The organism is Cryobacterium sp. Hz9, from assembly GCF_004402825.1.
In the GTDB taxonomy this organism is placed as follows: domain Bacteria; phylum Actinomycetota; class Actinomycetes; order Actinomycetales; family Microbacteriaceae; genus Cryobacterium; species Cryobacterium gelidum.
The window spans coordinates 57062-171222 of the sequence record NZ_SOFC01000008.1 but is presented as its reverse complement, the minus strand read 5'-3'; the positions used below and the strand labels follow the sequence as shown (position 1 = coordinate 171222).

At 64.8% G+C, this 114161-nt stretch carries 109 protein-coding genes, 5 tRNA genes and 1 pseudogene (2 of these 115 running past the window's edge); 38 read left to right on the top strand and 77 right to left on the bottom strand.

Annotated elements, in window-relative coordinates; translation table 11 throughout:
- The 3 genes from efp to E3N85_RS02895 all read right to left on the bottom strand — a co-directional run.
- Nucleotides 1–121 carry the beginning of an elongation factor P gene (gene efp / locus E3N85_RS02905; protein ID WP_134459170.1) on the bottom strand. The gene continues 443 nt to the left of window position 1, outside the view, so only the first 121 of its 564 coding nucleotides appear in the window; the start codon lies at nucleotides 119–121; its stop codon lies beyond the left edge, outside the window.
- A 108-nt stretch (nucleotides 122–229) separates the two neighbouring features.
- Nucleotides 230–664 (bottom strand): type II 3-dehydroquinate dehydratase, encoded by a 435-nt coding sequence (locus E3N85_RS02900; RefSeq protein ID WP_134459169.1) that lies wholly within the window; start codon nucleotides 662–664, stop codon nucleotides 230–232.
- Nucleotides 665–709: 45 nt separating this feature from the next.
- Nucleotides 710–1114 carry a hypothetical protein gene (locus E3N85_RS02895; protein ID WP_134459168.1) on the bottom strand — a complete coding sequence of 135 codons (405 nt, stop codon included), beginning with the start codon at nucleotides 1112–1114 and terminating at the stop codon, nucleotides 710–712.
- A gap of 291 nt (nucleotides 1115–1405) precedes the next feature.
- Between E3N85_RS02895 and E3N85_RS02890 the strand changes: the two genes are divergently transcribed.
- The 3 genes and pseudogenes from E3N85_RS02890 to E3N85_RS02880 form a co-directional block, all read left to right on the top strand.
- Nucleotides 1406–2704, top strand: coding sequence for a GAF domain-containing protein (locus E3N85_RS02890; RefSeq protein ID WP_241978270.1), 1299 nt, complete (start codon nucleotides 1406–1408; stop codon nucleotides 2702–2704).
- Between the two features lie 56 nt (nucleotides 2705–2760).
- On the top strand, nucleotides 2761–4284 hold the full coding sequence (locus tag E3N85_RS02885) for an aldehyde dehydrogenase family protein (protein ID WP_134459166.1): 1524 nt from the start codon (nucleotides 2761–2763) through the stop codon (nucleotides 4282–4284).
- A gap of 155 nt (nucleotides 4285–4439) precedes the next feature.
- A pseudogene (locus E3N85_RS02880) lies at nucleotides 4440–4835 on the top strand (DUF779 domain-containing protein); the annotation flags it as partial.
- 180 nt (nucleotides 4836–5015) lie between these two features.
- On the opposite strand, the gene aroB reads toward E3N85_RS02880, so the two are convergent.
- The 11 genes from aroB to E3N85_RS02825 form a co-directional block, all read right to left on the bottom strand.
- Complete coding sequence (gene aroB / locus E3N85_RS02875; RefSeq protein ID WP_134459444.1) at nucleotides 5016–6104, bottom strand: 3-dehydroquinate synthase; 1089 nt, start codon at nucleotides 6102–6104, stop codon at nucleotides 5016–5018.
- 19 nt (nucleotides 6105–6123) lie between these two features.
- Nucleotides 6124–6654, bottom strand: coding sequence for a shikimate kinase (locus tag E3N85_RS02870; protein WP_241978269.1), 531 nt, complete (start codon nucleotides 6652–6654; stop codon nucleotides 6124–6126).
- Nucleotides 6655–6660: 6 nt separating this feature from the next.
- Complete coding sequence (gene aroC / locus E3N85_RS02865; protein ID WP_134459164.1) at nucleotides 6661–7869, bottom strand: chorismate synthase; 1209 nt, start codon at nucleotides 7867–7869, stop codon at nucleotides 6661–6663.
- A 5-nt stretch (nucleotides 7870–7874) separates the two neighbouring features.
- Complete coding sequence (locus tag E3N85_RS02860; RefSeq protein WP_134459163.1) at nucleotides 7875–8753, bottom strand: shikimate dehydrogenase; 879 nt, start codon at nucleotides 8751–8753, stop codon at nucleotides 7875–7877.
- Nucleotides 8746–10203, bottom strand: coding sequence for an endolytic transglycosylase MltG (gene mltG / locus E3N85_RS02855; RefSeq protein ID WP_241978268.1), 1458 nt, complete (start codon nucleotides 10201–10203; stop codon nucleotides 8746–8748). Before mltG ends, E3N85_RS02860 begins: the two co-directional genes overlap by 8 nt.
- 2 nt (nucleotides 10204–10205) lie before the next feature.
- A complete protein-coding gene (gene ruvX / locus E3N85_RS02850) occupies nucleotides 10206–10676 on the bottom strand; it encodes a Holliday junction resolvase RuvX (protein ID WP_134459438.1) in 471 nt (156 codons plus the stop codon).
- 98 nt (nucleotides 10677–10774) lie between these two features.
- On the bottom strand, nucleotides 10775–13429 hold the full coding sequence (alaS, locus tag E3N85_RS02845) for an alanine--tRNA ligase (RefSeq protein WP_134459161.1): 2655 nt from the start codon (nucleotides 13427–13429) through the stop codon (nucleotides 10775–10777).
- Between the two features lie 70 nt (nucleotides 13430–13499).
- The gene (locus E3N85_RS02840; RefSeq protein ID WP_241978267.1) at nucleotides 13500–13748 is read right to left on the bottom strand and encodes a hypothetical protein; all 249 of its coding nucleotides are present in this window, start codon (nucleotides 13746–13748) and stop codon (nucleotides 13500–13502) included.
- Nucleotides 13749–13880: 132 nt separating this feature from the next.
- Nucleotides 13881–14252 (bottom strand): DUF948 domain-containing protein, encoded by a 372-nt coding sequence (locus E3N85_RS02835; RefSeq protein ID WP_134459159.1) that lies wholly within the window; start codon nucleotides 14250–14252, stop codon nucleotides 13881–13883.
- 135 nt (nucleotides 14253–14387) lie between these two features.
- Complete coding sequence (rpsD, locus tag E3N85_RS02830; RefSeq protein ID WP_092107727.1) at nucleotides 14388–15017, bottom strand: 30S ribosomal protein S4; 630 nt, start codon at nucleotides 15015–15017, stop codon at nucleotides 14388–14390.
- 278 nt (nucleotides 15018–15295) lie between these two features.
- The gene (locus tag E3N85_RS02825) at nucleotides 15296–16636 is read right to left on the bottom strand and encodes a replication-associated recombination protein A (protein WP_134459157.1); all 1341 of its coding nucleotides are present in this window, start codon (nucleotides 16634–16636) and stop codon (nucleotides 15296–15298) included.
- A gap of 108 nt (nucleotides 16637–16744) precedes the next feature.
- Here E3N85_RS02825 and E3N85_RS02820 point away from each other — a divergent pair, with 108 nt between their 5' ends.
- The 3 genes from E3N85_RS02820 to E3N85_RS02810 all read left to right on the top strand — a co-directional run bounded on the left by E3N85_RS02820 (nucleotide 16745) and on the right by E3N85_RS02810 (nucleotide 19733).
- Nucleotides 16745–17578: a peptidylprolyl isomerase gene (locus E3N85_RS02820; protein ID WP_134459155.1), complete on the top strand. Its 834-nt coding sequence runs from the start codon at nucleotides 16745–16747 to the stop codon at nucleotides 17576–17578.
- 110 nt (nucleotides 17579–17688) lie between these two features.
- Nucleotides 17689–18921, top strand: a complete 1233-nt coding sequence (locus E3N85_RS02815) for a DUF349 domain-containing protein (RefSeq protein WP_174722449.1) — start codon at nucleotides 17689–17691, stop codon at nucleotides 18919–18921.
- A gap of 215 nt (nucleotides 18922–19136) precedes the next feature.
- Nucleotides 19137–19733 (top strand): type IV toxin-antitoxin system AbiEi family antitoxin, encoded by a 597-nt coding sequence (locus E3N85_RS02810; protein WP_166783836.1) that lies wholly within the window; start codon nucleotides 19137–19139, stop codon nucleotides 19731–19733.
- Between the two features lie 6 nt (nucleotides 19734–19739).
- Here E3N85_RS02810 and E3N85_RS02805 read toward each other — a convergent pair whose 3' ends face one another.
- The 17 genes from E3N85_RS02805 to E3N85_RS02725 form a co-directional block, all read right to left on the bottom strand.
- Entirely contained in the window at nucleotides 19740–21995 is a 2256-nt protein-coding gene (locus E3N85_RS02805; protein ID WP_134459151.1) for a bifunctional (p)ppGpp synthetase/guanosine-3',5'-bis(diphosphate) 3'-pyrophosphohydrolase, read from the bottom strand.
- A gap of 172 nt (nucleotides 21996–22167) precedes the next feature.
- On the bottom strand, nucleotides 22168–23181 hold the full coding sequence (secF, locus tag E3N85_RS02800; protein ID WP_134459149.1) for a protein translocase subunit SecF: 1014 nt from the start codon (nucleotides 23179–23181) through the stop codon (nucleotides 22168–22170).
- Nucleotides 23181–24902, bottom strand: coding sequence for a protein translocase subunit SecD (gene secD / locus E3N85_RS02795; protein WP_134459147.1), 1722 nt, complete (start codon nucleotides 24900–24902; stop codon nucleotides 23181–23183). The genes secF and secD overlap by 1 nt, the downstream gene beginning before the upstream one ends.
- A gap of 116 nt (nucleotides 24903–25018) precedes the next feature.
- A complete protein-coding gene (gene yajC, locus E3N85_RS02790) occupies nucleotides 25019–25405 on the bottom strand; it encodes a preprotein translocase subunit YajC (RefSeq protein WP_134459145.1) in 387 nt (128 codons plus the stop codon).
- Nucleotides 25406–25519: 114 nt separating this feature from the next.
- The gene (ruvB, locus tag E3N85_RS02785) at nucleotides 25520–26569 is read right to left on the bottom strand and encodes a Holliday junction branch migration DNA helicase RuvB (RefSeq protein ID WP_134459143.1); all 1050 of its coding nucleotides are present in this window, start codon (nucleotides 26567–26569) and stop codon (nucleotides 25520–25522) included.
- A complete protein-coding gene (gene ruvA, locus E3N85_RS02780) occupies nucleotides 26566–27231 on the bottom strand; it encodes a Holliday junction branch migration protein RuvA (RefSeq protein ID WP_134459141.1) in 666 nt (221 codons plus the stop codon). Before ruvA ends, ruvB begins: the two co-directional genes overlap by 4 nt.
- Nucleotides 27228–27869 carry a crossover junction endodeoxyribonuclease RuvC gene (ruvC, locus tag E3N85_RS02775; RefSeq protein ID WP_134459139.1) on the bottom strand — a complete coding sequence of 214 codons (642 nt, stop codon included), beginning with the start codon at nucleotides 27867–27869 and terminating at the stop codon, nucleotides 27228–27230. The genes ruvA and ruvC overlap by 4 nt, the downstream gene beginning before the upstream one ends.
- A 4-nt stretch (nucleotides 27870–27873) precedes the next feature.
- Complete coding sequence (locus E3N85_RS02770) at nucleotides 27874–28638, bottom strand: YebC/PmpR family DNA-binding transcriptional regulator (RefSeq protein ID WP_134459137.1); 765 nt, start codon at nucleotides 28636–28638, stop codon at nucleotides 27874–27876.
- Between the two features lie 109 nt (nucleotides 28639–28747).
- Nucleotides 28748–29302, bottom strand: coding sequence for a DUF1697 domain-containing protein (locus E3N85_RS02765; protein ID WP_134459135.1), 555 nt, complete (start codon nucleotides 29300–29302; stop codon nucleotides 28748–28750).
- 86 nt (nucleotides 29303–29388) lie between these two features.
- Complete coding sequence (pdxT, locus tag E3N85_RS02760) at nucleotides 29389–30024, bottom strand: pyridoxal 5'-phosphate synthase glutaminase subunit PdxT (RefSeq protein ID WP_370289008.1); 636 nt, start codon at nucleotides 30022–30024, stop codon at nucleotides 29389–29391.
- 17 nt (nucleotides 30025–30041) lie between these two features.
- Nucleotides 30042–30944 (bottom strand): pyridoxal 5'-phosphate synthase lyase subunit PdxS, encoded by a 903-nt coding sequence (pdxS, locus tag E3N85_RS02755; protein ID WP_134459133.1) that lies wholly within the window; start codon nucleotides 30942–30944, stop codon nucleotides 30042–30044.
- Between the two features lie 95 nt (nucleotides 30945–31039).
- The gene (locus tag E3N85_RS02750; RefSeq protein ID WP_134459131.1) at nucleotides 31040–31648 is read right to left on the bottom strand and encodes an HIT domain-containing protein; all 609 of its coding nucleotides are present in this window, start codon (nucleotides 31646–31648) and stop codon (nucleotides 31040–31042) included.
- Nucleotide 31649: 1 nt separating this feature from the next.
- Nucleotides 31650–33584 carry a threonine--tRNA ligase gene (thrS, locus tag E3N85_RS02745; RefSeq protein WP_241978282.1) on the bottom strand — a complete coding sequence of 645 codons (1935 nt, stop codon included), beginning with the start codon at nucleotides 33582–33584 and terminating at the stop codon, nucleotides 31650–31652.
- Between the two features lie 225 nt (nucleotides 33585–33809).
- Nucleotides 33810–34001 (bottom strand): DUF1918 domain-containing protein, encoded by a 192-nt coding sequence (locus E3N85_RS02740; RefSeq protein ID WP_134459127.1) that lies wholly within the window; start codon nucleotides 33999–34001, stop codon nucleotides 33810–33812.
- Between the two features lie 111 nt (nucleotides 34002–34112).
- Nucleotides 34113–34184: transfer RNA gene (locus tag E3N85_RS02735), tRNA-Val, on the bottom strand.
- Between the two features lie 42 nt (nucleotides 34185–34226).
- A tRNA-Cys gene (locus E3N85_RS02730) sits at nucleotides 34227–34300 on the bottom strand.
- A 58-nt stretch (nucleotides 34301–34358) separates the two neighbouring features.
- A tRNA-Gly gene (locus E3N85_RS02725) sits at nucleotides 34359–34430 on the bottom strand.
- Nucleotides 34431–34787: 357 nt separating this feature from the next.
- On the opposite strand from E3N85_RS02725, the gene E3N85_RS02720 reads away from it, so the two are divergent.
- The 3 genes from E3N85_RS02720 to E3N85_RS02710 all read left to right on the top strand — a co-directional run bounded on the left by E3N85_RS02720 (nucleotide 34788) and on the right by E3N85_RS02710 (nucleotide 36439).
- A tRNA-Val gene (locus E3N85_RS02720) sits at nucleotides 34788–34860 on the top strand.
- Nucleotides 34861–35039: 179 nt separating this feature from the next.
- A complete protein-coding gene (locus E3N85_RS02715; RefSeq protein ID WP_134459125.1) occupies nucleotides 35040–35753 on the top strand; it encodes a M50 family metallopeptidase in 714 nt (237 codons plus the stop codon).
- 35 nt (nucleotides 35754–35788) lie between these two features.
- The gene (locus E3N85_RS02710) at nucleotides 35789–36439 is read left to right on the top strand and encodes an SDR family oxidoreductase (protein WP_134459123.1); all 651 of its coding nucleotides are present in this window, start codon (nucleotides 35789–35791) and stop codon (nucleotides 36437–36439) included.
- Nucleotides 36440–36476: 37 nt separating this feature from the next.
- Here E3N85_RS02710 and E3N85_RS02705 read toward each other — a convergent pair whose 3' ends face one another.
- Nucleotides 36477–37046, bottom strand: coding sequence for a hypothetical protein (locus tag E3N85_RS02705; RefSeq protein ID WP_134459121.1), 570 nt, complete (start codon nucleotides 37044–37046; stop codon nucleotides 36477–36479).
- A 70-nt stretch (nucleotides 37047–37116) separates the two neighbouring features.
- Nucleotides 37117–37848 (bottom strand): YqjF family protein, encoded by a 732-nt coding sequence (locus E3N85_RS02700; RefSeq protein WP_134459119.1) that lies wholly within the window; start codon nucleotides 37846–37848, stop codon nucleotides 37117–37119.
- A 297-nt stretch (nucleotides 37849–38145) separates the two neighbouring features.
- Here E3N85_RS02700 and E3N85_RS02695 point away from each other — a divergent pair, with 297 nt between their 5' ends.
- On the top strand, nucleotides 38146–39327 hold the full coding sequence (locus tag E3N85_RS02695) for a MarP family serine protease (protein ID WP_134459117.1): 1182 nt from the start codon (nucleotides 38146–38148) through the stop codon (nucleotides 39325–39327).
- Between the two features lie 117 nt (nucleotides 39328–39444).
- Here E3N85_RS02695 and E3N85_RS02690 read toward each other — a convergent pair whose 3' ends face one another.
- On the bottom strand, nucleotides 39445–40665 hold the full coding sequence (locus tag E3N85_RS02690) for an ammonium transporter (protein ID WP_134459115.1): 1221 nt from the start codon (nucleotides 40663–40665) through the stop codon (nucleotides 39445–39447).
- Between the two features lie 157 nt (nucleotides 40666–40822).
- The gene (gene zapE, locus E3N85_RS02685) at nucleotides 40823–41875 is read right to left on the bottom strand and encodes a cell division protein ZapE (RefSeq protein WP_134459113.1); all 1053 of its coding nucleotides are present in this window, start codon (nucleotides 41873–41875) and stop codon (nucleotides 40823–40825) included.
- 139 nt (nucleotides 41876–42014) lie between these two features.
- On the opposite strand from zapE, the gene E3N85_RS02680 reads away from it, so the two are divergent.
- Nucleotides 42015–42920, top strand: a complete 906-nt coding sequence (locus E3N85_RS02680; RefSeq protein ID WP_134459111.1) for a sulfurtransferase — start codon at nucleotides 42015–42017, stop codon at nucleotides 42918–42920.
- Nucleotides 42917–43348, top strand: coding sequence for a SufE family protein (locus E3N85_RS02675; RefSeq protein WP_134459109.1), 432 nt, complete (start codon nucleotides 42917–42919; stop codon nucleotides 43346–43348). The genes E3N85_RS02680 and E3N85_RS02675 overlap by 4 nt, the downstream gene beginning before the upstream one ends.
- On the opposite strand, the gene E3N85_RS02670 is transcribed toward E3N85_RS02675, so the two are convergent.
- Nucleotides 43345–44619, bottom strand: a complete 1275-nt coding sequence (locus E3N85_RS02670; RefSeq protein ID WP_134459107.1) for a S9 family peptidase — start codon at nucleotides 44617–44619, stop codon at nucleotides 43345–43347. The two genes, E3N85_RS02675 and E3N85_RS02670, sit on opposite strands and share 4 nt — an antisense overlap.
- Before the next feature lie 34 nt (nucleotides 44620–44653).
- Between E3N85_RS02670 and E3N85_RS02665 the strand changes: the two genes are divergently transcribed.
- The 4 genes from E3N85_RS02665 to E3N85_RS02650 all read left to right on the top strand — a co-directional run bounded on the left by E3N85_RS02665 (nucleotide 44654) and on the right by E3N85_RS02650 (nucleotide 49949).
- Complete coding sequence (locus E3N85_RS02665) at nucleotides 44654–45244, top strand: DUF3000 domain-containing protein (RefSeq protein WP_134459105.1); 591 nt, start codon at nucleotides 44654–44656, stop codon at nucleotides 45242–45244.
- Nucleotides 45237–46463: an HRDC domain-containing protein gene (locus tag E3N85_RS02660; RefSeq protein WP_134459103.1), complete on the top strand. Its 1227-nt coding sequence runs from the start codon at nucleotides 45237–45239 to the stop codon at nucleotides 46461–46463. The genes E3N85_RS02665 and E3N85_RS02660 overlap by 8 nt, the downstream gene beginning before the upstream one ends.
- Nucleotides 46464–46581: 118 nt before the next feature.
- Nucleotides 46582–47787 (top strand): thiolase family protein, encoded by a 1206-nt coding sequence (locus tag E3N85_RS02655; RefSeq protein WP_134459101.1) that lies wholly within the window; start codon nucleotides 46582–46584, stop codon nucleotides 47785–47787.
- Complete coding sequence (locus tag E3N85_RS02650; RefSeq protein WP_134459099.1) at nucleotides 47784–49949, top strand: 3-hydroxyacyl-CoA dehydrogenase NAD-binding domain-containing protein; 2166 nt, start codon at nucleotides 47784–47786, stop codon at nucleotides 49947–49949. Before E3N85_RS02655 ends, E3N85_RS02650 begins: the two co-directional genes overlap by 4 nt.
- Before the next feature lie 61 nt (nucleotides 49950–50010).
- Here E3N85_RS02650 and dxs read toward each other — a convergent pair whose 3' ends face one another.
- From dxs to dut, 5 genes are all read right to left on the bottom strand, one after another.
- Nucleotides 50011–51960, bottom strand: coding sequence for a 1-deoxy-D-xylulose-5-phosphate synthase (gene dxs, locus E3N85_RS02645; RefSeq protein ID WP_134459097.1), 1950 nt, complete (start codon nucleotides 51958–51960; stop codon nucleotides 50011–50013).
- 115 nt (nucleotides 51961–52075) lie between these two features.
- Entirely contained in the window at nucleotides 52076–54922 is a 2847-nt protein-coding gene (locus tag E3N85_RS02640; protein ID WP_134459095.1) for an aconitate hydratase, read from the bottom strand.
- 210 nt (nucleotides 54923–55132) lie between these two features.
- Nucleotides 55133–55945 carry a DUF3159 domain-containing protein gene (locus tag E3N85_RS02635; protein WP_134459093.1) on the bottom strand — a complete coding sequence of 271 codons (813 nt, stop codon included), beginning with the start codon at nucleotides 55943–55945 and terminating at the stop codon, nucleotides 55133–55135.
- A gap of 7 nt (nucleotides 55946–55952) precedes the next feature.
- A complete protein-coding gene (locus tag E3N85_RS02630; RefSeq protein ID WP_134459432.1) occupies nucleotides 55953–56543 on the bottom strand; it encodes a DUF3710 domain-containing protein in 591 nt (196 codons plus the stop codon).
- A 35-nt stretch (nucleotides 56544–56578) separates the two neighbouring features.
- On the bottom strand, nucleotides 56579–57100 hold the full coding sequence (gene dut / locus E3N85_RS02625) for a dUTP diphosphatase (RefSeq protein ID WP_134459091.1): 522 nt from the start codon (nucleotides 57098–57100) through the stop codon (nucleotides 56579–56581).
- Nucleotides 57101–57138: 38 nt separating this feature from the next.
- Here dut and E3N85_RS02620 point away from each other — a divergent pair, with 38 nt between their 5' ends.
- Nucleotides 57139–57591, top strand: coding sequence for a DUF3093 domain-containing protein (locus tag E3N85_RS02620; RefSeq protein WP_134459089.1), 453 nt, complete (start codon nucleotides 57139–57141; stop codon nucleotides 57589–57591).
- 31 nt (nucleotides 57592–57622) lie between these two features.
- Here the strand turns inward: E3N85_RS02620 and E3N85_RS02615 are convergent, their stop codons facing one another.
- The gene (locus E3N85_RS02615) at nucleotides 57623–57916 is read right to left on the bottom strand and encodes a DUF4193 domain-containing protein (RefSeq protein ID WP_092112645.1); all 294 of its coding nucleotides are present in this window, start codon (nucleotides 57914–57916) and stop codon (nucleotides 57623–57625) included.
- 200 nt (nucleotides 57917–58116) lie between these two features.
- Between E3N85_RS02615 and sepH the strand changes: the two genes are divergently transcribed.
- Nucleotides 58117–59256: a septation protein SepH gene (sepH, locus tag E3N85_RS02610; RefSeq protein ID WP_134459087.1), complete on the top strand. Its 1140-nt coding sequence runs from the start codon at nucleotides 58117–58119 to the stop codon at nucleotides 59254–59256.
- On the opposite strand, the gene E3N85_RS02605 is transcribed toward sepH, so the two are convergent.
- Together E3N85_RS02605 and E3N85_RS02600 are read right to left on the bottom strand one after the other, a co-directional pair.
- Nucleotides 59257–59943, bottom strand: a complete 687-nt coding sequence (locus tag E3N85_RS02605) for a response regulator (protein WP_134459085.1) — start codon at nucleotides 59941–59943, stop codon at nucleotides 59257–59259.
- On the bottom strand, nucleotides 59936–61654 hold the full coding sequence (locus E3N85_RS02600; protein WP_241978265.1) for an ATP-binding protein: 1719 nt from the start codon (nucleotides 61652–61654) through the stop codon (nucleotides 59936–59938). The genes E3N85_RS02605 and E3N85_RS02600 overlap by 8 nt, the downstream gene beginning before the upstream one ends.
- A gap of 171 nt (nucleotides 61655–61825) precedes the next feature.
- Here E3N85_RS02600 and E3N85_RS02595 point away from each other — a divergent pair, with 171 nt between their 5' ends.
- The 4 genes from E3N85_RS02595 to E3N85_RS02580 all read left to right on the top strand — a co-directional run bounded on the left by E3N85_RS02595 (nucleotide 61826) and on the right by E3N85_RS02580 (nucleotide 66273).
- Nucleotides 61826–62845 (top strand): tripartite tricarboxylate transporter substrate binding protein, encoded by a 1020-nt coding sequence (locus E3N85_RS02595; RefSeq protein ID WP_134459081.1) that lies wholly within the window; start codon nucleotides 61826–61828, stop codon nucleotides 62843–62845.
- Between the two features lie 2 nt (nucleotides 62846–62847).
- Nucleotides 62848–63375: a tripartite tricarboxylate transporter TctB family protein gene (locus E3N85_RS02590; RefSeq protein WP_134459079.1), complete on the top strand. Its 528-nt coding sequence runs from the start codon at nucleotides 62848–62850 to the stop codon at nucleotides 63373–63375.
- A complete protein-coding gene (locus tag E3N85_RS02585) occupies nucleotides 63376–65034 on the top strand; it encodes a tripartite tricarboxylate transporter permease (protein WP_134459077.1) in 1659 nt (552 codons plus the stop codon).
- 195 nt (nucleotides 65035–65229) lie between these two features.
- Nucleotides 65230–66273 carry an aromatic acid exporter family protein gene (locus tag E3N85_RS02580; protein ID WP_134459075.1) on the top strand — a complete coding sequence of 348 codons (1044 nt, stop codon included), beginning with the start codon at nucleotides 65230–65232 and terminating at the stop codon, nucleotides 66271–66273.
- Between the two features lie 25 nt (nucleotides 66274–66298).
- Here the strand turns inward: E3N85_RS02580 and E3N85_RS02575 are convergent, their stop codons facing one another.
- Together E3N85_RS02575 and E3N85_RS02570 are read right to left on the bottom strand one after the other, a co-directional pair.
- On the bottom strand, nucleotides 66299–67063 hold the full coding sequence (locus tag E3N85_RS02575; RefSeq protein WP_134459073.1) for an amino acid ABC transporter ATP-binding protein: 765 nt from the start codon (nucleotides 67061–67063) through the stop codon (nucleotides 66299–66301).
- Nucleotides 67060–68532 carry an amino acid ABC transporter substrate-binding protein/permease gene (locus tag E3N85_RS02570; protein WP_241978281.1) on the bottom strand — a complete coding sequence of 491 codons (1473 nt, stop codon included), beginning with the start codon at nucleotides 68530–68532 and terminating at the stop codon, nucleotides 67060–67062. The genes E3N85_RS02575 and E3N85_RS02570 overlap by 4 nt, the downstream gene beginning before the upstream one ends.
- A 98-nt stretch (nucleotides 68533–68630) precedes the next feature.
- On the opposite strand from E3N85_RS02570, the gene E3N85_RS17015 reads away from it, so the two are divergent.
- The 3 genes from E3N85_RS17015 (at nucleotide 68631) to E3N85_RS02560 (ending at nucleotide 70631) form a co-directional block, all read left to right on the top strand.
- Nucleotides 68631–69050 (top strand): LysR family transcriptional regulator, encoded by a 420-nt coding sequence (locus E3N85_RS17015; protein ID WP_304990918.1) that lies wholly within the window; start codon nucleotides 68631–68633, stop codon nucleotides 69048–69050.
- 23 nt (nucleotides 69051–69073) lie between these two features.
- Nucleotides 69074–69412 (top strand): LysR substrate-binding domain-containing protein, encoded by a 339-nt coding sequence (locus E3N85_RS17010; protein ID WP_304990917.1) that lies wholly within the window; start codon nucleotides 69074–69076, stop codon nucleotides 69410–69412.
- A 163-nt stretch (nucleotides 69413–69575) separates the two neighbouring features.
- Nucleotides 69576–70631, top strand: a complete 1056-nt coding sequence (locus E3N85_RS02560) for an FUSC family protein (RefSeq protein ID WP_134459071.1) — start codon at nucleotides 69576–69578, stop codon at nucleotides 70629–70631.
- Between the two features lie 46 nt (nucleotides 70632–70677).
- Here the strand turns inward: E3N85_RS02560 and hxlA are convergent, their stop codons facing one another.
- From hxlA to E3N85_RS02545, 3 genes are all read right to left on the bottom strand, one after another.
- Nucleotides 70678–71301: a 3-hexulose-6-phosphate synthase gene (gene hxlA, locus E3N85_RS02555; RefSeq protein WP_134459069.1), complete on the bottom strand. Its 624-nt coding sequence runs from the start codon at nucleotides 71299–71301 to the stop codon at nucleotides 70678–70680.
- A 36-nt stretch (nucleotides 71302–71337) separates the two neighbouring features.
- Entirely contained in the window at nucleotides 71338–71646 is a 309-nt protein-coding gene (locus tag E3N85_RS17075; protein WP_370289006.1) for a hypothetical protein, read from the bottom strand.
- Between the two features lie 441 nt (nucleotides 71647–72087).
- Nucleotides 72088–73122, bottom strand: coding sequence for a nitronate monooxygenase family protein (locus tag E3N85_RS02545; RefSeq protein ID WP_134459067.1), 1035 nt, complete (start codon nucleotides 73120–73122; stop codon nucleotides 72088–72090).
- Nucleotides 73123–73280: 158 nt separating this feature from the next.
- On the opposite strand from E3N85_RS02545, the gene E3N85_RS02540 reads away from it, so the two are divergent.
- Entirely contained in the window at nucleotides 73281–73571 is a 291-nt protein-coding gene (locus E3N85_RS02540) for a DUF4287 domain-containing protein (RefSeq protein ID WP_134459065.1), read from the top strand.
- A 235-nt stretch (nucleotides 73572–73806) separates the two neighbouring features.
- On the opposite strand, the gene E3N85_RS02535 is transcribed toward E3N85_RS02540, so the two are convergent.
- On the bottom strand, nucleotides 73807–74367 hold the full coding sequence (locus E3N85_RS02535) for a YceI family protein (protein WP_134459063.1): 561 nt from the start codon (nucleotides 74365–74367) through the stop codon (nucleotides 73807–73809).
- Nucleotides 74368–74560: 193 nt separating this feature from the next.
- Here E3N85_RS02535 and E3N85_RS02530 point away from each other — a divergent pair, with 193 nt between their 5' ends.
- The 8 genes from E3N85_RS02530 (at nucleotide 74561) to E3N85_RS17070 (ending at nucleotide 82889) form a co-directional block, all read left to right on the top strand.
- Nucleotides 74561–75430 carry an oxygenase MpaB family protein gene (locus tag E3N85_RS02530; RefSeq protein WP_241978264.1) on the top strand — a complete coding sequence of 290 codons (870 nt, stop codon included), beginning with the start codon at nucleotides 74561–74563 and terminating at the stop codon, nucleotides 75428–75430.
- Nucleotides 75431–75437: 7 nt separating this feature from the next.
- Nucleotides 75438–75926: an Lrp/AsnC family transcriptional regulator gene (locus E3N85_RS02525; RefSeq protein WP_134459061.1), complete on the top strand. Its 489-nt coding sequence runs from the start codon at nucleotides 75438–75440 to the stop codon at nucleotides 75924–75926.
- 110 nt (nucleotides 75927–76036) lie between these two features.
- Entirely contained in the window at nucleotides 76037–77191 is a 1155-nt protein-coding gene (locus E3N85_RS02520; protein WP_134459059.1) for a thiamine pyrophosphate-dependent dehydrogenase E1 component subunit alpha, read from the top strand.
- Nucleotides 77188–78207 carry an alpha-ketoacid dehydrogenase subunit beta gene (locus E3N85_RS02515; RefSeq protein WP_134459057.1) on the top strand — a complete coding sequence of 340 codons (1020 nt, stop codon included), beginning with the start codon at nucleotides 77188–77190 and terminating at the stop codon, nucleotides 78205–78207. The genes E3N85_RS02520 and E3N85_RS02515 overlap by 4 nt, the downstream gene beginning before the upstream one ends.
- The gene (locus E3N85_RS02510) at nucleotides 78207–79604 is read left to right on the top strand and encodes a dihydrolipoamide acetyltransferase family protein (RefSeq protein ID WP_134459055.1); all 1398 of its coding nucleotides are present in this window, start codon (nucleotides 78207–78209) and stop codon (nucleotides 79602–79604) included. The genes E3N85_RS02515 and E3N85_RS02510 overlap by 1 nt, the downstream gene beginning before the upstream one ends.
- Nucleotides 79605–79770: 166 nt before the next feature.
- Nucleotides 79771–81165, top strand: a complete 1395-nt coding sequence (locus E3N85_RS02505) for a DUF2079 domain-containing protein (protein ID WP_134459053.1) — start codon at nucleotides 79771–79773, stop codon at nucleotides 81163–81165.
- 553 nt (nucleotides 81166–81718) lie between these two features.
- On the top strand, nucleotides 81719–82396 hold the full coding sequence (locus tag E3N85_RS02500; protein WP_166783833.1) for a DUF222 domain-containing protein: 678 nt from the start codon (nucleotides 81719–81721) through the stop codon (nucleotides 82394–82396).
- 100 nt (nucleotides 82397–82496) lie between these two features.
- Nucleotides 82497–82889 (top strand): HNH endonuclease signature motif containing protein, encoded by a 393-nt coding sequence (locus tag E3N85_RS17070; protein WP_134459426.1) that lies wholly within the window; start codon nucleotides 82497–82499, stop codon nucleotides 82887–82889.
- Between the two features lie 87 nt (nucleotides 82890–82976).
- Here E3N85_RS17070 and E3N85_RS02490 read toward each other — a convergent pair whose 3' ends face one another.
- The 6 genes from E3N85_RS02490 to E3N85_RS02465 all read right to left on the bottom strand — a co-directional run bounded on the left by E3N85_RS02490 (nucleotide 82977) and on the right by E3N85_RS02465 (nucleotide 91842).
- Entirely contained in the window at nucleotides 82977–83723 is a 747-nt protein-coding gene (locus tag E3N85_RS02490; protein ID WP_134459049.1) for an enoyl-CoA hydratase/isomerase family protein, read from the bottom strand.
- Nucleotides 83720–84247, bottom strand: coding sequence for a hypothetical protein (locus tag E3N85_RS02485; RefSeq protein WP_134459047.1), 528 nt, complete (start codon nucleotides 84245–84247; stop codon nucleotides 83720–83722). The genes E3N85_RS02490 and E3N85_RS02485 overlap by 4 nt, the downstream gene beginning before the upstream one ends.
- Nucleotides 84248–84311: 64 nt before the next feature.
- Nucleotides 84312–86072 carry a malto-oligosyltrehalose trehalohydrolase gene (gene treZ, locus E3N85_RS02480; RefSeq protein WP_134459045.1) on the bottom strand — a complete coding sequence of 587 codons (1761 nt, stop codon included), beginning with the start codon at nucleotides 86070–86072 and terminating at the stop codon, nucleotides 84312–84314.
- On the bottom strand, nucleotides 86069–88477 hold the full coding sequence (gene treY, locus E3N85_RS02475; protein WP_134459043.1) for a malto-oligosyltrehalose synthase: 2409 nt from the start codon (nucleotides 88475–88477) through the stop codon (nucleotides 86069–86071). Before treY ends, treZ begins: the two co-directional genes overlap by 4 nt.
- A gap of 11 nt (nucleotides 88478–88488) precedes the next feature.
- Nucleotides 88489–90675 carry a glycogen debranching protein GlgX gene (gene glgX, locus E3N85_RS02470; RefSeq protein ID WP_134459041.1) on the bottom strand — a complete coding sequence of 729 codons (2187 nt, stop codon included), beginning with the start codon at nucleotides 90673–90675 and terminating at the stop codon, nucleotides 88489–88491.
- Nucleotides 90676–90807: 132 nt separating this feature from the next.
- Entirely contained in the window at nucleotides 90808–91842 is a 1035-nt protein-coding gene (locus E3N85_RS02465) for an LLM class flavin-dependent oxidoreductase (protein ID WP_134459039.1), read from the bottom strand.
- Nucleotides 91843–92023: 181 nt separating this feature from the next.
- On the opposite strand from E3N85_RS02465, the gene E3N85_RS02460 reads away from it, so the two are divergent.
- Complete coding sequence (locus E3N85_RS02460; RefSeq protein WP_134459037.1) at nucleotides 92024–92404, top strand: hypothetical protein; 381 nt, start codon at nucleotides 92024–92026, stop codon at nucleotides 92402–92404.
- 35 nt (nucleotides 92405–92439) lie between these two features.
- Here the strand turns inward: E3N85_RS02460 and E3N85_RS02455 are convergent, their stop codons facing one another.
- The 14 genes from E3N85_RS02455 to rplU form a co-directional block, all read right to left on the bottom strand.
- A complete protein-coding gene (locus E3N85_RS02455; protein WP_134459035.1) occupies nucleotides 92440–92781 on the bottom strand; it encodes a TIGR02611 family protein in 342 nt (113 codons plus the stop codon).
- A gap of 113 nt (nucleotides 92782–92894) precedes the next feature.
- Nucleotides 92895–93299 (bottom strand): YchJ family protein, encoded by a 405-nt coding sequence (locus E3N85_RS02450; RefSeq protein ID WP_134459033.1) that lies wholly within the window; start codon nucleotides 93297–93299, stop codon nucleotides 92895–92897.
- Between the two features lie 36 nt (nucleotides 93300–93335).
- A complete protein-coding gene (locus tag E3N85_RS02445) occupies nucleotides 93336–93680 on the bottom strand; it encodes an Lsr2 family protein (RefSeq protein ID WP_134459031.1) in 345 nt (114 codons plus the stop codon).
- A gap of 333 nt (nucleotides 93681–94013) precedes the next feature.
- Nucleotides 94014–94089: transfer RNA gene (locus E3N85_RS02440), tRNA-Ala, on the bottom strand.
- A 73-nt stretch (nucleotides 94090–94162) separates the two neighbouring features.
- Nucleotides 94163–94576 (bottom strand): ribosome silencing factor, encoded by a 414-nt coding sequence (gene rsfS, locus E3N85_RS02435; protein WP_134459029.1) that lies wholly within the window; start codon nucleotides 94574–94576, stop codon nucleotides 94163–94165.
- Nucleotides 94577–94700: 124 nt separating this feature from the next.
- Nucleotides 94701–95735, bottom strand: coding sequence for a hypothetical protein (locus E3N85_RS02430; protein WP_134459027.1), 1035 nt, complete (start codon nucleotides 95733–95735; stop codon nucleotides 94701–94703).
- A complete protein-coding gene (gene nadD / locus E3N85_RS02425) occupies nucleotides 95732–96325 on the bottom strand; it encodes a nicotinate-nucleotide adenylyltransferase (protein WP_134459025.1) in 594 nt (197 codons plus the stop codon). Before nadD ends, E3N85_RS02430 begins: the two co-directional genes overlap by 4 nt.
- A 15-nt stretch (nucleotides 96326–96340) precedes the next feature.
- Nucleotides 96341–96556, bottom strand: a complete 216-nt coding sequence (locus E3N85_RS02420) for a hypothetical protein (RefSeq protein WP_134459023.1) — start codon at nucleotides 96554–96556, stop codon at nucleotides 96341–96343.
- Nucleotides 96557–96675: 119 nt separating this feature from the next.
- On the bottom strand, nucleotides 96676–97944 hold the full coding sequence (locus tag E3N85_RS02415; RefSeq protein ID WP_134459021.1) for a glutamate-5-semialdehyde dehydrogenase: 1269 nt from the start codon (nucleotides 97942–97944) through the stop codon (nucleotides 96676–96678).
- Between the two features lie 45 nt (nucleotides 97945–97989).
- On the bottom strand, nucleotides 97990–98796 hold the full coding sequence (gene proB / locus E3N85_RS02410; protein ID WP_134459019.1) for a glutamate 5-kinase: 807 nt from the start codon (nucleotides 98794–98796) through the stop codon (nucleotides 97990–97992).
- A gap of 145 nt (nucleotides 98797–98941) precedes the next feature.
- Nucleotides 98942–99748 carry a glutamate 5-kinase gene (proB, locus tag E3N85_RS02405; protein ID WP_134459017.1) on the bottom strand — a complete coding sequence of 269 codons (807 nt, stop codon included), beginning with the start codon at nucleotides 99746–99748 and terminating at the stop codon, nucleotides 98942–98944.
- Nucleotides 99745–101427, bottom strand: coding sequence for a GTPase ObgE (obgE, locus tag E3N85_RS02400; RefSeq protein ID WP_134459015.1), 1683 nt, complete (start codon nucleotides 101425–101427; stop codon nucleotides 99745–99747). The genes proB (E3N85_RS02405) and obgE overlap by 4 nt, the downstream gene beginning before the upstream one ends.
- Nucleotides 101428–101589: 162 nt before the next feature.
- Nucleotides 101590–101847, bottom strand: a complete 258-nt coding sequence (gene rpmA / locus E3N85_RS02395) for a 50S ribosomal protein L27 (protein ID WP_035836705.1) — start codon at nucleotides 101845–101847, stop codon at nucleotides 101590–101592.
- Between the two features lie 18 nt (nucleotides 101848–101865).
- A complete protein-coding gene (gene rplU, locus E3N85_RS02390) occupies nucleotides 101866–102174 on the bottom strand; it encodes a 50S ribosomal protein L21 (RefSeq protein WP_104081810.1) in 309 nt (102 codons plus the stop codon).
- 242 nt (nucleotides 102175–102416) lie between these two features.
- On the opposite strand from rplU, the gene E3N85_RS02385 reads away from it, so the two are divergent.
- Nucleotides 102417–102689 (top strand): DUF4031 domain-containing protein, encoded by a 273-nt coding sequence (locus E3N85_RS02385; protein WP_134459013.1) that lies wholly within the window; start codon nucleotides 102417–102419, stop codon nucleotides 102687–102689.
- A 34-nt stretch (nucleotides 102690–102723) separates the two neighbouring features.
- On the opposite strand, the gene E3N85_RS02380 is transcribed toward E3N85_RS02385, so the two are convergent.
- From E3N85_RS02380 to E3N85_RS02370, 3 genes are all read right to left on the bottom strand, one after another.
- A complete protein-coding gene (locus tag E3N85_RS02380; RefSeq protein WP_134459011.1) occupies nucleotides 102724–102966 on the bottom strand; it encodes a hypothetical protein in 243 nt (80 codons plus the stop codon).
- Nucleotides 102967–102978: 12 nt separating this feature from the next.
- Nucleotides 102979–103230 carry a hypothetical protein gene (locus tag E3N85_RS02375; RefSeq protein ID WP_134459009.1) on the bottom strand — a complete coding sequence of 84 codons (252 nt, stop codon included), beginning with the start codon at nucleotides 103228–103230 and terminating at the stop codon, nucleotides 102979–102981.
- Between the two features lie 103 nt (nucleotides 103231–103333).
- Nucleotides 103334–106237 (bottom strand): Rne/Rng family ribonuclease, encoded by a 2904-nt coding sequence (locus E3N85_RS02370; protein WP_134459424.1) that lies wholly within the window; start codon nucleotides 106235–106237, stop codon nucleotides 103334–103336.
- A gap of 301 nt (nucleotides 106238–106538) precedes the next feature.
- Between E3N85_RS02370 and E3N85_RS02365 the strand changes: the two genes are divergently transcribed.
- On the top strand, nucleotides 106539–107138 hold the full coding sequence (locus E3N85_RS02365; protein ID WP_166783831.1) for a vitamin K epoxide reductase family protein: 600 nt from the start codon (nucleotides 106539–106541) through the stop codon (nucleotides 107136–107138).
- A 73-nt stretch (nucleotides 107139–107211) separates the two neighbouring features.
- On the opposite strand, the gene ndk is transcribed toward E3N85_RS02365, so the two are convergent.
- The 4 genes from ndk to ileS all read right to left on the bottom strand — a co-directional run bounded on the left by ndk (nucleotide 107212) and on the right by ileS (nucleotide 112886).
- A complete protein-coding gene (gene ndk / locus E3N85_RS02360) occupies nucleotides 107212–107634 on the bottom strand; it encodes a nucleoside-diphosphate kinase (protein WP_134459007.1) in 423 nt (140 codons plus the stop codon).
- Complete coding sequence (locus tag E3N85_RS02355) at nucleotides 107631–108008, bottom strand: DUF4233 domain-containing protein (protein WP_134459005.1); 378 nt, start codon at nucleotides 108006–108008, stop codon at nucleotides 107631–107633. Before E3N85_RS02355 ends, ndk begins: the two co-directional genes overlap by 4 nt.
- Nucleotides 108005–109375 carry a folylpolyglutamate synthase/dihydrofolate synthase family protein gene (locus E3N85_RS02350; protein WP_134459420.1) on the bottom strand — a complete coding sequence of 457 codons (1371 nt, stop codon included), beginning with the start codon at nucleotides 109373–109375 and terminating at the stop codon, nucleotides 108005–108007. The genes E3N85_RS02355 and E3N85_RS02350 overlap by 4 nt, the downstream gene beginning before the upstream one ends.
- A gap of 100 nt (nucleotides 109376–109475) precedes the next feature.
- Entirely contained in the window at nucleotides 109476–112886 is a 3411-nt protein-coding gene (gene ileS / locus E3N85_RS02345; protein WP_241978280.1) for an isoleucine--tRNA ligase, read from the bottom strand.
- Nucleotides 112887–113273: 387 nt separating this feature from the next.
- Between ileS and E3N85_RS02340 the strand changes: the two genes are divergently transcribed.
- A protein-coding gene (locus tag E3N85_RS02340; protein WP_134459001.1) for an ABC transporter substrate-binding protein crosses the window boundary here: on the top strand, nucleotides 113274–114161 show its 5' portion. Its footprint extends 816 nt past the window's final position; 888 of the gene's 1704 nt are visible here — the first part of the coding sequence; its start codon is at nucleotides 113274–113276; the stop codon falls past the right edge of the window.

The window sequence follows — 114161 nt, the reverse complement described above, 5'->3', positions numbered from 1 at the left end:
TCTTGGTGCGAACGAAGGCGCCACCCTTGCCCGGCTTGACGTGCTGAAACTCGACGACGGCCCAGAGCTGGCCATCCATGTTGAGTACGACGCCGTTTCTGATATCAGCGGTAGAAGCCATGGGAGGGGTGTTCCGTTCAATTGATAAGGTGCGCGGGTGCAAATGGCACCGTGTCAAGTCTAGGTGCCGAAGCCTCAGGCTCCAAAGGCACGTTCGGGCAGATGCCGATTACGGCTGGGTGACGAAATCCAGCGCGAGCCGGTACGAGTCGAATCCGAGGCCGGCGATGACGCCGGTCGCGATGGCGCTCACGACACTCGTGTGGCGGAATGTCTCGCGGGCATGCGGGTTGGAGATGTGCACCTCGATCAGCGGCAGACCGGCCTTGGTCACCAGGGCGGCGGCATCCCGCAGGGCATAGCTGTAGTGCGTGAACGCGGCCGGATTCAGGATCACCGGCATCCGCTCATCGACGGCTTCGTAGAGCCAGTGAATCAGCTCGGCCTCGTCGTCGGTCTGTCGCAGGTCGATGTTCACCCCGTCGCGAGCGGATGCGACGAGCACCGCGCGCAGGTCGTCCAGGTTCGCCGCCCCATAGACGTCGGGCTCGCGACTGCCGAGGCGCCCGAGGTTCGGACCGTTCAGAACCAGCACTGTACTCATCCACTCAGCCTAGGGCGTGGGGCTTCGCCGCACGGCCGGCGCCGGTCAGGGACGGAGAACGGCCACGCCATCATCGTGTGCCACACACAGGCCGGTGAGGCGCATGAGCGTGCCAAAGGACTCGGTCAGTTCGATCGCCCAGGCCCGATCGGCCTCGGTGAGGGCTGCTGGTCCCGGCCGTTCCAGCGTGACAATGACACTGCCGCCCGGAGCCTCCGCGGCGAGGAGGTCGTTGATTCCGGCGGCGAAGGGCCGCACCGAACCGGGTTCGGGCCGCACGGGAATGCCATCGATGGGTATCAGCAGCGGGAGCTGCTGCCCGTGGGCGTCGAGCAGCATGAGCCACAGCTGCCGGCGGATGGCGTGGCCGACGAGGTCGAAGACGCGTGCGCGAGCGTGTTCTACCGTGGTCACGGGCAGAGCGTCGTCGATATCATGCGTGGTTGTCATGAAATCAGCATGAGCGGATGCTTCGATAGCCAGCGGTTATCCCGAGAAATCCCTGGCACGCCGAGGCTGTGGATAATCTCCGGCGAACACGTGCGGCTCATTACCGCTCCGGCGGTCGCAATCGACCGAAACTCCAGCCGATCAACCGAGCGCTACCCCTAGAATGAAAATTCGACGGTGGCCTCGGCCGCTTCGCCCGACCACTGCTAACGGAGGCAGACGCTGATGGGACACGGCTTCAAGAGTACGTCGTCGGTTCCGTCTGGCTCCGCGCGTGAGAGTCTGGTCGCCTTGGAACGTGCCCACGAATCCGCCGTCAACGACCGGGTCTTCCAGACCGGTGTGCGCAAGCTCGTGCAGGATTCCTGGCAGCGTTCTCTCTCCCTCAGCCTCGACCCGGCGAGAGTGACACCCGATCGCACGTTGACCGACGCCGAACTACGCGGCCTGCGAAACCAGCATCCGCTGGCCGCGGTCTTGCCCATCGTGCACAACCTGCTCATCCGACATGCCTTCGACGTCGGGCTGCTCGTTGCGGTCGGCGATGAAACCGGTCGGCTGCTCTGGATCGACGGTGACCGGGTACTGCGCCGGCAGGTCGAAGAGATGCTGTTCGTGGAGGGCGCCGATTGGTCGGAAGGCCGGGTCGGAACGAGTGCCCCAGGCACCGCCCTCGCGCTGGACCGCGGTATTCAGATTTGGCGGGCGGAACACTTCAACGCCCTCGCGCACCCGTGGAGCTGCACGGCCGTACCCATCCACGACCCGGATACCGGCGAGATCCTCGGCGTTATCGACATCACCGGCGGCGACCAGGCTGTCGCGCCGCAAACGCTCCCCCTCGTCGAAGCCGCCGTCGCGGCGATGGAGGCGGACTTGCGCATTGCGCGTCTTGATCGCCCGACAGGTTTCTCCAGGGCACATCGACTGCACGTATCCCCGCCGCCGCGATCCCCACGGGTGGTGGCGGCCTCGATGAGCGTGCTGGGCACGGACAACGGTCGAGTGCATTGCGGCGAGGGCAGCGTCGACGTGTCACCACGCCACGCCGAAATTCTCACCCTGTTGGCCTGGCACCGCGAGGGGCTTTCGGCCGATCGACTCTCGACTCTTCTCTCCGACCAGGGAACAGGGGTGGAGACCCTGCGCGCCGAGATGGTCCGGGTGCGTAAGGTGCTGGCACTTCTGGAATCCGTCCACACCATCGCGTCCCGTCCCTATCGGCTGGAGTTCCCGTTCGAACTCGACGCTCAACGCGTACTGGCATTCCTGGACAGAGGCGCCCATCGGGTGGCGCTCGGTGCCTACCGCGGGGCGGTCCTTCCCGGCTCCAACGCGCCCGGAATCGTCGAAATACGCATGGAGGTGAGCCGTCGCCTGCGCGAAGCGTTGCTCTCCGACGCCTCGGTCGACCTTCTCCTCTCCTATGCCCGCACCGAGGAGGCTACCTGGGACACCGAGGTCTGGCGGGCCTGCCTCGAACTACTCCCGGCCCGCTCGCCCAAGCGTGCCATGGTCGTTGCGCAACTGGCGCGCATCGAGGGTGAGATCGGCACACGACGCAACATCCTGCAACGTTCCCGGTCCTAGAGTCGAAACAGGCCGCAGGATTGCGAGCCCGACACCGTTGTCGAACTAGGAGTGATATGACCGTCTATTCAGCCCCCGGAACACCCGGCTCCAAAGTTACCTTCAAGTCTCGGTACGAGAACTGGATCGGTGGCGAATGGGTCGCCCCGGTCAAGGGCCAGTATTTCGAAGACATCACCCCGGTCACCGGCAAGCCGTTCGCCGAAGTTGCTCGAGGCACCGCCGAAGACATCGACCTGGCCCTCGACGCCGCCCACAAGGCCGCACCGGCCTGGGGAAAGACCAGCCCCGCTGAGCGCGCAGCCGTGTTGAACAAGATCGCCGACATCATCGACGCCAATGTCGAGATGCTCGCCGTCGCCGAAACCTGGGACAACGGCAAGGCCGTACGCGAGACGATCAACGCCGACATCCCCCTCGCCGCCGACCACTTCCGTTACTTCGCCTCGGCGATCCGCGCCCAGGACGGCGACCACGCCCAGCTCGACGGAGACACCGTCTCGTACCAGTTCCACGAACCCCTCGGCGTCGTCGGACAGATCATCCCTTGGAACTTCCCCATTTTGATGGCTGTCTGGAAGCTTGCCCCTGCCCTCGCCGCTGGCAACGCAGTCGTGCTCAAGCCGGCCGAGCAGACCCCGGTCTCCATCCTCGTGCTGATGGAACTCATCGGCGACATCCTCCCCCCGGGGGTGGTCAACATCGTCAATGGTTTCGGCCTCGAGGCCGGCAAGCCGCTCGCCTCGAGCAACCGCATCCGCAAGATTGCGTTCACCGGTGAAACCACGACCGGCCGGCTTATTCTGCAGTACGCGTCCGCCAACATCATTCCGTCGACCGTGGAGCTCGGCGGTAAAAGCCCGAACATCTTCTTCAGCGACGTCGCGCAGGAGAAGGATGCCTTCTACGACAAGGCCCAGGAAGGATTCGTGCTGTTCGCCTTCAACCAGGGCGAGGTCTGCACGGCCCCGAGCAGGGCGCTGCTGCAGAAGCCGATCTACGACAGTTTTCTTGCCGACGCGGTCATCCGTGCCAAGAAGATCATCCAAGGCAACCCCCTCGACACCGACACCCAGATGGGCGCCCAGGCAAGCAACGACCAGCTTGAGAAGATCCTCTCCTACATCGATATCGGCACCAAGGAAGGCGCCACACTCGCCCTCGGTGGTGAACGCGCCGACCTCGGCGGCGACCTCACCGGCGGCTACTACGTGCAGCCGACCATCTTCGAAGGCCACAACAAGATGCGTCTCTTCCAGGAGGAGATCTTCGGGCCGGTGCTCGCCGTGACGAGCTTCATCGATTATGACGACGCCATCTCGATCGCGAACGACACCATCTACGGACTCGGTGCCGGCGTGTGGTCGCGCAACGGCAACGTCGCCTACCGGGCCGGGCGTGATATCCAGGCCGGTCGTGTTTGGGTCAACAACTATCACGCCTACCCGGCCGGCGCCGCGTTCGGCGGCTACAAGAGTTCCGGCATCGGCCGCGAGAACAACAAGCTCGCTCTCGGTCACTACCAGCAAACCAAGAACCTGCTCGTGTCCTACTCCGAGAACAAGCTCGGCTTCTTCTAAACCGCCCCGTCATTAGGATGTGACCCGCAGCAGCATCCCAGGGGATGTGACTTCGCTGCGGGTCTGGTCTGGGGGCTGCCAACGACGTATTGTCGTCGGCAGCCCCTCTTTCATCACGTGTCTTGCACTTCATAACAAATTGGGAAGGTCCGCCCATGTCAACACCCACGATCACCGCGTCGGTCACGATCGCCGGCGAGACCGTCCCTCGCGTCGAACTCACCCCGGTCGCGGTCGATCTGCTCCGCAGCCTGTGGGAGGAGCACGGGCCGCTTATGTTCCATCAGTCCGGCGGCTGCTGTGACGGCAGTTCGCCAATGCTCTTCATGGCCGGGGAGTTCATCACCTCCGATCAGGACGTGCGCCTCGGCCAATTCGACCTGGCCCCGGCCGATGAACCTAGTCAGCCGCTCGACTTCTGGATGTCGGCCGAACAGTTCAATTATTGGAGCCACACCTTTCTCACCGTCGATGTCGTGCCCGGCCGCGGTAGCGGGTTCAGCGCCGAAGCACCGCGCGGGGTTCGCTTCCTCATTCGCTCGGAGCTCATGACGGTGATCACCCCGTTCGCGGCTGCGGCACACACCGATCGGGTCGGCGCGGCTGCGGTACACACCGACCGGGTCGGCACGGCTGCCGCAGACACCGACCGGGTCGGCGCGGCTCCCGCAGCCCCGCCCGCTGCGGCGGCAGCTCCGAGCTAGCGGCAGTTTCAGTCCGGCGGCTGGCGGCTACTGCCCGATCGCCTGGTAGGCGCTGAACAGCAGCGAGGCATCCGGGCCCTCGAGGATGGTCGGCTTACCCACATCGTCGAGCACGACGAAGCGCAGCATGCCGCTGCGGGTCTTCTTGTCGCGCTGCATCGTGGCGAGCAGGGTGGGCCAGCGGCCCACAGGGTAGCCGGTGGGCAGACTCAATGATTCGAGGATGCTGCGGTGCCGGTCGACAACCTCGATCGAGAGCCGTCCGCTGAGGGCGGCAAGTTCCGCCGCAAACATCATGCCGACGGCGACGGCCGCGCCGTGACGCCAGCCATACCGTTCGGCGTGCTCGACCGCATGGCCGAGGGTGTGGCCGTAGTTGAGTATCTCACGCAGGCCGGCCTCCTTGAAGTCCGCACCGACGATGCTGGCCTTCATGGCGATCGACAGTTCGATCAGCCGTCGAAATTCGGGGGTCTTCGGGTCTGTGGCCCGGTCGACATCCGCTTCGATGATGTCGAGAATCTCTGGAACCTGAATGAAACCGGCTTTCACGATTTCGGCGAAACCAGCGAGGATCTCGTTACGCGGCAGCTGCTCGAGCAGGTCCAGGTCGCAGATCACGGCGGCGGGCGCATAGAAGGTACCGACGAGGTTCTTTCCCTCGGCGGTGTTGATGCCGTTCTTACCACCGACGGCCGCATCGACCATGCCGAGCACGCTCGTGGGAATCTGCACGAGTTTGACGCCGCGCAGCCAGGTGGCAGCCACGAAGCCGGCGAGGTCGGTGACAGCGCCGCCGCCGAGGCCGATCACGGCGTCGGTGCGGCTGAAGTCGGACTGACCCATGACGCCCCAGCAGAATGCAGCGACCTCGACGCGCTTGGCGGCCTCGGCGTCGGGAATCTCGGCGAGCAAGACCTCGGAGTAGGTCTGCAGCAGATTGTCGCGCAGGGCGACCGCGCGGGCTCCGACGGTAGCGGTGTGCACGATGAGTACCTTGTTGACTCCGCTGCCCAGCTGCTCGGCGACGGTACGGACCAGTCCACGCCCCACGCTGACCGGATAGCTGTCGACCCCGGTCACGGTGATCACGGTGGTAGCGGGCTGGTCGGTCATCTCGTTCTTCTCGGTAATCTCAGTCATCATTTCTTTCTTGAACCCAATTCACGATTTCGTCGGCAATGCCACTGATGGGTCGGTTGGAGGTGTCCAGGCGAATCGTCGCGAAGGCTTCATAGGTGGGGCGGCGCAGGTTGTAGATGCGTTCCCAGTCGGTGATGCCGCCGGCTAAGAGCGGCCGTTTACTGCCGCCGAGGCGCGCCTGCACGGCCGCGGTGGTCACGCTCAAATAGACGACGGTCGCGTCTGTGAGATCGGCCTGGGTGTCGGCGTGCAGCACCGCTCCCCCGCCAAGCGAGACGACGGCCGGCTCGCCGAGCGCCAAGTCCACGGCTTCGCGCTCGACGATGCGAAAATATTCTTCGCCCTCGCGCGCGAAGATCTCCGCGATCGGACCGTAGCTTTCGACGATGCGCTTGTCGGTGTCAATGAAAGGCACGTTGAGCCCGCGCGCCACGCGGCGACCGATCCTCGTCTTGCCGGCGGCCATCGGGCCGATGAAAACAATCGGTAGCAGCGAGTTGCGCCGGGAGAACACCGCGTTCACGGCCGGCTACAGGGAGGCGTCGCTCGACGCGCCCGTTCGCAGGTTCGCCGGAATATTGGCCAGGTACGACTGAACGTTACGGCGGGTCTCACCGATCGAGTCGCCGCCGAACTTCTCGAGCACGGAATTGGCGAGCACGAGCGCGACCATCGCCTCGGCGACGACGCCGGCCGCCGGAACCGCACAGACGTCGGAGCGCTGATGGTGCGCCGGTGCTGGCTCGCTCGTGGCGACGTCGACGGTGCGCAGGGCTCGCGGAATGGTCGCGATGGGCTTCATGCCGGCGCGCACGCGCAGCACGGTACCGGTACTCATGCCGCCCTCGGTTCCGCCGGCCTTGTCGCTGACTCGTTGAATGGCGCCATCCGCTTGCACGAGTTCGTCGTGCGCATCCGAGCCTCGGCGGCGGGTGGTCTCGAAGCCGTCGCCGACCTCGACACCCTTGATGGCCTGGATGCCCATCAGGGCAGCGGCGAGCTGGGAATCCAGACGGCGGTCCCAGTGCACGAACGATCCGAGGCCGGGGGGCAGGTTGTAGGCGAGCACCTCGACGACGCCACCGAGCGTGTCGCCGTCCCGGTGTGCGGCATCCACTTCAGCGACCATCAAAGCGGATGTCTCGGCGTCGAAGCAGCGCAGCAGGTCGGCGTCGAGGGCATCGACGTCTGCGGGCTCTGGCAACGGCGAGCCGTCTGGTACGCGCACCGGGCCGATGGCGATGGTGTGGCTGACCAGCTCAATTCCCAGCTCGTGCAGAAAAGACCTGGCCACGGCACCGAGTGCCACGCGAGCGGCGGTCTCGCGGGCGCTGGCCCGCTCGAGCACCGGGCGGGCTTCATCGAAGCCATATTTTTGCATGCCGGCGAGATCGGCATGGCCAGGCCGGGGCCGGGTCAGGGGCGCACCGCGGCCGCGAGCGAGCGTGGCCGGGTCAACCGGTGCTGCACTCATCACGTCGACCCACTTGGGCCATTCCGAGTTACCGATGCGCAGTGCTACCGGGCCGCCGAGAGTGAGACCGTGGCGGACACCACCCGAGAGGGTGAGCTCGTCCTCCTCGAACTTCATGCGCGCGCCCCGGCCGTAGCCGAGTTTGCGGCGCGCCAGGTCGAGACGGATCGAATCAAGGGTGACCGGAATCCCAGCGGGCAAACCCTCGACAATGGCGATGAGTTCGGGGCCGTGAGATTCTCCGGCGGTGAGCCAACGAAGCATGGTTCCTATCTTTCCACAGCATCATGAGGGCCAGTGTCACGGGTCAGAGCGCCGCGCATGGCCGCGAGCACGGCCGCCTCATCGGGCAAGGGCTCGAACGGGTCGGCGGTGACAAACACCCGCACTTGGATGAGCGCCTGATGCAACAGCATTCCGAGACCGTCGAGCACGCTTCCGCCGGCGACCTGCCACGACGTGGCCACCCCACTCGGCCACGGTGAATAGGCCACGTCGAACAAGACCGCCCGTTTCCGCAGCGCGAGCGGCAGCGGTGCGGGCAGCACGGTTCCCCCGGGCAGGGTGCTGATCACGACGTCGCTATCGACCGGGGTGGAGCCGCCAAATCCTTGGAGGTCGACGACCACACCGAGCGACCGGCCGAGTTCGATTAGCGGCTGCGCTTTCTGCGGATCCCGCGCCAGCACCGTGACGAATTCAGCGCCGAGTTCCGCCGCCGCCACCAGGGCGGATGCCGCCGTCGCGCCGGCTCCGAGCAGGGTCACGTGGGTTGCCCGGGTGATGTCACCCTCAGCCAGTGCGCGCACCAGACCCGCAACATCCGTGTTGTACCCGCTCAGCGTTCCGCGACCATTCACCTTGCGCAGCAGCACCGTATTGACCGAACCGGTCAGCTGCGCCACCCGATCGCAGTCGTCGATGAACGGCAGCACCTCCTGCTTGAGCGGCATGGTCAGTGACAGACCGCGCCATTCGGGCCCGACCTTGCTCAGGAACATCGCCAGGGAGCCCGATTTCACCTCGACGGCGTCGTAGGACCAGTCGAGATCCAACTGCCGGTAGGCAGCCCGGTGCAGCAACGGCGAACGGGAGTGTTTGATCGGCGAGCCAAGGACGGCGAGCCGATTCGGCGTGAGACTATCCATATTCGGGGTGCTCCCTCATCCAGTTCTGCCAGACGACAACAGCAGCATCGTGTTCTGCCACCGTGGTGGAGAACACCGTCTCGCCGGTGTCGAGGTTTACGGTCACGAAAAACAGCCACGATCCATCGAGCGGGTGCAGGGCGGCATCGATGGCCAGGTCGCCCGGGTTGGAGATGGGGCCAACGACCATGCCGGGATGCACGTAGGTGTTGTAGAGGTTGCCGGCATCGCCGCGTTCAGCGTCGGTCGTGGTCACGAGGTGCGTGTTCCCGGTACCGTAGGCGACTGTTGCGTCGGACTGCAGCAGGCCGCTCTGCCACTGGGCGGGATCCAGCCGGTTGCGAAAGACCCGAGACACCTTGTAATAGTCGTCGCGCAGGCCGGCTTCCCGCTGAATCAGTGAGGCGAGCACGACGGTCGACCAGCGGTCCTCGGCGGCAACTGCGGCAGAGTCGAGGGCCTTGAACTGGCGATTCACCATGGTCTGCAGTGCGATCTGCGCGGTGTCCCCCGGCGCGAACGTATAGGTGGCGGGAAAGAGAAAGCCCTCGAGCGTTGCCGCTTCGGCCGGCAGTCCAAAGGATGCGACGTTCGCTGCGGCGGCCTGCAGATCAGCGAGGGGAATGTCCGTTCCCTCGGAAATCAACTGCAGTACATCGACGGCCGCTGTGCCCTCGGGCACGACCACGGTGCGGTTCAGTCGTGTCTTCGCGTCGAGCAGGGCAGCGAGGGCCGTACTCGCGACCATTTTCGTCTTCAGCTGGTAGGCGCCGGGCTGGAACACCGGCTCCGGGGTCGTCTGCAACAAAATCCTGTAAAACGCATCGAAGCTCTTCACCACGCCCTGGTCGACGAGGGAACTGGCGATGTCCGAGCCGCCGTCACCGTCGTGGATCATGACGACCACATCTTCACCGGCGACCGCTTCCTCCGCCGTGAAATCGGCCGGTCCCTGAGTGGCCGCGATGATCTGGGAGATGGGACCCTGAAAGAAGAACACCGTGCCGGCCAGGAGCGCAGCCAGCACGACGAAGACGATCAGGCAGCCCCAGGCGCCCTTGTGACCGCGCTTTTCCCGGGGCGGTTCGCCAGCGAGAAGCGACCGCCGATTCGCCCGACCGCGGCCGGAATCACCGCTGTCGTTCGCCATCAGATTGTGCATCGGATCAGCGATGGCATCGGTTGCGCGACCGATCGTCGTGGGAATTGGAGCGGCCTCCGTCGGCCGACGCGGCACTAGTGGTGCAGCGGAGGCGACCGAAGGCCGGGCTGGTTCAGACTTGATCTCCCCCACAGCCAGCTGCTGCGCGGCGGCCTGCTGCGCGGCTGCCTCCTGCGTGGCTGCCTCCTGCGCGGCGGCCTCCTGCGCGGCGGCCTCCTGCGCGGCGGCCTGCTGCGTGCGCAACTGACGGCGGCTCGGCAGCTGATTTTCAGGGATGGAACTCGGCACCGTTACGGCCTCTCGGTCGGTTCGACGGGCGAGCCTGGCGGTCGCCCCGAGGCACGCTCGCTGTCGAGCGCGTGTTGCAGAATGATAGTCGCGGCTACCTGATCGATCACTGGTCGTTGCGTTTTCGCTGAACGACCGGATGCCCGCAACGCCGACTGCGCCGACACGGTCGAGAGCCGTTCGTCGACCAGACGCACCGGCACGGAGAGCGTGCGGGCGAGCCGGTCGGCGAAATCGATCGCGTCGTCGGTCGATGCCGTCACGTTGCCCGACAAGGCCAGCGGGAGGCCCACGATGACCTCGACGGCGTCAAGCTCGAGCACCACCGTGCGGATGCGGGCGACGTCGGTCACTCCCGACTGGTCGCGGGCGACGGTCTCGACCGGTGTGGCGAGCATGCCGTGGTTGTCGCTGCGGGCCAGGCCGATCCGCACCTTGCCGACGTCGACGCCAATCCGCACCCCCGGGCGCATGCGGGGTGCGGGCGTCACCGTGGCAGGCACGACATCGCCCGCCGCGATCTCCGATCTGTCGGTCCGACGCCAGGCGGGGGTTCGGTCGGAGCGCATCGTTAGCGGCTGACCGCCGCAACGACGGCCTGCAACGCGGCCGGGATGGCGTCACCATTGGGGCCGCCACCCTGCGCGAGGTCGTCCTTACCGCCGCCGCCACCGCCGAGAATTGCAGCGACGGTCTTGGCGAGGGCGCCGGCCTTGTGCCCGGCAGCCCGAGCAGACTGGTTGGTTGCGACGATCACGACGGGCTTGTCACCGGCAATGGCCGAGAGCGCCACGACGACTGCGTCGGTGCCGAGGCGTTCCCGGGTATTGAGGGCCAGCATCCGAACATCGTCCGGGGAAGCGAGCACACCGAGGTCCTCGGCAACAACGGTCACGGCGCCGACCCGGCGAGCCGAGGCCAGCAGGGCCGGAACCCGGTCGGTCAGGGCGCGGGCTTCGAATGCGGCGATTTTCTTCTCCGCCGATTTGAGGCTCGTGACGAGGTCGCTGATGCGCTCGGGTAGCTGGTCGCGAGGAGTCTTCAGGCTCGAGGTGAGCTGTGACACCAGGGCGCGTTCGGCGGCAAGGTCGCGGAACGCCTCGAGGCCGACGAGCGATTCGACGCGGCGGTTGGCCGATCCGACCGAGGCCTCGCTGATCAGGTTGATCATGCCGATCTCAGCGCTGCTGCTCACGTGGGTGCCCGCGCAGAGTTCGCGCGACCAGGGACCACCGATGTCCACAACGCGCACGACATCGCCGTACTTCTCACCGAACAAAGCCATGGCGCCGAGCGCCTTCGCCTCGGCGAGGGGCAGCTGCCGCGTGGTGACCGGAAGATTGTCGCGGATGGCATTGTTGGAGATCTCCTCGATCTCCGCGCGAGTCGCCGGTGACAGCGCCTGGTTCCAGGAGAAGTCGAGGCGAAAGAACCCGGCCTTGTTGTACGAGCCGGACTGGTGGGCGTTCGGGCCGAGTACCTGGCGCAGTGCAGCGTGCAGAACGTGAGTGCCTGAATGCGCTTGGCGCGCGCCGCGGCGCCAGCTCTCGTCGACCACGCTTGTCGCGCTGTCGCCCACACCGACTTCGCCGGACTGCACCAGCACCTTGTGACTGATCAAGCCCTTGACCGGCTTCTGCACGTCGAGCACCTTAAGCTCGTAGCCGGGGCCGACAATGAGGCCGGCATCCGCTTCTTGCCCGCCGGATTCGGCCCAGAGGGCGGTTTCGGCGAGAATAACTTCGGCAGTCTCGCCGGCGACCGCGCTCGTCACGGATTCGCCGTCAACGATGAGTCCGAGCACGCCCGACTCGTTCCGCAGGTCGTCGTACCCCGTGAAGACCGTCTCGCCGAGGGCGCGGAAGGCGCTGTAGACGCCGAGGTCGGCCAGGGTCGTCTTCTTGGACTTCGCATCGGCCTTGGCCATGGTGCGCTGCTTGGTCATCAGCACGTCGAAGGCGTCACGATTCACGCTGAGGCCGGCTTCTTCGGCGATCTCGAGCGTGATCTCGATCGGAAACCCGTAGGTGTCGTGCAGCAAAAAAGCAGTCGGGCCGGCCAGTTCGGTTTTGCTGGCCTTTTTGGTCTTCGCGACGGCCAGGTCGAGCACGGCACTGCCGCTTGCGAGGGTGCGCAAAAAGGTTTCTTCTTCGGCGAAGGCGGCCTGGCTGATGCGCCCGAAGTCGCTCTTCACCTCGGGGTAAGCGGCGCTCATGGCGTCACGCGAGGCGGGCAGCAGTTCGGGCATGCTCACGGTGTCGACGCCGAGCAGGCGCATGGCGCGCACACTGCGACGCAGCAGGCGGCGCAGAATGTAGCCGCGACCCTCGTTGGACGGCATGACGCCGTCGCTCATCAGCATGAGCGAGGACCGCACGTGGTCAGCGACGATGCGCATGCGAACGTCGTCGTCGTGGTCTGCGCCGTAGCGGCGACCCGACAGGGCGGCCGCGCGGTCGAGCACCGGGCGTACCTGGTCGATCTCGTACATGTTCTCGACGCCCTGCTTGAGAAAAGCGACGCGTTCGAGGCCCATGCCGGTGTCGATGTTCTTCTTCGGCAGGTCGCCGAGAATCTGAAAGTCGCTCTTGCCCGTGCTTTCACCGCGCAGGTACTGCATGAAGACCAGATTCCAGATTTCGACGTAACGGTCGTCATCGGTGGCCGGGCCGCCGTCAGCGCCGTAGGCGGGGCCGCGGTCGAAGAAGATCTCCGAGCAGGGGCCGGCCGGTCCTGGCTGGCCGGTGGACCAGTAGTTGGAGTCCATGCCAAGGCGTTGGATGCGGTTATCCGGCACTCCAAGTGCCCGCCAGTAGCGGTACGCCTCATCGTCGTCGAGATAGATCGTGACCCAGAGTTCGCTCTCGCGAAACCCGTAGCCGCCCTGGTTCTCGGGGGTGGTGAGCAGTTCCCAGGCGAAGCCGATGGCTTCTTCCTTGAAGTAGTCACCGAAGCTGAAGTTGCCGTTCATCTGAAAGAAGGTGCCGTGCCGCGGAGTCTTGCCGACCTCTTCGATGTCGTTGGTGCGAATACACTTCTGCACGCTCGTGGCGCGGGGGTACGGAGCGGGAACCAGCCCGGTGAGGTACGGCACGAACGGCACCATGCCCGCCACGGTGAAGAGAAGGGTGGGGTCGTCGCTCACCAGTGACGCGGACGGGACAACGGTGTGTCCACGATCGGCGAAGAAGTCGAGCCAGCGCCCGCGAATGTCAGCAGTCTGCATGGTGTCCGTAGCTTTGGTGGTGCATGAATGTTGTGATGCCGTGAAATTGAGGGGTGCTGGAGCGGTGCTTCTACCGGTGGGCGGATGCTTCGGGCGCGCTGGGTGCTGGCGCATCACCCGCGGCGTCGGCGACGTGGCCGAGTGCGGCGTGCAGCTCGGCCTCGCGCTCGCGGTAGCCCTCAGATATGGCCTCGCCGAATTCGCGTGCCTTGGTGTCGAGTTCGGTGAAGAACGCTTTGCCCTGCCGGGTCTTGTTGACCTCGTGGGCAACTACGAAGCCGGCGGCCACGCCGATGACCAACCAGATGACATTCTTCATGGCACTTCTCCCTGAATCTGCGCGGCCTCTGACCGAGTCAATAGAACCGCATCGACTGAGGCCGGGTACCGCTAGCCTTGGCTATCGATAAGTCGGGCGCGGGAATATCAACGCCGTCTCCAGAGTAGCCGGTCAACCCCGGTTGCGCCCGGACCGCGGCCGCCCGGCGCGAAAGGCCGCCACTACCCCGGCCGAGAACCCGGCGAGCTTGATCAGCGGCCCGCCGACCGTCGCCGCGACTAACGCGACAAGCGCTGAGACGTTCCCGGTGACATCCGCAACGTTGCTCGTGATGGTATCGACCCGGGCGAGCTGCTGGTTGGTTGAGCGGATCGTCTCTGTCGTTTCCGCGAGCATCGGGGTGATTCCCTCGGTGAGTTCCTGGATGGCCGCGGTCGTCTTATCGAAGACCCGGCCCAGCTTGACCAGCGGAATGGCGATGACGGCGACCAAAATCGCGAACACGCCGGCAGCGATGAGTCCGGCAATATCTCCACCTGACACGGTGACTCCACTTCGCTCGATCGGCTCCTGCGGAGCCCGGGTATACAAAAGAGCGGATCACCCTGGGGTGATCCGCTCTTCAGCGTACCGGTTTCGAACAGCCCGAAGGTTATTGAGAACCAGTCGAATTGCTAGCTATCGAGCTGCGTAGTACTCCACGACGAGCTGAACTTCACACGTCACGGGAATCTCGATGCGCTTCGGGGCGCGCACGAGGCGGGCCTGAAGCTTGTCGAGCTCAACCTCGAGGTACGGCGGGAGCTTGGGGAGCAGGTCGACGTGTCCGCCGGCTGCTGCAACCTGGAAGGGCTCCATGCCCTCGCTGCGAGCCTTGACGTGCATGAGCTGGCCCGGCTTCACGCGGAAGGAGGGCCGGTCAACAAGTTCTCCGTCAACGAGGATGTGACGGTGCACGATCATCTGACGAGCCTGAGCCGTGGTGCGCGCAATCGCGGAACGGACGAGGAGAGCGTCGAGACGGGTCTCGAGGATCTCAACGAGGTTCTCACCGGTCAGTCCCTGACGACGACGAGCCTGCTCGAAGGCAATCTTGAGCTGGGCTTCGCGGATGCCGTACTGGGCGCGTAAACGCTGCTTTTCGCGCAAACGAACGGCGTAGTCCGAATCGGTCTTGCGCTTGGTGCGGCCGTGCTCACCGGGTGCATAGGGGCGCTTCTCCAGGAAGCGGGCTGCCTTCGGCGTGAGGGCGATGCCCAGGGCGCGCGAGAGGCGAGTTTTACTGCGGGTACGTGACTTGGTAGACACGGTTTCCTTTCAATCGGACTCAATAACAGGGATACCAGGGCGAGTGCGTATCACTACAGCACAAACGTCATGGGAGATCAGAGGATTGGGTGCCATGGGATGTTCGGCTACAGAACGATTCCCCTCCAAGCTGGAAACGGACGCAGCCGCATGCCGAAACCAGTTGTAGACAGAGTCAAGGTTAGCACACCGCTTCATCCGCTCCTCGCTCCAACATCCAATCCGCAACCCCGCGGAAAACCCGCCATCGCGGCAAGTCCAGAGCGGAGGGCGGAGAATTATTCGTCGCGGACGATGCGGCGGATTTTCAGGAGGCGGGCGGAGATGTCGCGCTCGTGGCCGTGCTCGGTCGGCTCGTAATAGCGGGTGGTTTTCAGCTCCGTTGGCGGGTACTGCTGGGTGACCACGCCGAGCGCATCGTCGTGCGGATACAGGTAACCCTTGCCGTGACCGAGTCGTTTGGCACCGGGGTAGTGCGCGTCGCGCATGCCCTTGGGTACGCGGCCCATCTTGCCGGCCCGCACGTCGGCGATCGCCGCGTCGAGGGCCATGTATGCGGCGTTGGACTTGGGTGCGGTTGCGAGGTGCACGACGGCCTGGGCCAACGGTATCCGACCCTCCGGCATGCCGATCAGTTGCACGGCGTCGGCGGCGGCGACGGCGATGAGGAGCGATTGCGGGTCGGCCATTCCGATGTCTTCGGAGGCGAGGACGATGATGCGGCGGCAAATGTAGCGCGGGTCTTCGCCGGCCTCGATCATGCGCGCCAGGTAGTGCAGCGCGGCGTCGACGTCACTGCCGCGCACCGATTTGATGAACGCGCTGATCACGTCGTAGTGCTCGTCACCGTTGCGGTCGTAGCGCAGCAGCGCACGATCAACGGCGAGGGAGACAATATCGGTCGTGATCACTGGCTTACCGGTCGCTCCCGCTTCGAGCGTTGATTCGGCTGAAACGGATGCCGCCTCTAGCGCGGTCAGTGCCCGCCGGGCATCACCAGAGGCGAGTCGGATGATCGCGCCGCGGGCCTCAGGTTCGAGTTCGAACCGGTCGGCCAAGCCGCGCGCATCGGTGACGGCACGATCGACGACGATGCCGAGGTCGTCGTCGCTGAGAACTTCGAGGGTGAGCAACAGGGAACGAGACAGCAGGGGGGAAATGATCGAGAACGATGGGTTTTCGGTCGTCGCGGCGACCAGGATGACGACGCCGTTTTCGACCCCGGGCAGCAAGGTGTCTTGCTGGGCCTTGGAGAAGCGGTGGATCTCGTCGAGAAACAGTACCGTCGCCAGACCGTACAAATCGCGGTTGGTGCGGGCATCTTCCATCACCTGGCGCACATCACGCACACCGGCCGTGACGGCGGACAACTCAACGAACCGTCGCCCGGAGCTGTGCGCGATGGCCTGCGCAAGCGTGGTTTTTCCGGTGCCGGGCGGCCCCCAGAGAATGACCGACACGCTGCCGCGTTCCCCCGTCTTGTCGCTCGCGAGGCTCACGAGTGGCGAGCCCGGTGTCAGCAGGTGACGCTGGCCGGCGACCTCGTCCAGGGTTTTCGGGCGCATTCGTACGGCAAGGGGGGTCGCACCACTGCGCAGACCTGGTTGAGCATCGGACATTCTTCCAGCGTAGTTTGTGCGTAGAGTTCTACGAGGTTGGGCGCGTTAGTGCCTGGATCACGTTTTGTTCGGTCGTCGCCAACCCCGACGGCCTTGGAGGGGTTCCAAGTGGCTTCGAATTACAAGCTTGAGCGTGCAGCACGTGAAGAGCGCGGACGTGTTCGTTCCTATCAGGCTAGACGGGCCGTGCACGAGTACCAGCAGAAGCGGCGCGTGCGCGACAACCTGATCGCCGGCGGCGGACTGCTCGTCGTACTGACCGTGATCGTGGTCGCCCAGGTGTTCTACTTCAACGGCGGTCCTGGCACCCCGGCCGCGACCGACACGGCAAGCGCCACCCCTGCCGCGACCCCTGCCGCGACGCCCGCTGCCACGGCAGCCGCCGGTGAGAACCTCGGCGACGTGCCGGCGAGCACCCTCGCTGAAGGCCGCACCTGGACCGGAACGCTCACTCTCAACGATGTCAAGCTCGGCATCGAGCTCGACGGCGCGCTGGCCCCGCAGGGGGTCTCGTCCACTATCAGTCTCGCCCAGAGCGGCTTCTACGACGGAGTCAGTTGTCACCGGCTCACCACTGGCGGGTTCTTTGTGCTGCAGTGCGGCGATCCCGACGCCGGGAACACGAGTCCGGACGCCACGCACGGCCCCGGCTACAGCTACGGTCCGGTCGAGAACGCCCCCACCGACAACGTCTACCCGGCCGGTACGCTCGCGATGGCCCGGCAGGGTGGGAACGGCTTCAGTATGGGCAGCCAGTTCTTCGTCGTGTACGACGACACCACCATTCCCTCGGACGCTGGCGGCGGTTATACGGTACTGGGGCACGTCACCAGTGGTCTCGATGAGCTCACGGCCACGGTCACTGACGCGGGCACCGCGGATGGTTCCGGGGACGGTGCCCCCAAGGTGCCGACTTCGATCACGGGGATAACAGTTCAGTAGGATCGATCGATCCCCCTGCGCTATTGCAATAGGCTTATACCGGTATTTCCTGGTTCCGCACTCCTCACTCCCGCGGATCCACACACAACAACTCAGCAAAGGTGACGCTCTTGACTACGACAGATCAGCAACCATGGGGTCGCGTAGACGAAACCGGCACGGTGTACGTGCGCGAGGCAGAGGGTGAACGCGCTGTCGGCCAGTATCCGGATGCCACTCCGGAAGAGGCCCTCGCCTACTTCGAACGCAAATATGTTGAGCTCAATGGTCAGGTCACCCTGCTCGAGCAGCGAGCGAAGGGTGGAGCTCCGGCCGCGGACATTGCCAAGTCGGTCGCCAACTTGACCGTTGCGGTCGCCAATGCCAACGCGGTCGGAAACCTGGCCGCGCTGGCCGAGCGGCTCGGCGCCCTAGGCGGAGCCGTCAGTGAGCTGACCGAGCAGCAGAGCATCGAGACGAAGGCCGCATCCGCTGCCGCCGTCGCCGAGCGGGCCGAGATTGTGACCGAGGCCGAGCGCCTGGCCGCCGAAGACCCGGCCAAGACACAGTGGAAGCAGACCAGCGCTGCTCTCGACGCCTTGTTCGCCAAATGGCAGGCGCACCAGCACGACGCTCCCCGCATTCCCAAGGGTGAGGCCAACGACCTATGGAAGCGTTTTCGGGCCGCACGCACCACCATCGAGCAAAACCGCAAAACGTTCTTCGCTGAGCTCGACAGCGCTCACAAAGACGTGCGCACGAAGAAGCAACATTTGATCGAACAGGCCGAGGGTCTCGCCCCGCGGGGCGCCGATGGCGTCTCGGCGTATCGCGCCCTGCTCGACGAGTGGAAGAAAGCCGGTCGCAGCGGTAAGAAGCAGGACGACGCCATGTGGGCGAAGTTCAAGGCCGCTGGTGACGTGCTCTACTCGGTCAAGAGCGAGGTTGACGCTCAGGACAACGAGGAGTTCTCCGCCAACCTGGTGCAGAAGCTCGAACTGGTGACCGAGGCCGAGACCCTGCTCAGTACCACCGACCGCAACGCCGCGCGCGACACGCTCACCACGATCCAGCGCAAGTGGGACCTCATCGGCAAGGTTCCCCGCGACCAGGTCAAGCCGATCGAGGATCGCCTTCGCAAGGTGGAAGCGGTGGTGCGCAAGCTCGATGACGACCATTGGAAGCGCAACAACCCGGAGACCAAGGCCCGCACCGAGGGCCTCGCCGGCCAGCTGAACGATGCGATCGCCAAGCTCGAGGCTGAACTGGCCACGGCCCAGAAGGGGCAGAATGCCCGCGCCATCAAGGACGCGACCGAAGCACTCGAAGCCCGTAAGACCTGGCTCAAGGCCATCGGCCAGTAGCCAGCGCAGCTCCGTAACCAGCACGGCTCAGCAATCAGCACGGTTCAGCAATCAGCACGGCTCAGTAACCAGCACGGCTCAGTAACCAAAGCGGCTTAGAAACCAGCACGGCAGCAGAACCCCGCGAAGTTATGCACCGTCAATGCGTAACCGCTTTATCCACAGATCCAGGCTCCTTGGGGAGTCTGGATCTGGTTCAGCGCAATTCTGGTGGCATGACACAGCATTGGGGACGAGCGTTCACGCTCAGCGATCTGCCGCTCGCCGAGCTCTGCGGTGCCCGTCTTGACGGGCAGGTCTTTCAAGTCGCCGATTCCTGGTGCGTGATCGATGAAATAGACGGATGCTCCAATCGGGCCCTCGCCGCCAGCCAGCTGGTCCCGCCCCGCGCCATCGCGGAACAGTTCACCGCCGCGTGGATTTACGGCGTGACTCCAGAGCCGCGCCGCCACCAGTTCTGTGTGCTGATCGGCGCGCGGACGACATCACTGTGGTCACCGCGGGTTCGGGTACGCGAAATTGTGCGGACTCCCGATGACGTGCGCACCATTTCGGGAGTGAGGGTCACCACTCCCCTGCGTACCGCCGTCGATCTCGCCCGCTATACACCGACGTCGATGGCACCGTTCAACCTGACCGCCCTGCTGGCCCGCCTGTTGCACTACGGCGAGTTTCCCGATGTATCGGCCGCTGTGAGCCTGTGCAAGCGCGGCAGCCCGGCTCACGGCACAGTCGCCGTCGCCCGATTCGCGGCCGTCAGCGTCGCCCTGTCCGCGCTCCGTCAGCAGAGCGAACCGGGCAGCACGATCTAGTTTCGGTTAGCCGTCGCTGACCCGGTAGACGTCATAGACAGCATCGATGCGACGCACGGCGTTCAGCACGCGGTCGAGGTGGGTGGTGTCCCCCATCTCGAATACGAAGCGGCTGATCGCCAGGCGGTCTCTTGAGGTGTTGACGGTGGCCGAAAGAATGTTCACGTGGTGCTCCGACAGCACGCGGGTGACGTCGGAGAGCAGTCCAGAGCGGTCGAGGGCTTCGATCTGAATATGCACGAGGAACAGGCTCTTCGAGGTGGGGGCCCACTCGACCTCGATCATACGTTCGGGTTCTAACAGCAATGATTGCACGTTGTGGCAGACCGCCTGGTGTACCGAGACGCCGGCGCCGCGGGTGACGAAGCCGACGATTTTATCTCCGGGCACCGGAGTGCAGCAGCGGGCGAGCTTGACCAGAATGTCCGGCGCGCCGCGCACGAGCACTCCCGAGTCCCCGTTGCGGGAGGTTTGCGGCCGACCCCGGGCTGCAATCGGATAATCGATGCTGTCGTTGTCTTCGATGCTCTGCACCGAGGAGACGACCTTTTCGAGCACGGATTGGGTTGAGACATGCCCCTCACCGACGGCCGCATACAGCGCCGACACATCTTCGTACTTGAGGAGAGCCGCAACCTCCGCGAAAGAGTCCTGATTCATCAGCTTCTGCAGCGGAAGGTTCTGCTTGCGCATGGCCCGCGCGATCGCGTCGCGGCCCTGTTCAATGGCCTCGTCGCGTCGTTCCTTGGTAAACCACTGCCGAATCTTGTTGCGTGCCCGGGGGCTCTTGACGAAGTTGAGCCAGTCCTTGCTCGGGCCGGAGTCGGGGTTCTTCGAGGTGAACACCTCGACAACGTCGCCCGTGACGACCTCACTCTCGAGCGGTACCAGGCGGCCGTTGACCTTGGCGCCCATGGTTCGGTGGCCGACCTCGGTATGCACCGCGTAGGCGAAGTCGACCGGCGTAGCACCGGAGGGGAGGCCAATGACACGGCCCTTAGGCGTGAAGACGTAGACCTCTTTGGCACCGATCTCATAGCGCAAAGAGTCGAGGAACTCGCCCGGGTCGGCCGTTTCAGCCTGCCAGTCAGAAATGTGGGCGAGCCAGGCCATGTCGGTGTCGCTCTGGGGCCCGGCACCGCCGGCACTTTTGCCGTTGACCTGTTCCTTGTACTTCCAGTGTGCGGCGACGCCGAATTCGGCGCGCTGGTGCATCTCGGTGGTGCGAATCTGAATTTCTACGGCGCGACCGCTCGGCCCGAGCACCGTCGTGTGTAGCGACTGGTACAGGTTGAACTTCGGCGTGGCGATGTAGTCCTTGAACCGGCCGGGCAGCGGCGTCCACCGAGCGTGGATGGAACCCAGCACCGCGTAGCAGTCCCGCACGGAGTTCACCAAAACGCGAATACCGACGAGGTCGTAGATCTCATCGAACTCACGGCCACGCACGACCATTTTCTGGTAGATCGAGTAATACTGCTTGGGTCGACCGGCGACCTTGCCACGAATGCGCGCCGATTTGAGGTCGTCGCTGATGGTGTCGATGACCTGCTGAACGAACTCCTCGCGCTGCGGCGTGCGCTGCTTGACCAGGCTTTCGATCTCGGCATACAACTTGGGATACAGCACGGCGAAGGACAGGTCTTCGAGTTCCCATTTGATCGTCTGGATGCCGAGGCGGTGCGCGAGGGGTGCGTAGATTTCCAGGGTCTCAGTGGCCTTGCGCACGGCGGATTCGTTGGGCACGAAACCCCAGGTGCGCGCATTATGCAGCCGGTCGGCGAGTTTGATGATGAGCACCCGGATGTCTTTGGACATTGCGACGATCATCTTGCGTACGGTCTCGGCCTGAGTCGAGTCGCCGTATTTCACCTTGTCGAGCTTGGTGACCCCGTCAACGAGCATGGCGATTTCATCGCCGAAATCGGCGCGCAGGGCATCGAGCGTGTAATCGGTGTCTTCCACGGTGTCGTGCAGCAGGGCGGCAGCGATGGTTTTGGTGCCGATTCCAAGATCAGCCAAGATCTGAGCCACGGCGACGGGGTGGGTGATGTACGGCTCGCCGCTGCGACGCAACTGCCCGTCGTGAGCTCGCTCGGCGGCGGTATACGCGCGTTCAATGACCGACAGATCGACCTTGGGGTGATTCAGCCGAACTGTCTTGATCAAACGATCCACAGCACCGGCAGGCTGCGCCCGGGAGAAGATGCGCGGAACCAGACGGCGCAGCGATGCCGGGGAGGGGGTCGTCGTGTCCGTCATAGTCTCACCTCGGCTTCACGCCCGGCAGAACACGCGGGCTGTGCTTGCGTACTGTCAATTATGCCGGTTCTGCGGCAGCCATCCTTACGCCCCCAGCGATACAATACCGGCCGTACCCAGAAGCGGCCAGCCCACCGGGGCTGGCCGCTGCGCGTCGTGCGGGTGCCTGCAACTAGGCTGTGAGGCTCTCCGCGGCTGGAGACGAGGCCTTGGCACGCGCGGCGAGGGCCTTCTTGTCGTGTTTGCGAATGGCATCCTCACCGTTTCGCAGCTGGGCGTAGAGCGGTGTCGCAATGAATATGGTCGAGTAGGTACCGACCAGAACTCCGATGAGCAACGCGAGCGAGATGTCGCGCAGGGTGCCGGCACCCAGAAAGAACGCACCGATGAACAAAATGGATGCCACGGGCAGGGCCGCCACGACCGAGGTGTTGATCGAGCGCACGAGCGTCTGGTTGACGGCGAGGTTGACCGACTCGGAGAAGGTCCGGCTCGAGCCTGAACCGTCCAGATTGGTGTTCTCGCGAATCTTGTCGAAGACCACAACGGTGTCGTACAGCGAATAGCCGAGAATAGTGAGGAACCCGATCACCGCCGCCGGCGTGATTTCAAAACCCGTGATTCCGTAGAAACCGGCCGTGATGACGAGGTCGTGCAGCAGCGCCACCATGGCCGCCACCGACATCTTCCACGTTCGGAAGTACACGGCCATGATGATGCCGGCGAGTATCAGGAACACCACGAGGGCCCGAAGGGCCTGTCCGGTGATGTCCTGCCCCCAGGTCGCCCCGATGAAGGAGGTCGCGACTTCCGTGACCGGCACGTCATAGGCCGCAGCGAGAGCATCACGCACTCCCGACGTCTGCCCTTCCGACAGCTGATCAGTCTGCACCCGGACACCGTCAGAACCGACAGTGGAAACCTTCGCAACAGCTTCGGGGACGACGCTCGCGACGGCGTCCGTTGCCGTGGTCTCTGACTGGCTCGTCGTCTGCGAAACGACGAACTCGCTACCCCCGGTGAATTCGATACCGAAGACGAAGCCACCGCGCAGCAGGAACGGACCGACGAGGGCAATGAGGATCATGCCACCGGCGATGAGATACCACAGTTTGCGACGCCCGACGATATTGAGCGAACGCGCACCCGTGTAGAGGTCATTTCCGAACTGCGAGAAACTGGCCATCAGGAATCCTTCCTGTCTGTCGATCGATCAGTGCTGGTTCCAACGAGTTCCGACGCCTTCCGTTCGGCGATGGTTTGCCGTTTGGCCGCCTCTTTGCTGGAGGATGAGGCCTTGGTCCCCGAGACAGCCGCCGAGGGCTCGAATCGAGCGCGTCCCCGGTAGACGGCACCGAGCGCTCGAGGATCGAGCCCGCTGAATTTGTGACCCTCGTTGAAGAACTTCGTCTGAGCGACCAGCTGAAGCATCGGGTGCGTGAACAAGCCGACCACGAGGAGGTCGACGACCGTGGTGAGACCGAGGGTCAGTGCGAACCCGCGCACGTTGCCGACGGCGAGCACGAACAATACGGCTGCCGCGAGGAAGTTGACAACGTCGGAGGCGACGATGGTGCGGAAGGCCCGCTTCCAGCCAGCCTCGACCGAGGACTCCAGCCCGCGGCCGTCACGCAGCTCGTCGCGCACGCGTTCGAAGTAGACGATGAACGAGTCGGCGGTGATACCGATGGCCACGATCAAACCGGCGACACCGGCCAGGGACAGGCGGTAGCCCTCGCGCCAGGACAGGATGGTGATCAGGAGGTAGGTGATCACCGCTGCCACGCCGAGGGACGCAATCGTGATCAAACCGAGAAGACGGTACTGCGCGAGCGAGTACATGACAACGAGGATCAAACCGATCAGGCCGGCGATGAGCCCATTCAAAAGTTGCGTCGAACCGAGCGTCGCCGAGATGGTGTCCTGGCTTTGCACGGTGAAGCTGATGGGGAGAGCACCGAACTTCAGCTGGTCGGCCAGGGCCTTGGAACTGTCCTGGTCGAATGAACCGGTGATCTGCGGCTTGCCATCGAGGATGGCGCCCTGGGTGGCCGGCGCCGAAATGACTCGGCCGTCGAGCACGATCGCAAACTGGTTCTGCACACCGGTGAGGTTGAACAGTCGTGTTGTGACATCAGCGAATTTCGACGTTCCCGTGCCGTTGAAGACGATGTTGACCGCCCACTCGCCCGTGGTCGCGCCGCTCTGCGTGGTGCGCTGGCCGTTGGTCGCGTTGGCGATCGTCGATCCGTCGACCTCGACCGGGCCGAGGATGTACTTGACCGAGCCATCGGCTTCGCAGGTGATCAGGGGCTGGTTGGCCGGCGCCACATTGGTCGTGTTGATTTTGCCGCAGTCGAAGGAGTCGTACTCGGCCTGGAGTGCGGGCGTGACGTAGTTCAAATCGCTCGCGTTGGTCGGTTCGACGGCGGGCGTGGTCGACAGGCTCGGATCGACAGGAGCCTGCGGTGCAGGCGTTGCGGTACCGTCAGCGCCCATGGTCTGGCCGGACGGTTGGCCCGCCACGAGCACCGCACGGAACTCGAGCTTGGCAGACGACTTGATGCGTTCCAGGGTGGCGTCATCGGGGGTACCGGGGATCGACACGACGATGTTCCGGCCGCCCTGGGTGTTGACCTCCGCCTCGGAGACTCCCGAGGAGTTGACGCGCTGGCGAATGATGCCCACGGCCTCGGTGAGCTGCTCCGAGGTCACTGTCGCGCCACTCTCGACCTGAGGGGCAAGGATGATCTGCGTTCCACCCTCGAGGTCGAGTGCCAGTTTCGGCGTCCACGATCCGTTCTGGGTGAATACGCCGAAAGCGTTGAGGGCGATCAGGCCGACGATAAGCACGCCAAGCCAGGTCAGGGAACGCCAGGCCTTCTTGACCGGAGACGACTTAGCCACCTATGAACTCAGCTTTCTGTTGGCGCCCACGCCAGAATGCGTGGGCGCGCCGCGTGATGCAGTACGTGCGTTGTGTTACCTGTGGTGCTCAGCAAGTATTGCGTGAACGAATGAAACTACGCGTCACCCTTTTTGGGCTGTTCGGTGCTGTCGGAGTCGCCCTCGGAAACCCGCTGGCCGAATTCTGGCTCACTGAGCGAGTCGGTGTTATCGACACTGGAGTCATCGAGATCGTCGGCGACGACCGGCTCCACCACGCGGGCGATGGTCTGACGGTGGATTTCGACAACGACGCCGGGGGCGATCTGCAGCTCGACCTTGTTGGCCTCTTCATCGATGGCGATGATCGTGCCGTACATGCCGAAGTTGGTCATGACGTCGGCGCCGGGAACCATGGTGGCCTGCAGGGCTTCCTGGTCTTTCTTGCGCTTGCGGCCGTTGCGGAACATGAAGAAGACGAGAACGGCCAAAACGGCCAACATGACGAGAGTCAATGAATCCATAAAACTGTATTACCTTTCGATTGCGGCACGGGTGGCCGAAGCTTGTATTGACGGCCCGTTTGTGCGGGCCGGTACCTTCTGAACTAAGGCTATAGACAGATGGACCAAATTGAATTATAGATCAAGAAGGGTGGCACTGCCCTGAGGAGGGGTCAGACCGAAATGTTGCCACGCTGCGCTGGTGGCAACCCGCCCTCGCGGGGTACGCGTGAGGAAGCCTATCCGCACCAAGAACGGCTCTACGACCGCCTCCACCGTTTCGGACTCTTCACCGACCGATACGGCCAGGGTGTTGAGCCCCACCGGCCCGCCTCCGAACCGGGTCAAAATGATCTTCATGACTTCGCGGTCGAGGCGGTCGAGACCGATCGCATCGACGTCATACAGTTCGAGGGCCGCGTGCACCGCGGCGATGTCGGCCGCTCCCCCGTGCACGAGCGCGTAGTCGCGCACGCGGCGTAACAGGCGGTTCGCGATGCGTGGTGTGCCGCGGCACCGCCCGGCGATCTCGGCGAGGGCATCTTTTTTTATCGGCAGGTCGATCAACTGCGCGGCCCGGGCGAGCACTTGTTCGAGCTCGCTGTCGGCGTAGAACTCGAGGTGGGCAGTGAACCCGAATCGGTCGCGCAAGGGGTTCGGCAGCAGACCTGACCGGGTAGTGGCGCCGACCAGGGTGAAGGGCGCGAGGTCGAGCGGAACGGAGGTAGCACCGGCGCCCTTGCCGACCATGATGTCGATGCGGAAGTCTTCCATGGCGAGGTAGAGCATCTCTTCAGCCGACCGTGCCATGCGATGGATTTCATCGATGAACAGCACTTCCCCCGGTACCAGGGACGACAGCACTGCCGCGAGATCGCCGGCGTGTTGAATGGCCGGGCCGCTCGACATGCGCAGCGGGCGGTTGCCCTCGTACGCGACGATCATGGCGAGGGTGGTCTTGCCGAGGCCGGGTGGGCCCGCCAGAAGGATGTGGTCGGGTGTGCGATTCTGCATCGTCGCGGCGGTCAGCAGCAGCTGCAACTGCCCGCGCACCTTCTTCTGGCCGACGAATTCGGCCAAGCTCGCCGGGCGCAGGGCGCCCTCGAAGGCAAGCTCGGATTCGCTCTCCAGCGACGGGTTAGTCAGCTCAACGGCGGGGTGCTCAAAGCCGGCGTCGGGGTTCATGAGCGACCCGTTCCCGTGGCCGCAGCGGCCGAGCCCGTTGCGTGGTGCGCCGCCGGGCCTAAGCGGCCGAGAGCCAATCGGAGCACGGCGGCGACCGTTGGCGGCGCGGTATCCTCGCCCGCAGCATCCGCCAGGTCAGTGAGGGTCTCATCGACGGCCTCGGCTGCGACGCGCTCCGACCAGCCGAGGCCGATCAGTGCCGCCTGCACGCTCGCGGCGACCGAGGTAGCCCCGGGTCGGCGGGCTGGCGTGCTCGCAGCCGTGACCGCGAGTTTGCCGGTCAGGGAGAGCACGATGAGTTTCGCGGTCTTCGGCCCGATGCCGCTGACCTTACGGAATGCGCCGTCGTCTTCGCCCGCGACGGCCTGGGCGATCTGGTTCGGGGTGAGCACCGCGAGCACGCCGAGGGCCGATTTGGGGCCTACACCGGTGACACCGACGAGCAGCTCGAAGACCGCGAGTTCGTCAGCGGTTACAAAGCCGTACAGGGTGAGGGAGTCTTCGCGCACGATGAGGGTCGTCATCAGCCTGGCTTCTTCATCGATGCGCACGCCGAGTGCGGTGGCCGGCGTCACCTGCACGCCGAGGCCGACTCCCCCGACCTCGATCACGACGGTTGAGCCTGCGGTTGAAAGGACGAGGCCACGTACGGAAGAGATCACCGCTTAAGACTACGGGGCACCGCCGACGCTGCTGGCACCGAACCCCGTTCGGCGGCGCGCCACGCTTTCTGGGCGGGGGTCAGTGCTCCAGGGGTGAGCGCGCCAGCGGTGAGCCTGTTGGCGGCGACCGAGGCGACGGTCGGAAGGGTGCCGCCTGATGCCCCGGTGCGCCAGGCATGACAGATCGCGAGGGCGAGGGCATCCGCTGCGTCGGCTGGTTTGGGGATCTCGGTCAGCCCGAGAATGCGGGCGACCATGGTGCCGACCTGCTTCTTGTCTGCGGAACCGTACCCGGTGATGGCGGCCTTCACCTCGCTCGGGGTGTGCAGGGTCACCGGTAGGCCGCGTTGCGCGGCGAGCAGCAGGGCGACCCCGCTGATCTGGGCGGTGCCCATGACGGTGCTCACGTTGAGCTGCGCGAAGACCCGCTCAATGGCGATGAACTGCGGCCGGTGTCGGTCGAGCATCTCTTCGAGTCCCCGGGACAGCAGCAACAGCCGCTGTTCCAGGGGCAGGTCGGGCGCACTGCGCAGCACGGTCACGTCAACCAGGCGGGCCGAGCGATTGCCCTCGACGTCGACCACGCCCACACCGCAACGGGTAAGGCCCGGGTCGATGCCGAGAACCCGGACCGCCATCGGACTACGCGGACTCGGCGGCCAGTGCGGCCTGTACCTCGGCCGACAGGTCGTAGTTGGAGTACACGTTTTGCACGTCGTCGAGGTCTTCCATCGCGTCGATCAGGTGGAAGACCTTGCGGGCGGTTTCGGCGTCGACCTCGATCTTGAGCGACGGCACGAAGGCGATATCGGCCGACTCGTAGTCGATTCCGGCAGCCTGCAACGCGGTGCGGGTGGCGACGAGGTCACTCGCGTCGGAAAAGATCTCGAAGGTCTCACCCTCATCGATGACTTCTTCGGCACCGGCGTCGAGAACGGCGAGCATGATGTCGTCTTCGGTGATCGTCGGCAGGCGCTTGACCACGACGACGCCCTTGCGGTGAAAGTTGTAGGCCACGCTGCCCGGGTCAGCCATGGCTCCGCCGTTGCGAGCCATCGTGGTGCGCACCTCGGCCGCGGCGCGGTTCTTGTTGTCGGTAAGGCACTCGATCATGATTGCGACGCCGTGCGTGGCATAACCTTCGTACATGATCGTCGTGTAGTCGACCTGCTCGCCCGACAACCCAGCACCGCGCTTCACCGCACGGTCGATGTTGTCGTTGGGGACCGAAGTCTTCTTGGCCTTCTGAATGGCGTCGACCAGGGTGGGATTACCCGAGAGGTCAGCGCCGCCGAGTCGGGCCGCAACCTCGATGTTCTTGATGAGCTTGGCGAACGCCTTCGCCCGACGCGAGTCGGTGACCGCCTTCTGGTGCTTGGTGGTGGCCCATTTGGAATGCCCGGACATACATCTCCCGTTGTTGTGCGTGATCGTTCTCTGTGGTGCGGCGGGTGCCAGCCCTGGTTACAGATGCGGCGGCAGCGCGTGGTCGGTGCACGTTAGGTGCCGGATCAGTCTATCCCGGTGTAACTTCCAGCAGCTTATGCAGGGTGTTCAGGTTGCGGGTCGTCGTCGTGTCGCGGTATTTGATCTTGGCGCTTTTCTTGCTGAAGGCGCTCTTGATACCCACGGCCTTGCGAACCTCCCAGTAGAGCACACCGTGGCCGAGTTCGATGCGCTCGTCGGCGGCATCGAGTTCCTTCGCGTGGCCGGCGAGCTCACTGAGATGCCCAGGGTCGGACGAGAACATGACATAGGAATGCCAGCCGTCACGGCCCGCGTCGAACGGGTACGCGCGCACAATCCGATCGAGCGATTCGGCATCGACGAGCACGATCCACGCCTCGTATTCGAACCGGGCGGTCAGTGCTGCTTCAATGCGAGCCTTGAGAGCCGCGGCATCCGCTTTGTCGACGAGCGGGCTGTCGATGCTGAAGAGGACATTGCCGCTCGCCAGCACCGTTTTCACGTCGGTGTAGCCGAGGTCATGGAAGGTGGCGGCAAGATCTGTCATGGCAATGGTTATGCCGTTGACGTTGATGCCACGAAGCAGTGCTACATAACGGGTCATCGTTGACCACTTGAATTCTGAGTCATGTCTGAACCATAGCTACACTCCCGCGCCGGGCACAATTGGGCCCACAGCCGGCCGCTTGATCACCGGGCTGCGACGACCAGTTTCTGCAGGAAATACCGGTGAAAACGGTATTCGCCGGTGATCTCCGGGTGAAAGGACGTGCCGAGTAGGTTGCCCTGCTCCACGGCGACGCAGCGGCCGTCGTCGAGGGTGGCCAGCGCGGTCGCCCGCGGACCGAGCGTCTCCACGACGGGAGCCCGAATGAACACGGCGTGCACCGGCTTCACCCCGAGCGCTGGAATGTCGAGGTCGGTCTCAAAGGATGCCGTCTGCGAGCCGAAAGCGTTGCGGCGCACCGCGATGTCGAGTCCGCCGAGACTCTGCTGCCCGTTCATGCCGTCGAGAATCGTGTCGGCGAGCATTATCAGGCCGGCGCAGGTGCCATAGACCGGCAGGCCGCCCCGGATAGCAGCCCGCAACGGCTCGGCGAGGCCGAACGTGCGGGCCAGCTTGTCCATGACGCTCGATTCGCCGCCCGGAATGACCAGACCGTCGAGGCGGTCGATTTCTTCCGGACGGCGCACCAGGTCGACGCTCGCTCCAAGATCGCGCAGCACCTGCGCGTGCTCGCGAAAATCCCCCTGCAGGGCGAGCACCCCGATCCGCAGCCCTGTCGGTACAGCGGTTTCAGCAGGTCGGGTGCCGACGGAGAGAATCGCCACGAACGGCCCGGCTACCAGCCGCGGGTGGCGAGGCGGTGCGGTGCGGGGATGTCGGACACGTTGATGCCGACCATGGCCTCTCCGAGGCCGCGCGAGACACCCGCGATTACCTTGGCATCGTCGTAGAACGTGACGGCCTTGACGATTGCCGCAGCGCGCTGCTCGGGGTTGCCCGCCTTGAAAATGCCGGAGCCGACGAACACGCCGTCAGCGCCGAGCTGCATCATCATGGCGGCGTCGGCCGGGGTGGCCACGCCCCCGGCTGTGAACAACACGACGGGCAGCTTTCCGGTGGAGGCGATCTCGGCGACGAGCTCGTACGGTGCCTGCAGCTCCTTGGCGGCGACGTACAGTTCGTCGCGGCTCATCGAGGAGAGGCGCTTGATCTCACCGTTGATGGTGCGAATGTGCTTGGTGGCTTCGGAGACATCGCCGGTGCCGGCCTCGCCCTTGGAGCGAATCATGGCCGCACCTTCGGTGATGCGGCGGAGCGCCTCACCGAGCGTAGTAGCGCCACAGACGAAGGGAATGGTGAAGTTCCACTTGTCGATGTGGTTCACATAGTCGGCCGGGCTGAGCACCTCGGACTCGTCTATGTAGTCGACGCCGAGCACCTCAAGGATTTGGGCTTCCACGAAGTGGCCGATGCGGGTCTTCGCCATGACCGGAATATTGACCTCGGCGATGATGCTGTCGATGAGGTCGGGGTCGCTCATGCGGGCCACGCCGCCCTGTGCGCGGATGTCGGCGGGAACGCGTTCGAGAGCCATGACGGCGACAGCGCCGGCGTCTTCAGCAATACGAGCCTGGGCAGCGGTGACGACGTCCATGATGACGCCGCCCTTGAGCATTTCGGCGAGTCCACGCTTGACGCGGCTCGATCCGAATTGCTCGGCGGAGGTTGATTCAGTCATAACCACCATCCTATTCCTTGCACGGTGGTGGTCTGGTCAGAGGGGTCGAAGGGAAGTGACCGGGCGCACCGGCACGCCGCCCGGTCGGAGCGGAATTAGAGGGTGCCTGCAGGCGCGGTTGTGGCGCCGGGCCAGCCCTCGGCGATCTCCCGACGCACGTCGCCGAGCAGACGCGGAATGGCCTTGGTGCCAGCGATGATGGGAAAGAAATTGGAGTCGAGTGCCCAGCGGGGCACGATGTGCTGGTGCAGGTGCTCGGCGATGCCGGCCCCGGCGATGCGCCCCTGATTCATACCGATGTTGAATCCGTCACAGTTCGATACCTCGGTGAGCACCCGCATCGCGACCTGGGTGAGTTCGCCGATCTCGGCGATCTCTTCCGATGTGGCCTGGTCGTAGGTGGCGACATGCCGATATGGGCAGACGAGCACGTGGCCGCTGTTGTAGGGAAACAGGTTGAGGATTACGTAAGCGTGGGTACCGCGCGCCACGATCAGAGCCTTCTCGTCGTCCAGTGTCGGCGCAATGCAGAACGGGCAGTCATCGGGGTGCGGCTGCTGCCCGTCTTGGATGTAGACCATCCGATGCGGCGTCCAGAGCCGTTGGAAGGCATCCGGAACCGCGGCGAACTCGGCAGCGGTTTCGGTCGCGCCAGCGTCGACAGCGTCCGAGCCACGCAGCCGATCGTCCGTAATTCCCGTCATGCTATGCCTGTACTTCGGCCGCGACCGGGCTCGTGATGACCTGGGCGCGGATCTCGATGGATTCCACGATGAGACGCACGGCCTCGGCGATCGGCACGCCGTTTTGCTGCGTGCCGTCGCGGTAGCGAAAGCTCACCGCGCCGTTGGCCTGGTCGTCTTCGCCGACGATGAGCTGGTAGGGCACCTTCGCCTTGGTGTGGGTGCGGATCTTCTTCTGCATGCGGTCGTCGGAATGGTCGACCTCCGCGCGCACGCCGGCCTTCCTCAGGGTGGCGATCACATCATCGAGGTACGGGCCGTACTGCTCGGAGACGGGGATGCCGACGACCTGCATCGGCGCCAGCCAGACCGGGAACGCCCCGGCGTAGTGCTCGGTGAGCACGGCGAAGAAGCGCTCGATCGAGCCGAACAGGGCGCGGTGGATCATGACCGGGCGCTGGCGGCTGCCGTCGTTCGCGGTGTATTCGAGGTCGAACCGTTCTGGCAGGTTGAAGTCAAGCTGAATGGTCGACATCTGCCAGGTGCGCCCGATGGCGTCGCGGGCCTGCACCGAGATCTTGGGGCCGTAGAACGCTGCCCCGCCCGGGTCGGCGACCAGATCGAGACCGGATGCCTCGGCGACCTCACGGAGCGTCTCGGTGGCTTCGTCCCAGGCGTCGTCACTGCCGACGAACTTTTTCGGGTCCTTGGTGGACAGCTCGAGGTAGTAGTCCTCGAGGCCGTAGTCGGCGAGCAACTGCAGCACGAAATTGAGGGTGCTCGTGAGCTCCTCCTTCATGCCTTCCTTGGTCGTGTAGATGTGGGCATCGTCCTGGGTCATGCCGCGCACCCGGGTGAGCCCGTTGAGCACGCCGGACTTCTCATAGCGGTAGACCGACCCGAATTCGAACAGGCGCATCGGCAGCTCGCGGTAGCTGCGACCGCTGGACTTGAAGATGAGGTTGTGGAACGGGCAGTTCATCGGTTTCAGGTAATAGTCGACGCCCTGGCGGGTGACATGGCCGGTCTCGTCACGTTCCTCGTCGAGGTGCATCGGGGGGAACATGCCTTCGCGGTACCAGTCGAGGTGGCCCGATGTTTCGAACAGGGTCGACTTGGTGATGTGCGGCGAATAGACGAAGTCGTAGCCGGCCTCAACGTGGCGCTTGCGGGAGTAGCTCTCCATCTCCTGCCGAATGATGCCGCCCTTGGGATGGAATACTGCCAGGCCGGAACCGATCTCCTCGGGAAAGCTGAACAGGTCGAGTTCGGCACCGAGTTTGCGGTGATCGCGCTTGGCCGCCTCTTCCTGACGGGTCTGGTAGGCGCGCAGTTCGTCTTTGCTGGGCCAGGCGGTGCCGTAGATGCGCTGCAGCTGCGGGTTCTTCTCGGAGCCACGCCAGTATGCGGCGGCCAGGCGGGTGAGCGAATAGCCGTTGCCGATCATGCGGGTGTTGGGCAGGTGCGGGCCGCGGCAGAGATCTTTCCAGAGCGTCTCCCCCGTCTTCGGGTCAACGTTGTCGTAGATGGTCAGTTCAGCGCCGCCGACCTCGACCGACTCGTTGTCCTCGGTGCTCGAACCACCCTTGAGGCCGATGAGTTCGAGCTTGTACGGCTCAGCGGCCAGTTCAGCGCGGGCTTCGTCGTCGGTCACTACGCGACGCACGAAGCGTTGGCCTTGACGGATGATGCGATCCATGGCCTTTTCGAGTGACTTCACGTCGTCAGGGGTGAACGGCACCTCGACGTCGAAGTCGTAGTAGAACCCGTCGGTGATGGGCGGGCCGATACCGAGCTTGGCGGTCGGGTTCACCGTCTGCACCGCCTGGGCCAGGACGTGAGCGGCTGAGTGGCGCAGAATGCTGAGGCCGTCGGGAGAATCTATGCTGACCGGTTCGACGGCATCCGTTGGCAACACGGTGGCTGCCAGGTCTTTCAACTCGCCGTTGACGCGCATCGCGACAATGGATCGGTCGGTGAAAAGCGCAAAGCCGTCAGCCACGTGTATTACTCCCTATTGTTTGCCTACCCGTCAACTTTAGCGGCGCGCGCGTCACTGTTCGTCGGCCGACGGGACGTTGGAGAGGTCCGTCGGCCGCAAGCAACATTTTCGGGCGTTGACGGGTGAGGCATCAGGGAGTGCGAGAGCTCAACCCGGTGTCGGCCAGGCTGAGCCCTGCGCCTAGACGGATTCTGTGTGTTCGATGACGAAATCGGCGCCGGGGTACACGATGCTTTCGTGTCGGTCGTCGAACGCGACGAGGTACGGTGGACCGCCGTCGATTCCGCGAACCTCGAGAATCTCGCCTCGACGATCCGGTCGCTCCACCGTTTTGCCACGAATGACAATTCGATCTCCTATTGTTGCGTGCATTGCACTCACCTCCTGCGGGCAAAACTACGCGGGCAGCCAATGCCGCGCAAGGGCACCGGCTGCGGCGGTTTTTGGGTACAAAAAAACCCCGTTTTACCGGGGCTTTTACTGTGGGCGATACTGGGATCGAACCAGTGACCTCTTCCGTGTCAGGGAAGCGCGCTACCGCTGCGCCAATCGCCCAAATTTCTGGGAACTGCGTACTCTCAGCATGTGCACCGAGAATGGAGGTGGATACGGGATTCGAACCCGTGTTAACGGCTTTGCAGGCCGCTGCCTCGCCTCTCGGCCAATCCACCAGTTGGGTTCATACCAAACGAATTGGAACCGGCCTTGCGGCCGATTCCAGATCATTCGAGCGGATGACGAGATTCGAACTCGCGACCCTCACCTTGGCAAGGTGATGCGCTACCACTGCGCCACATCCGCAACTGTTCGCATTTCTGCGTACTTGGAGACTCTAGCCGAATAGCTAGACGGAAACCAAACCGAGCCGTTTACGGCGTGTTGCCCCAAGAAATGCCGGGCCGTTGCGCGGCCCAGTTGGCGCCGGGATCCGGTTCTACTTCGTGCCGATCAGTGCCATTCGCACCTGGTCTCTCGGATCACTCGATCACTCGAGCACTCGATCGCTCGAGGCTTCCGCGCTGTGTCGCGCGAAAGTCAGTGCGCGGTTGCACGCAGCGCGCGCCACACCGGTGCGCGGCGTCGATGTGCGACGACGCACCAGTCTGGGCTAGTATCAAAAGTCGCAACAGCAACTTCGGTTGCCGCGCGCAGAAGTTTGGGCGATTGGCGCAGCTGGTAGCGCGCTTCCTTCACACGGAAGAGGTCGTGGGTTCAAGTCCCGCATCGCCCACCGAGAAAACCCCCGTTCATGCGGGGGTTTTTTTATGCCCCCTCACCGCCCCGCCCGCCGCAGCCGGCTTCGTGCCGGAACCCGGTAGTCCGCGGGTCGCGGCGATTGCCCAGGCTGGTGCGATCCGCGCACGCCGCCGTGAGCGTACAGCTGAGAGCTGCACACCTAGTCTGAGAGGCATGGACGTGCTGCTCGACATCTGGCAACGAATGACGACACCGCATGCCGCGCTGGCGCCGCTCACGGCCTGGCTGACCGTGGCCGCAGCCGGCGCGATCGTCTTGTTCACCCCGGCATGGCGCCTCGCCCGGCACGCGATCACGATTGTGCACGAAGGCGGGCACGGCGTCATCGCGGTGCTGAGCGGACGCCGGCTCGGCGGCATCCGCTTGCATTCGGACACCTCCGGGCTCACCGTGAGTAGCGGGCGCCCGAGTGGGCCGGGCATGATCCTTACCCTATTGGCCGGCTATCCGGCCGCCGCGCTCCTCGGCCTCGGTGCGGCCTGGCTACTCAGTCTGGGCTATGACGTGGGCCTGCTGTGGGCACTCCTCGCCCTCCTGGCCCTGCTGCTCGTGCAGATTCGCAACTGGTTCGGCCTGTGGTCGGTTGCCGTGACCGGCGCCGTCGTGTTCGGTGTCTCCTGGTTTGGGTCACCGCTCGTGCAGGGCGTGTTCGCCCTTTTGGTCACTGCGTTTCTGTTGTTCGGTGCACTGCGCACGTCCCTCGAATTGCAGCGATCCCGGTCGCGGCGGGCTGGCTCCTCGTCGGATGCCGACCAGTTGGCCAGGCTCACGCACGTTCCCGGGATTTTCTGGGTCGCCGTCTTCCTCGGCGTGCAGCTGCTCTGCTTGGCGCTGAGCGCACGACTGCTCGCCTTTGACCAAATCTAAGTGCCAAATACGGCCAACCGTGGCAGGGTTGGAACATGACAAAGATTGCGATCATCGGCGGGCACGGAAAAGTTGCCCTCCACCTGGCCCGCCTGCTCACAACCGATGGCCACGAAGTGAGTTCATTAATCCGCAACCCCGACCACTTCGCCGATGTCGCGGCGACCGGTGCGACACCGGTTCTGGCGGATGTCCAGAATCTTTCCGTAGATCAGATGGCGACCGCTCTGGCCGGGCACGACGCTGTGGTCTGGTCGGCCGGCGCCGGCGGAGGCGGCGCAGAGCGCACCTACGCCGTTGACCGGGACGCGGCCATCCGCTCAATGGACGCTGCCGCGCAAGCCGGCGTGAACCGCTACGTGATGGTGTCGTACCAGGGGTCACGTGCCGATCACGGAGCCTCCCCCGAGGACGGCATGTTCGCCTACTACGAGGCCAAGGCCGCCGCCGATGATTATCTGCGCGGCACCGCACTGAACTGGACCATTCTCGGACCGAGCACATTGACTCTGAACGCCGCGACGGGCTCTATCACCGTGGGTTCCGACGCACGTGGGGATACCTCACGCGAGAACGTGGCGCTCGTTGCCGCCGCCGTGCTGACTGACAACACTACGGTGGGGGCGTTCATCGAATTCACCGACGGTGACGTGCCGATCGGCGAGGCCATAGCCGCTATCCGCTAACAGGCTCAGCAGCGCCCCGGCCCAGCAGCGCACAGGCTCAGAAGCCGAAATCTCCACCGAAGTCGCCGCCACCGAAATCTCCGCCGGAGTCGGCACCCGCATCGCTCGCGGGGTCGGCGTTGGTTTCGGTGTTAGCGTCAGCGCCGGCATCCGTACCCCCGCCGTCCATCGGCATAAAGGCGCTCACCAGTGCCGAACCAATGACGAATCCGGCTACGGTGCCGAGCAATGAGCTGCCCATCATGCCGCCGAAGCCCATTCCGTTCTGGTTGCCGAACGAACGGGTGAGCGTGCCAGGCTGGCGCAGTTCGGCCCGGGTCGCTGCCTGGGCAAGCGTGGCCGGTGCGGCATCCACCGGGCGCTCGCTCGGTTCGACGTTCTCGGTCAGCTGGCGAAAGAGAATGTCGCGCTGCTCGTCGGTCAGCTTCGAGAAGGCCTCGGTGTGCACCTGTTCAATGGTTTCCGGCGGAGCCGTGCGCAGCAGGTACTGGTAACGCTCGACCGCGATCTCATCCTCGCTGCGCGCGGGGGCGCGGGTAGGGCGGTTTGATCGGTCGTCTGTGGGTGATTGGTCCTTGCGGCCCAGCAGAAAGTCAAGAATTCCCATGGTGTCCTACTCCTTGTGTGAATGTGTCTGTGATCTTTATTTTTTCAGATCTCTCTGAGTGCTGGCGGCGTCAGTTTCCCCGGCCGAACCAGGTCGTGACGCCGGGCGAGTAAAGCACCGATTCCGGAGCGCGATCGGCGAGGCCGGCGAAACCTGCACCAGCCAGCAGCGTGTCGTCGATGCTCACCAGTTCGGCACGGTACAACGGCCACGGCTCATGGTGGTTGCGTAAATGCACCGTGCGACCACGGATACTCGTGAACAACGCCCATCGTGCGGTGAGAAAATCTGCCAACGGATCATCGACGACGGCGACTGGACCCGGTCGGGCCACGACCGATGTGTACTTGGTGCGGTCCCCGTGGCGCGTCGATGTGTACCGGTACTGGCCGGAATCAACCGTGAGACCGGTACGCGACCAGACATAGGGCAGCGAGAACAGACCGCGGGCGGCGAGTACAGCCGCGAGACGACTGGCCTCCAGCGATACAAACACGACACCGCGACGGCCCTGCGGATCGACGGCATAGAGGCGCACATTCACTTCAACGAAGGAGCCAAAGTACGGTATCGGCGGGCTACCGAGAATTGTCGCGCGATCCAGCACGAACGGAATCAGGCCGACCCAGGCCGACCCGTCGTATTCATCGGGTACGAGGCCGTGAGGCAGGAGCGGCGCCACCAGCGCGGCATCCACGCGCCAATGCAGAAACACCAGGTGCGACCAGCGCTGACTCGCCGACGCCCGCCCCGCCAGGGGCGGTGCGACCGCCGAAATGGGATAGGCCTCGGCGTTCGTCACGGGTTCCTTTCACGGGAAATTTTCGCTGGGAATTGTCACTGGGAATTTTCGCTGGGAATTTTCGCTGGGAATTTTCGCTGGGGATTTTCGCTGGGAATTTTCGCTGGGGATTTTCGCTGGGGATTTTCGCTGGGTGTGCCTCACGGTACTCGCTGGGGCAGTCTCTACGCCTGTTGATCACCCGGGAATGAGGGCCGGAAGCCGCGTCTGCCCAGCAATCCCGGAGGCGGCCTGTGTAAACATGGAAAAGACACAACGTTTTGAAGCAACACATGAAATAGTGAATGAGGGAGAAGGATGCCGGGCTCGACCGTTCTCGACCTCCTTCTGATCTTGGTCTTGTTTATTGCCCTCGTCAACGGATACCGTAGCGGACTGCTGCAGAGCCTCACCGGCATCGTCGGCGCTGTGGTCGGCGGAGTCGCCGCCTTCTTCGTGGTTCCCCTGGTGGGCGGCTGGGTACCTGCGGCGCAATGGCGCACACCAGCCACCATCGGCGTGGCGATAGTGCTCGTGCTCGTCGGACATTCGCTGGGCGCCTCCGCGGGAGGAATGGTGGGGCGCAGAAAGAAGCGCTCCTCCCTCGGCGCCATCAACCGCGTGCTGGGCGCTGTATTCGCCGCCGTCGCCTCAGCCCTTGTGGCGTCGATGGTGGCGTTCAGCATTGGCGCTCTCGGCGTTCCGTTCCTCTCCCCCGCCATCGCCTCGTCGACCGTCGTGTCCGGTATCGACTCGCTGACCCCCGATCCGGTCAAGGCTCTCATGGCCGAGCTGCGCTCCGTGGCCGTGCAGCAGGGACTGCCGCGCATCGTCGACGCTTTCACCGGCCCAACACCGAATGCCGCCCAGGCCGATACGAGCAGTCCGGCGCTGGCCGTGGCCGGTCAGTCGGTTGTGCGCATCACCGGAACGGCCTACGCCTGTGGACAGAGCCAGTCCGGCAGCGGCTTCGTCGTGTCAGACGACCGCGTCATCACCAACGCGCACGTCGTCGCGGGTGTGGACCAGCCCGTCGTGGAAACCCCGGCGGGCGAAGCCCTGGCTGGTGAGATCGTCTACTTCGACCCGGTCGACGACCTCGCCATTGTTTCGGTTCCCGGTCTGGGCGCAGCACCGCTGACCGCCGGAGTGGATCTCGCTGCGGGCAGCGGCGCGGTCGCCGACGGGTACCCGTTCGGCGGACCTTACGTCTCCGATCCGGCCCAGGTCATCTCGATCGGCACCATCAGCGTTGCCGACATTTACGGCCAGGACCCGACGCCACGTCAGGTATACACCGTGGCTTCCGACGTACAGCAGGGCGAATCAGGCGGACCGCTGCTGAGCGAATCCGGCCAGGTGGTCGGCGTCATCTTCGCGAAGGCCTCGAACACCGACAATGTCGGCTATGCCCTTACACTCGAGGAAATTCAGCCAGTAATCAGCCAGGCGCCCGGCCTTTCCAACCCCGTCTCCCCGGGAACCTGCGTTCGCGGCTGAGCCGGGGCATCCGCTCGCCGCCAGCTATCGTTCACGAACCTGAATGCCCAGAGCTTGGGGCCCAAGCAGACGCCTAGACGTTCAGGGCCAGACGCCCAGGGTTCAGACATTCAGGGTTCAGACACGCTCGAGGGCGTAGCCCTCTTCGCCGTGCACGCTCGTGTCGATTCCGGCCAGTTCGTCTTCGTTCTTGATGCGGAATCCGATGGTCTTCTCGATCGCGAAACCGAGCAGGTAGGCAATGATGAAGGAGTAGAAGAGAACCGAAAAGCCTGCAATCGCCTGCACAGCGAGCTGACCGAGGTCGCCGCCGGTGAAGAGCCCGGTGTTGATGGCGAAAAAGCCGAGGTAGAGAGTGCCGATGATGCCACCGACCAGGTGGATGCCGACGACATCGAGCGAGTCGTCGAAGCCGAGCTTGAACTTGAGTTCAACGGCGAGGGCGCAAACGGCACCGGAGAGCCCGCCGAGCAGGAGCGCCCAACCCGGTTCCAGGTTGGCGCAGGCCGGGGTGATGGCGACGAGGCCAGCAACAGCGCCCGATGCGGCGCCCACCGAGGTGGCTTTGCCGTCCTTGAACTTCTCGACGAGCATCCAGGCGAGGATGGCCGCTGCCGTGGCACCCAGGGTGTTGATAACGATGATGCCGACATTGGCGAGGCCATTGAGCCATTCAGCACCGGCGTTGAAACCGAACCAGCCGAACCAGAGAATCGAGGCGCCGATGAGCACGAGCGGTACGTTGTGCGGTTTGGTCATGCCCTTCTGGAACCCGACGCGCTTGCCGAGGACCAGGGCCAGCGCAAGAGCTGCAGCACCGGCATTGATGTGCACCGCGGTACCACCGGCATAGTCGATGACGCCGGGGAGGCCCAACGTCTCACCGAGCTTCATGATCCAGCCGCCACCCCAGACCCAGGCTGCGACCGGGAAGTAGACGAGGGTTGCCCAGATACCCGCGAAGATCATCCAGGATCCGAACTTCGCCCGGTCTGCGACAGCGCCGCTGATGAGGGCGACGGTGATGATGGCGAATGTGGCACCGTACGTGGCACCGAGCAGGTCGGTGCTGCCCGTCTCTCCCATGGCGAGCTTGCCAAGACCGAAGTCGGAGAACGGATTGCCGGCAAATTCGGTCGGACCGTTCACGGTGCTCATGTTGTAGCCGTACAGGATCCACAGGACGCTGATGAGGCCCAGTGCACCAAAGCTCATCATCATCATGCTGATGACGCTCTTGGCCTTGACCAGTCCGCCGTAGAAGAAGGCGACACCTGGTGTCATGAACAACACGAGTGCGGTGGCGGTCAGGCCCCACGCAATGCTTCCGGTTTCCATAGAATTGTCCTCACGCGTCTCAAATGTGCTGGGCGTAGCACGAGGCGAGCCACCTCGGATACGAGTCAATTATCTGAGGTGGCTGTTACAACAAACGTTCTGACGTGTTTCGTGCCGGTTACGAGCGCTGGCGAATTGTTAACGCCAGATTTCAGGGTCAGTCGGTGTGCGGCGGCAACTCTCCCGTGGTGAGGGCAACCATGCGCGACTGGGACCGCTGGTACTTCTTGCGATACCCGCCAGCCATCATCTCGTCGTCGAACACCTCGTTGAGCGGGCGCCCGCTAGCGACGATCGGAATCTCGGCGTCGTAGACGCGGTCGATGAACGCCACCAGACGCAGGGCGTCGGACTGGTCGGTCAGCAGGAAAACGCCGCGCAGCGCAATCACCTCCACGTCGCGAATGACCTTGACGTATTTCGACGGATGCACGGTGCCGAGATGACGAATCAGGGCACCGAAATCATCCTCGGTCACTTTGGAACCACGCTTTAGCAACGTGTTGACCAGGTGCTCACGCGCCTCCGGCTCAACCGCGACGGCCTGACCGGTGACATTGCGGCGACGGTAGTCGAGGCCGTCAATGCGCAGGGTCTCGAAGTTGGCGCTCATGGCCGAGATCTCGCGCAGAAAGTCCTGCGCGGCAAACCGGCCCTCGCCGAGCGAGTTGGGCGGGGTGTTCGACGTGGCGGCGACGCGCGTTCCGGTAGCTACGAGTTCGCCGAGCAGTCGGGTCATCACCATGGTGTCGCCCGGATCGTCGAGCTCGAACTCGTCGATGCAGATGAGCTTTGCGCTGCGCAGCTCCTTGATGGTCTCCTGATAGCCGAGGGCGCCCACGAGCGCGGTGTACTCGATGAAGGTGCCGAAGTATTTGGGGCCGGTCGCGGCATGCCAGAGTGCCGCGAGCAGGTGCGTCTTGCCGACACCGAACCCACCGTCGAGGTAGATGCCGGGCAGGTCGTCTTTGGCCTGCCGGCGCCGGGAGAAGAATCCGGCCGGCCGTGGGGTCACGAATTCCTGCAGCTTTTCGACGGCTTCGACCTGGGAGGGGTAGTCATGATCGGGTCGGTAGTTCTCAAACGAGGCGTGCTCAAACTGGGGAGGCGGTACCAGTTCTGCCACGATTTCCCGGCCCGTGATGCTCGGGGTGCGGTCGGCCAGTTGCGGAACTGCGTGGTTTGCCTTCTGATGGGCCTCTGGTGCCATGCTGAAATGCCCGTTCTCGTGGGTAGAGCTGCGAATGCGTCGGCTGCCGGCACCGCGTAGATTTGTGGGGTGGGCACAGATTAGCCTAATCCGCGGTCAACCCGAATCCGCATGCATCCGCTGCCCACGTGGAGGTTACATGTCTGCCCCGATCGACACGACCGAAAAGTTTGCCGCCTACGCCCACCCATCCAAGCTGGTTTCCACCGAATGGCTGGCGGAACACCGCACCGACGCGGGACTGGTCGTGGTCGAATCCGACGAAGACGTCTTGCTCTACGAAGTGGGACACATCCCCGGCTCGGTAAAAATCGACTGGCACACCGACCTCAACGACAAGGTCAACCGTGACTACATCGAGGGCGTAGCCTTCGCCGCCCTCATGAGCAGCAAGGGCATCGCTCGCGACAGCACGGTTGTCATCTACGGCGACAAGAGCAACTGGTGGGCCGCATACGCCCTGTGGGTTTTCACCCTGTTCGGCCACGACGATGTTCGCCTGCTCGACGGCGGACGCACGAAGTGGCTCGCCGAGGAGCGTGAACTGACAACGGACGTCTCCCCCGTCACCCCCACGGATTACCCGGAGACCCCGCGCAACGACGCCCCGATCCGCGCCTTCAAGAGCGACGTTCTCGCCCACTTCGGCAATCCGCTCATCGATGTGCGCTCCGACGAAGAATATAGCGGGGCCCGCACGACGATGCCCGCCTACCCCGAGGAGGGCGCCCTCCGCGGCGGCCACATTCCTACCGCCGCGTCGGTGCCGTGGGCCCGGGCTTCAGCCACCGACTCCACTTTCAAGACGCGCACCGAACTGGACGACATCTACCGCGGGGAGGCTGGTCTGGCCGACGGCGACGACGTGATCGCCTACTGCCGCATCGGCGAGCGGTCCAGTCACACCTGGTTTGTGCTGACCCACCTGCTCGGCTTCGATAACGTGCGCAACTACGACGGATCCTGGACCGAATGGGGCAACGCCGTCGCCGTGCCGATTGCGGTCGGTACCGCACCCGGTACCGCGCCGGTGCCGCGCCGATGAGCGTCCTTCCCTCCCAGTTGGCGGAAATCCAGGAAGATTTCCTTGCCCTCGAGCAGAAGGATCGCCTGCTCTTGCTGCTTGAGTTCGCCAACGACCTGCCGGAACTTCCGCAGGAGTACCAGGACCATCCCGACCTGCTCGAGCGCGTGGTCGAATGCCAGTCGCCGGTATTCATCTTCGTCAACCTGGATGCCGAGGGCGCGTTCCACCTGCACGCAACGGCCCCGCGCGAGTCGCCCACCACCCGCGGGTTCGCGTCGATCCTCGCCCAGGGGCTCGACGGGCTGAGCGCCCAGCAAGTGTTCGCCGTTCCCGACGACTATCCGCAGTCCATCGGCCTGAGCGAGGCCGTCTCGCCGCTGCGCCTGCGGGGCATGAGCGCCATGCTCGGCCGGGCCAAACGTCAGCTCCGGGAGCGACTCGCCTAGCGCTTCGGCAAGCCGGTCGGCAGTGCGGCGAGCCAGGCCGCGATCTCGCCATTCCAGCGATCCGGGTCGTAGTTCCACAGTTTGGTGTGGCGGGCCTCGCTGAAAGCCACGAAAGTGACAATGTCGGGCCGCCGGTCGGCGAGTCGGCGCGACCCGGTGGCTGGCACGAAACCATCATTGTCGCTGTGTAACAGCAGAATCGGCCGCTGCAGTTCACTGGCCCTGGCGACATAATCGAGCCGGGCAAAATCGATCGGCGCGGACTGTCCGGTGACGCGTTTGGCCCAGGGCGCCCCCATCACAGCGAGAGCACCGCGCGCGATGAGCGCCGGCAGCCTGCGGTCCAACGCCTGCGCTCGGACGACGTCGGCCCAATCGATCACCGGAGATTCCAGCACGAGGCCAACGATCAGGTCTGCGTGTCGGCTGCGGGTCAGCGCCTGCAAGACCACGGCACCGCCCATCGACCAGCCCATCAGCACGATGCTCCTCGCCCCGTGGCTGGCAGCGTAGTCGATCGCGGCCTCCACATCGGGCCATTCGGTGTCACCGAGGCCGTAGCGGCCGTCAGCGCTGGCCGGGGCATCGCCGTCATTGCGATAAGAGACGAGCAACGATGTGTAGCCGGCCGCGTGAAACACCGGCACCGCCCGCAATGCCTCCTCGCGGCGCACCGCCCGGCCGTGCACCTCGATCACCCACTTGCCTGCGGATGCTGTCGTGCCATCCGCTGGAAAGAACCAGGCGGGTGCCAAACCGACGGGTGTCGCAATGGTGACCTCGGTCCACCCGAAACCGAGATCGGCGGGACTCGTGTAGAGCCAGCCGCTGAACCGGCCGCGACGGGCGGACGCGAGGTCGCCGTAGTCGACACCGAGGATGCGCCGGGTGACGGTGGTCGCCGTGCGCGTGGTGATCTCGCCGACCCGGGCATGGCCGGTACCCGCGCTGAAGAAGAAACTGTACTCGCCGGGGAGTACGGAATCGCGGTGGCGTTGCAGGGTGACCAAGCGCTCGGCGAGGTCGACCGCGAACACGCGGGTGTCGTCGGCGCGTGCGGCTGGCGGTGTGACGATGGTCTTCGCCATGACCGCGGCGAGCACACCGGCCGCACCGACGAGGGCCACGGCGGAGCCGACGATCACGATGCCGGTGAAGCCCAGGATTGGTGCCAGAACTGAGCGCTGAGTACTGCGCCAGCGAGCGGTATGACGCCCGTTTGGGGGCTGTGGGTCGTGCACGTGCACCTCCGACTGGTCGGCGTGCCTCACGAACAACACCCAGAAAAAACTCTAGTCTGCAGACGTGGCCGAAACAGATCAATCGCTCCCCGCAGAGTTTGTCGCGGCAGTGACCGCCATTCGCCGCGCCACAAGCCGGGCCGAATTAGTCGTCACCGAGATTGCCGCGCCCACCCAGCTCGCGCCGTACTCGATCGCCCTGGCCGCGAATATTGCTCCGGTGCGGCACGGCAGCGACTCAGATCTGGGTACCGGCCGGTTCATTCTGTTATACGACCCCGATGAGCCCGACGGCTGGAACGGAGCCTTCCGCGTGGTCTGCTTCGCACAAGCACCGCTCGAGGTGGAAATCGGGCTCGACCCGTTTCTGGCCGAGGTCACCTGGCAGTGGCTGGTCGATGCCCTGGACTCCCGCAAGGCGGAGTACACCGCGGCCTCCGGAACGGCGACTAAAATTATCTCGTCAGGCTTTGGCGAACTCGCCAAACAGGGAGATGGTGCGCAGATTGAGCTGCGCGCGTCGTGGACACCCCTGGATCACAATCTCACCGCCCACGTCGAGGGGTGGGGCGAGCTGCTGTGCATGCTCGCCGGACTCCCTCCGGCTGGGGAAGGAGTCAGCATGTTGTCAGCACGCCGAGCAGCCCGTGGCTGAATCGCAATCCAATCGGCCCGCCCTCGTTCAACACCTGGTCATCGATACTCGTGAGGCCTACCTCGCCGCGACGGCCGCCCTGGCCGCCGGACACGGGCCGGTCGGGGTCGACGCGGAACGGGCATCCGGTTTCACCTATTCGCAACGCGCTTATCTCATTCAAATTTATCGCCGCGGCGCCGGCACGTTTCTCTTCGACCCGCCGCCGATCGGCGACTTCAGCGAGTTGAACGATGCCCTCGCCGATGCGGAATGGATTCTGCACGCGGCCAGCCAGGACCTCGCCTGCCTGCGGGAAGTCGGACTCGACCCCACACGCATCTTCGACACCGAGCTCGCTGCCCGGCTGCTCGGCATTCCGCGGGTCGGCCTCGGTACCGTGGTGGAAGAGCTGCTCGGCATCCACCTCGCCAAGGAGCACTCCGCCGCGAACTGGTCGACCCGGCCGCTGCCCGAATCGTGGCTGGTCTACGCAGCCCTCGACGTCGAGCTGCTGCCCGATCTGCGCGACCGCATGGTCGACCTGCTGCTGGAATCGAACAAGACCGACATTGCCGACCAGGAATTCGCTGCAACCCTGGCCAAGGAGGCCAAGGCTGCCCGCGTTGATCCGTGGCGGCGCCTGTCGGGCATCCACTCGCTGCACAGCCAACGCAATCTGGTCGTCGCCCGCGAGCTGTGGCTGGCCCGCGACGAATTTGCCCGCGAGGTCGATGTCTCCCCCGGACGGCTCGTTCCGGACGCGTCGCTGCTCGCCGCCGCCCGCGTGCTCCCCGCGACCCGTCAAGCCCTTTCTGACCTGCGCGAGTTCAACGGTCGGGCGAGCCGCAGTGAGCTCGACCGCTGGTGGGCTGCCATCCAACGCGGCCGGGCGACCATCGATCTGCCCGCGCTCAAGGCGAGCAATGACACCCTGCCTCCGCCGCGGGCCTGGGCCGACCGAAATCCGGAGGCCGACGTGCGGTACAAGGCAGCCCGCGTCGCTCTGCAGAGCGTCACGGACGAACGGGAGATTCCGCTGGAGAATCTGCTGACTCCGGACTACCTGCGCCGGGTGGCCTGGTCACCGCCGGAGCCCGCGGATGTGGCATCCGTGGGGCTGGCCCTGGCCGATCTCGGGGCGCGACGCTGGCAAATTGACTTGACTGCACAATTAATAGCGGATGCATTTATAGAAGTTCCACAAATTATTGACCCGGCGTTGGATCTGGAGTCGTAGAAACCGGCAAACGATTCGGGTGGCAATTCTTACCACCCTAGGATCGGACCAGACCTAAATGACCAATCCGGATCAGATACTGATCCGGGTTCGGATCTAAATACGTACGGGAGGCATTGTGGCCGAGAGAGCAGAAGTCGTTTTTGTCGACGGGGTTCGAACCCCATTCGGCCGCGCCGGCGAAAAAGGCATGTACTGGAACACCCGCGCCGATGACCTCGTGGTCAAAGCCATCATCGGGCTGATGGAACGCAACCCGGGCGTTCCCCCGGAACGCATCGATGACGTGGCAATCGCAGCGACTACACAGACCGGTGACCAGGGTCTGACGCTCGGTCGCACGGCGGCACTGCTGGCCGGTCTGCCGAAATCGGTTCCGGGTTTCGCGATTGACCGCATGTGCGCCGGGGCAATGACCGCCGTCACCATGATGGGGTCATCGATTGGTTTCGGTGCCTACGATCTCGCCATCGCCGGCGGCGTCGAGCACATGGGCCGCCACCCGATGGGTTTCGGGGCCGACCCGAACCCGCGGTTCCTGTCCGAGCGGCTGGTCAGTGAAGACGCCCTCAACATGGGCGCGACCGCCGAACGCATTCACGACCGGTTCCCGTCGTACACCAAGGAACGCTCCGACCGGTTCGCGCTGCGAAGCCAGCAGAAGGTGGCCGCGGCCTACTCCGCGGGAAACATTCAGCCCGACCTGATTCCCGTTGCCACGCGCAGCGAATCCGGCTGGGGCCTCGCCACCCGCGACGAAGCACCGCGCCCCGACACCACGCTCGAGGGACTGAGCACCCTGCGCACCCCGTTCCGTTCGCACGGCCGGGTCACGGCCGGCAATGCTTCCGGCCTCAACGATGGCGCCTCCGCCTGTCTGCTGGCCAGCGGCGCCACGGCCAAGGAACTTGGCCTCGGCGTGAAGATGACCATGATCAGTTTCGCTTTCGCCGGAGTAGAACCGGAGGTCATGGGCCTCGGCCCCGTACCATCCACCGAGAAGGCGCTGCGCAAGGCCGGGCTGTCGATCACCGACATCGGCCTGTTCGAACTCAACGAGGCCTTCGCTGTGCAGGTCATCTCCTTCCTCGATCACTTCGGCATTGATGATGAAGACCCGCGCGTCAACGAGTACGGCGGGGCGATCGCGCTGGGGCATCCGCTCGCCTCCTCCGGCGTTCGCCTGATGAACCAGCTCGCCCGCCAGTTCGAATCGCACCCCGAGGTGCGCTACGGTCTCACCGCCATGTGCATCGGCCTCGGCCAGGGCGGTTCCGTGATTTGGGAAAACCCGCACTTCAACAAGAAGGCAGCCAAGCGATGACGACCACCGAGTACAGTTCCCTCGACTTCAGCCCGCTCGTGGCGATCTCCGGCGACGAGGTCGTCACGCACTCCTACGTTCGTGATGTACCGCTACGCGCCGGTCGCACCCTGGCCCTGGTGACCCTCGACAACGGGCGCGACCACACGCGACCGAACACGCTCGGCCCGGTCACTCTGCTCGAGTTCGCCACCACCATGGACGAGCTCACCGCTCGCGCCGCTCGCGGCGAGATTCACGGCGTGGCCGTGACCGGTAAGCCGTTCATCCTCGCCGCCGGAGCTGACCTGAGCAAGGTTGCCGAGATACCCTCGCTTGCGGCGGGCAAGCTGCTCAGCCAGCTGGGCCACCACGCGCTCGGCAAGCTCGACACCCTGGGCGTTCCGTCGTTCGTGTTCATCAACGGGCTCGCGCTCGGCGGCGGACTCGAGATTGGCCTGAACGCGAACTACCGCACGGTGGACGCGGCCGTGCCCGCGATCGCTCTTCCTGAGGTTTTTCTCGGTCTGATCCCCGGCTGGGGCGGCTCGTACCTGCTGCCCAACCTGATCGGCATCGAGAATGCCTTGAAGGTCATCATCGAGAACCCCCTCAAGAACAACCGCACCCTTACTGGAGCGGATGCCCTCGCGCTCGGTATCGCGGACGTCATGTTCACGTCGGCGCGGTTCCTCGAAGACTCCATCGACTGGGCCGACGGCGTCATCGCGGGCAGCGCGAAGGTGTCGCGACCCAATGCGCCCGGCAAGATCGAGCGCCTCGTCAAGTGGGACGTGGCCGTCGGCATCGCCCGCAAGCTGCTCGTCAACCGCATCGGCGAGGTCGCCCAGTCACCGTATGTGGCACTCGACCTGCTGCAGGCCGCCAAGAGCGGCACTCGCGCCGAAGGTTTCCAGCGCGAGGATGAGGCCCTGGCCGGCCTCATCGCCGGCGATCAGCTGCAGGCGAGCATCTACGCCTTCAATCTCGTGCAGAAGCGCGCCAAGCGGCCGGCCGGAGCGCCGGACAAGAAACTTGCCCGGCCGATCACCAAGGTCGGCGTGATCGGCGCCGGCCTCATGGCGAGCCAGTTCGCGCTGCTGTTCGTGCGGCGCCTGAAGGTGCCCGTCGTCATCACCGACCTCGATCAGGCCCGCGTCGATAAGGGTGTGGGGTACATTCACGACGAGATCGCCGCACTCCAGAACAAGAACCGCATCTCCCCCGACGAGGCAAACCGCCTGCGCGCACTCGTTACCGGCACAACCGACAAGTCGTTGTTCTCGGACGCCGACTGGGTGATCGAGGCCGTCTTCGAAGAACTGGGGGTCAAGCAGTCGGTGTTCGCCGAGATCGAGAAGTTCATCTCTCCCGAGGCGATTCTGGCCACGAACACCTCGTCGCTCTCAGTCGAACAGATCGGGGCGAAGCTCACGCACCCGGAGCGCCTGGTCGGGTTTCACTTCTTCAACCCGGTTGCCGTCATGCCGCTCATCGAGGTGGTGAACACCCCGCAAACCGACGAGGTGACGCTCGCCACGGCAATGGTCATCGCCGGCAAGCTACGCAAGAACGCCGTCATCACCCGGGACACCCCCGGCTTCGTGGTCAACCGCGTGCTCGCCAAGTTGCTCGGCGAAGCGATGCATGCCGTCGACACCGGAACGCCGTTCGAGGTCGTCGAAGCCGCCGTGGCGCCGTTCGGGCTGCCGATGACCCCGTTCGAACTGCTCGAGCTTGTCGGCCTCACCGTGGGCGCACACGTGCTCGACACGCACCACACGGCGTACCCCGACCGGTTCTTCGAGAGTGACAACCTGCACAAGCTCGCCGAGCACGGCAAGATCCTCGAACGCGACGCCAAGGGTCGCCGCACCGGTTTCGACAAGGGGGCGCTGAAAATTGTCGCCGGAGGCAGCACGCCGATGACGGCCGAGCAGATTCTGCAGCGAGTCGAAGATGGCCTGGTCGACGAGATCAAGCGGATGCTGGAGACAGGCGTCGTGCACGCGGCCGAGGACATCGACCTCTGCATGATCCTCGGAGCCGGCTGGCCGTTCCAGATGGGCGGCATCACCCCGTACCTCGATCGCGTCGGCGCGAGTGCGCGAGTGTTCGGCGGCACGTTCCACACGCCACCGATCCGCGGCATCGGTGCGCCGGTGCCGACGGTCACCCGCTAGACCGGCCACCTGGTGTACGCGGGCCCATGATCTATCATGCGCCCGCGTTTAGGACCCGGACCTAGTCGCGGCGGGTTACCTGGATGGCACCGGTGTCGCTGTGATCGGCGGGCAGCGGCCGGGCGTTGGGAATCTTGCTGCCGAGTACCATGGCGACCACGTCGCGGGCGATCGCCTGCGGGGTCAGGCCAACCCGCTCAAGAATCTGGGCGCGGCTGCCGTGGTCGAGGAATTGATCGGGTAGGCCCAGCTCGGTCACTGCCGTGTCGACGCCAGCCTCGCGCAGGTCTTGACGGATGCGCGTGCCGATACCACCGACCCGAATTCCGTCTTCGAGTGTGACGACGATGCGGTGCGCGGCCGCGAGGCTGATGATGCTCCGCGGCACGGGTACGACCCAGCGCGGGTCGACGACCGTCGCACCGATGCCCTGCGCGGCGAGCCGGTCGGCCACGTCGAGGCCCATCGCCGCCATCGGGCCGACGGTGACGATGAGGACGTCCTGCTGGGTCGCCTCCTGGAGCACGTCAACGCCGTCGTCGAGGCGGCGTATAGCGTCGAACTCCAGCCCGACGGTGCCTTTGGGGTAGCGCAAGACGGTTGGTCCGTCGTCGACCTGGACGGCCTCGGCCAGTTCTTCGCGCAGGCGTACGGAGTCGCGCGGCGCGGCCAGACGAATGTTGGGTACGACCTGCAAGATTGCAAGGTCCCACATGCCGTGATGGCTGGGGCCGTCGGGGCCGGTGACCCCGGCACGGTCCAGCACGAAGGTGACGCCGGCCTTGTGGAGGGCGACATCCATGAGCACCTGGTCGAAGGCCCGATTGATGAACGTCGCATAGAGCGCCACGACGGGGTGCAGACCGCCGAAGGCGAGCCCGGCCGCGCTGGTCACGGCGTGCTGTTCGGCGATTCCCACGTCGTGCACGCGGGAGGGAAAACGTTCGGCCATCTTGTGCAGCCCGGTCGGCCGCAGCATGGCGGCGGTGATGGCCACGATGCGTTCGTTCTCGATCGCCAGTCTCAGCAGCTCGTCGGCGAAGACCGAGGTCCAGGATGCCGCGCCCGGCTCTTCGACGGATTCACCGGTTTCCGGGTCGATCTGCCCGACCGCATGGAACTGGTCGGCGACGTCCTGCACGGCCGGGTCGTAGCCCTTGCCTTTTTGGGTGATGGCGTGCACGATGACCGGCGCGCCGTAGCCCTTGGCCTGGGCGAGGGCCTCTTCCATCGCGTGCACATCATGGCCATCGATCGGGCCGATGTATTTGATGTCGAGGTTGGAGTACAACGCCTCATTGTTGGTAACCCGGGAGAGGAAGCCGTGCATGCCACCACGCACACCGCGCCAGACGGCCCGTCCGGGCGCACCCAGGCGATCGAACACGTCCTTGCTCGTCAGGTAGGCATCCCGGTAGCTGGCCCTTGTGCGGATGGTGTTGAGGAAACGCGCCATGCCGCCGATGGTCGGTGCGTAGGAACGCCCGTTGTCGTTGACTACGATGATGAGCTTGCGGGTGTTGTCATCGCTGATGTTGTTGAGCGCTTCCCAGGTCATTCCCCCGGTCAGCGCGCCATCACCGACGACGGCGACAACGTGGCGATCATTCTGGCCGGTCATCTCGAAAGCACGGGAGATGCCGTCAGCCCAGGACAGCGAGCTGGAGGCGTGCGAACTCTCGACGATGTCGTGCTCGGATTCGGAGCGCTGCGGGTAGCCGGCGAGCCCGTCGGACTGACGGAGTTTGCTGAAGTCCTGGCGCCCGGTGAGCAGCTTGTGCACGTAGGACTGGTGACCGGTGTCGAAGACGATCGCGTCGACCGGCGAGTGGAAGACCCGGTGGATGGCGATGGTCAGCTCGACGACGCCAAGGTTTGGCCCCAAATGCCCACCGGTCTTGGAAATCTCCCGCACCAGAAAGGAGCGGATCTCGGCGGCCAGCTGGGGCAGCTGCTCTTTCGAGAGACCATCGAGGTCCCGGGGACCGTGAATCGTCTCCAGAAGGATCATCCGTCACACCTTTCACGTCACAATTCATCGATACTGTCCACACGCAAACCGGCGCGTAGACCCGAATGGATCGAGTCTACGCGCCGGTATCGTGTTGGTCGCGCGAGGTGCCGGCTTAGACGAGCGAGCGCAGCACGTACTGCAGGATGCCGCCGTTGCGGTAGTACTCGGCTTCGCCCGGGGTGTCGATGCGCACGATGGCATCGAACTCGACCGGCGCCTTGCCTGCCGCCGAGAATTCACTCGGAGTGCAGGTCACGCGCACGGTCTTCGGGGTCTTGCCGTTGTTCAGCTCGGTGATACCCGAGACCGAAACGATCTCGGTACCATCGAGGCCGAGCGAATCGGCGCTCTGACCCACCGGGAATTGCAGCGGCACAACGCCCATGCCGATGAGGTTCGAGCGGTGGATGCGCTCGAAGCTCTCCACGATGACGGCCTTGACACCGAGAAGGCTCGTGCCCTTGGCTGCCCAGTCCCGACTGGACCCCGAACCGTACTCCTTGCCACCGAAGATGACGAGGGGGGTTTTGGCGGCCTGATAGTTCTGGCTGGCATCGTAGATATCGGCCTTCGGGCCCCCGGCAACGCTGAAGTCGCGGGTGAAGCCACCCTCGACGTTGTCGAGGAGCTGGTTGCGCAGTCGGATGTTCGCGAACGTACCGCGAATCATGACCTCGTGATTGCCGCGACGCGAGCCGTAGGAGTTGTAGTCGCCACGTTCGATGCCATGCTCGGCCAGGTACCGGCCGGCGGGGCCGTCAGCCTTGATCGAACCGGCGGGGCTGATGTGGTCGGTGGTGACGGAATCGCCGAGCTTGGCGAGCACGCGAGCACCGGAGATGTCGACGACCGGGCTGGTTTCCAGGCTCATGCCGTCGAAGTAGGGAGGCTTTCGCACGTAGGTGGACTCGGCGTCCCAGGCGAAGGTATCGCCGACAGGAGTTTCGAGTGACTGCCAGCGCTCGTCGCCGTCGAAGACGCCGGCGTACTGGGTCTCGAACATGTTCGAGTCGATGGACTCGTCGATGGTCTTCTGCACCTCGTCGGCGTCGGGCCAGATGTCCTTGAGGAACACGTCATTACCATCGGTGTCCTGGCCGAGGGCGTCCGTGTCGAAGTCGAAGTTCATCGTTCCGGCGAGTGCGTAGGCGATGACGAGCGGCGGGCTGGCCAAATAGTTCATCTTCACGTCGGGGTTGATGCGTCCCTCGAAGTTGCGGTTTCCGGAGAGCACGGCAGTGACGGCGAGGTCGTTCTCCTGCACGGCGGTGGAGATTTCATCTTCGAGCGGGCCCGAGTTGCCGATGCAGGTTGTGCAGCCATAGCCGACGAGATAGAAGCCGAGGTCTTCGAGGTAGCCGTTCAGGCCGGCCTTCGCGTAGTACTCGGTGACGACCTTGGAGCCGGGGGCGAGCGTGGTCTTGACCCACGGCTTGCTCTTGAGTCCCTTCAGACTCGCGTTACGGGCCAGCAGGCCGGCCGCGAGCATGACGCTCGGGTTCGACGTGTTGGTGCAGGAGGTGATCGCGGCGATCGCAACGGAACCGTTGTCGATCGTGAACTCACGCCCGTCGGCCAGGGTGACGTCGGTCGGCTGCGGGTGGGATACCGTCGGGTGGCTGGCCTGACGGTACAGGCCACTTTCAAACGCGCGGTTGTGCGCGGTCTCTTCGTCCTGTGACGTGAGGCCGATCGGGTCGGAGGCGGGGAACGTACCCTCTATTGCCGCGTCCACGAGGGAGACGGGGGCATTGGCGTAGTTGTCCAGGTCGCGCTCGAACTGGGTCTTGGCCTCGGAGAGGATGATGCGGTCCTGCGGGCGTTTCGGTCCGGCGATCGAGGGAACGACCGAGGAGAGGTCGAGCTCGAGGTATTCGCTGAAGATCGGCTCCTGGTCGGGGTTGTGCCAGAGGCCCTGCAGCTTGGAGTAGGCCTCGACGAGCGCGACCTGCTCGTCACTGCGCCCGGTCAGGCGCAGGTAGCCAAGGGTGACATCGTCGATCGGGAACATGGCGGCTGTCGAGCCGAACTCGGGGCTCATGTTGCCAATGGTGGCGCGGTTGGCCAGCGGCACGGAGGCAACGCCCGGTCCGTAGAACTCGACGAATTTTCCGACGACGCCGTGCACTCGGAGCATCTGCGTGATGGTGAGCACGACGTCCGTGGCGGTGACGCCGGCCGGGATGATGCCGGAGAGCTTGAAGCCGACCACCTTGGGGATGAGCATGGATACCGACTGGCCGAGCATCGCTGCCTCAGCCTCGATTCCGCCGACGCCCCAGCCGAGCACGCCGAGTCCGTTGACCATGGTCGTGTGCGAGTCGGTGCCGACGCAGGTGTCGGGGTAGGCCTGGAGCACGCCGTTGACCTCGCGTGTCATGGTGACGCGGGCGAGGTATTCGATGTTGACCTGGTGCACGATGCCGGTTCCCGGCGGCACGACCTTGAAGTCGTCGAACGCGGTCTGGCCCCAGCGGAGGAACTGGTACCGCTCACCGTTGCGCTCGTATTCAATCTCGACGTTGCGCTCGAACGAGTCGCTCGTACCGAACAGGTCGGCGACGACGGAGTGGTCGATGACCATTTCGGTCGGGGCGAGCGGGTTGATCTTCTTGGCGTCGCCGCCGAGCTCGACGAGGGCTTCACGCATGGTAGCGAGGTCGACGATGCAGGGAACGCCGGTGAAGTCCTGCATGACGACGCGAGCCGGCGTGTATTGGATCTCGGTGTCGGGCTCCGCGGTGGGTACCCACGCGCCAAGGGCACGAATGTGCGCGGCGGTGATGTTGGCTCCGTCTTCGGTGCGGAGCAGGTTCTCCAGCAGCACCTTGAGGCTGTATGGCAGCTTTTCGTAGCCGTCGACCACGTCCAGGCGAAAGACCTCATAGTCCGTCGAACCGACGCGCAGGGTGTCTTTGGCTCCGAAGCTATTTACCGCGGTACTTGTTGAATCCGACACAGTGCCCTCTCCGTTGTGGGAGCCGACGGGGTACCGGCGGCAATCCTCAATTCTTGTGCGCTGGCGCAGCCTCGTGCCAGCAAGGCAAGCCTTACCAGCGGATGCCGGGGACTGCCTTTTTCCATCGAGTCGCACCGCGAATCATCACCGCACAACTATCTTGACGTCAAGATAACTCTAGCAGGCCTGGAGGCGCTCCCGATTTGTCTCTCAGACCGTGCCGGCGGCATCCGCTTTGCGATAGACCGAACGCACCATCAGCCATGAGACCACGAGCAGCGGTGCATAGAGCGGGATACCCATGAGCAGTTTCATCGAGGCCAGGAGTTCGACGTTGTCGGCCAGGTAGAGCGGCAGTTGCACGGCGAGGCGGCCGAGAAAGAGGCCGGTCCAGCACAGGGTCAGAATCGTCAGAACGCGCCGCTTGGACGCATCGAGGCGCCAGGCGACGCCATCGCCCATCAGGAATCCGACGGCCACGCCGATGAGGGGCCAGCGCACGAGCACCGACACGAGCAGCGCGGCGCCATAGCCGGCGTTGGTCCACAGGCCGACCAGGAAGAAATCGGAAGGCTTGCCGGAGATCAGCGCGAGGCCGACGCTGATGGCCGTTCCGACGAGGCCGCCCAGCGCCGGGGTCATGGTCTGTTTGGTGATGGCGCGCAGGGCCACGAAGATCACACCGATCACGAGCGGAGCCACGAGCGACGGCAGCAGCGTGCCGATCGGGTCCGTCGCCACATCGGTCGACGGGTCGATGGTGAGGGAGTAGGTGATCAGGAAGACCAGCCCGGGCAGCACCGCTTCGACCAGACCGCGGATGCCGCCCATCGCCGTCAGCAGGGCCTGGCCGCTGATCGGTTCCCCTTCGGTCGCTGCGCCGAACCCGGCGCGGCGGGCCGCTCCGGCCATCGAATCGGCGAAGATCTCGGAGGCCTTCGGCTGCACCGCGGCCGGCTGGTCGCGCTCGGCCGGCTGCTCCGGCAGATCGGGCTGGTTGTGGTGACCGGGGGTGTCGCTCATGGCCTGTTTAGACCGCGGTGGTCTCGGTCGCGCCGGCCGGCGTGGCCGGCATGCGCAGGGGAATCAGGTCGCGCGGCGGCATCGGCGTGGCGCCGCGCACAACGACGATGCTGCGGAACAGATCTTCGATCTGCGCTGCGGCCTCGGGGTCGATCGCGCCTTCACCGGCAATCACGCCGCGCAGGAACCAGCGCGGGCCGTCGACACCGATGAAGCGAGCGAGGCGGGTGACGCCACCGGCTTCCTGGCCGGCCGCGACGGGGATCTCGGCGACCAGTTCGGGGCCGAACGGGCCTTCACGAGGGGTCGTGGTGCCGCCCTGCTTGCCGATCTGGTCGGCGATCTGGTCGCGAATCTCGTGCCACAGACCGCTCGAGCGCGGCGCGGCGAACGGCTGCACCTGCAGGGTCGAACCAGCGAAGTCGAGGCCGATAGCCACGACACGCTTGCTGCCCTCTTCAATTTCGAGACGCAGGTGCAGACCCTCGCGAGGAAGAATCTTGATTCCGCCCAGGTCGACGTATGGCCGCACCGGGTTGGCCTCCGACTCATCGAGCGGTCCCTCGGTCTCGCGGTCTGCGGGCGCCGACTTCGGCATGATTTCGGGGTTCTCCCCCAGGTTCGTGAGGTCACTCACCGGTTATCTCCTGTCTGCGGGGCGGTTGCGCCCGGCACTGGTGCTGCATCGTGTGCGCTGTCGTGCGTGCTGTTTGCGGCACGTGGTAGAACGCCGGTCGAGCCGAATCCGCCCTCGCCACGTTGGCTGCCGGGCAGCTTGTCGACGGTTATGAAGGAGGCACGGGCGACGGGCATCACAATGAGCTGGGCGATACGATCGCCGACGGCAATGCTGAAAGGTTCGCTTAGATCCGTATTCAACAGGGAGACCTTGATCTCGCCGCGGTAGCCGGCATCCACTGTTCCGGGAGCATTCACAATGGTGATGCCGTGCTTGACGGCCAGGCCGCTGCGGGGAACCACGAACGCCGCGAAACCATCGGGAAGGGCGATCGACACGCCGGTACCGACAAGTGCACGGGTTCCCGGGGCGAGCACGACCGCCTCGGCGGCATGCAGGTCAGCCCCGGCATCCCCGGGGTGTGCGTAGTTCGGGAGGATGGATGCCTGGATCAGTACTTCGACGCTTTCTGTCACGTGTCGAGGGTAGTGCAGATATCTGATCGAATAGAGCCATGCCTGATTACCGCGAAAAACTGTGGCCCAACGCCTGGGCCTTCCTCGTGACCGCCCTCGTGATACCAGCGAGCATTCTCGTGCTCGTGCCCATCTCCCTGTTTGCGGGCATCATCACGGCCGCTGTTTTGTATGGGGGATGTCTACTGCTGCTCGTGCTCGCCGCGCCGGTCGTGCGCGTGCAGAACGGCGAGTTGATCGCCGGTCCCGCCACAATCTCGACCGGGTTGCTGGGCGAGGCGACGACGTTCGTGAAGACCGAAGCCACTCAGGAGCGCGGTCCCCGATTGGATGCCAGGGCCTGGCTGCTGATCCGCGGCTGGATCGACCCGGTTGTGCGTGTGCCGATCGTGGATGCGACCGACCCCGCACCGTACTGGATCATATCCAGCCGCCACCCAACGGAGTTGGCCGCCGCGATCAATGCATCGCGAACGGCCAACGTGGGGTAAAGCGGATCGTGCTGGTGCTAGTCGTGCAGTACTAGGAGTCGCACTCCAGGCAGACGGTGCCGAGCTTGGTTTCGTGGCCCATCTGCGAGCGGTGCTTCACGAGGAAACAATTCACGCAGGTGAACTCGTCGGCCTGCGCGGGCAGGACGACCACATCGAGATCCAGGTCGGACAGGTCGGCGCCCGGAAGGTCGAACCCACCGGGGTTGTCGGAGTCGTCGACATCAACGCTGCCGGACATCTTGTCTGGCACACGTTCCTTGAGAGCCTCGATCGACTCAGAGTCGTCTTCAGTCTTTCGGGGTGCGTCGTAATCGGTTGCCATGCCCATCCATTTCAGTTACGCCGAAAAACGAAATCGGCGGCCACAGTTTCCAACAATCCAGACGGAATTGCAAACCGTCCGCCAACCTTTTCATTCGGACACGAAGAAACAACTTGCGGCACGCCCGGCGTATTCCCGCGAAAAGGCACCAACCCGTGGCAGTCTTGCAGCCAACGGTAATCGCGAGAGGGCTTGTCTTCATGCAGGAATTGAAGGTTATTGGGGTTGAGAACGGTGCGCTGCTCGCAGCGTCCGAAGATGGCGACCGATTTCGCATCGCCATCGACGAGGTTCTCCAGTCCCGGCTTCGCCAAACCCAGACGGAACGTGTCAACGCGCCCAAGCTGTCCCCGCGGGAAGTGCAGGCGCACATCCGCTCCGGCATGTCCGCCGAGGACGTCGCTGCGGTCACCGGGGCATCGCTCGAGTATGTGCGCCGTTTCGAGGGCCCGGTCGTGGCCGAGCGGGAATACATCGTCTCTTCGGCGTTGAGTGTTCCGGTGCATACCGCCATCGATCCCGACCCGATCGACGAGAACGTCAACTTCGGCAGTGTGATTCGGGAACGCCTCGCCTTACTCGGCGCAACCGGTGAGCGCTGGGCGAGCTGGAAAGAGCCCGGCGGCGGCTGGATCGTCAAGTTGTCCTTCACCGCCGACGAAATCGACCATGACGCTCGCTGGGGCTTTGAACCCAAGAAGAACTCGTTGACTCCGGTGGGGAGTGAAGCCGTCGCGCTATCACAGCAGGGCGAGCTCCGGGGCTCCCTCCTCCCCCGGCTGCGTGCCGTCGGAGCCGAAACGAGCGCCGCCGACGTGTCGCGCTTCGACAGCAATGCCTTCAACTTCAAGGAATCGCTCGCGGACGAGATTCTGAACGACACCAGCCCGCACCTCGAAGCCATTCCATACTCGCGCTCGCTGAGCCGCGACGATGCCGTGTCGAACGCGGCCATCAAGCGTGCCGCTGAGCCTGCCTCGAACATGAGCGAGACCGCCGACCTCCTGGAATCCTTGCGTCGTCGACGCGGCGAACGGGAGGCGTCGTCGGGCGGGGAGTCGGCGGCCACGCCGACGGCATCCGTTTCGGGACAACCACCCATGGCAGAGGCCAAGCTGAGGCCGCGTCGGGCGGCTCCGGCCGATGTCGCCGTCACCGATGAGTCCGGTGCCGCTCCCGCCACCACCTCCGAGCCGACCGGTAATGCCTGGGCCAACCAAGCCGCCCGAGCGCTGGAGCGCAGCGACCACGCACGGTCGACACCCAAGCGTGGTCGGGCGTCGATGCCGAGCTGGGACGAGATCGTGTTTGGCGCCCGTACCGACGACGATCTCGGCTAACTAGCCGGCCAGCCAGACGTAGCGACGCTGCGGGCGGCCGGCCTGCCCGTACCGCAGACTGACCGTGGCCTGCCCGGAATCGACGAAGTACTCGAGGTATTTGCGGGCCACTACCCGCGACAGGCCGAGCAGTTCGGCGCACTCCGACGCGGCCAGGTCGGGTTCGCTGCCCGCCAAAGCCGCAGCAGCCAGCGCCGCCGTCTCTTTACTGAGACCTTTCGGCAGGGTGAAGACAGTCACCGCGCCCGGCCAAGCGGATGCGCGACCCAGCGCCTGGTCAAGATCGCTCTGGCTGAGGTCGCCGCTGCGGCCGAGCAGTCGACGTCGTTCGGCGTACCCGACCAGCCGCGACTGCAGTTCGGTGATCTTGAACGGTTTCAGCAGGTAGCTCACGATGCCGCCTTGCAACGCCGCGGTGACCATTTCGGCCTCGCGCGCGGCGCTGAGCACGAGAAAGTCCACATCACGCCCCGCTGCTCGCGCCCGGCGGATCACGTCGAGGCCGGTCATATCGGGCAGGTACATGTCGAGAAGCACGAGCTGCGGGGCCTTGTCGGCAATCTGGGCGAGCGCGTCAGACCCGGACGCCGCAACGCCGACCACAGTGAAACCGCCCTGCTGCGCCACAATGCGTTCGTGCGCGCGCGCCACCATGAAATCGTCGTCGACGATGAGTACGTCACACACGGGTATGCTCCTTCTCCTCGGCTGACCGGGCCGCGTCGATCGGGAGCACGGCCTCGAACACGGCACCGTTCTCGGCCCGGTAGTCGACCGATCCCCCGCGACGCGTTGCAACGAGGCGCACAATAGCGAGTCCGTAGCCGTGGGCGTCGGTATCGCCCAGCGCCGACTTGCTCGTCACGCCAACCTCGAACACCCGGTCGATCAGTGCGATATCGATGCCCGGCCCGGAGTCACGCACCGTCACCCGCACGACACCGGCACCGGCACCGGGAATGGATCGCACGTCGAGCTGCACACCGCGTTCCCGGGCTCCGGTGACGGCGTCGAGGGCGTTGTCGACCAGGTTTCCGATCACAGTGACGAGGTCGGCGGAGAGGTCAGCGTCGACCCTGGCCAGAGTCGAATCAGCCGTGAGCACGAGCGTGGCGCCGCGTTCGCGTGCAAGCGAGGTCTTGGCGATCACGAGCGCGGCGACCGCCGGCTCTTGCAGGCGGGTGAGCACCGAGTTGTCGAGGTCGGTGCGGTCGCGCGTGACGGCGTCGACGTATTCCACCGCCGCGTCGGTGTCGCCGAGCTGTATGAGCATTGAAATAGTGTGCAGCCGGTTCGCGAACTCGTGGGTTTGGGCGCGCAACGTATCGGTAGCCTGCCGGCTGCTGCCGAGATCGTGCTGCAGAGTGACCAGTTCGGTGCGGTCGCGCAGGGTGGTGACGACCTCGGTCCGCGACCTGGGCGGGTGAATGAGCGTCCGATTGAGCACGAGCAGCACTCCCCGATTCACGAACACTGTATCGATATCGCCGACCTCCTGTTGGCGCAGCGCGCGCACCGCCTCGTCATCGAGGCCGACCGCATCGATTGCCCGTCCTTCCGCGTCAGCGGGCAGTCCGAGCAGGGTTCGTGCGCTGTCGTTGGCGAGCGTGATGAGTCCGTCGGTGTCGACGGAGATCACCCCCTCCCGAATTCCGTGGATCATGGCGTCCCGGTGCTCGACCAGCCGGCCGATCTGTTCCGGCTCCAGGCCGAGGGTCTGCCGTTTCACCCGAGCCGCCAGCAGCAGCGATCCGGCGACGCCGAGCACCCCGGCCACTCCGAGATAGGTGAGCAGGTTCGGCGCCGCGGCCTTGAGCAGTTCGGCTACGGCCGGAAACCGGCGGGCAGCGACAACCGAGCCCACGACCTTGCCGGAGTTCGACAGCACCGGCACCTGCGCGACCACGTAGTCCTGAGCGCCGATCGGCGCGACGCCGGCCCACGCCGCATCGGACGCGCCTGGCGTGGCCCCGATGGCCAGGTCGGTCGTGAGCAGCCGCGGATCGGCCGGTGCGGCGATGATGCGGCCGGCCGCATCCGTCACGATCAATTGGTCGACCCCGGTTGTGGTGCGGAGAGCCTCGACCGGAACGGAATATTGCTGGGGCACAGCCGCGGTGTCGAGCAGGCTGCGCACGAGCGGATTGGCAGCCGTGTATTCGGCGACCGTCAGCATGCGTCGCTGGGCGCCGCTTTCAAAGCTGCTGCGGGTCTGCTCGATTGAGATGGCCGTGACGGCGACCAGAACGAGGGCGATCAAGCTCAACTGAAACAGCAACAGTTGACGGGTCAGGCTGAGGCGGCTCGAACGTATGCCCGACCCACGCGGATGCGTCGTCGGCAGGCGGGACGACGCCTCGCGTTTCGGCATCGGGTCCCTTCGGTCGGCTCTGGCCATAAGAGATACTCCCTCATCGTGAAGCCAAACCGAAATTGTTCGAATCACCCTGCACGCAACCGCAAGCTACACAACGTTCATTAAGGCCACAAGTTGTGTCTCGCCCGGCCCACCCGGCAGGCTGAGCTCGGCCAGCAAAGACGCTCGCCAAAAATCGAAGAGGATTTGAGCATGCCAATCACAGCACGCACCACGCGTTCGCGCCGCACCGCGGGGACCGTCGTTCTCGCCGGTGCCGTCGCACTCGCCCTCAGCGCCTGCGGGGTCACCAGCGCCAAGAACACCGAGGCCACCGATAGCGGTCCCATCCAAAACCTGCAGGTCATGATTCCCAACGCCCCCGGCAGCGGCTACGACGTCACCGGCCGCGCTGCGGTCAAGGTGATGGATGACCTGAAATTGGCCAGCGGAACCGAGGTCACCAACCTGGCCGGCGCCGGAGGCACCGTGGGCCTGGCCCGCACCCTGACCGAAACCGGCAACGCCAACTTCATGCTCATGATGGGGCTCGGCGTCGTCGGCGCCGCGTACACCAACGAGGGCGATGCCAAGGTTGCCGACGCGACCCCGATCGCCGGCCTCATCGAGGAAGCCGGCGCGATCTTCGTCGCCGCGGACTCCCCCTACAAAACGATTGATGATCTTGTCACGGCGTGGAAGGCCGACCCATCCACCTTCGCCGTCGGCGGCGGCTCGTCGCCGGGCGGCCCTGACCACTTGCTACCGATGCAGCTCGCGGATGCCGTCGGCATCGACCCCAGTGCCGTCAACTATGTCGCCTACGATGGCGGCGGCGAATTGCTGCCGGCCATTCTCGGCGGCAAGCTGCAGTTCGGGGCCTCCGGTTATGGAGAGTTCCTCGAACAGGTGAAGTCGGGCGGCCTGCGCGTGCTCGCCGTCACGAGCGAGGAGCGCGTTCCGGTCATCGAGGCCCCCACGCTGACCGAGGAAGGTATCGACCTGGTCTTCACCAACTGGCGCGGCCTGCTCGCCGCACCAGGCCTGACGGATGCCGAAATCGCTCGCCTCGTCGATGCCGTAACGGAGATGCACGACAGCCCGGAGTGGAAGCAAGTCCTGACGGAGAACAGCTGGACCGACGCCTTCATGACCGGCGACGACTTCAGCACCTTCCTCACCGAGCAGGACGCCCGCGTCGCCGACGTGCTGAAAACCCTGGGTCTGGTCTAACCATGACCGTCCCCAGCACAGCAGCAGCTCACGGGCTGCGCGCCCGACTCCAGGGTCGCTCCGAGCTCGGCGTCGCCGCCCTGCTCGCGGTGATCGCGATCGTGATCGCGGTCGATACCGCGAACATCCGTCATACCGCCATCAATGCCGGCGTGATGGGACCGCGGGTCGTTCCCACGATCATCGCGATCGGCCTGGGCCTGTGTGCCATCGCCCTGGCGATCTCTGTGCTGCGGGGCGGCCACGCCGATGCCGAGGACGGCGAGGACATCGACCTTTCTCAGAAGGCCCACTGGCCGACCGTCTTCGGCCTCGGCGGACTGATTCTCGTCTTCGCCCTGTCGATGGACTTACTCGGATTCGTGATCGGCAGTGCGCTGCTGTTCTACGGATCCGCCCTCCTGCTCGGCTCCCGCCGCTTCGTCTGGGCGCTCGTGATCGGCATTCTTCTCGCCGTTGGCACGTTCTACGGCTTCGTATTAGGCCTCGGCATCAACCTGCCGGCCGGCCTGTTGACGGGAATTCTCTAAATGGACAACCTCGCCCTGCTGATGGAGGGGTTCAGCAACGCGTTGACCCTGCAGAACCTTCTGTTCGCCCTCATCGGTGTGCTGCTCGGCACCGCCGTCGGCGTGTTGCCCGGCATCGGACCGGCCATGACCGTGGCCCTGCTGCTGCCACTCACCTACGCGCTTGATGTGACCGGATCGCTGATCATGTTCGCCGGCATCTACTACGGCGGCATGTACGGCGGGTCGACGACGTCGATTCTGCTCAACACCCCCGGTGAATCTTCCTCGGTCGTCACAGCGCTCGAGGGTAACAAAATGGCCAAGGCCGGCCGCGGCGCCCAAGCGCTCGCAACGGCGGCGATCGGCTCCTTCGTTGCCGGAACCCTGGCCACGGGTGCCCTCGTCTTCGTCGCCCCGTTCGTGGTGGCGATCGCTATCGGGCTCGGGGCCCCCTCGTACTTCGCCATGATGGTTTTCGCTTTCATCGCGGTGAGCACCGTGCTCGGCTCGAGCCGCATTCGCGGGCTCGCCTCGCTGTTCATCGGCCTCACCATCGGCTTGGTCGGCCTCGACGGCACGACCGGGCAGCCACGACTGACGTTCGGGCAGCCGCTGCTCTCCGGCGGCATCGACGTCGTCGTCATCGCCGTCGCCCTGTTCGCGGTCGGTGAAGCGCTGTGGATTGCTGCGCACCTGCGGCACGGTACCCCCGCGACCATCCCGGTGGGTGTGCCCTGGATGCGCAAGGACGACTGGAAGCGCTCCTGGAAGCCGTGGCTGCGCGGCACGGTCATCGGCTTTCCATTCGGGGCCATCCCGGCCGGCGGCGCCGAGATCCCGACCTTTCTCTCCTATGTGACGGAAAAGAAGCTGTCCAAGCATCCCGAGCAGTTTGGGCACGGCGCCATCGAGGGCGTAGCCGGGCCGGAAGCAGCCAACAACGCCTCGGCCGCCGGAACGCTCGTGCCGCTGCTCACCCTCGGTCTTCCCACCACGGCGACAGCCGCCGTGATGATCCTCGCGTTTAACCAGTACGGCATCCACCCCGGTCCGCTACTGTTCCAGACCGAACCTGTTCTGGTGTGGACCCTGATCGCGAGCCTGTTCATCGGCAACACGCTGCTGCTCGCGCTCAACCTGCCTCTCGCACCGCTCTGGGCGAAGCTGCTGCGCATTCCACGCCCCTACCTCTACGCGGGGATTCTGTTCTTCGCAACCCTCGGCGCCTACGCGGCGGGAATGCAAACCTTCAACATCGGCATTCTGCTCCTGCTCGGCGCCCTGGGCTACATGGCCAGGCGCTTCGGTTTTCCGGTGCTGCCGATCATCGTCGGCGCCATCCTCGGCCCGGAGATGGAACGCCAGCTGCGCCGCGCACTGCAGATCAGCGCTGGCGACCCCGCTGCGCTCCTGAGCGAACCGGTTGCCGTCGTGGTCTACATCGTGATCGTGCTGTTCCTGATCGGCCCGCCGCTGGTCAAGGCCCTGCGCCGTCGCTTCGGACGCGGCGGACCTACCGACGGCCCCCTGGCAGGCGGCGGCACGGATGACACCGATGGCTACGCCAGCGACGCAGAGTCCACCGTGCAGTTCGATGCCTTCGGAACCCAGACGTCGGACGGAAGCGCCCGGGTGATTCGAGTGGTTCGACCCAGCGCCGGGCGGCGCGGAAGGTAGTGCATCGATCGGGTTAGCTACGTCCGAGGACCCGGCCACGGCCGCCGCTCGGACTCGGGCCGCGAAAACGCAGCGGGGCTCCGGCCGGGCCGTGCAGGACTAGGCCCGGTTTCTCGGCGTGCCAATTCGGCAGACCGTGAAAGCGGATGCGCCGGCATCCGCTTGACTTACCCGGCCCGGGGTTACCCTTGACCAGTGAAACTAACCTCGGCCCTGCGCATCTCCAAACGACTCCCGCTGCTGCAGGTCGTCAAGGTGGCCGTCGCCGTTGCCCTGGCCTGGGTCGCCTCCCAGCTGCTGTTACCGAGCGACCTGCCGATCTTTGCTGCGATCGCTGCCCTGCTCGTGGTGCAGCCGAGCGTCAACCAGACCCTCGGGCGAGCGATCGAACGCACCGCGGGCGTCATCGGCGGTGTCATCATCGCTTCAACGATCGGTTTCTTCCTCGGCGAGTCCAGCTGGGTCGTGCTCGGCACGATTATGGTCAGCCTGCTCGTTGCCTGGGCACTGCGCCTGTCCCCGTCCTCGGCGAGCCAGATTCCCATCAGCGCCATGCTCGTACTCGCCCTCGGCGCCACGACACCCGGGTACGCCCTCGATCGAATCTTCGAGACGTTCATCGGCGCAGGAATCGCCCTCGTCATCAATGCCCTCATCGTTCCCCCGGTACTGATTGCGCCCGCCCGCGACGCCGTGGGCCTACTGGCTCGTGAACTGGCCGATACCTTCGACCGCATCGCCCGGGCGCTGCGCACCCCACAGAACCCGATCGACCTGATGGAGTTGATGATCAAGGCCCGGCTGCTGCGCCCCATGCTCGCGTCGGCGGAGAAGGCCATCGCGCAGGCAGAGGAGAGCCTCATGCTCAACCCGCGCAAGGCCAAGCTGCGAAAGGCCCTCGACGCCGACCACGACATGATCGAACGACTGCCGACTCTGGTGACTCGCGCAATCGGCATGACTCGTGCACTGCACGACCACTATGACCCATCCCTGCAGTTCGAACCAACCGTTCAGGCCTTCTCACGGGAGCTGGCGCGGGCCGCTCACGACCTGGAGCTCCTCGCCCGCGCGGAGGGTGACCTGGGGGCGTTTCCGGAGCCGCCCGCACCCGAAATGCCCGCTCTGACCGCGCCGCTGCGCATCGTGACGCCGCACCCGGACCACTGGATTCTGATCGGCTCACTCATGGAAGACCTGCGCCGGGTGCGCGAGGAGATCGTCGGCGACCGCGCCTGAGCTTGACCGCCCGTGTCGGTCGCGTTTAGAGCACTTTCGAGAGGAAATCCTGGGTGCGTTCCTGTTGCGGGTTGCCGAACAGCGCGGCCGGGGTGCCCTCTTCAACGATGACGCCGTCGGCCATGAAGATGACCCGATCGGCGACCTCGCGGGCGAAACCCATCTCGTGGGTGACCACGACCATGGTCATGCCCTCGGCCGCGAGATCACGGATGACCTGCAGCACTTCCCCGACCATCTCCGGGTCGAGGGCGCTCGTGGCCTCGTCGAAGAGCATGATGTCAGGGTTCACAGCGAGGGACCGGGCAATGGCGACGCGCTGTTTCTGGCCGCCGGAGAGCTGGGCAGGGCGGGCATCGGCTTTCTCGGCGAGGCCCACCCGGTCGAGCAGTTTAAGAGCACTGGCGCGGGCAGTTGCTGTGGATTGCTTCTTCAGCTCGACCGGGGCCAGCATGATGTTCTGCAGCACCGTCATGTGCGGGAACAGGTTGAAGTGCTGAAAAACCATGCCGATGTGCTGGCGCACCTCGTTGAGGTCGACCGCTTTGTCGCTGAGGTTGAATCCGTCGACGATGACCGTGCCAGCGCTAAGCTCGTCGAGTTTGTTCAGGCAGCGGAGAAACGTGGATTTGCCCGAACCGGACGGACCGATGACACAGACGACCTCGCCCTCGCTGATCTCGACGTCCAGGCCCTTGAGCACCTCGTTGGAGCCAAACGACTTGCGCAGTCCCCTGACGCTGACTTTACTGCCGGCGGGAATTTTGCTGCCGGCGCTGTTCTTGCTCATTTGTTGAACCTCTTGTCGAGCTTGTTGGAGAGCATGGTGAGCAAATTGATGACGATGAAGTACAGCGCGGCCACGATCAGCAGGGTCTCACCGGTGCGAAAGTTCGCGGCGTAAATCTGCTGGCCCTGGTAGGTGAGCTCGGCGAAGCCGATCACCGCCAGGAGAGAGGTGTCCTTCAGCGTCATCACGAACTGGTTGATGAATGACGGTGTCATGATCTTCACGGCCTGCGGCAGCACGACGCGTCGCATCGTCGTGACGTAGCCGAGGCCGAGGCTGCGGCCAGCCTCGGTCTGGCCCGGGTCGACCGACTGGATACCGCCGCGCACGATCTCGGTCATGTAGGCACCGGCATTGAGGCTCAGGGTCAGTACACCGGCGGTGAGTACGTCGATCGGCTGCCCGGTGAGCTGCGGCAGGCCGAAGTAGAAGAAGAATGCTTGCACGAGCAGCGGGGTGCCCCGAAAGATACTCACGTAGATGCTCGCCAAGCCGCGCAGCACACGACTCTCGGAGACCTTGAAGAACCCGAACAGCACGCCCAAGACGAGGGCGACCAGAATCGACAGTCCGGTCGCGAGCAGGGTCAGGCCGAGGCCCTTCATGAGGGCAGGCAGACTGTCGGACAACAGACCGAAGAAACCGGATGCCGCGACGGGCGCCGGCTGCTCCAGATACTTGTCGAGAATGGACTGGTAATCACCGTTGCTTTTCAGCTCGGCCAGACCGGTGTTGAAGGCAGCAAGCAGCTCGGGGTTCTGGCCCTTGTTGACAGCGAAGCCGTAGGAGCTGCCCTGTTCCTTCTCGGTGACCGACTTGAGCCCGTTGTTCTGGTTGATGCCGTAGGCGAGCACCGGGTAGTCATCGAAGACGGCGGCAGAATTGCCGGCCTTGACGTCGTCGTACATCGTGGCCGAGTCGGCGAGGGCCTTAACGGTGAAGCCGTACTCCTCTTTGATCGAGTTGGCGAAGGTTTCGCCCTCACTGCCCCGCTTAGCGACGACGGTCTCGCCGGCCAGGTCGGTGTAGCCGGTGATTTCGGTGTTGGTGTCGGCGACAGCCATCTGCACGCCGGAGTCGAAGTACGGGTCGGAGAAGTCGAAAACCAGCTTGCGCTCGTCGGTGATCGACATGCCGGCGATGACGCCGTCGACCTGGTTCGACTGCAAGGCCTGCAGCGCGGCGTCGAAGCCGAGCGATTTGATCTCCACGGTGAAGCCCTGGTTCGCAGCGATGTCACGAATCAAGTCCATGTCGATGCCGGTCAGTTCACCGTCTTTGCGGTACTCGAACGGTGCGAAGGTAGTGTCGGTGCCGATAACGTAGGTTTCGCCGGTGACCGCTGTCTGGGGCTGGACGTTGCTGTTCGACTGGCTCGCGGTCGCGGCGCTGACGCCGACGAATCCGCCGGCGAGAGCCAGCAGCGCCGTGACGGCAACCGAGAGCTTTCCCGCCCGGGACATATTCATTTTGCGCAAAAGAGAACCATTTCTTGTCGTGCGATCTGCTTGGCCTGGCGACCAGAGAGTTGTTTCGCGCCGATCGACGCTGATCTACCCCAGGGCGGTTGCTGCACACCCTGTCGAAACGAGCCTACCTTGGGGTGCACGCCGCACTGATTACCAAAGTGAAAGGAGAGCCTGTGCGTTTTCGCCAGCTCGAATATTTTGTCGCTGTGGCCCGGGAACGGCACTTCGCTCGTGCGGCCGCCGAGTGTCACGTTTCCCAGCCTGCCCTCTCTGCGGCAATCAACAAATTGGAACGGGAGCTCAATGTTTCTCTGATCAATCGTGGTCATGCCTTTGAGGGGCTGACGCCGGAGGGTGAACGTTTGGTGATTTGGGCCAAACGAATCCTCGCGGAGCATGACGCTTTCAAGGCGGAGGTCCAGGCCGTCCAATCCGGAGTGACCGGCGTGTTACGGCTGGGCGTTGTACCGAGTGCCTCGACTCGCGTCAGGCGTCTGCGCTCCCTCTCGCTGTGTTGACGACGGAAATGCGCAGCAGACAAGTGATCGACGATGCCTTCAGCCAGAACCAGATTCGAATGGAGCCCCAGGTAGAGACGGATTCGATCGCGTCCCTCCACGCACACATGAAGACGGGCCAATGGGCCAGCATCGTGTCACATTCGTGGGTGCAAACCATCACACCGTCATCGCGGACCCGCATTGTGCCACTCGTCGATCCCGTCGCCACCGCGCGCGTCGCTGCGGCAATAAGTCCGGCGTCGCCTGGTTCGGTGACCGCACGGGCATTCGCGGCCGTTGCAGCGCGGCTTTCCCTGGGTGAGCTGTTCGATCGGGGGCTTCCGTCGGTCGCGCCCGAAGCGCGCGACGCCGAGGGCTGATTGATAATGTCTGGTTATCGACTGGTTGAATTCAAGTCTTGGACCGGCCAGGCAAAGCGGTACAGACTGGGGTGAGCGCAGCAGTCGGGCGTGAAACCAGCCAACCGGGTTCTGCTGTCTACGCCGCGCCACCATCGTTCTGTTCGAAAGGCCGTGAGACTCCGTGCGCCCGGTACTGCTCTACGTGCGCGCACTCGTCAGTGTCCCACCCGCGGTCAATGATCACTGGCCGGCGCTCCGCGTCGGTCTGGGTGTCACAGTCCCGGTCCTGGTCCTGCTGATTTTTGGCCACCCCGAGCTGACCATCTATGCCGTTTTTGGTGCGTTCACGGGCATGTACGGCCGTGGTGAAGCCCATCAGCTGCGATTGGTGCACCAGGCCCAGGCCGGGGCAGTACTGCTGACCGGGGTGACTGTCGGTGTGGCACTGTCCATCACCCACATTCAGGCCTGGGGGCTGGTCTCCATCGAGGCGTTCCTGGCCGGACTTGGTTCACTCGTGGCCGACAAAATAAAGCTCAGACCCGCCGAGCCATTCTTCGGCATTTTTGCGCTGGGGGCCTGCGCGTCGATTCCCACGGTCATCCCACTGTGGACTGCCGCGCTGATCTGCGCCGCATCCGCACTCTTTTCCCTGCTGGTCGGGTTCGCTGGCTGGTTCAGAAACCGCACCTGGGATTCCACGGCGAGACGCACTGCCGAACCTCGCTCCGGACCATGGCTCCCCAAGGCAGGCGTGCACGCCACTCGTTATGTCGTCGCGGTTGCAGCCGCCGGTGCTCTCGGCCTCCTACTGGGAATCGGCCACGCCTATTGGGCCATGGCCGCTGCGGCCGTTCCCCTCGCCGGTGCCGATCTTCCCAGCCGGGTGGAGCGAGGCATCCATCGCGTACTCGGGACCTATGCCGGTCTGGGCGTAACGGCTGGTGTCCTGCTGCTGCACCCCGGTACGACCGTGCTGGTTATCCTCGTCATGGTCTTGCAATTCCCGACGGAACTATTCATGGTGCGCCATTACGGTCTCGCCCTCGTTTTTTTCACGCCCGTGATACTGCTGATGACCCAACTCGCCAGCCCGGTCGACCCGATGTCCCTGCTCGCTGACCGCGGTTTGGAGACCCTCATTGGTGCCATGGTCGGGATCACCGTCGTTCTGTTGATCCGCGACCGTCTCCCCGGAGCTGCATCGCACCGGTGGAAAACCCCGCCGTCTGCCTAGTCAGCGCAGCGCGAGCTGCGTTCCGCAAACGGCCCGATGTGGTGGGTCAGCCCATTGCAGTCCGCAGCTCTTTGGCAGCCGCGGCAGGATCCGCGGCACCATAAATGGAACCCCCGGCAACGGCAACCTCCGCGCCAGCCTCGCGCACCCGGCCAATCGTGTCCAAGTTCACACCACCAGCCACGGAAAAAGGCACCCCAGCTTCCGCGCCACCGGTCAACAAAACGCTCAAATCGTACCCTGGCTTGGCCTGCTCATCGAGGCCCGCATGGAACTCCACGAACTTCGCTCGCAGCGCCAAGGCCTCCCTAGCGCGAGTGACCTTGTCGGCAACGCCAATGAGGTCTACGACAATTCCCTTGCCGTGGGCCTGGGCGGCCTTGACGGCGCCCGCGATAGTGGAGTCATCTGCAACACCAAGCACGGGGACGAGATCTGCACCGGCCTGGAAAGCGATGTCTGCCTCGAGCTCACCGGCATCCATGGTTTTCAGATCTGCAAAAACAATCTTGTCCGGGTGAGCTTTCTTCACGGCAGTCACGGCCACCAGCCCGGCATTCTTCACCAACGGGGTGCCGAGTTCGATGATGTCGACGTACGGGGCAACTTTGCCCGCGAGAGCGAGCGCATCCTCGAGGGTGAGCACGTCCAGTGCAACTTGTAGTTTCATGGGATTCTCTCTCTGGTGGTGGTGGTGGTGGTGGAACTACTCGAGGTTGGCGTGCCGCGGCCACAACTCATCGGCTGAACTGCCATGACGATGCCACAGAGTCTGAAATACGACTTCGGTAGTAATCAACAGCGCCTGTTCGAACAGGCTGCCCGCATACTGTTTGGAGAGCACCGCGCGACGATCCGTTTTCTTGGCCGCGGGGATGAGGAAGACACAATCAGCCAGGATAGCCAGGGCTGAAGACTCATCAGTGGTGTACACCGCGACCTTCGCCCCCAGACGCGACGCAGTCTTCGCCGCCCGAACCACGCTCGACGTCGTTCCAGACCCTGAGGCGGCCAGTAACAGATCACCGGACTGGATCGTTGGCGTCGTAGATTCCCCACTACATGCACGGTCAGCCCCAGGTGCATCAGGCGCATCGCAGCCATCTCCAACACCAATCCGCTCCGCCCGGTACCGATGACAAAGACGCGCTTCGCCTGCTGAATCAACCCGATAAAAGGTTCGGCCCGATTGATGTCATATCTGTCCGTCGTGGCGTCGAGTTCCGCCCGAACGAGAACCAGATTAGCGCTCAGGGCTGTCTGCGCGTGCTCGGCGTGCTCAGTCACGAGCGTCTCCTCTGTTGCCCCACCGGGCCGCCAAACCCACCCCAATTCTTGTTCACTACGGCCATGGCGGCAACACCCAAACACGGCAATCTAGTCTGCAGCCCACGGAAGAACCTGACTCAAACTGGCTGTCGGCGACCGCTGGACGCCCAACTGAGCTGTCGCACGGCTAACGGCGAGCGATCGCCGCTGTTGCCTCGACCCAGAGGGCCTCAAGAACAGACCGGGCTGAACCCGCGGTCGCAGCGCGGTACCCGGTGCCGGCCCAGAGGGCGAGCCCGTCGGCGTCACCCCGGCGGGCAGCATCCGCTCGAAGACCCTTGGTGAGGTGATGCACCTGGGGGTACTCGCTCGGTGCGTTATCGCCGTGGTCGACGATGAAGGCGTTCAGCAGGGCGCGCGCCGGACGGCCCGAGAAAGCGCGGGTGATTACTGTCTCGGTGAATCGCGACTCGACGAGCGCGTCTTTATGGGCCTGGGTCGCGCCCGATTCGTCGGTGCGCAGAAGGGCCGTGCCCAGCTGAACGGCCTCGGCACCGGTCGCGAGCAGCGCGGCGATCTGCTCCCCCGAGTGGATGCCGCCCGCCGCGATCAGGGGCAGTGCCGCCTCCGCACGAATCGCGGTCAAGAGCTCGCCCAATGCCAGGGTGCCTGGTTCGCCCTGCGTCTGGAAGGTCGCCCGGTGTCCGCCGGCTTCCGGACCCTGCACGCAGAGTGCGTCGACTCCACGCTCGACCGCTTGGAGAGCTTCCGTAACCGAGGTGACCGTGGCGATCAGGTACGACCCGGCCGCGTGCATCCGTGTCACCACATCTGCCGGAGGCAGTCCGAAGGTGAAGGAGACCACCGGAACCTGATGCTCGATGACCACGGCCACCTTCTCGGCGAACCAATCGTCGTCCTCGGCGACAATCTCGGAGAACGCAGTTTTGTACTCGTGTGCCAGTGCGTCGCGATAGGCCAAGACGGCGCCCCGATCGGTCAGGGGCGGCTGCGGTACAAACAGGTTCACGCCGAAGGCATTCTCGGTGCGCTGCTGCACGGTAGCGATCTGCTCGGCCAGCGCCTGCGGGGTTTTGTAGCCGCCCGCCAGAAAGCCGAGACTGCCAGCGTCGCTCACGGCGACCACGAGGTTGGGCGTTGAGGCGCCGCCGGCCATGGGGGCCGCGAGAATCGGAATCTCCAGGTCGTTCAGTGTGAACACGGGAATCTCCTCGTTTTGTTAGAGCATTGTTCTAATGACTGGAACGGCGATCTTATGCTCGTTTCGCGCCGGGATTAATGCACGGGCATCATTTCACCCTAGCCCCGCGGTACCGGCTCCCGCATACTGACGAGTGCGCCCCGACGTCAGGAGACCCCATGTCATTTCAGGCTTACCTCACCGCGATCGAAGAGAAAACGGGGTTCACGCCGCGCGCGCTGGTCGCCCTCGCCCACGAACGCGGCCTCGACGCACCAACCACGAAGGCCGGCGCCATCATCGACTGGCTCAAGGCCGACTACGGACTGGGTCGCGGCCACGCCATGGCCCTCGTCTATGTCATCAAGAATGGTGCGACGATCAGCGAGAAGCATGTTGGCACAGATGGCGTACACCGCGACGAGACTGTCGAGTTGTGGCTCGATGGCAAGGACGCCCGCCCGGTCTGAGCCTCGGCAGACGCAGCGCGCAGCAGTTCGCGGCCAGCGCGTGGCTTGCGGGGATGACTTCCGTCTCTGTCACACCCGCCGTACTGCAGTGGGCTGGGCGACCTGGGCGTGCTGGCTCCGCAGCTGCTGGCCGCCGACACTGACGGCGACGTGAGCGGATACCCCTCATCCCGGTCACGGCAGGTCAACGAAAGCAGGGCCCCACCGAGGTGGGGCCCTGCTAGAAAGCTACGGGTTACGCGTTGAGCGCGGCCTGCAGTTCGAGGGTGATGGTGACCTTGTCGCCGAGCAGCATGCCGCCGGTTTCGAGGGCGGCGTTGTAGGTGAGGCCGAAGTCTTCACGGTTAACCTCGGTCTTGGCCGTGGCACCGAACTTGTAGTTTCCGTAGGGGTCTCCACCGAAGCCGCCGAACTCGAGCTCGAAGGTGGCCGGCTTGGTGACGCCCTTGATGGTGATGTCGCCATCGACGAGGTATTCCCCTTTGACTTCGCGCACACCGGTCGACACAAAGTCGATCGTCGGGTACGTCTCGGCGTCGAAGAATTCGCCGGTGCGGAGGTGACCGTCGCGGCTGGGCTCGTTGGTGTTGATGGAGACGACCTTGGCCGAGGCGGTGACGCTCGTCTCGAGCGGGTTTTCGCCGGTCACGAAGGTGGCGTCGAAGTCTTCGAAGGTGCCCTTGACCTTGCTGATGACAATGTGGCGAATGCTGAAGCTCACCGAGCTGTGGGTCTTGTCGATGGTCCAGGATCCGGCCTTGAAGCCGGGGATGCTCGTTACGGTGGTCTCGCTCATAGAATTCTCCTCCAGTGTGTGGGCCCAAGAATTGTCGCCCTCGGATACATGCAAGCGCATAGAAGACGGTCGTATTCCCGAGAAGACAAGAATTCATCTCCTCCTGATCGGACGTTCAGACCGGGCCTGCATGCAGGCCGACCGAATACACTCAGCGTGTCACGGGGTTCTGCGTGTTTATTGGGAGGTAGCTGTGAGCAAACGTCGGTCCCGCACGATGGCCCCGAGCATGACGGGAGTCGCGGGTGAGGGCATCCTGATTGCCGCCGGAGGCCGGGCCATCCTGCTGCAGCTGGCCAATCCGGCCATCGGCCACGGCGTCGCCGAGCACAGTCATTTCGCCGATCGACCGCTCGATCGACTGAACGGCACGCTCAGCTACGTCTACGCCATCGTCTTCGGCGATGCGGAGCTGGCCGCCACCATGGCGGCGCGGGTGAACCACGCGCACGTTCCCGTCCATTCAACCGGCACCTCACCCGGGTACAACGCGTTCACCCCCGAGCTGCAGCTCTGGGTCGCCGCGACGCTGTACGAATCGGCCACCCACCTGCACGGCCTGGTGCACGGCCCGCTCGACGACAAGAGCGCCGACGCGGTGTACCGGGAATACTCCCGCCTCGGCACCGCGCTGCAGGTGCCGCCGGAACTGTGGCCGGCCAACCGCATCGCGTTTCGCCGGTATTGGAACGAGCAACTGCGGCTGCTGAGAACGGATGCCACCACCCGTGCGGTCGCGTTCGAGCTGCTGCATTCGCGCACGGCCCCGCTCTGGTACCGGGCCGCCCTGCCGCTGGCCCGCCTCCTGACCGCCGGACTGCTACCGTCACGGGTTCGGGTGTTGTTCGAACTCCCCTGGTCCAGGCGGCGTCAGAGGCGCTTCGATCGGGTGCTGAGCGGCATCCGCGTGATCTATCCCCGCCTGCCACGGGTGCTGCGCCACCGGCCCAAGAATCATTATCTGCGCGGGCTGCGCAAATCCGCCGGACTCACGGCAGACCCGCGCACGACAGACCCGCGCACCGCGGGACCACACGAATCGGCCACGACGCCGATACTGTGAGAGTCCAATGACGCAACGACAGATCCCCCACCCCGGACTCGACGGCGTTGATCGCCAGATCATCGCCGAGCTCAGCTTCGACGGGCGACTCTCGATGCGCCAACTGGCCCTGCAGGTGCACATATCCCGCACCGCTGCCCATACCCGGGTGCAGAAGCTGATCAGCCACGGCGTGATCACCGGTTTCGGCGCCCAGACCGACCGCAAGGCGCTCGGCCTCAACGTGTCGGCGCTCGTGGTCGTGAAGATCGGCGATGTCGCCTGGGGCGAGATCGCCGCGCAATTGGCCCAACTGCCCTTTGTGGAGAAGGCCCAGGCCGTGAGCGGCGACATCGACATCATCCTCACGGTGAGCGCTCCCGACCACGAACAGCTCAGCCAGGCCATTCTGCGTGATATCCACACCATGCCCGGGGTGATTTCCACCCGATCACATCTCATTCTCGACGAGATCATCGGGCATGCACCCGGCGCAACCCCGGACGCCTGGCACTAATTCACATCTCAGTCGTGCCACGTGGTCGTTGTAGGCGATCTGGTCGGCCAATCGTTCACAACTACGAAAAAGCGCAGCGCACCGCTCGAAAAAGGGCGCACCATTGCCTCATGAGCCTCAATGTCGAGAGCCGGAGCCTGACCACCGTGCCCGCACCCCCACCCCTTCGTTTGATCGACGACACCGGTCACGCGGTCGCCGAAAGTGAGAGCGGCGGATTCACCCTGCCAGCTCTCTCGACGCTGCTCGGCCTCTACCGACAGATGGTCGTGGCCCGCCGGTTCGATGTGCAGGTCACCGCCCTCACCCGGCAGGGTCGCCTCGCCACTTATCCCTCCGCGCTCGGCCAGGAAGCCTGCGAGATCGCAGCCGTCGCCTCGCTCGCCCCGCAGGACTGGCTGTTTCCGACCTACCGCGACAGCATTGCGCTGCTCACCAGGGGGGTCGAGCCGAAAGACATCCTTGCCTCGTTCCGCGGCGACTGGCACAGCGGCTACGACTATCCCAAGCACCGCATCGCCCCGCAGGCTACGCCGCTGGCCACCCAGGCGCTGCACGCCGTCGGCCTCGCCACCGCGTCGAAGCTCAAGCGTGACGACACCGTGGCGCTCACCCTGCTGGGCGACGGCGCCACGAGCGAGGGCGACGCGCACGAGGCATTCAACTTCGCCGCCGTCTGGCAGGCTCCCGTCGTCTTCCTCGTGCAGAACAATCAGTTCGCCATCAGCGTGCCGCTCGACAAGCAGATGGCCTGCCGCACCATCGCGGACAAGGCGATCGGCTACGGCATGCCCGGCTACTACGTCGACGGCAACGACGTCGCCGCCATGTACGCCGTCGTCTCGGCGGCCATGGACCGCGCTCGCAGCGGCGGCGGCCCCACCCTGATCGAGGGCCTCACCTACCGCATCGAGGCACACACCAACTCGGATGACGCCACCCGCTATCGCAAGACCGCCGACGTCGACCTGTGGCGCAGCCGCGACCCGATCGAACGCCTGGAGAAGTACCTCGTTGCGCAGGGCGCCCTCACCGCAGACGTGCGCGCCGACATCGTGGCGGCCGCGGAGCAACTCGCCACGACCACCCGAGACTGTATGGGCGAGCAGGCCGTCATCGATCCGCTGGAACTGTTCGAGCACGTCTATTCCACTCCCCGCGCCGCCCTCGCCGAGCAGCGCGCCGTTCTGGCGGCCGAAATCGACGGCGATGCCGCCGCATCCGCTGCACTGAGCAGCGCCTCGAACGAAGAGAACAGCCGATGAGCCCGCAGCCGACCCTGGACACCGGTACGGCCGTGCGCCCGCCGGAGAACCTCACCATGGCCGCCGCCCTCAACGCGGCCATTCGCGATGCGATGGTCGATGATCCTTCCATCGTGTTGTTCGGCGAAGACGTCGGCCCGCTCGGCGGCGTGTTTCGCGTCACCGACGGGCTCTACGCCGAATTCGGCGAAACCCGGGTGAGCGACTCCCCGCTGGCCGAGGCGGGCATTGTGGGTACCGCGATCGGCATGGCCATGTACGGCCTGCGTCCGGTCGTCGAGATGCAGTTTGACGCATTCAGCTATCCGGCCTTTCAGCAAATCGTGTCGCACGTGGCCAAGATGCGCAACCGCACGCGCGGCAAGATCCCGCTGCCGATCGTCATTCGCATTCCCTACGCCGGCGACATCGGCGGGGTAGAACACCACTCCGATTCCTCCGAGGCCTACTGGACGGCGACGCCCGGACTGACCGTGGTAAGCCCGTCGAACCCGGCCGACGCCTATTCCATGCTGCGCGAGGCCATTGCAAGCGACGACCCGGTGATTTTCATGGAGCCGAAGAGCCGGTACTGGAGCAAGGCCGAGCTGGCCCTGCCGGTGCAGACCGAGCCCCTGAACCGGGCGGTCGTGCTGCGGGAGGGCACCGATGTCACGCTCATCGCCTATGGGCCGACCGTGAAAACGGCGCTCGCCACGGCCGCGCAGGCTGTCGCGGAGGGACTCTCGATCGAGGTCATCGACCTGCGCAGCCTGTCACCGTTCGATGACGAAACGGTGGGGGCATCCGTTCGCAAGACCGGGCGGGCCGCCGTCGTGCACGAAGCAGCGCAGTTCGGCGGCTACGGCGCCGAGGTGGCCGCGCGCCTGACCGAGCGCAACTTCTTCTACCTGGCCGCACCGATTCTGCGCATCACCGGCTTCGACATTCCCTACCCGTCGCCCAAACTCGAGGAGTACTTCTTGCCGACTCCCGATCGCATTCTCTCCGCACTGTCGACCTGGGAGTGGTCCTGATGAGCCGCGAATTTCTGTTGCCCGACCTGGGTGAGGGCCTGACCGAGGCGGAGATTGTGGCCTGGCTGGTCGCTCCCGGCGACACAATTGTCATCGACCAGGCCGTGGTCGAGGTGGAATCGGCCAAGTCGATCGTTGAGCTGCCGTCGCCCTACGGTGGCGTCGTGGCGAGCCTGTTCGGTGAACCCGGGCAGGTCATACACGCCGGGCAGGTTCTGCTGACGGTGGCCGACGCATCGATCGGGGCCGGTGACGTGGTGGGGGTTCCGGCCGTCGCGGCGACCGGCGCACCGTCCGAAGGCTCCGGAGCGGTCCTCGTGGGCTACGGCACCACCGAGAGTACGCGGCCGGCGCGACCGGGAGCCGCCGGTCGTTTCGGCAGCGCCGGCACGCCGAACGTTCCCAGCCCCGTGGCAGCGGATGCCCCGCCTTCGACCGAGGCGCCGGCATCCGCTTCGCCGGTCATTCTCGACCCGGGCCGCCGCTCCCCGGTTGTGTCGCCGATCGTGCGGCGACTCGCCCGCGACAATGGCTTTGACGCGAGCATGCTGGCCGGCAGCGGCGATGCCGGTAGCGGACGCACCGCTCTCGTGCTGCGCAGCGACGTCGAGGGGTACATTCGCGCACAGACCGCGTCGTCGGCGCTGGCCTCCGACGTGGCGATGCCGCTTGCCCACTCGGCACCCACCGCCCGCAACGAGGTGAGCGCCGACATCCGCATTCCCATCTCCGGGCTGCGTAAGGCTGTCTCCCAGCGACTGAGCACGTCGCGGCGGGAAATTCCCGAGGCCACTATCTGGCTTGATGTCGATGCGACCGCCCTCTTCGCGGCCCGCGATCAGCTGCTGCAGGCGAGCGGTGAGCGGTTCAGCGTGACGGCGCTCATCGCGCGCTTCGTCGTGGCCGGTTTGCGCCAATTTCCGGTGCTCAATTCCTCGGTCGATACCGCGAGCCAGGAAATTCTGCAGCACGGCGCGGTGAATCTCGGCATTGCCGCGCAGACCTCGCGCGGGCTGATGGTTCCCGTCATCCACGGCGCGCACGCCATGAGCATGCGGCAATTGCGCGATTCCCTGACGGAGCTCGTGGCGCAGTCCCCGGACGGCACGTTTGCGCCGAGCGCGCTCACCGGCGGAACCTTCACCCTGAACAACTTCGGGTCTCTCGGCGTCGATGGCTCGGCCGCGATCATCAACCACCCGGAGGCGGCGATCCTCGGAATCGGACGCATGATCGAGCGGCCGTGGGTGGTCGACCACGAACTCGCGGTACGCACCGTCGTGGAACTGTCGATGGTGTTCGATCACCGTGTCTGCGATGGCGGAACCGCCGCGGGGTTTCTCACCTTTGTGGCCCGCTGCATCGAAAGCCCGGTGAGCCTGCTGGCCGATCTGTGACACCCACGGAAGAAACACCTTCGCACGGGGAGTCGAAGGCGCCATGAGGATGATCCGGGTGATACCCAGATGTCAGACGGCAGGGACGTGTGACCCGGCCCGATGAGGTCCCGTGTCGCCCAGGAACTCTGCGAGGGCGAATGACCCGGTGCGTTACCGTGGTCGAATGAGGGGAATACGCGCCGGTGACCTCCGGCCCGCGCTACGGCCGCTCCTGCTACCAGCCGGCGTCGGGATCGTGACCACCGCGGTTTACACCGTGTTGTCGGCCCTGCAATGGCGCAGTTTCGCTACACCCTCCTGGGACCTTGGCATCTTCACGCAGCTGGCCCGGCAATACGCCGCGTTCGAGGCTCCGATCGTCACGATCAAGGGCGAGGGTTTCAACCTTCTCGGTGACCACTTTCATCCGCTGTTGGTACTGCTCGGACCGATTTTCGCTCTATTTCCGCACGCCTTCACCCTGTTGGTGGCGCAGAACGCACTGTTCGGGCTCGCCGCTGCAGCCCTGACCGACGGTGCCATTCGGCTGCTCGGGCCCCGAACCGGCACGCTGTTCGGGTTCGCATTTGCGTTCAGCTGGGGTCTGCAGGGTGCGGTGGAGGCGCAGTTCCACGAAATAGCATTTGCCGTACCACTGCTGGCGTTATCGCTGACCGCCTTTCTCCGGCGCAAGTGGGTGCCGTGCCTGCTTTGGGCGATGCCGCTCGTGTTCGTGAAGGAAGACCTCGGACTGACCGTGGCGGCCCTCGGCATCGTGCTGGCCGTGCGCAGCCGTCGACCCCTCGGCATCTGGCTGGCCGTTTGGGGCGTGGGCTGGTTCGCGCTGGCGAGCCTGATCATTCTGCCGCTGCTCAACCCGCACGGGGCCTGGGCCTATTCGAGCAGCATCGACCTGCCCGGCATTCTGGGCGACCCTGCCGCCGCGATTCAGCCGCAGAAGAGCGTGACCCTGGGGCTGCTCCTGCTAGCCTCCGGAGTCATCGCGGTGCGGTCACCGCTCGCGCTCGTACTCCTCCCGACGCTCGCCTGGCGCTTTCTCTCCGACAACACGGGCTACTGGGGTCCCACCTGGCAATACAGCGCCGTGCTCATGCCGATCGCGTTCTGCGCGGCCCTCGACGGCATCACCCTCGTGCGCACGAGTCGGCGGCGCTGGCTGCGCGGCTATGGGAGGCAGGCGGCATCGGTCTCGATTGTTGCTGCGCTGGTGCTCGCCACGACGCTGCCACTGTTCAGATTGACGAATGTCCCGGTCAACTTTTCGACGGATCGCGCCGCTGCCGCGACCGCCGCCCTCCGGGTTGTTCCCGATGGTGTTCGGGTCGAATCAGACATCGGGCTCATGAACTATCTCGTGGAACGAACGGATGTCTATTGGCTCGGCAACAAGAATCCCCGGCTGGACTACCTCGTGATCGACCTTGCAGCCGGCGGCCTGCCTGCTGAATGGACGTCGGCGCAAATCGTGGCCGAGGCCCTGCATCCCGGGGTGACGTTCACGACGATCTATGCCGCCGGCGGTTTCGAGATCGCGCGCTCAGAAAATCGGACTCGCTGACCCGCTGTGATTTTCGGGCGCGGCCCGAACGGCGGTCCCTGGTAGACCAGGGACCCGCTCTCGCTTCGCGAATCGTAGATAACTCTTATAAAATCTTCACTAACTTATGAGATTTTATCGCCTTTGAAGGCTATTTGGGCTATAATTGTGGGTGAAGGAGGCACCGTCGCCATGACCCTCACCGCCCCGCCCGCTGCAGCCGGTTCTGTGCCGGAACCCGAGGTTTCCCGGGTCGCGGCAATTGCCCAGGCTGGTGCGATTCTGGCTGGGGCGTTGGATGGGGTGCGGTTTGGTCACCTCGGCGACACCGAGGCCATCGCGGTAATGGCGGCCCTGGAAGCTCTCGGCCGTAAGGTTGATGGGGCCAGGCTCCGCGCCACCACCGACATTGGTGCGCGTGCCGAGGCCGACCTTGGCACCGGGTCGCTCGCCTACAAGAACGGATGCCGCAACCGGGTCGATTTCATCAGCCACCTCGCCGGCATCTCCGCCCGCGAAGCCAAACGCCGCCTCAAGCTCGGCGAGACCGCCGTGGAACGCACCCCGCTCGGCNGTGGAACGCACCCCGCTCGGCCTGCCCGTGCCGGCCCGCTACCCGGTCATCGCCGCCGGCCTCAAAAGCGGCGACCTCGGCATCGAGTCGGCCGAGATCATCGCCACCACCCTGACCGCGTTACACGGCCGGGTCGGGCAAGACGACCTCGACCGGGTCGAACGCGCCCTCGTCGCCTCGGCGACCGGCGCCATCACCCCAGAGACCGCCGGGCTACCCGGCGCGGGGATCCGCTTCGCGCCCGACCTGCTGCAGGCCCAAGCCCTGGAATGGCAGGGCCGCCTCGATCCCGACGGCACCGCCCCCAACGACGACGCCGTCGAAGCCACAAGCACGCTGACGTTCGGGCTGCTCCGCAATGGGCTCTACCCGCTGCGCGCCGACGTCACCCCCGAACTCCGCGGCATCATGGACACCCTGTTCGACACCTACCTGTCGGCGCGGTCGACGACACCCAGGTTTCTGCCAACCGAACTGCTCGACGGCGAGCCTGGTGCCGGCACCGGCACGGAGCCGGCACTGCGCCGTTCAGTGACGAACCATTCACGGGCGACACCCGGTTCGACGGCGACCGCCGTACCGGCGGGGAGAAACGCGCCGACATCCTCCGCACCATCTTCGAATCTGCCGCCCGCGACCCACACACCCCGACCATGGGCGGCGCCGCGCCGACCGTGATGGTGCACATCAACGCCGCCGACCTCGAACAGGGCCGCGGCGTCGGCTGGATCGACGGCATCGACGCCCCCCTCAGCTTCCGCCGCGTGAGTGAACTCATCTGCGCCGGCGGCTACCAACAAGTACTGCTCGGCCCGAACGGCAACGTCCTCAACCTCGGCGATACACTTCGCTGCTTCACCCCAGGCAACGCGCCGCGATCGCCGCCCGCGATGAGGGCTGTGTCATCCCCGGCTGCACTATCCCGGCCCGCTGGTGCGAAGTGCACCACGTCACACCCTGGCAGCAAAACGGACCGACCAACATCGACAACGGCACCCTTTTATGCTGGTACCACCACCACACCATCGACACCACCGGATGGAAAATCCGCATGGTCCGAGGAAGACCCCAGATACGCGGGCCACTCATCTGGGACCCGACCCAAACCTGGCGACCCGCTCGCACCCACCGCGCCAACACCCCCAGCGCCGAACCACCCTGGCGCACCTGACAGGCGTGTGCTCAAGTGCCGATCTCAATGTTCGGAAGCCAGCGCTTTATCGCGCGGCGCGCTCCCAGCCCGCGGACTTGAGCCGAGTCAGCGCTTGCGACGGGCGAGGAAGGCATCCATTCGGGTGAATTTGGCGTCGGACTCGAACAGGATCGACTGGGCGACGTTGTCGACCAGCGGATGCGACGCGCGCGGCGCATGGAAAACCTCCTTGGCCAGGCGCGTCGCGAGCGGGTCCTGTGCGGCAATGCGGTCGGCCAGCGCGTGTGCGGCGGCCAGCAGGTCGTCGGGGTCGTGCACCGCGGTAACCAGGTGCACGGCCAGGCACTCCGCGGCACTCAGGATGCGCCCGGCCAGGATGATCTCCTTGGCCACTGGCTCCCCGACCAGCTCGGCCAGGCGCCAGAGCGCACCGGCGGCGGGCAGGATGCCGAGCGCTGTCTCTGGATTGCCGAGCCGGGCACTCGTTGACGCGATGCGAAAGTCGGCCGCGTAGGCGAGCTCGGCGCCGCCGCCGAGTGCCCAGCCGTCGATCGCGGCGATGACCGGCATCGGCAGCTTCGCGATGCGGGAGAACAGCCCGGAGTTTATGCCGAGCAGCGCGTCGTCGCGGCGGCGTTCGCGCAGTTGGGCGATGTCGGCGCCCGACGCGAAGACACCGTTCGCGCCGCTGATGATGAGGATGCGCGGCTGCTGCTCGAGCTCGGCGCAGATCGCGTGCAACTCGTCGATCATTCTCTGGTCGATCGCGTTGCGCACGTCGGGCCGGTTGAGCTCGACGTGCACCCGGTCGGCGCGGCGGTCGATTGTCAGGGTGGTCGGCATACTGGTCATTGCGGGACGTCTCCATTGAAGTCTGGGGTCAGATCGGCGCTGAAATTGGCACCGGGGGTAGCAACTGGAAAGACACGTTTGTAGCTGCGACCGTCGGGCAAGGTCACGGTGCGGCTGACCAGGGTGCCGCGGCGCACCTGCAGATAGATGGCCTGGGCGCTGACACCGCGCGCGGCAGCAGCCTCAGCGACGGACAGGCCGGGAAGGTCGGTCGGAACACTGCTCGGCCGCACCGAACGCTTGCGGCCCGCTTCCAGGCGGGCGCTGATCTCGTCGTCGGTGCCACCCCAGCGCCATTTGGCGGCCGGGGCCTTGAGCCCGGTCGCGTCGGCGATCTCATCCCATGATTTCGCGGCCGAGCAGGCGTCGCGAACGGCGACGAGCGTGGCCGGGTCGTGCTCGAGCGCGCTCTGCAGGGCGCGGATGGCGCGCAGCCGTTCTAGGGGCGCGCAGCCGACATCTGCTTGCATCGCGTGCAATCGCTCCAGTGCGGCGGTCGTTGTCGGCGACAGAAACGATCCCATGCGTGGTTCCTCACCCGTCTGCTGCCTGTTCGTGCAGCGGTGAGCCCTATCTTGCCAGACCGGATCAGGCGAGGACGACGACGGAGTGCGGGGCCAGCTGCACGGCGTTGGGCAGCCGGCCCAGCACGGCTTGGTCACCGGTCGCGAAAGACAACACGACCTCTCCCCCACCGGCGGGCACGCGCAATGACTGCGCACCGAGATTGAATAAAGTCTTAGTGTTGCCACGGTGCAGCCGCAACCACCCCTCGTTCGCATCGAATGCAACGGCGATCTGGCCGAATCGGGGGTCGGTGAAATCCGGATGGGTGCGTCGCAGCACGGCCAGCGCGCGATAGAACCCGAGCAGGCGGGCATGTTCGGGTTCGGCGGCCTCGTTCCAGTCGAGCCTGGAGCGCTCGAAGGTCTGCCGATCTTGCGGGTCGGGTACCTGCGCCGGATCCCAACCCATGCGGGCGAACTCGTTGATGCGGCCGGTGGCCGTGGCGGCGCCAAGCTCGGGTTCGGGATGCGAGGTGAAGAATTGCCACGGCGTCGTGGCTCCCCACTCTTCACCCATGAACAACATCGGCGTGTATGGTCCGAGCAGGGTCAACGCGGCCGCAATCGCGAGCTGGCCGGTATCGAGTTGCCCGCTCAGTCGGTCGCCGACGGCTCGGTTCCCGATCTGGTCGTGGTTCTGGGAGGCGACGACCAGCCGCCAGGTGGGCATCCGCTCGAGGTCGATGCGGCGGCCGTGGGTGCGCTTTCGAAAGCTCGAGTACGTTCCGTCGTGAAAGAACCCGTGGGTGAGCACCTTGGCGAGGGCGCCGAGCGGTTCGAAATCGGCGTAGTAGCCGGTGGTTTCGCCCGTCAGGGCGACGTGCACGGCGTGATGAAAGTCATCACTCCACTGTGCGTCGAGGCCATAGCCGTTGGCCTCGCGCGGCGTGACGAGTCGGGGGTCGTTGAGGTCGGATTCGGCGATCAGGGTGAGGGGTCGCCCGGTTTCGACGCTCAGCGCGGCGACCTCCACGGCGAGTTGCTCGAGCAGGTGGGTGGCCCTCGCATCGCGCAACGCGTGCACCGCATCGAGGCGCAGGCCATCTACGTGGTAGTCGCCGAGCCACATCAGCGCGTTGTCGAGAATGTACCGGCGCACCGGGTCGGAGTGCGGCCCGTCGAGGTTGAGCGAGGATCCCCAGGTGTTACCGGCATCCTCGCTCAGGTACGGACCGAACTCGGGCAGGTAGTTGCCGCTCGGCCCGAGGTGGTTGTAGACGACGTCCTGAATGACGCCGATGCCGCGCTGGTGGCAGGCGTCGACAAATTTCTGGTACGCGGCGGGGCCGCCGTAGCCCTCGTGCACGGCGTACCAGAGCACGCCGTCGTAGCCCCAGTTGTGCGTGCCGTTGAAAGCATTCACCGGCAATAGTTCAACGAAATCGACGCCGATCGATTGCAGGTGATCGAGCCGGCCGGCGGCCGCTTCGAGGGTTCCCTCCGGGGTGAAGGTTCCGAGGTGCAGTTCGTAGATGATGGCGCCGGCGAGCTGGCGGCCGGTCCAGTTCGTGTCTTGCCAGACATGGGCGGAGGCGTCGAAGGTACGTGACAGGGCGTGCACCCCGGCGGGCTGGCGCCGTGATCTCGGGTCGGCGAACGGTCCGCGCCCATCGACGATGAACCCATAGTCCACGTCGCCGGTGGCGGCGACGCCGAGGCGAGCGGATGCCGGCAGCTCCCACCACCCGTCATCCCGCGACACCAGCTCGAGCCTGTCCTGGCCCAATTGCACCTGCACCGCCCGCGCGTCGGGCGCCCAGACGGAAAATTCCTGATTGTTCATGCGTGTCTTCCCGTGGGGGTGGGTAGGGCTGTTCGGTCATCGGCGGCCACCAACAGCGCCACCGGGTAACGCGCGAGCAGGTCGCCGACACGCAGAATCGGGCCATCGAAGCTCTCCTGCGTGAGCACATCGATGTAGCTGCGGCCGGCCACGGCGATCGTCGTGTCGCCCCAGCCGCCAGCAGTCAGCAACCCGATCGGCAGCCGCGTAGCCAGCGTGATCGCTCCCCCGCGGTCGAATGCCACGACGTGACCCGCGGCTGCTCCGAATGCGGGTACCGGGGCGTAGCGGGTGAAGCTATCTGGCCGGTCGCGGCGCAGCCGCAGGGCTCGAGACGTGACCAGCAACTTGGCCGCGCCGCTCTCGTCGATGGGAGGGAGCCATCCGCTGTCGATGCGGGTCAACAGCTCGCGGCGCAGCTCGTAGTCGATCGGCCGACGGTTGTCGGGATCCACGAGCGAGGTCTCCCACAGCTCACTCCCCTGATACACGTCGGGAACTCCCGGCATGGTCAGCTGCATCAGCTTGAGCGAGAGCGAATTACTCCAGCCGGCGTGTTGCACGCGCGTGACCAGGCCGGTGACGAGTTCGCGGGTCGACCCCGACTGGACGGCGGAAGTGACAAGCTCGTCGAGGGCCGCTTCGAAATCGACGTTCGGCTGCGTCCAGGTGGTCGAGGTCCCGGCTTCCCGGGCCGCTTTGAGCGCGTAGGCCGCGAGCCGCTCCCGGCTGGCTGGCCAGGCGCCGACGATCGCCTGCCACAGCAGGTTCTCGAAGGGGGCATCTGCGAGCGGGTGCCCCGCCCGGAGCTGCTCGAACCCGGCCTCCCACTCGGCGGGCATCTCGGCGAGCACCGCAATGCGCGCGCGCGCGTCTTCGCCACGTTTGGTGTCGTGGGTCGACAGGCTCGTCATCGAGCGCGGAAACGCCGCCTCGCGCGTGCGTTGCCGGTCATGAAAGTCTGCGACCGATACGGCAAACTCGTCGGGATCGGCACCGACCTCATTGAGCGAGGTCAGCCGGCTGAACCGGTAATAGGCGCAATCTTCGACACCCTTGGCCATGACCATGCCCGAGGTCTGTTGAAAGCGCACGGCCGCCGGATGCCCCGGGTCGCCCAGCAGGGGCAGCAGCCGGTCGATCTCGACCTGCAGGTCGGGGCGGTGCGCTGTCGACCACCGCGCCGCCGCCTGCAGGTTGTCTCCGCCCACGGGCAGGTAGGAGCGGTACACCGGAAACCAGGCCAGCAGGTCGGCCATGGCGTCGGCGGTGTCGCCGACGCTATGATCGTCGTTCTGCACGAGACGTGAGATTCGCAGCACCTCGGAGCGCAGAATGCCGTCGGCCACCGCGCGCTTGTTGCGGTAGACCAGGTCGGCCCACGCGGGGGCGTCGCCGCCGTGCAGCCGTGCCTCGAGGGCATCGAGGGCGTTCTGGCCGGCCGGATCGACAAGTACCCGGTCGACGTCGGCGAGGGCGTCGTATCCGGTGGTGCCAGCCGTCGCCCAACTCGTTGGTAACTGCTCACGCCCCTCAAGAATTTTTTCAACCAGCACGTAGGTGCCCGTGGTGGCCCGGCGAAGCACGTCGAGGTAGCCGGCCGGGTCGGCGAGGCCGTCGGGGTGGTCGACCCGCAACCCCTGGACAAGACCGTCTCGCACCCAGCGCAAAATTTCTCGGTGCGACTCGTCAAACACCCACGGCACCTCGACGCGGATGCCGGCCAGGCTGTTCACGGCGAAGAACCGGCGATAGTTCAACTCGGCGTCGGCCCGCCGCCAGTTCACGAGTTCGTAGTGCTGCCGATCATGCACGTCGGCCGGGCTGGCACCGTCGTCGGCGGTTCCGGCGGCCAGCGGAAAGCGATTGTCGAAGTAGTGCAGCTCGCCGTCGACGAGTTCAAGCCGGTCGAGCGCGCCACGGGCAGTGCCGCCTTCATCGTCACCGGATTCCGGGTCACCGAGGACGGGGATGCGAATCTTGCCGTGGCCGAACGCCCAGTCCACGTCGAAGGCCTCGGCATAGCGGGACTGCTCGCCGTTCTGCAGCAGATCCCACCACCACGCGTTGTGCGCCGGGGTCGCGACCCCCACATGATTCGGAACGATGTCGACGAGTATGCCCCGGCCGGCCTGGTGCGCCGCCGCCGCGAGCCGGTCCAGGGCATCCGCCCCGCCCCGCGCGGGGTCGACCAGGGAGTGGTCGACGACGTCGTAGCCGTGATCCGATCCGGCTTCGGCTTTGAGCAGCGGCGACAGGTAGACCCAGTCGGCGCCGAGATCGCGAATATAGCCGACGATGTTCGCGGCCGCATCGAGGTCGAAGCCGGCCGTGATCTGCAGGCGATAGGTCGACAGCGGCCCGGCTACGGGCCCCGTCGCCGATCGGTGTGTGTCGAAGGTCACCGGTCCGGCCTTCAGCTGCGACCGGGCAGAGTGATGAGCCCGGTGGTAACGGCCAGCGAAGCCGCCACGGAGTGATCCGGCGCTATTTCGGGTTCCTGATACGCGCGTAATACTACGAGCGAACGGCCGACCACCGTCTGAATCGCCCCGGCCGGGTGGGCAATGGAATCGGCACCCACGCCCGCAGTATCGACCACAATCTCCCAGGCTGGGGCGTACTCGTCGGGCGGGAGCACGAAGTCGACATCCTCGGCGTCTGCGTTGAACAAGAGCAGAAAATTGACATCGGTGACGTCGTGGCCGCGCACGTCCCGCTCGCGGATTCCGGCTCCGTTGAGAAACTTGGCGACCGTGCGGGCAAGCTTGGCGTCCCAGTCTTCTGACGCCATCGGCTCACCGTCGGTGTTCAGCCAGACGATGTCGGGCAGCGATTCCCCTGCCACCCGCTTGCCGGGGCGCCCATCGAAGAACCGGCTGCGCCGGAACGTCGGGTGCTCCTTGCGCAGGCGGGAAACGGCCGCCGTGAATTCGATCAGCGGACCATCCGCTTCATCCCAGTGCACCCAGCTCAGTTCGGAATCCTGGGCGTAGGTGTTGTTGTTCCCCAGCTGAGTGCGGCCGAGTTCGTCACCGTGCAGCAGCATCGGTACCCCCTGCGAGAGCAGCAGGGTAGCGATGAAATTGCGTGCCTGCCGGGCGCGCAGGCTGCGAATGTCGGGATCGTCAGTGGCACCCTCAGCGCCGGAGTTCCACGACCGGTTGTGCGACTCGCCATCTTTGTTGTCTTCACCGTTGGCCTCATTGTGCTTCTCGTTGTAGGAGACCAAATCGGCGATCGTGAAGCCGTCGTGAGCGGTGACGAAGTTGATCGAGGCCATCGGCCGGCGCCCGGAGTGCTCGTAGAGGTCGGCCGAGCCGGCGATGCGGGAGGCGAACTCGCCGAGTGTCGAGGGCTCGCCGCGCCAGAAATCCCGCACGGTGTCGCGGTACTGGCCGTTCCACTCCGACCACTGCGAGGGAAAATTACCCACCTGGTAGCCGCCGGGCCCCACGTCCCACGGCTCGGCGATGAGCTTGACCTGCGAGACGATCGGGTCCTGCTGCACGAGCTCGAAGAAGGTGGAGAGCTTGTCGACGTCATACAGGTCGCGGGCCAGGGCGGAGGCCAGATCAAACCGAAAGCCGTCGACGTGCATCTCAGTGACCCAGTACCGCAGAGAGTCCATGATGAGCTGAAGCACGTGCGGGTGGCGCACATTGAGGGTGTTTCCGGTGCCGGTGTAGTCCATGTAATAGCGCTTATCGTCGTCCATGAGACGGTAATAGGCCTCATTGTCGATCCCCTTGAACGACAGGGTTGGCCCCATATGATCACCCTCGGCGGTGTGGTTGTAGACCACATCGAGAATGACCTCGATGCCAGCGGCGTGCAGGCTGCGCACCATTCCCTTGAATTCCTGCACCTGTTGGCCCAGGTCACCGGTCGATGAATATGCGTTGTGCGGCGCGAAGAATCCGATGGTGTTGTAGCCCCAGTAGTTATTGAGGCCCTGCTCCATCAAAGTGCCGTCGTTGACGAACTGGTGCACCGGCATCAGCTCGATGGCGGTCACGCCGAGCTTTTGCAAGTGATCGATGACCGACGGGTGCGCCAGCCCGGCGTACGTGCCACGTTGGGATTCGGGCACCAACTCTTGCAGCTGGGTGAGTCCCTTGACGTGGGCCTCGTAGATGAACGACGAACTGTATGGAGTGCGCAGAGACCGGTCGTCGGTCCAGTCGAAGAATGGGTTCACGACCACACCGAGCATGACGTGCGCGGCGGAATCTTCGTTGTTGGGCGCGTCGGGGTCATCGAAGTCGTAGCAGAACAGCGACGGATCCCAGTCGATAGCCCCGGTGGTCGCCTTGGCGTAGGGGTCGAGCAGCAGCTTGTTCGGGTTGGCCCGGTTGCCTGCCGCCGGGTTGTAGTCGCCGTGCACCCGATAGCCGTAGCGCTGGCCCGGTTGTACGAGCGGCAGATAGCAGTGCCAGATAAAAGCGGATGACTCCCGCACCTCCACCCGCGTCTCACGGCCGTCGTCGTCGATAAGACACAGTTCGACGCGTTGGGCGGCTTCGCTGAACAGGGCGAAGTTGGTACCGCTCCCGTCAAACGTTGCCCCGAGGGGGTAGGTGGTTCCGGGCCAGGTTTCCATGAGTCTCCTCGGGACGAAGATGGGACACGGTCGCGTGCGAGAGCAGCGACAGGGCAGCGCGCAAACGCATGACCGGATACCGCTTTGAGAATACGCTACAGGCATCCGGTCACCGGGGCCCTCCCAGCCGGCTTAGCCGAGCTGCTCGCGCACCAGTGGCGCCACCCGGGTACCGTAGAGCTCGATGCTGTTCATGAGCTTCTCGTGCGGCAGGGTGCCGATGCTGTATTTCAGGTCGAAGCGGGACAAGCCCAGTCCCTTGACGACGGTGGCAATCTTGGTGGCGACCGTCTCGGGCGAGCCGACGAAGACAGCGCCATCGGGGCCGGCATCTTGCTCGAAGCGTTCCCGCGTGGCGGGGCCCCAACCGCGTTCTTGACCGATGCGGTTCTGCATGGCCTCGTAGTGCGGCCACATTTCCTCGCGCGCCTGGGCATCCGTCGCGGCGACATAGCCGGGCGAGTGCTCCCCGATCGACAGCGTGGGCTTCTCGAACTGCGCCAAAGCGCGGTGATACAGGTCAACAAGGGGTGCGAAAGCGAGCGGGGCGCCTCCGATGATGGCGAGCATGAGGGGCATGCCGTAATGCGCGGCGCGGATGACCGATTCGGGGCTGCCACCCACACCGATCCAAGTCTTGATCGAACCGGATTCGGTCGGTGGAAACACCGTTTGGTTGTTTAACCCTGGCCGGGTCTGTCCCGTCCAGGTCACCGGCGCTTCTTTCAGCAACTCGGTGAACAGCTCCAGTTTTTCTTCAAACAATTGCTCGTAGTCGCCCAGGTCGAGGCCAAAGAGGGGAAAGGACTCGGTGAACGAGCCACGCCCCAGGATGACCTCTGCCCGCCCGCTCGACACGGCGTCGAGGGTCGCGAATCGTTGATATACCCGCACCGGGTCGTCGGAACTGAGCACGGTCACGGCTGAGCCCAGTCGAATCCGGCTGGTCTGGCCGGCAATGGCCGCGAGCACAACTTCAGGAGCGGAGACGGCGAAATCAGCGCGGTGGTGCTCTCCGATACCGAAAAAGTCCAGGCCCACCTGATCGGCCAAAACGGCCTCCGCCACGACGTTGCGCAGCACCTGCGGCTGATCGAGCGGTTGCCCGTCGCCGTCGAACGTGACGTCTCCGAAGGTATCGAGTCCCAATTCAAGTTTGTACGTCACGCGGTTACGCCCTCTCACAGCAATAGACTTCTCTATGCAAAAGCATATAGCGCTGCAACCGCGGCCAGACATTGGCTATTCCATCAACCTCGACTTGCCTGGCGAACAGAACCGGTCCGTCGGCATGAGCCACCAGAATAGAGCCACGTACCGGCCCGGTACCCGACGACTGGAGACCACCATGACTGAATCCGCCCTGATCACCGCCTGGGGAAAAGCCCGGGGGCACATCATTGCCGCTCAGGCAGCGCCCACGTTCTTGTTGACGGCCGTCATCGGCTTTCTCGCTGTGGGACTGGCCACCGCCGACCCGACGGTGCGCATTGCCACGGCCGGCATTCTGCTCGCATCGGGCATTCTGGGGGCACTGGCCCAAATCGCCGCCGCGAACGAAGGACTCGCCGTCATCGCCGACCTGCGCGCTCTCGACCAGCCCAGTTCACTTGCCCAATGCATCGTAGCCATGGGAAAGTGGGTTAACGTCGTACGATTTCTCACGCCGACGATCTTCGTCGTCGTGTATGTCGCGCTCCTGGCGGCACTCTTTCTCGGCGCCCGCTGAGCGAGCACGGATCGGACGGCGGTCGGCCCGACCGGTCAGGACGGACTGACCAGCCGACGGTCGCGGCGTGCGCGCCACCCGGCCGAGGCTCGCGCGAGAACGCGCTTGAGGAACGCGCCAAGCCGACGGGCTGAGGAGAATTCTGTTCCGAGCACGGCCAGGCCCAGAAAGACGATAAGCCAGCCCGGCCCCGGCAAGGGAATCAGAATGACGCCGACTGCGACAATGATCGTGCCGAGCAGACCGACGCCAAGGCGATAGGAGAAAAGTAGGCAGGGATGCCCGTCAGCCCAGGCGCGAGCGCTTCGGAGGGCACGACGCACCGGATGCCGGGGGTCGTTGCCGCTGGCAATATCGCCGGACAGGTGCTCAAACATTCACGCAACCTAAGGTAAATTTCTGGGAAGTCGCTGCCGAATAGCGTTCGTGGCAAAGTCGCTGGTGGCGAGTACCACACGCTATCCGGCAGCCGCACTATCCGGCAGCGTCACTATCCGGCAGCCGCACTATCCGGCGCGGCATCGAGGTAATACCACTGCCGATCGACCTTGCGAAAGCGGCTGATTTCGTGCTGCTGCCCCGGTATGCCCCCTTCACGATAGTGGGCTATGAATTCCACGACGCCTTCTTTGTCAAGAAGGCCGCCACGTTCAGTACGTACGATATCAAGCCGTCGCCATGTTAGCTGCGCGTCCAATTCGAGCGATCCCGGCCTAGTGAGCGGATGCCACGTGTTCAGCAGGTACTGCGCATTGCCGCAGCAAAAGGCGCTGTACCGCGACCGCATGAGCCATTCGGCCGTGGCCGGTACGGTGGTACCGCTATGGAATCGGCCACAGCAGGCGGAATAGGTTTCCCCGCTCAAGCAGGGACACCGCTCGTCCTGGGCAATCATGTTCAGTGGCGCAGATTGCGTGACGTCGTCGGCTTTCTATTTAGCCTGTGCGTTGGCGAAGGCCTCGCGTACGGTGCCAGAGATGCGCCCGCGGTCGGATACCTGTATACCGTTCGTGGCAGCCCACGCGCGGATGGCTTGCAATTCGGCCCGATCTGAACCGGCGGAACTGGCAACGCGCGGCTTGGCGGGCACATAACCCACTCGACGTGAAACATTCGTATACGGTTTCATTGCAGCTCGAAATGCAGCAAGATTCTCTGCGGACAGATCGATCTCATATGAGTCGCCTTCAAAGGCAAAGGAAACTGTCGCTCCGTCGCCATTCTCGATAACGGCGCCGTTGAGGTCGTCAAGTAGTTGAACCGTGGTCTTCTTCATTCTGGGATTCTCCAATGAGGGATCGAATATATTCGGGATGGATACATTCGCGGCGTGGCATTACCACTAACGAATTATCGCTGCCCGACTCCCTTTCCGATACCCGCCGCGCAATATTTCTTCTGCAATCATTCCCTTGCGCTATGGATCAAGAGCACAGTTGGCCGGTTGCAGGTCGCCGTCTGCCGTGGCGCAGGTCATGGCGACGGTTGCGCAATATTCAACAAGAACGCCAGACCAGAAGAAAGGCAGGCCAGAAGCAGGCAGACCAGAGAAAGCGTCAGCGAAAACAATAAAAAAATAGCCCCGACGATGTCGGGGCTATTTTCTATCTGGTGGATCCGAGGGGATTCGAACCCCTGACCCCCTGCATGCCATGCAGGTGCGCTACCAGCTGCGCCACGGACCCAGATTGCTGTTCCGAATCTCTCCGAAACAACTTTGTTAGCTTACAACACAGAATGTGATCTGCGAAACCAAAGCTACTCCGCGACCTCTTCCGCGACCTCTTCCGCGACCTCTTCTGCCGCCACCGTGGCGGGAATCCCGGTCGGGATTACCGGGCAATCTTTCCAGAGGCGCTCCAGGGAGTAATACTGGCGCTCCTCTTCGTGGAAGACGTGCACGACCAGGTCACCGAAGTCAACGAGAACCCAGCGGCCGGCAGCGCGACCCTCACGACGCAGCGGCTTGTGACCGGCCTCGATCAGCTTGTCCTCGATCTCACCGGCGATGGCAACGACGTTGCGCTCCGAGCGACCGGTGACGATGAAGAAGATATCGGCCAGGGGAAGCGGGTTCGAGACGTCGAGGGCAACCAGATCTTCCCCTCCCTTCGAGTCGGCGGCGGCGACGGCGATGGTGAGTAGCTCGAGGGCGTGAGGTGAAGTGGTCATGAATGAATCCTTGAGATTGTGCCGCGAGGCGAGAATGCACCCGTAGCGATGATGGGGGGAACGAAAGAAAGCGAGCTGCACAGGCGCGCGAAGCGGGAGCGAAGTGGCAGCGCATGGCGCGCCACTAGAAAATACCCGACAGGTAACCGGTCACGAAGAGCGCTAGAACACCGACGGCCAGGGCGGCCGTCGTGATAACCAGGACTATCGGAAGCGAGGCGTGCTGTTTCTTGGGCGGGGTCAACATGTCCCGCGTGGAAGCATGCGTGCTGACGGCGCGACTTGCGCTGACCGGGGCCGAGTCCCCGCCGAGTTGATCGGCGTCGAGTTGGTCCATCATGTGGTCCATTTCCGACGAATCGAACAGATTCGGGTGGGCGCCGGTCGAGCCGAGACTGCGCGGCAGGTCGAACGAACCGGTGATCATGATCTCGCCCGTATTGGAAATCGGACTGACGCTGTTGCCCTGGTGGGGAATCGCCGGCAAGATGAGCGCGTTGGTGGTCGTAGGAATGCCACCGGCCCCGATACCGCGATTGATCAGTTCGTCGAGGGATTGGTCGGGCTGTGCCATCTCGGCCCGCGCGCCATCCGCGTCGACCGACCAGTGCCCGATGGGTGGTGTCCAATCGGTTTTAGAGCTTGCGCTCACGACCGGTTCGGCGTGCAGCTGCTCGGGTTCGGCGACGTCCGCGGCGGGTTCACCCGGCTCGGCATCGACCAGCTCGGCATCGACCAGTTCGGCATGGACCAGTTCGGCTTCGACCAACTCAGCATCGACCGCTTGGTGTTCTGAAGACGGCAAATCCGACGTGCTGGCCGCTTCTTCTTCCCCGCGTTGGTGTACAGCGCGCAATTCCCGCCGGCTCAGGATGCGCGACGCCGGACCCGACTGGTTGTTTTTGGCTGCAGCGGGCGCCGTTTTGGAGCGGGCTGCGGCGGCAGCTGTGGACTCGTCCGAACTTTCGACGGTGTCATTCCGACTCGATCGTCGCGATGAAGCGCTGCCGACCGGTGCGGGACGAAGCGCTCCCGGCGCCAGCTCCGGAACATCGAGAGAAGGAATTCCCTCCTGTACGGCGGCGATTTCGGCGCCCTGGTCACGGGCGAGTTCACGCGCCTGGCGTCGGCTGAGCGGCTGAGAGTCTCCCACCGTCATGCCACGCTCCGATACAGATGATGCTTTGAGATGTACTGGACGACCCCGTCGGGGACCAGATACCAGACCGGGAAACCCCGATTGACCCGTGCCCGGCAGTCAGTGGACGAAATAGCCAGTGCCGGCACCTCCAGTAAGCTTACGTCCTGGTTCGGTAAACCCGAAACGCTCAGCTCATGACCCGGGCGACTCACAGCGACGAAGTGCGCCAACTGCCAGAGCTCCCGCACGTCTTTCCACCCGAGGATCTGCGTGATCGCATCCGCGCCGGTAATGAAGAACAACTCAGCGTCGGGGCGTTCTTCGTGCAGATCACGCAGCGTGTCGATGGTGTAGGTGGGCCCAACTCGGTCAATATCGACCCGACTCACGGTGAAGCGCGGATTGGAAGCGGTCGCGATTACTGTCATCAGGTAGCGGTGCTCCCCGCGGGTCACTCCGCTCTTCTGCCAGGGCTCTCCGGTTGGCACGAAGACAACCTCGTCGAGGTCGAAACTCTGCGCGACCTCACTGGCAGCGACGAGGTGACCATGGTGGATGGGGTCGAACGTTCCGCCCATCACGCCGATGCGCGGACGACGAACTGTCACGTTGAGATCAGGCTTCTAGTGGCCACCGGTGCTGGAGGCTCCAGCGTGTCCGCCGTGCGCGGCGGCGTAGGCATTAGCCTTGGCGCTGTGGCGATTGGCAACATCGCGAAAGCTCCACACCACGACGCCGAGGGCCAGAAACAGCACGGCCGCGACCAGCGGGTACGCGATAATCGGCAACGGCAGGGCGACGTGCCCGACCTCGGTCAGTACGGCACTCACAAAAGACATCGGTTCTCCATTCACGGGCCGCGCCTGTCAGGCTCGGCTTGAGGTGGCTGCGACAGGTCGCGGGCCTGGCGACTCACGCCGTCGATTTATTCTAGCCGGACCTGCGCATCTGACCCGAACTACGCGCGCACCTGTCCCGTGCCGCGCACGATCCACTTTGTGCTGGTCAGCTCTGGCAAACCCATCGGTCCACGAGCGTGCAGCTTCTGGGTGGAAATGCCCACCTCAGCGCCGAAGCCGAACTCGCCGCCGTCGGTGAAGCGGGTGGAGGTGTTGACCATGACCGCGGCAGAATCGACCTCGTTCAAAAACCGTTCCGCGTTCTGCAAATCGTTCGTGATGATTGACTCGGTGTGCCCGGTGGAGTAGCGGCGAATGTGGGCGATGGCCTCGTCGAGCGAGTCAACGATAGCGACCGAGATGTCGAGGCTCATGTATTCGGTCGCCCAGTCCTCGTCGGTCGCCGGGATAGCGTCGGGATAGAGCGCGCGGGTGCGGGCATCCGCATGGATGGAGACACCGGATTCCGCGAGCCTGGCAAGCACGTCGGGCAGGAGCCGTTCGGCGGCACTGCGGTGTACCAGCAGCGTTTCGAGAGCGTTGCAGACGCTCGGACGGTGCGTCTTGGAGTTGTGCACGATGTCGATCGCCCACTCTTTGGTGGCGGTCTCGTCGAGGAAGACGTGCACAACTCCCGCACCGGTCTCGATGACCGGCACCTGGGACTCCCTGACCACGGTCTGAATGAGGTTGGCGCTGCCGCGAGGAATGAGCACGTCCACGTACCCGCGAGCCTTCATGAGTTCGGTGGCGCCGGCCCGGCCAAACGGGTCGATGGTCTGCACAGAGTCGGCGTTGAGTCCGGCGGCGGCGATGGCCACCTGTAGGAGATCGATGAGCACCCGGTTGCTGTTCTCGGCTGCGGAGCCGCCGCGGAGTACGACGGCGTTGCCGCTCTTCAGGGCGAGCGCGGCGAGGTCCACGGTGACGTTGGGGCGAGCCTCATAGATGACACCGATAACGCCGAACGGAACGCGCACCTGGCTGATCTTGATGCCGTTGGGCAAGCTGCTGCCTCGCACGACCTCGCCGACCGGGTCGGTGAGCAGGGCTATCTGGTCGACCGAGTCGGCGAGGGCCGCTATGCGCGGCGCATCGAGCTTCAAGCGATCGAGTAATCCGGTGGCGAGACCGTTGGTGGCTGCGGCAGCGAGGTCGGCCTGGTTGGCCACGACGATCTGCTCGACGTGGTCGCGCAACGACTGGGCAATCAGTTTGAGTGCTGTGTTCTTGACCTCTGTCGGCGCCGAGGCGAGCGACTGGGACGCGGTTCGAGCGGCCTTCAGGGTCGGCGTGAGCTGGTCTACATCGTTCAAAGACTGCAACATGCGCCTAGTTTACGGGAGGCGGTGCTGGGAGACTGTCGGGTTTGCTCAGGAGATACGCGGTGCTGCCGGCGCGATCCGGGGTTCAAACCAGGTTCCGACCGGTTCGCCGCGCAACGCCTCGGCCACCAGGCTGGTCGCCGTGACGAGCACAGCAGTTCCGGCCTGGGCCGCAATGCGCGCCGCTGTCACCTTGGTGCTGGCTCCTCCGGTGCCGACACCATTGACGGTTGTTGCGCCGAATTCCATTCCGACCAACGGATCACCGGAAGCAACAAGGCTGATTCGCTCGGCCCCGGGTTGATCCGGCGGGCAGGTGTACAGGGCGTCGACATCACTGAGGAGCACGAGCAGGTCGGCGCCGATCAGGGTGGCGACGAGGGCCGCCAACCGGTCGTTATCGCCAAATCGGATCTCGTGGGTGGCGACCGTGTCGTTTTCGTTGACGATCGGAAGAATACGCAACGCCATCAGACGTTCCATGGCACGCTGTGCGTTGCCGCGGTGGGTGGCATTGTCGAGGTCACTCGCTGTGAGCAGTACCTGGCCGGCCACGATGTCGTACCGGTCGAGGCTGTCCTGATACCGAAAGATCAACAGATTCTGACCAACGGATGCCGCCGCCTGCTGCGTGGCCAGGTCGGTCGGGCGTTCCTGCAGCTGCAGGTACGGCATACCGATCGCGATCGCACCCGATGAGACCAGGACCACTTCAGCGCCTCGAGCATGAGCCGCGGCCAAGGCATCAACGAGTGGCGCAATTTGACCGGAATTCTCGCCGCTGATCGAGGACGAGCCCACCTTGACCACGATGCGCGCCGCCGAACGAACGACCTGCTGCGAGTGCGCCCTCATCGGACGGTGATTCTTCGGCTGAGGACTCTCACACTGAAGCTGTTCACTACGCGCAACCCCACATGCAACTGGCCTTCCGGCGTGAATTGTGACCACGCAGCGCGCAACCAAAAAATAGTTTAGCGCAGCGGACCAGCGCACCGGTTCAGAGCAGGGCGCGCCGTTCCACGCTGGCTGTCGGCTCGAACCAGGTGCCCACATGCTCGCCGCGCAGGGCCGCGGCGGCCAGTTCGGTCGAGGTGACCAGAACGGCGGTGCCAGCCTTGGTGGCGAGTCGTGCGGCGACCACCTTGGTGCTCGCTCCCCCGGTGCCGACACCGGTTGCTCCACTCGAGCTGAATTCAAAACCATCGAGCGGGTCATCCGCGGCGATAAAGTCGAGCTTCTCCGCACCAGGCAGGTGCGGCGGCTTGGTGTAGAGCGCGTCAACGTCGCTGAGCATGATCAGCAGGTCGGCGTGGATGAGGGTCGCCACGAGCGCGGCGAGGCGGTCGTTACTGCCGAACCGCAAACCGTAGACGGCGACGGTGTCGTTCTCGTTGACAACGGGCAGAATACGCAGATCGAGCAGGCGTTCGAGTGCGCGACGCGTGTTGCTGCGGTGGGGTTCGTTGAGGGCGTCGCCCTCGGTCAACAGCACCGTGCCGGCCGCGATGCCGTAGCGGTCCAGGCTCTCCTGGTAGCGAAAAATCAACACGTTCTGCCCCACAGCGGCGGCCGCCTGCTGAGTGGCGACGTCGCTGGGGCGCTTGTCGAGATTGAGAAACGGCATTCCGGTCGCGACAGCGCCCGAGGAGATCAGCACGACCTCGGTACCGCGACCGTAGGCCTCGGCCAGGGCGTCAACGAGTGGCGTGATCTGGTCGGAGTTCGCGCCGCTGATCGACGACGATCCAACCTTCACGACGACGCGTTTGGCGCCCGCTACGTTGTCTCTGGCTAAGCCACTCACTTCGGAACTTCCTCCGCCGTGTCGACCTCGCTGTCGTTGTCGCTGCTGCCGTCGACCTCGGTCTCGGCTTCAGTACCGGTCTCGGCCTCGTCAGCCGAGGCGGTGTCGGCGGGAGCAACTCCCCCGTTGACCGTCAACTCGACGTCGGCGAGGCGCACGTCTTCGTTGTATTCCTCTTCACCGGTCTGCCACATGCCGGCTTCACGCTCGCGAATGAGTTCGGCGCGAGCCGACGATTTGGCGTCCATCCGGCCGAAGTATTCTTCGCGGCGTTCGTTACTCGTGCGGCGCTTGGGCTCATCGAGGCGGGAATCGGTTCCGCGCGGGGCGGTGATGAGCTCGGCGGTTGACGTGAGAGTGGGCTCCCAGTCGAAAACGACACCGTGGCCTGGGCCGATGATGACGGTCGAGCCCGCGATGGCACCCGACTTGTACAACTCGTTCTCGATACCGAGTTTGGCGAGCCGGTCGGCGAGGAAGCCGACGGCCTCGTCGTTGGTGAAGTCGGTTTGCTGAATCCAGCGTTCCGGCTTCGTGCCCAGAATGCGGTAAATGTTGCCGAAGGTGCCACCTTCGACTTTGATGACGAAACCACCCTCGTCGACGGCCTTCGGACGGATGATGATGCGCGGCTTCTGCGCCTCGGCTGCGGCAGCCTCGGCGCGGCCCCGTTCCACAACTTCAGCGAGGGCGTAGTTGAGCTGCTTGAGGCCTTCGTGGGTGACGCTGGAGATCTCGAACACGCGGTAGCCGCGGGCTTCCAGATCGGCCTTGACGAACGCGGCAAGCTCGCGGCCTTCCGGCACGTCGATCTTGTTCAGGGCGATGAGCTGGGAACGCTGCAGCAGCGGCTTCTGGCCGTCGGGTACCGGGTAGGCGTCGAGTTCGCCGAGAATGACGTCGAGGTCGCTGATCGGATCGCGGCCGGGCTCGAGTGTGGCGCAGTCCAACACGTGCAGCAGCGCGGTGCAGCGCTCGACGTGGCGGAGAAACTCGAGACCGAGGCCCTTGCCCTCGCTCGCACCCTCGATCAGGCCGGGTACGTCGGCGATGGTGTAACGCGACTCACCGGACTCGACGACGCCGAGGTTGGGGTGCAGCGTAGTGAAGGGGTAGTCGGCGATCTTGGGCCGGGCTGCGCTCATGGCCGCGATGAGGCTGGACTTGCCAGCGGAGGGATACCCGACAAGCGCGACATCCGCGACGGTCTTGAGTTCGAGATAGACGTCACCTTCCCAGCCGAGCGTGCCGAGCAGCGCGAAGCCGGGAGCCTTGCGCTTGGTTGAGGCGAGGGCAGCGTTGCCGAGCCCGCCCTGGCCGCCGGGTGCGACGATCAGGCGCAGGCCGGGTTCGTTCATGTCGAGGAGCTGGTTGCCCTCCACGTCCTTGACCACGGTGCCGATGGGGACCATGAGCTCGCGCATATCGCCGTTGTGGCCGTTGCGGTGGTCGCCCATGCCGGGGCCGCCGTTGTCGGAGCTGCGGTGCGGTGAACGGTGGTAACCGAGCAGGGTGGTCGTACTCGGGTCGGCGACGAGCACGAGATCTCCGCCGCCGCCGCCGTTACCGCCATCGGGGCCGGCGAGTGGTTTGAACTTCTCGCGCTTGACCGAAACGCATCCGTTTCCTCCATTGCCCGCTCGTAAATGCAGCGTCACGTGGTCAACGAATGTGGCCATGGAGTGCCCCTTTCAGGTGGCGCAAGAAATGCTTCAAAACACGGTGCTATGAAACGGATGCGGTAGGACCGCTGGTTGATGCAAAAAACTTTCGACGAACAAACACGTCAGGGCGGACCGAAGCCCGCCCTGACGCTGTGCTAAATGCTGTACTGCGACGACCTACTCGGCTGCCACCACGATGTTGATGACCTTGCGGCCACCCTTGGCGCCGAACTGCACGGAGCCAGCTTCCAGGGCGAAGAGCGTGTCGTCGCCGCCACGGCCGACGTTGACTCCGGGGTGGAAGTGCGTGCCGCGCTGACGAACGATGATCTCGCCCGCGCCGACAACCTGACCGCCGAAGCGCTTTACGCCGAGGCGCTGGGCGTTCGAGTCACGACCGTTGCGAGTGGAACTCGCACCTTTTTTGTGTGCCATCTGTCTATCTCCTCAGGCCTAGGCGATGCCGGTAACCTGAACGCGAGTGAGCTCCTGACGGTGCCCCTGACGCTTCTTGTACCCGGTCTTGTTCTTGAACTTCTGGATGACGATCTTCGGGCCGCGAAGGTTGTTCAAAACCTCGGCGGTGACCTTGATCTTGGCCAGTGACGTCGAGTCAGAGGTGATCTTGTCGCCGTCGACGAGAAGCACGGCGGCCAGCTCGACGTTGCCGTCCTTGTCAGCCTTGATTCGGTCCATCGTCACGATGGTACCGACCTCTACCTTCTCCTGCCGCCCTCCGGCGCGCACAACTGCGTAAACCACTTTACGTACCAATCTCTGGGGAGCCCGAGGCTCCGAATCTGAAAATTCACTGCTGTAAATTGACTGCGGCGCACAAACCGGTTGGCCCAGTGCACTCAGAAAATCTTGGTGTTTGCGTTGATTTTGCCTTACGCACACCAAGGGTTGACTTTACCTGATCCGCTACCCGTGGTCAAACCAACGGTGCGGCGTGTCGGAACCGCGGCGTGTCTGGGACACAGTGCGGCTCGTAGACTTCGATCATGTCAATACTTATCGACCAGCCTAGCTGGCCGGCGCACGGAACGGTGTGGGCGCACCTCGTGAGCGACTCGAATCTTGACGAACTGCACGCGTTCGCGGAAGCCGCCGGCATTCCCCGGCGAAGTTTCGACCTCGACCACTACGACGTTCCTGAAACCCGCTATATCGACCTCGTCGCGGCCGGGGCGCTCCCCGTAAGCTTTCGCGAGATGATCGTGCGACTGCGCTGCAGCGGGCTGCGCGTGACAGCCCGGGAACGTCGCGGGCGGTAGCGCCCGCCTGGTCCGCGCGTGGTCGTTGCGGCGACTACGGCCACGTGGCGTCGAAGCCGAGCACGCTGCGGCGCACCTCACCGGACGCTACGTTCACAAACAGGGTCGTCGCATCCCTCGTTTGCGCGTTCACCGGGTATCCGTCCGACGCATCGGTCTCACGGTTGGGCATGATGTGCACGGACAGGTATTGGTCGTGCGGCGAGAGTTCGAAGCCGACAATGGTTTCTGTAGCGGATGCCGGCAGGTGAACGGTGCGAACCTCAGCGTCCTGCACGAGCGACAGGTGCTAGCGCTCGGCGCCGGTCGCCGCGTCGAACCTGGTGACGCCCTGCACGTAACCACCATCTCCACCGGCGAGAAACCGCAGTCGTGCGGTGAACTCGGTGGTTCCTTCCACGATCTGCGGCACGATGGTGCGCTCGGTGTCCTGCGAGAGATCGAGCAGATATTGCGGAACGGGCGTCGGCCTAGAGCTGGACCAGTAGTCATTGGGGTCCTTAGGCTGGGCATCGACGGTGCGCACAAAAACGGCGAGCACCGCCAACGCCCCCGCGGTGAGGCCGAGGGGCCGTCGCCGCAGGAGAGGGAGCTGCCCGCCGATTGATTTACCGTCTAACCGGCATCTCGCACCCGGTCTCGGCCTAACCGCCGTGCGGCGGCTGGCTGGGTGCCGACGCTGCCGTCGCCGCGCCGGTCGCGGTCACAATGGCCTGACCGGTGGAGCCGCCGGCGGTCGTGACGCGGCGGCTGCGCGCGCGCCCTTGGCCGGGCAACTTCGGTTCGGGCAGAGAGTCGAGCACCGAATCGAGCAGCTCGTCGGTGGCCTGCTTGCTCGGACGCCGTGCGGTGCGCGTCGATTTTCTGACCGGAATGTCAAGAATATCGACGGATTCCGAATGCTCGGTCGCGGGCGCCTGGGCCGGCACATCCAGTGCTGGCTCAATCACCGGGGCAGCGGATGCCGCCGGTTCGGCCTGCTCCGTGCCGGCCTGCCCTTTGCTGGCCTTCTCCGTGCTGGCCTGCTCGTTGCTGGCCTGGCGGGCGCGGGCCTGTTCAGACCGCGACTGCTGGCCGCGACCACCCTGGCCGCGTGAACGCGACTGACGGCCACGCGAGCGCTCGGTGCCTGTTGATTCGGCTCGGTCGGTGGTGTTGTGTTCGGTGCCGGCCTGTTCAGAACCGGACTGCTCGGTGCCGGCCTGCTCAGAACCGGACTGCTCGGTGCCGGCCTGCTCAGAACCGGACTGCTCAGAACCGGCCTGCTCGGTACCGGCCTGCTCGGTGCCGGCCTGTTCAGTACTGGTCTGTTCAGGACTGGCCGGCTCGGTGGCGACGGGCGTGACCGTCGCGGCTTCAGCTTCCGCTGCAACGGCGGCCTGCGCGGGCACGATCGCGATGGAGCCGGTGCGGGTGATGGTGCGCGCGGCGATCAGGGCAAGGGCGTGCTTGGCATCTTCGGTAATGCCGTGGGTGCCCTGCCCACTCTTTGGCGCGTCCGACCCGGCGTTGCTGCCGGAGTACGCATCACGGTTGGCACCGTCACGTTGCGCCGGGTTGTGTGCGTTGTCGCGGTTATTGCTTGAACCGTTGTTGCCGCTGCCACCATTGGTGGCGGCGTTGCTGCCACTCTTGGCACGTGGACGGCGTTCCTGCGGCGGCTGGGCGCTCTGGCGGTGCTTGATGACCGGGTCGTGGTGCACGATGATGCCACGGCCAGCGCAGGCTTCGCAGTTTTCGCTGAACGATTCCAGCAGTCCGAGGCCCAGCTTCTTACGCGTCATCTGCACGAGTCCGAGCGAGGTGACTTCGGCCACCTGGTGCTTGGTGCGGTCCCGGCTGAGGCACTCGATCAGGCGGCGCGACACGAGGTCGCGGTTGCTCTCGAGCACCATGTCGATGAAGTCGACCACGATGATGCCGCCGATGTCACGCAGGCGCAGCTGGCGCACGATCTCTTCGGCCGCTTCAAGGTTGTTCTTGGTCACGGTCTCTTCGAGGTTGCCGCCGCTGCCGACGAACTTGCCCGTGTTGACGTCGACGACGGTCATGGCCTCGGTGCGGTCGATCACGAGGGATCCGCCGGACGGCAGCCAGACCTTGCGGTCGAGGGCCTTCTCGATCTGCTCCGAGATGCGGAACTCGTCGAAGGCATCGACTTCGCCCTCATAGGTTTCCACGCGCTCGAGCAGGTCGGGAGCGACCTGGCTGAGGTAGGTCTCAATTGTGGAGCGCACGTCGGGGCCGGAAACGACCATGCGCTGGAAGTCTTCATTGAAGACATCGCGCACGATTTTGACCAGCAGGTCGGGCTCGCTGTGCAGTTCGGCTGGCGCCTGTGCCGACTCGACCTGCTCGGCGATGCTGGCCCACTGCAGTCGCAGCCGGTCGACGTCGACGGTGAGCTGCTCATCGGTAGCTCCCTCGGCGGCGGTGCGCACGATGACGCCCACGTTGTCGGGCAGCACCTCCTTGAGAATCTTCTTCAAGCGGGCACGCTCAGTGTCGGGAAGCTTGCGGCTGATGCCGTTCATCGACCCGTTGGGCACATAGACGAGGTAGCGACCGGGCAGCGAGACCTGGCTGGTGAGGCGGGCGCCCTTGTGCCCGATCGGGTCTTTGGTCACCTGCACGAGCACCTTGTCGCCCGGTTTGAGCGCGAGCTCGATGCGGCGAGCCTGGTTGCTGCTGCCGGAGTTCTCGGCGGCGGCGTCCCAGTCGACTTCACCGGAGTACAGGACGGCATTGCGTCCGCGTCCAATGTCGACGAAGGCGGCTTCCATGCTGGGGAGCACGTTCTGCACGCGGCCGAGGTAGACGTTACCGATCAGCGAGGCATCCTGGTTCTTCGCGACGTAGTGCTCAACCAGCACGCCGTCCTCGAGCACACCGATCTGGATCTTGTTGTGCTTGGCACGAACGACCATGAGACGGTCGACGGACTCTCGGCGGGCGAGAAACTCGGCCTCCGTGATCACGGGGCGGCGACGCCCGGCGTCTCGACCGTCGCGACGTCGCTGCTTCTTTGCCTCGAGCCGGGTTGACCCCTTGATGCGCTGGGGTTCGGTGATGAGTTCCGGTTCGCGCGCGGCGCGCACCTTAACCACCGTGTTGGCGGGATCGTCGGTGCCCGAACGGTTCTCGTCGCCGGTGCGGCGACGAGCGCGGCGACGAACCGTCGTGGCCTCTTCTTCATCGTCGTCGTCGTCCAGTGGGTGCTGCGGCAGCGAGCGGATGCCCGTGCGCGCCGGCATCGGCAGAATCTCCGGTGCCTGGAACAGCAGGGAGAAGGACGGCCGCACCGGGGCAGCGGCCCGTTCCGTAGTCGAGTCGTCTGCGGGCGTCGAGTCGTTCATCTGCTGTGCTCCGGTGACGTTGTTGTACTCCGCGATTGTCACCCTGGCCGGCGCAGGCTCAGCTTCGGCGGCCGGCACAGCGGGCATCTCGATCACTGGGGCGACGGTCGGCGCAGAGACCTGCGTCCTCCTGGTTGATTTGCGAGTGCCGAACAGGCTCTTGCGTTTTTTGTTTTCGTTGTCTTCCACCATCACTGGTGCGCTCCTTGACCGCTGTGGATGACCGCGCCATCCACCGGTTACTCTCTCGTGCGAGGTCCTCACCTTCGTAAAAACCTCGCGAATGTTTTACTGCGGCAACCGGCTCTGACCCCTGTAAGTGCTCGGGGGCTGTGCTCTGGCTGCTAATACTTCGGGTCGTGGGACCCTTCTACTGGGCGACTGTTGCCCATTAAGCTTCTTTGGCGTCTGCTTGAGCGCGGCCCAACGACTACGACTGATTATCGCATGTAATCGCACAAAGCCACGCCGCACGAGTGGCATAATCGCAAGAGTGCCAGAGACAGAGCGTTCTTCGCGACCAACCGGCCTGGCCAGTTTCCTGATCGTCGCCGGGTTCATCGCGTTTGCAGCGGCATTCGCCCTGACGCTCGACAAGATCCACCTTTTGGAAGATCCGAACGCCCAACTGAGCTGTAGCTTCAGCGTTCTCATTGGCTGCGCGACCAATCTCGCCTCCCCGCAGGGTGCCGTTCTGGGCTTTCCGAATCCGCTGATCGGGCTCGCCGCCTGGAGCGTCGTCATCACGATCGGTGTGGCGATCCTGGCCGGGGCCAAATTTGCCCGCTGGTTCTGGGTCGGCCTGAACCTCGGCATGCTCGCGGCGATGGTCTTCGTGATCTGGTTGATCGGACAGAGCATTTTCGTGCTCGATGTGCTGTGCCCGTGGTGCATGGTGACCTGGGCGGTGACTATTCCGGCCTTTCTAGCCGTGACCCTGTACAACTTCACGGTGGGAAACCTGCCGGGCGGGGCATCCGTTCGCCGCGTCGCCGAAGCCGCCTATTCCTGGATATTCGTCATCACCATCGTCTGCTACATCGTGTTCTTCGTCGTCGCGCAGGTCAACATGGACGTGTTGAACCGCTTGTAGGCCAGCGAGTCGCGGCGCTGCCTAAACACGAATCGCCCCGCCTCATAGCTGAGACGGGGCAATCCAGATTCGGTCAGTCGAACCAGAGGGCGAGCTCGCGAGCGGCGGATTCGGGCGAATCTGAGCCGTGCACGATATTCTGCTGAACCTTGGCGCCCCAGTCGCGACCGAGGTCGCCGCGGATAGTGCCGGGCGCGGCGGTGGTGGGGTCTGTCGTGCCGGCCAGGGCACGGAAGCCCTCGATGACGCGGTTGCCAGCGATGCGGAACGCGACGATGGGGCCGCTTTCCATGAAATCCACGAGGGGTTCATAGAACGACTTACCCGCGTGCTCGGCGTAGTGCGCGGCGAGCAGCGAGCGGTCGGGTTCGACCAGCTTCACGTCGACGAGGGAGTATCCCTTGGCCTCGATGCGGCGCAGGATCTCGCCGGTCAGGTTGCGGGCAACGCCGTCGGGCTTGACCAAAACGAGGGTTTCTTCGACCTTGGTGTTCATTCAATCTCCTTGTGCTGATCTGGATGCGTGTGATCTATTCGTGAACCGGTGATCATGCAGTAGGTCCACATGGCGGCAAACAGGCCGCCAACGAAAAACATGGCCGGGGTGATGAACCCGGTAGCTATGATGATCGCCTGCAACAGCCAGCCAATCGGGTAGGACCAGCGAAAGCGCAGCAGTCCGATCAGGACGATCATGGCCAGGCAGAGCAGCACGCCGCCGATGATGACGGCGAGCGGCGAAACGGGGCCGGGTTCCGTCGCGACAGACACGAGGCCGAGGGTGACGACGGCGCCGAGGAAGACGACGATCGTCTCGAAGCCGAGCAGGATGGTGGCGAGGCTGCGCGTGACCGAGCGAGGACCGCTCATTTCTCCATCCACTCACCGGCGGCGGCGAGGGTGATCGCTTCACCGACGAGTACGATCGACCCGGTGACGAGCACGGCACGCTTGGGGGCCTCGGCGGCCCACTCGCGGGCGCTGTCGAGGGCGCCGGCCAGGTCGTCGAATCGGAAGGTGACCTCATCGCTGGTCCACTCGGCGATGTTGTCGGCGAGGTCGTCCATGCGCACGGCGCGCTCGGAGTGCGGCTCCGTGACGTAGAACCGGTCGACCTGGGGGGCGAGGGCTGCGATGATGCCCCGAGCGTCCTTGTCTGCAAGGATCCCGACAACCACGGCGATGTCATCGAAATCGAAGTAGTCCTCGAGGGCGGCGGCGAGGGCGCCGGCGCCGTGCGGGTTGTGCGCGGCGTCTACGAGCACGGTCGGTTCAATGCCGACGAGCTGCAAGCGACCGGGCGAGGTCGCCGTGCCGAGGCCTTCGGCGAGCAGGTCGCCGACCAGCGCCTGGCTGCCCGCGCCGAGGAACGACTCGACGGCGGCGATGGCAAGCGCCGCATTGTGGGCCTGGTGGGTGCCGTACAGCGGGAGGAACAGGTCCGTGTAGGTGCCGGCGAGACCGCGCACCGAGATGACCTGCCCGCCGACAGCGACGGTACTCGAAATAAGTTCGAAGCCCTCGTTCTCGCGGGAGAGCGTTGCCTCGCTCAGCTCGGCGGCACGGTCGAGTTCGGCCTGCACGTCGGCGCTCTGCGCTGCGGAGACAACGGAAGCTGCCGGCTTGATGATGCCGCTCTTGGTGCGGGCGATCTCGGCGACGGTCTTGCCGAGGCGCAGGGTGTGGTCGAGCGCGATCGGAGTGAACACCGCGACCTGTCCATCGGCAACGTTGGTGGAGTCCCACTCGCCGCCCATGCCGACCTCGACCACGGCCACATCCACCGGCGCGTCAGCGAAGCAGGCGTACGCGAGCACGGTGAGCGCCTCGAAGAAGGTCAGCGGCACTTCGCCGGCGGCGTCGAGTTCGGCGTCGACGAGCTGTAGGTAGGGCTGGATGTCGGCCCAGTTAGCGGCGAGGATCTGATCACTGATCGGTTCGCCGTCAATGACGATGCGCTCGTTCAGCCGCACCAGATGCGGGCTGGTGAGCAGGCCGGTGCGCAGCCCGTAGGCCCGAACAATGCTCTCGACCAAGCGACTCGTGCTGGTTTTGCCGTTGGTTCCGGCCACGTGAATGATCGGGTAAGAGGTCTGCGGGTCACCGAGAAAATCGAGGGCGCGCCGGGTAGGCGCGAGGCGCGGTTGCGGCTGGGCCTCCCCCACACGCTGCATGAGTTCGGCGAAGACGGCGTCTCCGGCCTCGCGGAAGGCATCGAGCGGGGCCGGCTGGTTCATCGGCTCCTCCTCGTCGCCGCGCCCGGTGATGTTCTTCCAGTCGGTACTGTCGTCGGCGGGTGTGTCGTCGGCAGGCGTGCCGCCGGTGGGGGTGTCGTTCTCAGACAAGGATGGCTCCGTTCACGCGTGCGACGGCCACGATGACGGCGCCCAGATTGACATAGTGGTCGGCTTCGAATCGTACGTAGTGTTCGACGGGAGCGCCGACCCGGGCTTCGAGCCACTCTGACGGCAACTGGTCGGCAATCTTCCCGGTCGACGGGCGATGGGTGGAAAAGCTCGTAGCGAGGGTTTCTGCGGCCACGTTGACCCCGAGGGCACGGTCGAAGGAATCGGCATCCGCTTCGCTCTCAAACACCAGGTCGAGACGGATGCGGTCGCTCACCGAAAAACCGGCCGACTTGCGGGTGTCTTGCACGGCTCGAATGAGGTCACGGGCGAAGCCCTCAGCCTCGAGTTCAGGCGTGGTGCTCGTCGCGAGGAGCGCGAAACCGCCGCCGGGCAGCAGAGCCAGCGCGGCCTCTCCGTCACCGGTTTCGCTGTTCGCCTCGAGGGTCAGTTCGAATTCGCTCGGCTCGAGGGCGATGCCGCCGGCAGTGACGACGCCGTCGATCTCGCTCCAGTCTCCGGCGCGGGCGGCTTTGATGACCTGCTGTACCTGCTTGCCGAGACGCGGTCCGGCGGCGCGGGCGTTCACGACCAGCTTGCTCGTGACACCGTAGGCGGCGGCGCTGTCGTCTTCGAGCTCGATCAGGGTGACCGTCTTCACGTTGAGTTCGTCGCGGAGGATGCCGACGAAGGGCGTCAGTGCCTCGGTGTTGTCGGTGACGACGGTGAGGTTGGTCAGCGGCAGGCGCACCCGCAGGCCGGCCTGCTTGCGAAGCGACAGCACGGTGGAACTGATCAGGCGCACCTGATCCATCGCGGTGACCAGAACGTCGTCGGCGGGAAACAGTGTGACATCAGGCCAGTCTTCAAGGTGCACGCTGCGGCCGCCGGTGAGGCCCTGCCAGATGCGCTCGGTCACGAGGGGCAACAGCGGGGCAGCGACGCGGCAGACCGTTTCGAGAACGGTGTAGAGGGTGTCGAAGGCTTGGTGGGCGGTGGCCCCTTCAGGGGCTCCGCCCCAGAACCGGTCGCGCGACCGCCGCACATACCAGTTGGTGAGTACGTCGGCGAAGTCACGCAGGCGCGCGGCGGCAACGGTGCTGTCGAGTGCTTCGAGGTCGTTCGTGACGCCGACGATCAGGTCGCGGGTCCTGGCGAGCAGGTAGCGGTCCAGCACGTCGGTGGAATCGGTGCGCCAGGTGGCTTCGTAGCCCGCGGACCTCCCGGCATCCGCACCGGAGGCGTTGGCATAGAGGGAGAAGAAATACCAGGTGCTCCACAGCGGCAGCATGAGCTGACGGGCCCCCTCGCGGATGCCTTCCTCGGTGACGACAAGGTTTCCGCCGCGCAGCACCGGCGAGCTCATCAGGAACCAGCGCATGGCGTCGGCGCCGTCGCGGTCGAAGACCTCATTGACGTCGGGGTAATTGCGCAGCGACTTGCTCATCTTCTGGCCGTCGTTGCCGAGCACGATGCCGTGGCTGACCACGTTTTTGAACGCTGGTCGGTCGAACAGTGCAGTAGAGAGCACGTGCAGCAGGTAGAACCAGCCGCGGGTCTGCCCGATGTACTCGACGATGAAGTCGGCCGGGTTGTGCGCTTCGAACCATTCCCGGTTCTCGAATGGATAGTGCACCTGGGCGAAGGGCATCGAGCCGGAGTCGAACCAGACGTCGAGCACGTCATCGATGCGGCGCATCGTGGACTGGCCGGTGGGGTCGTCAGGGTTCGGCCGGGTGAGTTCGTCGATATAGGGGCGATGCAGGTCGGTGGGGCGCACGCCGAAGTCCGCCTCGAGCTCGTCGAGCGAGCCGTAGACATCCGTTCGGGGGTAATCGGGGTTGTCACTCTTCCAGACCGGGATGGGCGAGCCCCAGTACCGATTGCGGCTGATCGACCAGTCGCGGGCGTTGCCGATCCACTTGCCGAACTGGCCGTCTTTGACGTTTTCGGGAACCCAGTTCACCTCCTGGTTGAGTTCGACCATGCGCGGGCGGAAGTCGGTGACGCGCACGAACCAGCTCGACACGGCCTTATAGATGAGCGGGTTGCGGCAACGCCAGCAGTGCGGGTAGGAGTGCTCGTAGCTGGCCTGGCGCAGCAGCCGGCCGTTGGCTTTGAGCAACGCGGTGAGGGGCTTGTTGGCGTCGCTCCAGAGCTGACCGGCCACTTCAGGTATGTCACTCAGAAACTTTCCGCCGTCGTCGAGCGAGAGGATGACGGGGATTCCTGCGGCCTCACCGATCTTCTGGTCCTCTTCGCCGTAGGCGGGCGCCTGGTGCACGATGCCGGTGCCGTCGCTCGTGGTGACATAGTCGGCGACGAGGATGCGCCACGCGTTCTGGGTGCCCCAGATCGATGCGTCGGCGTAGTAGTCGAACAGGCGGTCGTAGGAGACCCCCTCGAGTTCGCTGCCGAGCACGGTGCGCGATACGGCAGCGGATGCCTCCGCTGCATTCTCGTAGCCGAGGTCTTTCGCGTAGTTGCCGACCAGGTCGATCGCGATGAGGTATTCGGCGCCGAGTACTTCTACCGAACCTTGCAGGGCGGTGGCCGACGAATCGGTGCCCTCGCGCAGCAACTCAGCGTCGGGCGTGCCGTGCGGGCCGGCCGGCACCACGGCGTAGACAATTGCGGGGCCTACGGCGAGCGCGAAGTTCGTCGGCAGCGTCCACGGGGTCGTGGTCCAGGCCAGGGCCCGGACCGCTGTGAGGCCGAGCGCTTCGGCTTTGGCGCCGATCAGCGGAAAGGTGACCGTGACGGTCTGGTCCTGGCGCATCTTGTAGACATCGTCGTCCATGCGCAGTTCGTGATTGGAGAGCGGGGTCTGGTCGCGCCAGCAGTACGGCAGTACCCGGTAGCCCTCATAGGCGAGGCCCTTGGTGTGCAGCTGCTTGAACGCCCAGATCACCGACTCCATGAATGTGATGTCGAGGGTCTTGTAGTCGTTGTCGAAGTCGACCCAGCGGGCCTGGCGAGTGACGTACTCTTCCCAGTCCTTGGTGTACTCGAGCACCGACTCGCGAGCGACAGCGTTGAACGCGGCCAGGCCCATCTCTTCGATCTGGCTCTTGTCGGTGATGCCGAGCTTGCGTTCGGCCTCGAGCTCGGCGGGCAGGCCGTGGGTGTCCCAGCCAAAACGGCGGTGCACCTGCTTGCCGCGCATGGTCTGAAACCGCGGGAACAGGTCTTTGGCGTAGCCAGTGAGTAGGTGGCCGTAGTGCGGCAGGCCGTTGGCGAAGGGTGGTCCGTCGTAGAAGGTCCATTCCTCGGCGCCGTCACGCTGGTCGATCGACGCCTGAAACGTGTCGTCACTCTTCCAGAAGGCGAGCACGTCGGCTTCCAGCGCGGGAAAGTTCGGCGACGGAACGATGTTCGCGCCGGGCGTTGGCTCGCCGTTCAGAGGGGTGGTGCCATTCGGGGCGTTGCGGTTCTTGGGGTACAAATTACTTCTCCTACCGGGACGGGTCACAGGGGCCCTGCTCCACGAGGACGAACGATTCTGTAGAAATCGCCGCGGTACCACCTCGCTTGCCGCCCACAACTGCCGGGCGACCGCTTGTTCACAGGCTGTAACGGGCCCGACTCGTTCGGTTCTACTGAGATGTTCCCCCGGGGGGTGAGCATCCGTTCTTCCGAAGACTTCCCGGTGATAGCCGGGTCATTGTCATTCGCGTTTGACTCTACCGGAACGCAGGCGGCGTTAGTGTTAAAGGCCGGTTCATTCGCACGAGGAGCCGGTTCAACGTGGTATCAACTCGGCAGCGAATGCCGGGGAAAGAGTTTGTGAATGCCTGCTCGGCCCGCCTTCCTTAGCCCCGCCCCAACTGGCACGCCGGCGCGAACCGTTACCCGGCGCACGACTCGCGCGCTCGGTCCCCTCGCCGGCCTGATCATCCTCGGGCTGCTCGTAGCCGGCTGCACCTCGGGCGGCTCGAATAAATCGGTCGGCGAACCAACGAGTGGCGGCACGCTCACCTATGCCTCGGGCGACGCCGAACCGAGCTGCCTCGACCCGCACGTCGGCGGAAACTTTCCCCAGGCACTGGTCAGCGCCCAGTACCTGGAATCGCTCGTGTCCCGTGACCGTGACGGCCAAATAATCCCCTGGCTGGCCGAATCCTGGACCGCGAGCCCTGACGGCCTGACCTGGGAATTCACCCTGCGCGACGACGTGACCTTCACCGACGGTACGGTTTTCGACGCGAGCGCGGTGCAGGCCAACATCGCTCATCTGCAAGACCCGACAACACTGTCATCGACCGGATATCTCGCCCTCGGCAAGGTCACCGGCACCGAGGCGGTCTCCCCCACCGTCGTGCGCTTCACCCTCAGCGAACCCGACAGTGCCCTGCTGGAATCGCTGTCCCAGCCGTGGCTCGCCATCGAATCACCTGCGGCGCTCGAACGCAGCCAGGACGAGAATTGTGCTGCCCCGGTCGGCACCGGCCCGTTCATCGTTGAGAGCTGGGTGAAGCAGAACGCCATTACCCTGGTGCGCAACGATGACTACGTGTCCCCGCCGGAGGATGCCGGCCATTCCGGACCTGCCTACCTCGACACGGTCATCTGGCGGTTCATCCCCGACTCCGCCTCGCGGTACGCGGCCTTGCAGTCCGGCGAGGTCGACGTGATCGACAACGCCCAGCCCGACACGATCGTGCAGGCCGAGCAGAGC

Bases quoted from the DNA above. Each gene is read 5' to 3' on its own strand.
- E3N85_RS02900 (WP_134459169.1), bottom strand. From the start codon at position 664: ATGAGTACAGTGCTGGTTCTGAACGGTCCGAACCTCGGGCGCCTCGGC.
- E3N85_RS02895 (WP_134459168.1), bottom strand. From the start codon at position 1,114: ATGACAACCACGCATGATATCGACGACGCTCTGCCCGTGACCACGGTA.
- E3N85_RS02885 (WP_134459166.1), top strand. From the start codon at position 2,761: ATGACCGTCTATTCAGCCCCCGGAACACCCGGCTCCAAAGTTACCTTC.
- aroB (WP_134459444.1), bottom strand. From the start codon at position 6,104: ATGACCGACCAGCCCGCTACCACCGTGATCACCGTGACCGGGGTCGAC.
- aroC (WP_134459164.1), bottom strand. From the start codon at position 7,869: ATGCTTCGTTGGCTCACCGCCGGAGAATCTCACGGCCCCGAACTCATC.
- E3N85_RS02860 (WP_134459163.1), bottom strand. From the start codon at position 8,753: ATGGATAGTCTCACGCCGAATCGGCTCGCCGTCCTTGGCTCGCCGATC.
- ruvX (WP_134459438.1), bottom strand. From the start codon at position 10,676: ATGCGCCCGGGGGTGCGGATTGGCGTCGACGTCGGCAAGGTGCGGATC.
- alaS (WP_134459161.1), bottom strand. From the start codon at position 13,429: ATGCAGACTGCTGACATTCGCGGGCGCTGGCTCGACTTCTTCGCCGAT.
- E3N85_RS02840 (WP_241978267.1), bottom strand. From the start codon at position 13,748: ATGAAGAATGTCATCTGGTTGGTCATCGGCGTGGCCGCCGGCTTCGTA.
- E3N85_RS02825 (WP_134459157.1), bottom strand. From the start codon at position 16,636: ATGTCCGATGCTCAACCAGGTCTGCGCAGTGGTGCGACCCCCCTTGCC.
- E3N85_RS02810 (WP_166783836.1), top strand. From the start codon at position 19,137: ATGACACAGCATTGGGGACGAGCGTTCACGCTCAGCGATCTGCCGCTC.
- E3N85_RS02805 (WP_134459151.1), bottom strand. From the start codon at position 21,995: ATGACGGACACGACGACCCCCTCCCCGGCATCGCTGCGCCGTCTGGTT.
- secF (WP_134459149.1), bottom strand. From the start codon at position 23,181: ATGGCCAGTTTCTCGCAGTTCGGAAATGACCTCTACACGGGTGCGCGT.
- yajC (WP_134459145.1), bottom strand. From the start codon at position 25,405: ATGGATTCATTGACTCTCGTCATGTTGGCCGTTTTGGCCGTTCTCGTC.
- ruvB (WP_134459143.1), bottom strand. From the start codon at position 26,569: ATGAACCCCGACGCCGGCTTTGAGCACCCCGCCGTTGAGCTGACTAAC.
- ruvC (WP_134459139.1), bottom strand. From the start codon at position 27,869: ATGGCGGTCCGGGTTCTCGGCATCGACCCGGGCCTTACCCGTTGCGGT.
- E3N85_RS02770 (WP_134459137.1), bottom strand. From the start codon at position 28,638: ATGTCCGGGCATTCCAAATGGGCCACCACCAAGCACCAGAAGGCGGTC.
- E3N85_RS02765 (WP_134459135.1), bottom strand. From the start codon at position 29,302: ATGACCCGTTATGTAGCACTGCTTCGTGGCATCAACGTCAACGGCATA.
- pdxS (WP_134459133.1), bottom strand. From the start codon at position 30,944: ATGACTGAATCAACCTCCGCCGAGCAATTCGGATCGAGCCGCGTCAAG.
- E3N85_RS02750 (WP_134459131.1), bottom strand. From the start codon at position 31,648: ATGACGGGAATTACGGACGATCGGCTGCGTGGCTCGGACGCTGTCGAC.
- thrS (WP_241978282.1), bottom strand. From the start codon at position 33,584: ATGCGCGTCAACGGCGAGTTGAAAGACCTGGCAGCCACCGTGTTGCCA.
- E3N85_RS02740 (WP_134459127.1), bottom strand. From the start codon at position 34,001: ATGCACGCAACAATAGGAGATCGAATTGTCATTCGTGGCAAAACGGTG.
- E3N85_RS02715 (WP_134459125.1), top strand. From the start codon at position 35,040: ATGGACGTGCTGCTCGACATCTGGCAACGAATGACGACACCGCATGCC.
- E3N85_RS02710 (WP_134459123.1), top strand. From the start codon at position 35,789: ATGACAAAGATTGCGATCATCGGCGGGCACGGAAAAGTTGCCCTCCAC.
- E3N85_RS02705 (WP_134459121.1), bottom strand. From the start codon at position 37,046: ATGGGAATTCTTGACTTTCTGCTGGGCCGCAAGGACCAATCACCCACA.
- E3N85_RS02695 (WP_134459117.1), top strand. From the start codon at position 38,146: ATGCCGGGCTCGACCGTTCTCGACCTCCTTCTGATCTTGGTCTTGTTT.
- E3N85_RS02690 (WP_134459115.1), bottom strand. From the start codon at position 40,665: ATGGAAACCGGAAGCATTGCGTGGGGCCTGACCGCCACCGCACTCGTG.
- zapE (WP_134459113.1), bottom strand. From the start codon at position 41,875: ATGGCACCAGAGGCCCATCAGAAGGCAAACCACGCAGTTCCGCAACTG.
- E3N85_RS02680 (WP_134459111.1), top strand. From the start codon at position 42,015: ATGTCTGCCCCGATCGACACGACCGAAAAGTTTGCCGCCTACGCCCAC.
- E3N85_RS02675 (WP_134459109.1), top strand. From the start codon at position 42,917: ATGAGCGTCCTTCCCTCCCAGTTGGCGGAAATCCAGGAAGATTTCCTT.
- E3N85_RS02650 (WP_134459099.1), top strand. From the start codon at position 47,784: ATGACGACCACCGAGTACAGTTCCCTCGACTTCAGCCCGCTCGTGGCG.
- dxs (WP_134459097.1), bottom strand. From the start codon at position 51,960: ATGATCCTTCTGGAGACGATTCACGGTCCCCGGGACCTCGATGGTCTC.
- E3N85_RS02635 (WP_134459093.1), bottom strand. From the start codon at position 55,945: ATGAGCGACACCCCCGGTCACCACAACCAGCCCGATCTGCCGGAGCAG.
- E3N85_RS02630 (WP_134459432.1), bottom strand. From the start codon at position 56,543: ATGCCGAAGTCGGCGCCCGCAGACCGCGAGACCGAGGGACCGCTCGAT.
- E3N85_RS02620 (WP_134459089.1), top strand. From the start codon at position 57,139: ATGCCTGATTACCGCGAAAAACTGTGGCCCAACGCCTGGGCCTTCCTC.
- E3N85_RS02615 (WP_092112645.1), bottom strand. From the start codon at position 57,916: ATGGCAACCGATTACGACGCACCCCGAAAGACTGAAGACGACTCTGAG.
- sepH (WP_134459087.1), top strand. From the start codon at position 58,117: ATGCAGGAATTGAAGGTTATTGGGGTTGAGAACGGTGCGCTGCTCGCA.
- E3N85_RS02600 (WP_241978265.1), bottom strand. From the start codon at position 61,654: ATGGCCAGAGCCGACCGAAGGGACCCGATGCCGAAACGCGAGGCGTCG.
- E3N85_RS02595 (WP_134459081.1), top strand. From the start codon at position 61,826: ATGCCAATCACAGCACGCACCACGCGTTCGCGCCGCACCGCGGGGACC.
- E3N85_RS02590 (WP_134459079.1), top strand. From the start codon at position 62,848: ATGACCGTCCCCAGCACAGCAGCAGCTCACGGGCTGCGCGCCCGACTC.
- E3N85_RS02585 (WP_134459077.1), top strand. From the start codon at position 63,376: ATGGACAACCTCGCCCTGCTGATGGAGGGGTTCAGCAACGCGTTGACC.
- E3N85_RS02575 (WP_134459073.1), bottom strand. From the start codon at position 67,063: ATGAGCAAGAACAGCGCCGGCAGCAAAATTCCCGCCGGCAGTAAAGTC.
- E3N85_RS02570 (WP_241978281.1), bottom strand. From the start codon at position 68,532: ATGAATATGTCCCGGGCGGGAAAGCTCTCGGTTGCCGTCACGGCGCTG.
- hxlA (WP_134459069.1), bottom strand. From the start codon at position 71,301: ATGAAACTACAAGTTGCACTGGACGTGCTCACCCTCGAGGATGCGCTC.
- E3N85_RS02540 (WP_134459065.1), top strand. From the start codon at position 73,281: ATGTCATTTCAGGCTTACCTCACCGCGATCGAAGAGAAAACGGGGTTC.
- E3N85_RS02535 (WP_134459063.1), bottom strand. From the start codon at position 74,367: ATGAGCGAGACCACCGTAACGAGCATCCCCGGCTTCAAGGCCGGATCC.
- E3N85_RS02525 (WP_134459061.1), top strand. From the start codon at position 75,438: ATGACGCAACGACAGATCCCCCACCCCGGACTCGACGGCGTTGATCGC.
- E3N85_RS02520 (WP_134459059.1), top strand. From the start codon at position 76,037: ATGAGCCTCAATGTCGAGAGCCGGAGCCTGACCACCGTGCCCGCACCC.
- E3N85_RS02515 (WP_134459057.1), top strand. From the start codon at position 77,188: ATGAGCCCGCAGCCGACCCTGGACACCGGTACGGCCGTGCGCCCGCCG.
- E3N85_RS02510 (WP_134459055.1), top strand. From the start codon at position 78,207: ATGAGCCGCGAATTTCTGTTGCCCGACCTGGGTGAGGGCCTGACCGAG.
- E3N85_RS02505 (WP_134459053.1), top strand. From the start codon at position 79,771: ATGAGGGGAATACGCGCCGGTGACCTCCGGCCCGCGCTACGGCCGCTC.
- E3N85_RS02490 (WP_134459049.1), bottom strand. From the start codon at position 83,723: ATGACCAGTATGCCGACCACCCTGACAATCGACCGCCGCGCCGACCGG.
- E3N85_RS02485 (WP_134459047.1), bottom strand. From the start codon at position 84,247: ATGGGATCGTTTCTGTCGCCGACAACGACCGCCGCACTGGAGCGATTG.
- treZ (WP_134459045.1), bottom strand. From the start codon at position 86,072: ATGAACAATCAGGAATTTTCCGTCTGGGCGCCCGACGCGCGGGCGGTG.
- glgX (WP_134459041.1), bottom strand. From the start codon at position 90,675: ATGGAAACCTGGCCCGGAACCACCTACCCCCTCGGGGCAACGTTTGAC.
- E3N85_RS02460 (WP_134459037.1), top strand. From the start codon at position 92,024: ATGACTGAATCCGCCCTGATCACCGCCTGGGGAAAAGCCCGGGGGCAC.
- E3N85_RS02455 (WP_134459035.1), bottom strand. From the start codon at position 92,781: ATGTTTGAGCACCTGTCCGGCGATATTGCCAGCGGCAACGACCCCCGG.
- E3N85_RS02450 (WP_134459033.1), bottom strand. From the start codon at position 93,299: ATGATTGCCCAGGACGAGCGGTGTCCCTGCTTGAGCGGGGAAACCTAT.
- E3N85_RS02445 (WP_134459031.1), bottom strand. From the start codon at position 93,680: ATGAAGAAGACCACGGTTCAACTACTTGACGACCTCAACGGCGCCGTT.
- rsfS (WP_134459029.1), bottom strand. From the start codon at position 94,576: ATGACCACTTCACCTCACGCCCTCGAGCTACTCACCATCGCCGTCGCC.
- E3N85_RS02430 (WP_134459027.1), bottom strand. From the start codon at position 95,735: ATGACGGTGGGAGACTCTCAGCCGCTCAGCCGACGCCAGGCGCGTGAA.
- E3N85_RS02420 (WP_134459023.1), bottom strand. From the start codon at position 96,556: ATGTCTTTTGTGAGTGCCGTACTGACCGAGGTCGGGCACGTCGCCCTG.
- E3N85_RS02415 (WP_134459021.1), bottom strand. From the start codon at position 97,944: ATGTTGCAGTCTTTGAACGATGTAGACCAGCTCACGCCGACCCTGAAG.
- proB (WP_134459019.1), bottom strand. From the start codon at position 98,796: ATGAGGGCGCACTCGCAGCAGGTCGTTCGTTCGGCGGCGCGCATCGTG.
- obgE (WP_134459015.1), bottom strand. From the start codon at position 101,427: ATGGCCACATTCGTTGACCACGTGACGCTGCATTTACGAGCGGGCAAT.
- rpmA (WP_035836705.1), bottom strand. From the start codon at position 101,847: ATGGCACACAAAAAAGGTGCGAGTTCCACTCGCAACGGTCGTGACTCG.
- E3N85_RS02385 (WP_134459013.1), top strand. From the start codon at position 102,417: ATGTCAATACTTATCGACCAGCCTAGCTGGCCGGCGCACGGAACGGTG.
- E3N85_RS02370 (WP_134459424.1), bottom strand. From the start codon at position 106,237: ATGGTGGAAGACAACGAAAACAAAAAACGCAAGAGCCTGTTCGGCACT.
- ndk (WP_134459007.1), bottom strand. From the start codon at position 107,634: ATGAACACCAAGGTCGAAGAAACCCTCGTTTTGGTCAAGCCCGACGGC.
- E3N85_RS02355 (WP_134459005.1), bottom strand. From the start codon at position 108,008: ATGAGCGGTCCTCGCTCGGTCACGCGCAGCCTCGCCACCATCCTGCTC.
- E3N85_RS02350 (WP_134459420.1), bottom strand. From the start codon at position 109,375: ATGAACCAGCCGGCCCCGCTCGATGCCTTCCGCGAGGCCGGAGACGCC.